Below are 91,406 nucleotides of genomic sequence, written 5' to 3' on the forward strand. Positions count from 1 at the left end.
CGCATGCACCCGAACCAGGAAACCCTGAAGTCGATGATGGTCGAGGCCGGTTTCGACCGAGTGACCTACCACAACATGACCTCAGGCATCGTTGCCCTGCACCGCGGCATCAAGCCCTGATGTTGCTCGCCGGCCTGCTCGCCAGCGTCGAACTCGGCCTGAACCGGGTCCTGCGGCTCGACAGCACGGCGCTGCCGCGCCTGGCCCATTTGAACGGCAAGGTCATTGCCGTCGAGTGCCGCAGCCCGGCGTTGCAGCTGTTCATCCTGCCCAGCGATGAGGGCCTGATGCTGGCGGCCCACTGGGCAGCCGAAGCCGATTGCACCCTGCGCGCACCGGCGGCCAGCTTGCTCAAGCTGGCCATCAGCAAGGACAAGACCGCAGTGCTGCACAGCCCGCAAGTAGAGCTGGACGGTGACAGCGGCGTGCTGCTGGAGCTGGCTGGCGTGCTGCAGGACCTGGAGCTGGACTGGGAGTACGAACTCGCACGCTGGCTGGGCCCAGTCGCCACGCAACTGCTCGGCGGCCACCTGCGCAGCCGCGCGCGCTGGTATCAACAAGGCTTCACCAGCCTGAACCAGAACCTGGCCGAATACCTCGCCGAAGAGTCGCGTACCCTGGTCGGGCAACGCGAAGCCGAAGCGCGGTTCAGTGAGCTGGACCAGATCAAACTCGATCTGGAACGTCTTGAGGCGCGCTTGGAGCGTCTTTCCCGATCCCTCGACTCAAGCGATAACGCATGAAGCTGCTCGCCGTCCGCCGTCTGTTGCGCATCCAGCGCGTCGTGATCCGCTACCGCCTCGATGACCTGCTGTTCGCCCTGCCGTTGCCCTGGTTCCTCCTGGCGCTGCGTTATGCCCTGCCGTGGCGCTGGTTCCCGCGCAAGACCCTGGAACTGAGCCGGGGCGCTCGCCTGCGTTTGGCCCTGCAGGACCTGGGGCCGATCTTCATCAAGTTCGGGCAGATCCTCTCCACTCGCCGCGACCTGCTGCCCGAAGACATCGCCGATGAGCTGATGCTGCTGCAGGACCGAGTACCACCCTTCGACTCGCAACTGGCCGTCAAGCTGATCGAAGAGCAACTGGGGAAAAAGATCAGCGAGGTGTTCAGCCGCTTCGACATCGAGCCCCTGGCCTCGGCCTCGGTAGCCCAGGTGCATGCCGCGCAGCTGAAAAGCGGCGAAGAGGTGGTGGTCAAGGTCATTCGCCCAGGTCTCAAGCCGATCATCGCGCAAGACCTGGCCTGGCTGTTCATCCTCGCCCGCACCGCGGAAAAACTCTCCGCCGATGCACGCCTGCTGCACCCGGTGGACGTGGTCCAGGACTACGAAAAAACCATCTACGACGAACTCGACCTGCTGCGTGAAGCGGCCAACGCCAGCCAACTCAAGCGTAACTTCGACGGCTCGCCCCTGCTGTACGTGCCCCAGGTCTACTGGGACTGGTGCCGGCCAAAAGTACTGGTGATGGAGCGCATCTACGGGGTCCAGGTCACCGACCTGGCAACCCTGGCCGACCAGCGCACCGATATGAAGATGCTCGCCGAACGCGGCGTGGAGATCTTCTTCACCCAGGTGTTCCGTGACAGCTTCTTCCATGCCGACATGCACCCGGGCAACATCTTCGTCAGCACGGTCAACCCGTGGAGCCCGCAGTACATTGCCATCGATTGCGGCATTGTCGGCAGCCTGACCCCGGAAGACCAGGACTACCTGGCGCGCAACCTGTTCGCCTTCTTCAAGCGCGATTACCGACGTGTCGCCCAATTGCACATCGACTCGGGCTGGGTACCGGCGGAAACCAAACTCAACGAATTCGAAGCGGCGATCCGCACGGTATGCGAACCGATCTTCGAAAAACCGTTAAAAGATATTTCCTTCGGCCAGGTGCTGATGCGCCTGTTCCAGACGGCTCGGCGCTTCAATATGGAAGTCCAGCCGCAGTTGGTCCTGCTGCAAAAGACCCTGCTCAACATCGAAGGCCTGGGCCGCCAGCTGTACCCGGACCTGGACCTGTGGAACACCGCCCAGCCGTTCCTCGAACGCTGGATGCGCGAACGCGTCAGCCCGAAAACCCTGCTGGGCAACCTGCACAACCAGGTCGAGCAGCTGCCGCACCTGGCCAACATGACCCGCGACCTGCTCGAACGCATGACCCAACCCCACGCCGCCAACCCGCCCGTGGCCTGGCATCGGCGCTCGGACGACTGGTTCCTGCGCCTGCTCGGTGCCGCCCACCTGGCCGGCGGTGCGATCCTGCTGGCCGGTGGTCCGCTGAACGAACTGGGCCACTGGCCGGGCGCAATTATGCTCGCGGTGGGTTTGTATCTGGTCGTTCGCCGATAGCCAGCCGGGTTGTCGGCTGGCACACTGTTTCAAATCGCCCAGGCCCAGCGAAGATGCTGGGCCCGGCTGTCGGAGTCGAAGATGAAAAACTGGCTGGACGAGATCAAATGGGACAGTGACGGCCTGGTGCCGGCGATCGCCCAGGACCACAAGACCGGGCGCGTGCTGATGATGGCCTGGATGAACCGCGAAGCACTGGAGCTCAGCGCTGCCGAGAACCGCGCCATCTACTGGTCACGCTCGCGTGGCAAGCTGTGGCGCAAGGGCGAAGAGTCCGGCCACGTGCAGACCCTGCATGAGATGCGCCTGGACTGCGACGCCGACGTGATCATCCTGATGGTCGAGCAGATCGGCGACATCGCCTGTCATACCGGGCGCCAAAGCTGCTTCTACCGCGTATTCGAGAACGGCGACTGGAAAACCGTCGACCCGGTGCTCAAGGACCCGCACGCCATTTACTCTGCAGGACACAGCCATGAGTGACACCCTGACCCGCCTGGCCCAGGTGCTGGAAGAGCGTAAAGGCGCCGCCGCCGACAGTTCCTATGTCGCCAGCCTTTACCACAAGGGCCTGAACAAGATTCTGGAGAAAGTCGGCGAAGAGTCGGTCGAGACCATCATTGCCGCCAAAGACGCCGCCGTCAGCGGAGATTGCAGCGATGTCATCTACGAAACCGCCGACCTGTGGTTCCATAGCATGGTCATGCTGGCCCAGTTAGGGCAGCATCCGCAGGCGGTACTCGACGAACTGGACCGCCGCTTCGGCCTGTCCGGCCACGACGAGAAAGCCTCGCGTCCATCCAACTGAATAACGATTAGAGAGGAGCAGCAAGATGGGCATTTTTGACTGGAAACACTGGGTCGTCATTCTGGTGGTGGTAGTGCTGGTATTCGGCACCAAAAAACTGAAAAACCTCGGCACCGACGTCGGCGAATCGATCAAGGGCTTTCGCAAGGCCATGAACGATGACGAAAAACCCGCCGAACCGGTGGTGCCACCGACCGCACAGCCAGCGCCGCCCGTGCAGCCACAGGCTTCGACCCTGAACGAGCCGCACACCATTGACGTGCAGGCCCAGAAAGTCGAAGAGCCGACCCGCAAAGACTCGTGAGCACAGACTAATGTTTGGTATCAGCTTCTCTGAACTGCTGCTTGTCGGCCTCGTTGCCCTGCTGGTGCTGGGCCCCGAGCGTCTGCCGGGCGCTGCGCGCACCGCCGGCCTGTGGGTCGGACGCCTGAAGCGCAGCTTCAACGCGATCAAACAGGAAGTTGAGCGTGAAATCGGTGCCGACGAAATCCGTCGGCAACTGCACAACGAGCACATTCTGTCGCTGGAGCAGGAGGCGCGCAAAATCCTCAATCCGCTCCAGCAGCAGCCGACGCCAACTGAAACGCCGATCTCCCCAGCCACGCCTGCCCCAGCGGTGAGCACCGCGGCAGTCGAGCCAGCAGCGGCCACCGTCAGCGCACCTGTCACCGAGCCGGCGGCCACCGCTGCGCCTGCTCCCCACGACCCAACACCGGCGCCGCGAGCCCCATGAGCGATATTCCAGAGAACGACCAACACATGCCGCTGGTCTCGCACCTCACCGAGTTGCGTACCCGCCTGCTGCGCTGTGTCGCGGCGATCTTCCTGATCTTCGCCGGGCTGTTTGCCTTCACCCAGCAGATCTACACCTTCGTCTCGACACCGCTGCGGGCGTACTTGCCGGCGGGTGCGACGATGATCGCCACCGACGTCTCGTCGCCCTTCCTGACGCCATTGAAGCTGACCATGATGGTCTCGCTGTTCCTGGCGATCCCGGTGATCCTGCATCAGATCTGGGGCTTCATCGCACCGGGCCTGTACAAGCACGAGAAGCGCATTGCCGTGCCGTTGCTGGTGTCGAGCATCGTGCTGTTTTATGCCGGCATGGCGTTCGCCTACTTCCTGGTGTTCCCGCTGATCTTCAAGTTCTTCGCCGCTGCCACCCCGGCCGGCGTGGAGATGATGACCGACATCACCAGTTATCTGGATTTCGTCATGACGCTGTTCTTCGCCTTTGGCGTGGCGTTCGAGATCCCGGTGGCCGTGGTCCTGCTGGTATGGATCGGCGTGGTCGACGTCAAGTACCTGCGCAAGATCCGCCCGTACGTGATCATCGGTTGCTTCGTGGTGGGCATGATCCTCACCCCGCCGGACATCTTCTCCCAGACCCTGCTGGCCGTGCCGATGTGGATGCTGTTCGAGATCGGCATCCTGTTCGGCAGCCTGATCAGCAAACGTGGCGAGCATCCGGACGACCAGCCGGCTGACGATCACAACGACCAGCCGCCAGCGACCCAACCGTGAACCTGCTGCTCCTCGAAGAGGCCGATTTCATTGCGCCCGACCGGGTCGTGCTGCGCGATCGGCGCTTGACCCACATGCAGGAAGTGCACCGCTGCGAAGTCGGTGACAGCATGCGCGTCGGACGCATCGGCGGGCTGATGGGTGCGGCCCAAGTGCTGCGCCTGGAACCCGGCGAAGCCGAGTTGCGGGTCAGCCTTGACCAGCCACCGCCGGCCAAGCTGCCCCTGACCCTGGTCCTCGCCCTGCCTCGGCCGAAGATGCTGCGCCGGGTGTTCCAGACCGTGGCCACCATGGGCGTGCCCAAGGTGGTGCTGGTCAACAGCTACCGGGTCGAAAAGAGCTTCTGGCAGACCCCCTTCCTCGAGCCCGAGGCGATTCGCGAACAATTGATCCTCGGCCTGGAGCAGGCCCGCGACAGCGTGCTGCCGGAAATCGTCATCGAAAAACGCTTCAAGCCCTTCGTCGAAGACCGCCTGCCGGCCATCGTCGAGGGCACCCTCGGGCTGGTCGGCCACCCTGGCAACCACCCACCCTGCCCTCGCGGGCTGACCGAGCCCGTGACCCTGGCCATCGGCCCGGAAGGCGGCTGGATCCCCTACGAAATCGACCTGCTGGGCAAGGCCGGACTGCAACCGGTACAGCTCGGCGAGCGCATCCTGCGAGTCGAAACCGCAGTCACCGCACTGCTCGCTCGCCTATTCTGATCCCCAGGATCGTAGGAGCACCTACAGATTCTCTTTAGTCGGCCGATAGACTCTCCATAATTCGAATCAATGGGGAGTCTGCAGCATGTACCGATGGTTAGCCGAGAACCTTGGCAATGTGAGCGTAAATCGCAAGCTGGGCATCGGCTTCGGCCTGGTCTTGCTGATGACCCTGCTGATCACCGTCAACGGCTGGTCGGGCATGAGCAGCATCATCAGCCGGGGCGACAAGCTCGGCTTCATCTCCAGCCTCGCCGCACTGACCAAAGACCTGCGCATTGCCCGCCTGGACTATGACATGCGTCACGGCGAGCAAGGACCGGCGGCGGTGAACGAGGTGTTGAACAACCTCGACCAGGGCCTCAAGAGCGCCCTGACGATGATCGAGCAGCCCGCCGACGCCGCCATACTCAATGAGCAACTGGAAGCCGTCAGCGAGTACCGGCACGCCTTCGCCGACATGACCCAGGCCACCACCCATCGTGAAGCCGCCAGAGCCAAGCTGGGCGCGACCGCTGACGCTGCCGTGGCCCGCGTCAACGAAGTGGAGAAAGCCCTGCTGCAAGGCGATAACGTGGCGCAGTTCAACAGCGTCATCGACCTCAGCAAACTGCTCCAGCAGGCGCGCTTCCAGGTCCGCGGCTACACCTACAGCGGCAAGGCCGAGGCCGAACAGCCGGCCCTGGCCGCCATCGACGCAGCCCTCGACTACCTCAAGGCCCTGCCCGCGCAACTGCCCGAGCAGCACGTCGGCAACCTGCAACAGGCCAGCGACTCGCTGATCGGCTACCGCGCGGCGGTCAGCCAGTACCGCGATGCCCAGGTGGCCAGCGCCACCGCACTCAAGGACATGGCCCATCAAGGCAACGTCCTGCTGGAACTGAGCAAAAAACTCACGCTGTCGCAGACCGTCGTCCGCGACACCGACGCCGCCCACGCCAAGAACACCCTATTGCTGAGCACGGTGCTGGCCCTGGTGTTCGGCCTGATCGCTGCCTGGGCCATCACCCGGCAGATCATCATCCCGCTGAACCAGGCCCTCAAGGCCGCCGAGCGGGTGGCCGCCGGCGACCTGACGCACAACCTGATCTCCCAGCGCCGCGACGAACTGGGCCAACTGCAGCGCGCGATCCAGAGCATGATCGTCGGCCTGCGCGAGCTGATTGGCGGGATCAGCGATGGCGTCACGCAAATCGCCAGCGCTGCCGAAGAGCTGTCGGCGGTGACCGAGCAGACCAGCGCCGGGGTCAACAGCCAGAAGGTCGAGACCGATCAGGTCGCCACCGCGATGAACGAAATGGCCGCCACCGTGCAGGAAGTCGCGCGTAACGCCGAAGAGGCCTCGGAGGCCGCCGTCGCGGCCGACCAGCAGGCCCGTGAAGGCGACAAAGTGGTCGGCGAAGCCATCGCCCAGATCGAGCGCCTGGCCACCGAGGTCGGCCACTCCACCGAAGCCATGGGCCATTTGAAGCGCGAGAGCGACAAAATCGGCAGCGTGCTGGACGTGATCAAGTCCGTGGCCCAGCAAACCAACCTGCTGGCCCTCAATGCCGCCATCGAGGCCGCGCGGGCCGGTGAGGCCGGCCGGGGTTTTGCCGTGGTCGCCGATGAAGTGCGCAGCCTGGCGCAACGCACCCAGAAGTCCACCGAAGAGATCGAGGAACTGATCGTTGGCCTGCAGAGCGGCACCCAGCAGGTCGCCACCATCCTGGACAACAGCCGCAGCCTGACCGACAGCAGCGTCGAGCTCACCCGTCGCGCGGGCGGTTCGCTGGACAACATCACCCGCACCGTCTCAGCGATTCAGGCAATGAACCAGCAGATCGCCGCCGCGGCCGAGCAACAAAGCGCCGTGGCCGAAGAGATCAACCGCAGCGTGCTGAATGTGCGTGATGTGTCCGAGCAGACCTCGGCCGCCAGTGAGGAGACCGCCGCCTCCAGCGTCGAGCTGGCGCGGTTGGGTACTCATCTGCAGATGCTGGTGGGTAAATTCAGGGTCTGATCGGTGGCACACGCGAGGCTGGCAACAGCCTCCCGGTTCAGGCATCGCACCCGCCAACCTGGCGAATGTGCTGCGCCAGGGCCGCGAGGTCGTGGTTGAGCTCACCCTTGAAGTCATGGGACGAGATATAGCCTTCGTAGCGCTCGAAGAACTTGTCGACGTTGGAACTGATGGGTTTGAAGGCGCTGGAGTCGCCCGTCCCGTGCATGGGGAAGAGCTTGGCGTGCAAATGGTCGATGCCATAGCCTTCCAGCATCAAGCCCGTGCGGCCAACGTCCGGCAGCGCGCGGTCGATCAGCAGCGCGACTTTTTTCGCGGCGATCATCAAGCCTGACAACACCTCATCCGACTGGGCGAACGCGTAGCTGCCAACGTGCTGCCGGGGCACGACCACCGAGAAGCCCGGTGTATTGGGACGGCTGGAGAGGAATGCCACGTGGGCTTCGTCCTCCCAGATCAGGTGCATGGGTGCCTGGCCGGCGAGCATTTTGCAAAAGATACAGTCCATGTTGTTCAAGCCCGTCCGTGGAGTCCTTGATAAACGTTTCTGCCGACCAGTTATTTAGTCGCGCCCTTACAAGACCTGACGCAAGAACGCCTGCGCCCGTGGATCCTTCGGCGCATCAAAGAACTCGGCTGGCGAAGCATCTTCCAGCAACTTGCCGTGATCGAAGAACAGCACCCGGTCCGCCACTTCGCGGGCAAAGCCCATTTCGTGCGTCACGCAAACCATGGTCATGCCTTCCACAGCCAGGGTCTTCATCACGTCCAGCACTTCGCCGACCATTTCCGGGTCGAGTGCCGAGGTCGGTTCGTCGAACAGCATGACCTTGGGCTCCATGGCCAGCGCCCGAGCGATTGCCACCCGCTGTTGTTGGCCGCCGGACAGGCGCGACGGGAACTCGTGGGCCTTCTGCGCAATGCCGACCTTCTCCAACAGCGCCATGGCCTTGGCTTCGCGCTCCTTCTTGGCGCGCTTGCGCACGACCTTCTGCGCCAGGCACAGGTTCTCCAGCACGGTCATGTGCGGGAACAGGTTGAAGTGCTGGAACACCATGCCGACTTCACGCCGGTAGGCATTCACGTCGGTTTTCGGGTCGGCCAGTTGCAGGCCGTCGATGCTCACCGAGCCGGAATCGAACTCTTCCAGGCCATTGAGGCAGCGCAAGAAAGTCGATTTGCCGGAACCGGACGGACCGATGACCACCAGCACCTCGCCCTTGGCCACCTGGGTGGTGACGTTGTCCACCGCGCGAACCACCTGGCCACGGGTGTCGAAGACTTTTATCAGATCGCGGACTTCAATCACTTTGCGCGAGCCTCCGCTCAAGCCGGCTGGCCATTTTCGACAGCGGCAGGTTGATCAACAGGTACAGCCCGGCCACGCAGAACAGGATTTCGAACGGCGAGAACGAGGTGGTGATGACTTCACGGCCACTCTTGAGCAGCTCGGTGATGGCGATGACCGACACCAGCGAGGTGTCCTTGACCAGGCTGATGAATTGCCCGGCCAGTGGCGGCAGCACCCGCTTGAATGCTTGCGGCAGCACCACATGGCGCATCGACTGGCTGGCATTCAGGCCCAGGGAGCGCGCGGCTTCGTTCTGCCCACGGGCAATCGACTGCACGCCCGATCGAATGATCTCGGCCACGTAGGCCCCGGTGAACAGCGACAGCGCGGCAATCCCGGCGAACTCGCGGGACAGGTTGAGCACCGTGCCGATGAAGAAGTAGAAAATGAAGATCTGCACCAGCAGCGGCGTACCGCGCACCAGCTCGATGTAGACGATCGACAGGTCGCGCAGGGTCGGGTTGTTCGACAGCCGACACAGGCCGGTTGCGAGACCGATCAACAGCCCAAGCACACCCGAGACCAGCGACAGCCACAAGGTTGTCCACAAGCCCCACAGCAGCGGTCCTGCGGCCCAATGCCGGGTGACACCGATCACATCGCCTTCGGCCACATCGTCGCCACGGGCCACTTGCAGGCTGTTGTCGTCGACCGTCAGCACTTGCTCGGTGCCGGCGTCGTTGCGCAGGGTCACCTCAGCTTTGTCACCTTTGCGCACCAGTTCGCTGACGGTGGAGATGTCGGCGGCACGCTGGGTGTCTTCGGCGTGATAGGCGAAGTACTGCGGCACGCGGTTCCAGCGCCATTCGTAGGACATCAGCGAGGTGGCGTAGTACAACGCGCCGGCCATGCCGACCAGCACCAGCACGGTCAGGACGTGCCAGGGCCATTGGGCTTTTTTATGTTTCATTGCGGGTTCCGGGATGTTTGTTGCCTGTCAGGCCGTCATCGCGGGCAAGCCCGCTCCTACAATGGTCCAGGTGAGCAGCATTTTTGTGTCCAACGCTGAACCTGTGGGAGCTGGCTTGCCAGCGATTGAGGCGACTCGGTCTATCTGACCAAGCCTTATTCCATGTCTTTCTGCCAAGCGGTGTCTTTGAACCACTTGTCATGAATACGATCGTAGGTGCCGTCTTCGTGGATCTGGTGCAGGAAGTTGTTGATGAAGTTCAGGCTGTCGTAGTCGCCCTTCTTCAGGCCGAAAGCCAGTGGCTCGTAGGTGAACGGCTTGTCGAGGAACACCAGCTTGCCGTTGCCGACCTTGTTCACTGCCACCACGTTGTACGGTGCGTCGTAGACAAAGGCGTCAGCCTTGCCGTTGACCACGTCGAGCACACCTTCCTGTTCGTTGTCGTAGCCGTGGTACTTGGCTTTGGACATCAGCTTCCTGGCGACCATTTCGCCCGTGGTGCCGAGCTTGGAGGTGATCCGGTAGTCGGCGCTGTTCAGGTCTTTATAGGACTTGATGGTGCCTTCCAGCTCCTTGCGGATCAGCAGCGTCTGGCCGACCACGATGAAGGGTTCGCTGAAGTTCAGGCGCAGGTTGCGTTCCTGGGTCAGGGTCATGCCGCTGCCGATCATGTCGAACTTATCGGTCAGCAAGGCCGGGATGATGCCATCGTAACCGGTGGATACCAGTTCCAGCTTGACGCCCATGGCCTTGGTCATGGCTTTGAGCAGATCGACTTCGAAGCCAATGATTTCGCCGCGCTTGTTGGTCATTTCAAACGGCATGTAGGTCGGATCCATGCCGACTTTCAACGTGCCACGCTTGACTGCATCGTCGATGGCGCCGGCCTGCGCCGCGTTGACTGCTACCAGTGCCGAGACGCCGAGCATCAGCATCGAGAGATACTTCTTCATCATCAAAGTCCCCAATCTTTTTGTAGTAAGGCGCGCAATCGAACGCTTTTTTGTGGAAAACGGCCGATACGGACACAAAGGTTGTCCGGGCACACCAAAGAAGGGAGCGATGCTAACGCACTCGGCCGTTTGCACAAGTGGTTACGAAGTTTCAGGCAAAAAAAAGCCCCGCGGATCGACGGGGCTTTTTCATCAGGCCGGTTGTGCCTGCAAGCTCAAGGGCTTGAGCGGCAACAGCGGCGCATGGGGGTCGGCTTTCACCGAAGCCCGCCAGGCGTCCAGCCAGTCGGCGTGGCCTTCGCTCCAGACCTGCTCATGCAGGCGAGCCAGGGCGACCGGGTCGCTGAGCAACTGCAGGCGCTCATGGTTGTTCAAGCCGGCCGGGCCGACTTTCAACGCGTGGCGTACCCGCTCGGTGCGCAACCACTCGATCGGCTCGGCCTGACCGTGACGCGAAGTCGCCAGCGCACACGCCAGGGCGTTCTGCTGCGGGTCGACCACGGCGCGGATGAAGCCGTCGTTCAGGGCGTGCCAGCGGTTCTCGTGGGTGTACTGGTCGGTTGCCAGCAAGGCCTGTGGCGGATTGTATTCCTCAGGAATCAGGAACAGGCTCTCGTCACGGGACTTCAGGCCCAGGCCCACACGGCTGGAGATCACCGACACCGGGATCGACAGCATCAACGAACCGACGATCGGCACCAGCCACCACAGGAAGCTCGGGTTCAGCCAGATCACCAGCAAGGCCCAGAAGAAGCCCAGCAGGGTCTGCGGACCGTGACGCTTGACTGCCTCGCTCCAGGGCGTGGAGTCATCGTCACGCTGTGGCGAGTTCCAGGTCGCGGCCCAGCCGAGGAACGCGGCGAGCACAAAACGGGTGTGGAAAATCATCCGCACCGGCGCCAGCAACATGGAGAACAGCATCTCCAGGAGCATTGACAGGGTGACCTTGAACTTGCCGCCGAACTCTTTCGCGCCCTTGGCCCAGATCAGGATGATGCTCAACAACTTCGGCAGGAACAGCAGCACGATGGTGGTCGAGAACAGCGCGATGGCCTTGTCCGGGTGCCATTGTGGCCACAGCGGATACAACTGGCGCGGTTCCAGGAAGTACTGCGGCTCCATCAGCGTGTTGACCGCCAGCAGCGCCGTCGACAGCACCAGGAAGAAGAACCACAGCGGTGCCGACAGGTAGGACATCACGCCCGTCAGGAACACCGCACGGTGCACCGGGTGCATGCCCTTGACCAGGAACAGGCGGAAGTTCATCAGGTTACCGTGGCACCAGCGACGGTCACGCTTGAGTTCGTCCAGCAGGTTGGGCGGCAGTTCTTCGTAGCTGCCCGGCAGGTCGTAGGCAATCCACACGCCCCAGCCGGCACGGCGCATCAGCGCGGCTTCAACGAAGTCGTGGGACAGGATGGCACCGGCAAACGCGCCTTTACCGGGCAACGGCGCCAAGGCGCAGTGCTCGATGAACGGCTTCATGCGGATGATCGCGTTGTGCCCCCAGTAGTGGGATTCGCCCAACTGCCAGAAGTGCAGGCCGGCGGTGAACAGCGGGCCGTAGACCCGGGTGGCGAACTGCTGCATGCGCGCATACAGGGTGTCCATGCCCGACGCCCGTGGCGCGGTCTGGATGATCCCGGCGTCCGGAGTGGCTTCCATCAAGCGCACCAGGCTGGTCAGGCATTCACCGCTCATCACGCTGTCGGCGTCGAGGACCACCATGTACTTGTAGTCACCCCCCCAGCGACGGCAGAAGTCGTCGAGGTTACCGCTCTTGCGTTTGACCCGACGGCGACGGCGGCGATAGAAGATCTTGCCAAAGCCCTTGGCTTCGCGGCAGACATCCAGCCAGGCTTGTTGCTCGGCGACACAGATATCGGAGTCGTTACTGTCACTGAGGACGAAGAAATCGAAACGATCGAGATCGCCAGTGGCGGCCACCGATTCGAACGTGGCGCGCAAACCGGCAAATACCCGGGGCACGTCTTCGTTGCAGATCGGCATCACCAAGGCGGTGCGGGCATCTTTGGGAATCGGCTCGTTACCGGCACTTTTACCGGAGATGCGGTATTTATCGTGACCGGTCAGCAGCTCGAGAAAGCCCATCAGCGCGGTCCAGAAACCGGCCGAGACCCAGCAGAACAGAATCCCGAACAGAATCAGGATGCTGGTCTGCAAGGCGTATGGCAGCACTTGCGTGGCGGTCTGCATCAGCGGTTGATGCAGGACTTCGTTCAGGTCGACGAACGACCAGCCCTGGTACGGCATGATGCCTTTCATGTACCAGCCGGCAACGATGGTCTGGCCAAGCATCAGCACCAGCAGGATGTAGCGGCGAATCGAACCGACGGTGCGCCAGCGCGCGGCCGGCAGCACACGTTCATCCTTGGGCGGTGCCGGCGGATTGGTGCGACCGGTCAGCCGACGCCAGCCGCGCACCAGGATATTGGTACGCCACGGCTCGGGCACGACCTTGGTCCGACGGATCGGCGGGGTGGCTTTCAGGCACACCCGGCCGCTGGCGTCGAGCACCAGCATCTCGGCCTCTTCCAGCTCCTCGGCGGAGTTGAGGGTCAGGCGACGGCCGACCGAGGCCTGTGCGGCCTCGCTCGGTGCGTCGAAGGTCGACGAGGACAGGCGTTCATGCAGTTCGCTGAAGGATTTGCAGCCCGCCAACTCGGCGCGCTGCTCATCGGTCATCGGCAAATGCGCCAGATACTCGCTGAGCGACTCTGGCTGTGCTTGGGAATTACTCATCGGCAGGCAACTGATAGCTCCAGGTCTCGGTCAAGACTTCTTCAGTCGGCGCCGATTCCGGTGTGGCTGGGGCCGCTTCGGCAGCAACTGGCTGCTTGGCGTCTTTGTTGTCCTTGGTCTTGCTCTCGGCAGCGGGCTTGGCGTCAGCCTGTTTGGCGTCCGCTTGCTTGGCTTCTGCCTGCTTGGCTTCCTTGTCCGCTTTCTCTTGCTGCTTGGCGGCCACTTTGTCGGCCTTGGCCACCGAGGAATTGGAGCTTGGCAGCGAAGTCTTGGTCAGGTCCGCCGGCACGATGGGCTGCACCAGGGCCGCACGCATCTCGGTCGACTTGCTCGGGTCCTTGATCTTCATCCGCAGGGTCAGGCGCCAGCCCTTGGTTTCAGGGTTGTAGCGCACGCTGTTCTCGACCAGCTCGGCATTGTCACCCACGCTGACCTGGCTACGAACGTCGGCCTCCGGCGGCAGGGCCGCCAGGGATGGACCTTCGAAATCCACCAGGTAGGCAACACTGCCATCCGGCTGACGGATCAGGTTGGACTGCTTGACGTCGCCGGTGGAGCGCAGGGTCTGGCTGACCCACGCGCTATCCGGGGCGTGCAGGGCTGCTTCGTCGATGGTCCAGTGCAGGCGATAGGCTACATCCAGTGGCTGGCCAGGCTCCGGCAGTTTTTCCGGGCTCCAGAAAGCCACGATGTTGTCGTTGGTTTCGTCGGCGGTAGGAATTTCCACCAGGTCGACCGAACCCTTGCCCCAATCACCTTTTGGCTCGATCCAGGCACTTGGGCGCTTGTCGTAGCGGTCGTCGAGGTCTTCATAGTGGCTGAAGTCGCGGCCACGTTGCAGCAGGCCAAAACCACGTGGGTTCTCTACCGAGAAGTTGCTCACGGCCAGGTGTTTCGGGTTGTTCAGCGGACGCCAGATCCACTCGCCGTTGCCGGCATGGATCGCCAGGCCGCTGGAGTCGTGCAGCTCGCGACGGTAGTTGAGGACCTTCGATGGCTGGTTGGCGCCGAACAGGAACATGCTGGTCAGCGGGGCGATGCCCAGCTTGCTGACCTTGTCACGCAGGAACATCTGCGCCTTGACGTCGACAATGGTGTCGCTGCCAGGACGCAGGGTCAGGCGGTAGGCGCCGGTGGCACGTGGCGAATCCAGCAGGGCGAAAATCACCAGGTGCTTGTCGCCCGGCTTCGGCTGCTCGATCCAGAACTCGGTGAAACGCGGGAATTCTTCACCCGACGGCAGCGCGGTATCAATCGCCAGGCCACGGGCCGACAGCCCATAGGTATGGCCCTTGCCGACGACGCGGAAATAGCTCGCGCCGAGCATGGTCATGATTTCGTCTTGCTTGTCGGCCTTGTTGATCGGGTAAAGCACACGGAAACCGGCATAACCCAGTTGTTCGGTGGCCTTGGGATCAAACTTGACGTCGCCGAAATCGAAACGACTTGGGTCGTACTTGATCTCTTCGACGGTGTTTGCCGTGATTTCGTTGATTTTCACCGGCGTATCGAAATGCATGCCCTGGTGATAGAACGACAGCTTGAACGGGGTCTTTTTATCGGCCCATTCAGCTTTTTCGGTCAGGAAACGAATTTTTTGATAGTCGGCGAATTTCATTTCGCGAAATTCGTTCGGCAGATTGCTGCGCGGAGCCTCGTATTTCTGCCCAGCCAGCTCTTTTGCCTTGGCCGACACATCGTTCAGATTGAATGCCCAAAGCTGGCCGGCGCTGAGCAGGCAAAACAGGGCAGAGCCTGTCGCCAGTGCGTTTTGTAACCGTTTGGCAGACAATTTTGGTGCAGTACAGGGACTAACAATCACGAGCAACCCTCGCCGAAAACAGATCAAAAAACCAACGGCCAGCTATCTATATGCCAGGTTGGCGAGCATTGTTCCGACTCCGATGGGGCAAAATGATTCCCCAAACGGTCGTGAACAAGTCTCTACCTAAGTCAAAAATGGGCCAACGAACGCTGATCCCCGTAGCGCGGGATTATCTAGTAGCCCGCGTTACAACGCATCAGGGGTAACAAAGTATTTATTGCGAAAAACCCCTGTTTCACCCCGAAACAGCCCTGAAAAGATGTTTCAAACGCTTTCAGGTCTGCAACAGGAAGGTCACCGGGCCATCATTGACCAGATGCACCTGCATATCCGCGCCAAATCTGCCTGATGCCACATTGCCATGCAACTGCTGTGCTTTGCCTAATAAATAGTCAAAAAGCTCTTCGCCCAGTGCCGGAGGGGCAGCGGTCGAAAAGCTCGGGCGCAGGCCATTTTTGGTGTCGGCGGCCAGGGTGAACTGCGAGACCAACAGCAACCCCCCGCCGACATCGACCAAGGACAGGTTCATCTTGCCCTCGGCGTCGCTGAATACCCGATAGTTAAGCAGCTTCTGCACAAGTTTGTCGGCGCTGGCCCGGGTATCGTCGGGTTCAACGGCCACCAGGACCAGCAAGCCCTGGTCGATCGAGCCGACAACCTCCCCCGCTACCTCGACGCGCGCGCCACGCACGCGCTGCAACAGGCCCTTCATGCTTCTTCAGGCGGCAGGTCGAGCAGGCGCCGCGCCATCTGGTTGGCAGCCCGCACCAGGGCATCGGTGATACCCGGCTCGGAGGCAGCGTGCCCGGCGTCGCGGATCACCTGCAGTTCACTGTTGGGCCAGTTCTGATGCAACTCCCAGGCATTGTCCAACGGGCAGATCACGTCGTAGCGGCCATGCACGATGACGCCAGGCAGGTGGGCGATCTTGCCCATGTCGCGAATCAGCTGGTTGGGTTCCAGGAAGGCGTTGTTGGTGAAGTAGTGGCATTCGATCCGGGCAATCGACAGCGCGCGTTGCGGCTCCGAGAAGCGATCGACCACCAACGGATTCGGGCGCAGGGTCGCGGTGCGGCCTTCCCACAGCGACCAGGCCTTGGCCGCATGCATCTGGGCAATCTGGTCGTTGCCGGTCAGGCGCTTGTGGAAGGCGTTGAGCAGATCGTCGCGTTCGTCCTGGGGAATCGGCGCGATGTAGTCCTGCCAGTAATCCGGGAACAGACGGCTGGCGCCGGCCTGGTAGAACCATTCGATTTCCTGCGGGCGGCAGAGAAAAATCCCGCGCACAATCAGGCCGTGCACGCGCTCTGGGTGGGTTTGTGCGTAGGCCAGGGCCAGGGTCGAACCCCAGGAGCCACCGAACAGCACCCACTTGTCGATGCCCAGGTGCTGGCGAATCCGCTCCAGGTCGGCAACCAGGTCCCAGGTGGTGTTGTTTTCCAGGCTGGCGTGCGGGGTCGAACGGCCGCAACCACGCTGATCGAAAGTGACAATGCGATACAGATTCGGATCGAAGTAGCGCCGGCTCTGCGCATCGCAACCCGCCCCCGGGCCGCCATGAATGAACACCACCGGCAAACCTTCCGGTGATCCGCTTTCGTCGACGTACAGGGTATGGGTTTCATCGACGGCCAGATCGTGCCGGGCGTAAGGTTTGATCTGCGGGTACAAAGTCTGCATTGCGCGCTCCGTAAGGGGTCGAGGTCATCCCTGGGGGGACTTCTATTATTCTGCCGTTGGGCATCATAAACCCGAATAGCGCAATGAGCATGTCCCTGAAGAAAATACGGTTTTTGCGACGCCTGCGTGGGCGCTGTCGCGGGCAAGCGGAGCACCGCCCGGCCGGCTCCCACAGGAATTTTTTATTGGGGGGGCAAAATCAGCCAGCACCCAAATTCACTGTGGGAGTGAGTCGGGTTATGCGCTATAGCGCTGCCGCCCCCAGGCCAACATCCCTTGCAGCAGTTGCTTGAGCACCACCTGGGTCGGAGCGGCCAGGTCGGGGCGGTAGCGGAACGGCTCGAACTCTTCCATATAGGTGCACTGCCCCAACTCCAGTTGCACCGCATGAATGTTTTCGTCCGGGTTGCCGTAATGACGGGTGATGTGGCCGCCCTTGAAGCGCCCGTTCAACACGTGACTGTAATCGCTGTGGCCAGCACAGATCGCTTCCAGCTCGGTGGCCAGCGTCGGATCGCAACTGGCACCGTTGAAGGTGCCGAGGTTGAAGTCCGGCAGCTTGCCTTCGAACAGGTGCGGGATCACCGAGCGAATCGAGTGCGCGTCGAACAGCATGGCATAGCCGAACTCGGCCTTGAGCCGCGCCAACTCCTGCTGCAGCGTGCGGTGGTACGGGGTCCAGACCTGCTCCAGATAACGTGCGCGCTCCTCGGCAGACGGCTCCAGCCCTTCGCGGAACAACGGCACGCCGTCGAACAGGGTCGCCGGGTACAGGCCGGTGGTCGCGCCGACGTACAGCGGCTTGTCGTCGGACGGACGGTTGAGATCGATAACGAACCGCGAATACTCCGCCGCCAGGGTGCTGGCGCCCAATTCCTGGGCGAACTCGTAGAGTGTCGGAATGTGCCAGTCAGTGTCCGGCAGGCTTTGCGCGGCGGGGATCAACCCGGCCTCGACGGCTGGCGTCAGGCGCACACCGGCGTGCGGCATGCTGATCAGCAGCGGCACCCGGCCTTGTTGGAAGTTCAGAACCTTATCCACAGCTGCTCTCCTAAATCTCGACTTCAACGCCGTGACGCACGACGCGTTTTTCCAGGTCACCACCCAACCAGTACGACAGGTCGGCCGGACGATCGATCTGCCAGGCGACGAAGTCGGCAACCTTACCCACTTCCAGCGAACCGTGGGTGTCGGCCATGCCCAGCGCCGTGGCGGCGTGGATTGTCGCGCCAGCCAAGGCTTCCTCCGGTGTCATACGAAAGCAGGTGCAGGCCATGTTCAGCATCAGGCGCACCGACAGGGCCGGCGACGTGCCGGGGTTGAGGTCGCTGGCGATGGCGATTTTCACGCCGTGCTTGCGCAGGGCATCCATCGGCGGCAACTGGGTTTCGCGCAGGAAGTAGAACGCCCCAGGCAGCAGTACGGCTACCGTACCGGCCGCGGCCATGGCGATGGCGTCGTCTTCGGTCATGAACTCCAGGTGATCGGCCGACAACGCCTGATAACGCGCCGCCAGGCTGGAGCCATGCAACGACGACAACTGCTCGGCGTGCAGCTTCACTGGCAGACCCAGCTTCTGCGCGGCGATGAACACCCGCTCTACCTGCGCCGGCGAGAACGCCAGGTATTCGCAGAACGCATCCACCGCATCCACCAGCCCTTCAGCCGCCAGGGCCGGGAGCATCTCGTTGCAGATATGCTCGATGTAGTCGTCGCTGCGATCGGCGTACTCCGGTGGCAAGGCGTGGGCCGCCAGGCAGGTGGTGCGCACGCTGACCGCAAACGCCTCACCGAGGCGCCGGGCGACACGCAGCATCTTGCGCTCGCTGGCCAGGTCCAGACCGTAGCCAGACTTGATCTCGATGCTGGTGACGCCGTCGCGCAGCAGGCTTTTCAGGCGCTTGGCGGCACTGACGAACAGTTCGTCCTCCGTTGCGGCACGGGTCGCGCGCACGGTGCTGGCGATGCCCCCGCCGGCGGCAGCGATCTCGGCATAGCTGACCCCTTGCAGGCGCTGCTCGAATTCGCCACTGCGGTTGCCGCCAAACACCGTGTGCGTGTGGCAGTCGATCAGGCCCGGGGTCACCCAGGCCCCCGCGAGGTCATGGACCTCGGGGTAATAATCCGACGGCAGCTCGCTACGTGGGCCGATCCACTCAATGTGCGCACCTGACGTCACGATGGCGGCATCCTCGATGATCGAGTAAGTGCCTTGGGCCATGCTTGCAACGTGGCAGTGTTGCCAGAGAGTTTTCATCCCAGGCCTCCGTTAGGTTATCGATGGGACATGGAAGGGTCGCGACTCACCTCGACCGCCGTTGGGGCAGCCGGCTTGACCCACAATTTATAGGCAATCACCAGCAAGACGATCCACACTGCACCGACTACCAGCGCTGCCTGGGTGCTCGGGAAGTAACCCAGCACACCAAACACAAACAGCATGAACACTATCGCGGCCGCCGGCGCATAAGGCCAGAACGGTACCGGGAATTTCAGCTCGGCGACTTGCTCGCGGGTCATCGAACGACGCATGGCCACTTGGGTCACCAGGATCATCAACCACACCCAGACGGTGGCGAAAGTCGCGATCGAGGCGATCACCAGGAACACATCCTTGGGGATCAGGTAGTTCAACACCACGCCGCCCAGCAACGCTGCGCCCATGACCACCACGGTCATCCACGGCACGCCCTGTTTCGACAGCTGGGAAAACCCCTTGGGTGCGTGGCCCTGCTGCGCCAGGCCGTACATCATGCGTCCGGCACCGAAGATATCGCTGTTGATCGCCGATACTGCCGCCGAGATCACCACGATGTTAAGCACAGTTGCCGCCGCGCCGATGCCCAGGCTGTCGAAGATCTGCACGAACGGGCTGCCCTGGCTGCCAATCTGTGGCCATGGGTAGATCGCCATCAACACAAACAGGGTCAGCACGTAGAACAGCAGGATCCGCAGGGGCACCGCATTGATCGCCCGTGGAATCACCCGTTGCGGGTCCTTGGCTTCACCGGCAGTGATACCGATGATCTCGATGCCGCCGAATGCGAACATCACCACCGCCAGGGAGGCAATCACACCGCCGATGCCATTAGGCATGAAACCACCGTGGGCCCACAGGTTGCTCAGGCCGGGAGCCGTTTCAGTGCTGGCCGTGCCGATGCCGAAGAGCATGATGCCAAAACCGCCGAGAATCATCGCGACGATGGCGGCGACTTTCAGCAGCGACAGCCAGAACTCCATCTCGCCGAAGACCTTGACGTTGCACAGGTTCAGCCCGCCGATCAGCAGCACGATGCCCAGCACCCAGATCCAGCGCGCGACTTCCGGGAACCAGAAGCCCATGTAGATGCCGAAGGCCGTGACGTCGGCCAGGCAGACGATGATCATCTCGAAGGCGTAGGTCCAGCCCAGGATGAAGCCGGACATGGGCCCCAGGTAGGTGCTGGCGTAATGGCCAAAGGAACCCGAGACCGGGTTATGCACGGCCATCTCGCCCAGGGCGCGCATGACCATGAACACCGCTGCGCCACCAATCAGGTAGGCCAGCAGCACGGCCGGCCCGGCCATCTGGATGGCCGAGGCGGAACCGTAGAAAAGCCCGGTGCCGATCGCCGACCCCAGTGCCATGAAGCGAATATGTCGGGCGGATAGCCCGCGTTTCAAGCCTTTGTCTGGCTGTTGCATTGCTCGTCCCTATTATTTTTGTCGAAGCAAATCGATTCGCAGGCAAACCTGCTCCCACAGGTTCAGCGCAATCTTTGTGGGAGCCGGCTTGCCCGCGATGGGGCGCTTACAGGCTCGGCAGCAACTTCGCCGTCACCAGTTCATTCAAGCAACGCGAAGCCAGCAGCTCGCTGGCGGCGTTGATGTCCGGCGCGAAGAAGCGGTCTTTCTCGTAGAACGGCACTTTGGCGCGCAAGGTGCTGCGGGCTTTTTCCAGTTTCGACGAGGTTTTCAGGCCGTCGCGCAGGTCCAGGCCCTGGCAGGCAGCCAGCCACTCGACTGCGAGAACGCCACGGGTGTTTTCAGCCATTTCCCACAGGCGCTTACCTGCCGCCGGGGCCATGGACACGTGGTCTTCCTGGTTGGCCGAAGTCGGCAGGCTATCTACCGAATGCGGGTGCGCCAGGGCCTTGTTTTCACTGGCCAGGGCCGCCGCAGTCACCTGGGCGATCATGAAGCCGGAGTTGACGCCACCGTTGGCCACCAGGAACGGCGGCAGTTGCGACATGTGCTTGTCCATCATCAACGAAATGCGGCGCTCGCTCAGGGAGCCGATTTCCGCGATGGCCAGGGCCATGTTGTCAGCGGCCATCGCCACTGGCTCGGCGTGGAAGTTGCCGCCGGAGATCACATCGCCTTCGCTGGCGAAAACCAGCGGGTTGTCGGACACGGCGTTGGCTTCGACGGCCAGCACTTCAGCGGCCTGGCGGAACTGGGTCAGGCAGGCGCCCATGACTTGCGGCTGGCAACGCAGGGAGTACGGGTCCTGGACCTTGTCGCAGTTCTGGTGCGAATCAGACACTTCACTGCGCTCGCCCAGCAGGTCGCGGTAGGCTGCGGCCGCGTCGATCTGGCCCTTCTGGCCACGGGCAGCGTGGATGCGCGCGTCGAACGGCGAGCGCGAACCCAGCACGGCTTCCACGGTCAGGCCGCCCAGTGCCAGGGCACCGGCGAACAGGTCTTCACCTTCAAACAGACCACGCAGGGCGTAGGCCGTCGATACCTGGGTGCCGTTCAGCAGCGCCAGGCCTTCTTTGGCAGCCAGGGTCAGCGGCGCCAGGCCGGCGACTTTCAGCGCCTCGGTCGCTTCCAGCCATTCACCCTTGTAACGGGCCTTGCCTTCGCCCAGCAGGACCAGCGACATGTGGGCCAGGGGCGCGAGGTCACCGGATGCACCGACCGAGCCTTTGAGCGGGATGTGCGGGTACACCTCGGCATTGATCAGGGTGATCAGGGCGTCGATCACCACCCGGCGAATGCCGGAGAAACCACGGCTCAGGCTGTTGACCTTGAGCACCATGATCAGGCGCACCAGCGCATCGCTGATCGGCTCGCCAACACCGGCGGCGTGGGACAGCACCAGGGAGCGCTGCAGGTTTTCCAGGTCTTCGCTGGCAATGCGGGTCGAGGCCAGCAGGCCGAAACCGGTGTTGATGCCGTAGGCGGTGCGGTTTTCCGCGAGGATCTGTTCCACGCAGGCCACGCTGGCGTCGATCTGTGCCGAAGCACTGTCGTCCAGGGTCACACGCACCGGCTGCTGATACACGGCACGCAGTTGGGCAAGGCTCAGTTGGCCTGGGATTAGGTTCAGCGCAGTCACATTCATTCTCCTTTTGAGAGTTTATTAACCAGACGCTCCGGAAGTATCCGTTGTCCGTCGCTTCCCGCTTTTGAGGGGTGGCGCCTTGGCACGCTGGTCTTGGTTAGAAGTCAGTACAAATCGGCAAATGTCTCTTGCAGCGAGGCCGGGTCTTTCAACAGCATGGTCATTAATCCACGGTTTTCAGCCTGCACAAGCAATCTCTGCCGACATCACTGATGCAGGAGCTGGCTGCCCGCCGGCTCCTGCGGGTAGTGCGTTACTGGCCGGTGATCATCGGCAGGTTCAGGCCCTGTTCTATGGCGCAGTCGATCGCGATCTGGTAACCGGCGTCGGCGTGGCGCATTACGCCAGTGGCCGGGTCGTTGTGCAGGACACGAGCGATACGCTCAGCCGCTTCGTCGGTACCGTCGCAGACGATCACCATACCCGAGTGCTGGGAGAAGCCCATGCCGACGCCGCCGCCGTGGTGCAGGGAAACCCAGGTCGCGCCGCTCGCGGTGTTGAGCAGGGCGTTGAGCAGTGGCCAGTCGGACACGGCATCGGAACCGTCCTGCATCGATTCGGTTTCGCGGTTCGGGCTCGATACCGAACCGGAGTCCAGGTGGTCGCGGCCGATCACGATCGGTGCCGACAGCTCGCCGCTGCGCACCATTTCGTTGAACGCCAGGCCCAGCTTGGCGCGCAGGCCCAGGCCAACCCAGCAGATACGTGCCGGCAGACCCTGGAAGCTGATGCGCTCGCGCGCCATGTCCAGCCAGTTGTGCAGGTGCGCGTCGTCCGGGATCAGTTCCTTGACCTTGGCGTCGGTCTTGTAGATGTCTTCAGCGTTGCCCGACAGTGCAGCCCAACGGAACGGGCCGATGCCACGGCAGAACAGCGGACGGATGTAGGCCGGTACGAAGCCTGGGAAGTCGAAGGCGTTTTCCACGCCTTCTTCTTGCGCCATCTGACGGATGTTGTTGCCGTAGTCGAAGGTCGGAATCCCCATTTTCTGGAAGTCGAGCATCGCCTTGACGTGCACCGCCATCGATTGCTTGGCGGCTTTGACCACGGCAGCCGGCTCGGTCTTGGCACGGGCGCGGTACTCTTCCCAGGTCCAGCCGGCCGGCAGGTAGCCGTTCAGTGGGTCGTGGGCGCTGGTCTGGTCGGTGACCATGTCCGGGCGTACGCCACGCTTGACCAGTTCCGGCAGGATCTCTGCCGCGTTGCCCAGCAGCGCGATGGAAATCGCCTTGCCTTCCTTGGTGTATTTTTCGATGCGTGCCAGCGCGTCGTCGAGGTCGGTGGCTTGCTCATCGACATAACGGCTGTTCAGGCGGAAGTCGATGCTCACTTGCTGGCATTCGATGTTCAGCGAGCAAGCGCCAGCCAGGGTTGCAGCCAGAGGCTGGGCGCCACCCATGCCGCCCAGGCCTGCGGTCAGCACCCAACGGCCTTTGAGGTCAGCGTTGTAGTGTTGGCGACCGGCTTCGACGAAGGTTTCGTAGGTGCCTTGGACGATGCCCTGGCTGCCGATGTAGATCCAGCTGCCGGCGGTCATCTGGCCGTACATGGCCAGGCCCTTGGCATCCAGTTCGTTGAAGTGTTCCCAGCTGGCCCAGTGTGGCACCAGGTTGGAGTTGGCGATCAGTACGCGCGGGGCGTTGGCGTGAGTCTTGAATACGCCGACCGGCTTGCCGGATTGCACCAGCAGGGTCTCGTCGTCATTCAGGTTGGTCAGGCTTTCGACGATCTTGTCGTAGCATTCCCAGTTACGCGCTGCGCGACCGATACCGCCGTAAACCACCAGTTCTTTAGGGTTCTCGGCAACTTCCGGGTCGAGGTTGTTCATCAACATGCGCAGCGGAGCTTCGGTCAGCCAGCTCTTGGCGGTCAGTTTGTTACCGCGGGCAGCGCGGATTTCAACGTCACGGTATTTCGTAGGCTTATTCTCGGTCACGAACAGAACTCCTCAGCAATCAATCCAAACCAACCCAGGCGGCGGGCGAGCAAGCCGGCGAACAACGATGCACACCAGCGAATCTGTGGACGATGGTTGAGTCTTCGTGACTCATACGCATACGTCTTTACTTGTACATACAAGCATATGCAATCGAGCGGCCAACTTGCTGGACAAGCATTCAAGAAAAACCCTGCAATGGCTGGAGAGCGCCAGGAACAAGGGCTCTGGCGCGGAAGATTTTTTCCGTGGGAAGATTTTCGAGGACATGTCCGATGTTACTGCTACATGATTTTTTCGCCACGCTGGGGCGTTCGGTAACACGCACGCCCAATTCAGCGCATTCCAGAAACACCCTACAACCTCATTAGATACGTCCGACTCTACCGCCGCTGATCCCCGCCGACTTCATGACCACCCCCTGAAGTCACTCCTGCGAGGAACCCGCAATGAAACAGTGGAAAGTCAGAACCCATCTCCTACTGCTTGCCGGCACCCTGCTGACCAGCTTGATGTGCATCGGCGCACTCGGGCTGTACGGGATGCGCTCCACAGTCCAGGGACTGGAGACGGTCTACCTCGACCGGGTCATCCCGCTGCAAGACTTGAAGAAAATTTCCGCGCTGTATTCCGTGCAGATCGTCGACGCCATACACAAGGCCCGGGACGGCATCTACACCGCAGCACAAGCGGCGGAGCAGATCAGCCTGGCGCTGCCGGAGATCGAACAACGCTGGCTCAACTACCAGTCGACGCACTTGATTGCCGACGAAGTGCAACTGATCGACGAAATCACCCCGCTGATGCAGGCAACCGAAGCTCCGCTGCGGCATTTGCAGGCGCTACTGAACAGCAGGGACCTCTCAATCTCAAACCCGAACCTGGAGCGCTTCGCCGCCCGACAGCTCTACCTCTTGATCGACCCGTTGACCTCACTGTTTTCGCAACTGACCGACGTTCAACTGCAAGAGGCCCGAAAACAGTACGAGTTCAGTCACGCCCGCTACGATTTCTATATGAAGCTGGAGGCTATAGTCCTGGCGCTGACACTGCTGTTCGCCAGCCTCTACGCCGCGATATTCTGCGCCAGACTGCTGCGCTACCTCGGTGCCGAGCCTCACGAACTGGCCGCCATCAGCACGCACATCGCTCAGGGCCAGCTCTTCGATCCGCTAACCATCACCGCAACCACTACGGGGGTCATGCAGTCCGTCGAGGCGATGCGGCGCAGCCTGCGTACCATGATCGGCAAAATTCGCGAGGCCTCGCGGCACATCGAGGCCTCGACGAAAAGCCTCGGCACCTCGTCCGAGCAAGGCCTGAAACAGGCCGCCGAGCAAACCAGTGCAGCGTCTTCGATTGCCGCGGCCGCTGAACAGATGTCGGCCAACATCACCCACATCGCCGAGAGTGCCGTACAAGCGCGCGACACCACGCAAAAAGCCGAACAGATCACCGTCCAGGGCATTGCCACCATGGACCGATCCATCATCGAAATGCAGCAAATCGCGCAGTTGGTGACCCAGACATCGAGCGATCTCGATCAACTGACCCTGCATTCCAATTCCATCGGGAAAATCGTCGACGTGATCCACAGCATCGCCGAACAAACCAACCTGCTCGCACTCAATGCCGCCATCGAGGCCGCCCGGGCCGGGGACCAAGGCCGCGGGTTTGCCGTAGTTGCCGAAGAAGTACGCGAGCTGGCGATCCGCACGACCCGCTCCACCGCCGAGATCGTGAAGCTGGTGAGTACGATCCAGAGCGGCATGCGCAAAGCGAACAACAGCATGAGCGCCGGTCGTGAGCGGGTGCTTCAGGGCCAGCAACTGATCGACAGTGCTGGCGCATCGATGAATGATGTAAAAGGCGCGCTGGATCAGTCACTCGACGCGGTCAGGCAAATCTCCCACGCCTTGCAGGAGCAACGTGTAGCCAGTGAAGACGTCGCGCGCAATGTGGAAACCGTCGCCCAGCGTGTTGAGGAAAATGTCTCGGCACAACAGGACGTCGTGACAACCACTCATGCGCTCAAACGGATGTCGAGTGAGCTGGAAGACACCGTTCGAGGCTTCATCCTCGAACGGGAATAACCGGCATTACCGGTGCTGCGTCAACTCGATCACGCAGCAGGGGCCATTGACGGAGATTTCCAGCAAGCCGCGGTTAGCGTCCAGTTGCAGGCAATCATGGCGACCCAGTTGCTGGGGACCTTCACTCAGCCTGACTTCAAGTTGCTCGGTGACACTGAACACCAACACGCTGCCCGCTGCAGTAAAGAAACGCTGCTCACCCTCCAACCACTGCAACCGCGCACTATAACGCTGCGGCGCATAGATCAGGTTGAAGTCGCGGATCGCGCCACCCAGCAGGGTGCACGACACCTGGCTCTCGCCGCTGAAGGCAAAGGGATCCAGCGGTAACAGTGGGCGCGTGTCCTCGCCGTCGACCGTCAAGCGCATGCCCGCGCCTTGCAGCACGGTAATCACCCGCTGATAACCGGCGAAGGTAGAGAAGCCGCCCGACTCGCCGATATCGGCAATCGACAGGCGCCAGCCGAAACCGTCCAGGCCGGTGCCCGCATCGCGGGTGATTTCTTCAGTGCTACCGCCGCCATTCTTCCACGGCATGCGCGGATAGTCGGCCGCGCGCAAGACCTTCAACTGACTCATGGGTGCCTCGTGTCTTATTTATGAAACCGCCCTTCCAGGCGATGACGGGAACCGGGGTGGATCAGGCGAGCGGCAGTCACCGGCTGGCGGCCCGACCAGGTGCGCCGACGAATCAGCAGGCAGGGCTCGCCCTTTTCGATTTGCAGCAACTTGCACTCGCTGGACTCGGCCAGGATCGCCTCGACCACGTGCTCGCCCTCGGTCAGGGGCGCCACCTGGTTCAGGTAGGCGTATGGCGTTTGTTGGGTGAAGTCTTGCTTGAGGTAGTCCGGCGCCACCAGGGCGTTGACGAAGCGATCTTCGATCTGCACCGGAATATCGTTCTCGAAATGCACGATCAGCGAGTGGAAGACCTTCTGCCCTTCGCGCATGTCCAGCGCCAGCGCACGCTCGGAACCGGCAGCCTCTTCTTCCAGGGTGATCACCTTGCAGGTGTGGCGGTGGCCACGGGAGGCGATCTCATCGGCAATGTTGTGCACTTCAAACAGAGCGGACTGGCTCTTGGGTTCGGCGACAAAGGTGCCGACGCCCTGCATGCGCACCAACAAGCCGTCGGCCGTCATCTCGCGCAGGGCGCGGTTGATGGTCATGCGGCTGAAACCCAACTGGCTGACCAGCTCGCTTTCCGACGGCACACGGTAGTGCGGCGGCCAGTTTCCACTGTCGATCTGCTGGGTGATCATCTGTTTGACGCGTGCGTACAAGGGCGCCGGACTGTCGCCCAGGTTGGCACTCAGCGTCGATACTGCGGGCGGAGTCGGCACAGGAAATCCTTGTTGATGGATGAAAGTCACTAGCTTGCCGGAGTTTACCGAGCAGGCAAACGTCTGTATATGTATATACAAATAACACACGATGGGGTGCTGAACCATGTCCGCCTTCTTTGCCGAGCGCGCGCTACTGCCTAACGGATGGGCCAACAATGTACGTCTTGAGGTCGGCGCCGATGGCCTGCTGACCCACATCCAGGCCGATGCAAGCGCACAAGGCGCGGAGCAACTGAGTGGCCCGCTGCTGCCGGGCATGCCCAACCTGCACTCCCATGCGTTCCAGCGGGCGATGGCTGGGCTGGCAGAAGTAGCGGGCAATCCGAACGACAGTTTCTGGACCTGGCGCGACCTGATGTATCGCCTCGTCGGAAAAATCAGCCCTGATCAGTTGGGTGTGATTGCCCGCCAGCTGTACATCGAAATGCTCAAGTGCGGCTACACCTCGGTCGCCGAATTCCACTATGTGCACCACGATCACAATGGCCAGGCGTATGCCGACCCGGCCGAGCTGTCGCTGCAGATCAGCCAGGCCGCCAGCGCCGCCGGTATCGGCCTGACCCTGTTGCCGGTGCTGTACAGCCATTCCGGCTTTGGTGGCCAGGCGCCGAACGACGGCCAGCGCCGCTTTATCAACAGCACGCAAAACTACCTCGACCTGCAGGCTCGCTTGCAGCCGATCGTGGCGCAACAGCCGGCACAGCGCCTGGGTTTGTGTTTCCACTCGTTGCGTGCGGTGACACCACAGCAGATCAGCGACGTGCTGGCCGCCAGCGACCAGCAGTGCCCGGTACATATCCACATCGCCGAACAGCAGAAGGAAGTCGACGACTGCCTGGCCTGGAGCGGTCGCCGGCCGCTGCAATGGCTGTATGAAAACACCGAGGTCGATCAGCGCTGGTGCCTGGTGCACGCGACCCACGCCAATCCGGAAGAAGTCAGTTTGATGGCGAAAAGCCGCGCCATCGCCGGCCTGTGCCTGACCACCGAAGCCAACCTGGGCGACGGAATTTTCCCGGCCGTGGACTTCCTCGCCCAGGGCGGACGCATGGGTATCGGTTCCGACAGCCATGTGTCGTTGAGTGTGGTCGAGGAATTACGCTGGCTGGAATACGGCCAGCGCCTGCGCGATCAACGCCGTAACCGCCTGTATGGCGCCGAGCAACCGATGGTCGGTCGCACCCTGTACGACGCCGCGCTCGATGGCGGCGCGCAGGCGCTGGGCCAAGCGATTGGCGCCCTTGAGGTCGGCAAGCGCGCCGATTGGCTGGTGCTCGATGGCAATGATCCTTACCTGGCGACCGCCAGTGGCGACGCCATTCTCAACCGCTGGCTGTTTGCTGGCGGCGACCGTCAGGTCCGCGACGTGCTGGTCAACGGCAAGTGGGTGGTGCGTGACGGCCATCATGCTGGCGAAGAAGAGAGCAACCGGGCGTTTACCCAGGTGTTGCGCGACCTGCTGGGCTGATACCCGCTCTTGCAGGAGCAAGGCTTGCCCACGATGGCGGCGACACATTCGCCATCGCCGGCAAGCCTCGTTTCTACGGTTACTTCGAGGTCTTGGCCATCCGCGTATCCGACACACGCCAGATCAGGCGAGTGGTGTCGTAGCCCTGCTGACGCGCCCTGCTCAGCAGTTCTTCACGGGTCTCGGCGTTGACCTCCGGCTTGCGTGACAGCAGCCAGAGGTAGCGGCGGTTGGGGTTGCCGACGATCGCGGTCTGATAGTCATCGCTGACGTACAGCACCCAGTAATCGCCCTTGACCACTCCCGGCAACAGGCGGGTAAACCAGTTATCGAAATTCACCCACAGCTTGTCGGTCTTGCCCGGCACCTGCGGCGTCGCCGTGCCCCGGGCTTCTTCCCAGGTCCATTCTGGCGTCAGGCAGCGGTTGAGCACGTCCATGTCGCCGTCAGGCTTGAGGGCGTAATGGGCCTCGGACTGGGCGCAGTTGCGCTGGAAGTACATGGGCATGCGCGCCAACTCGTACCATTTGCCCTGGTAACGCTTGAGGTTGACGTTATTGGCCGTTTTCGGTGCCAGCGAATCATCGCCAGAGGTGGCACAGCCGGCCAAGAACAGACCGGCTAAAAGAACTAATACAAACCGCATCATTATTTTTCTCCCGTGGGCGCTTGGCCCCGGTTTACTTCAGGCCTTGCCCGGAAAACATCAACACTTTGTCACCGGCAAACTGCACGCTGATAAAGCTGTTCTTGTCGCCCCAGGTGCAGCTGGACATCCCCAATGCGCCGGAACAATCGGCCGGTTTGCCCAGCAGGGTTTCGACCTCGGCCTTGGGCATGCCCGCCGAAAGTTTCGAGTAGTTTTCCTGGTTGACCTTGCTGCATGCGGCCAACAGCACGCAAAACGACAGCAAGGCGATAGATCGCAGCGACATGGTGAAACTCCTGGAAAGAGACGCTGGCATGGCTGCCAACCAAAAGCTTAGAAGAGAAATCGCCCATCTGGTTCCCACCGCAGGCGGGTATTTCTTGAACGGTCAGATCGACGCTCAAGGCTCGAATCGGACACCTTTTTGCGGTGTACGACATTTCGTCGTTTTTTGCCAAACCCGTCTCATCTTTGCCGTCGTGGCGCAGTCAGTGCAAAAGATGATCGAAGAGCTGTCACCGACCTCATCGCGGGCAAGCCCGCTCCCACAATGATCTTCGGTGGACACAAATAGTGTGTACGACAGAGATCCCTGTGGGAGCGGGCGCCCGCTTGCGGCTTGCCCGCGATGGCGGCATCAGCAACAACAAAAAGCTAGAACCGCGACCCCGGCTCACGCAAAAACGCGACCTCTTCGGGCGTACTCTCACGCCCCAGGATCGCATTGCGATGGGGAAAGCGGCCAAACCGCGCGATGATCTTTTGATGCCGTTCGGCGTAATCGAGGTTATCGGCAAACACCTCGCGCTGTGCCTGGGGCTGCTCGGCCAGCAAGTCGGCAAAACGCGAAATCGCCTCGTTCTGCACCGCCAGATGCTCGCAGTGCTCGAACACCAGGTAGATAAAGACGCGCTGGATCGCTGGCAACTGCCGATCGAAATCCGCGGCTATGCCTTGCGCCACAAGCTGCTGGGCACGCAGGTCACCGGAAAATGCAGCGGGGGTATCGCGATAGATCATGCGCGGCAATTGGTCGAGCAACAACACCAGGGCCAGCCAACCTTCGGGACGTTGCGTCCACTCGGTCAATCCGCCGGCCAGTGCCTGGTCCACCAGGTCCGCAAAACGCTCACGCGCCTCACGGTCCTGGCTGTCACGCTTGCCGAACCACAGACCGCCCTGTTGCGCCGCCACTTCGTTGGGGTTGTCGGCTGTACCGAACCACCATTGGAGCAACGGCAACCAGGGCGCGGTCATGGTTTATTCCTTGTGGTAAGCCGTGGCGCGTTCGACTTCTTCTTTCGAGCCGAGGAACACCGCTACGCGCTGGTGCAGGCCATCGGGCTGGATGTCGAGGATGCGCTGGTGACCGTCGGTGGACGCACCGCCAGCCTGTTCCACCAGGAACGACATCGGGTTGGCTTCGTACATCAGGCGCAGCTTGCCCGGCTTGGACGGCTCGCGGCTGTCGCGCGGGTACATGAACAGACCGCCACGGGTCAGGATGCGGTGCACGTCCGCGACCATCGCGGCAACCCAACGCATGTTGTAGTTCTTTTTCAGCGGGCCTTCTTCGCCAGCCAGCAACTCTTCCACGTAGCGTTGTACCGGAGCTTCCCAGTGACGCTGGTTGGACATGTTGATGGCGAATTCCTGAGTGGCCGCAGGAATGGTGATGTCTTCGTGGGTCAGCACGAAGCTGCCCATTTCGCGGTCCAGGGTGAAGCCTTTGACGCCGTCGCCCAGGGTCAGCACCAGCATGGTCTGTGGACCATAGATGGCATAACCGGCAGCTACCTGCTGGGTGCCTGGCTGCAGGAAGGCTTTTTCATTCAGGGGTTCGTTCTGGGTCAGGTACTCGTTCGGGCAACGCAGTACCGAGAAGATCGTGCCGACCGGGGCGTTGATGTCGATGTTCGACGAACCGTCCAGTGGGTCGAATACCAGCAGGTATGCGCCTTTCGGGTACTTGCCCGGGATCTGGTAGGCGTTGTCCATTTCTTCGGACGCCATGCCGGCCAGGTGACCGCCCCATTCGTTGGCTTCGAGCAGGATCTCGTTGGAGATCACGTCGAGCTTCTTCTGCACTTCGCCTTGCACGTTTTCAGTGCCCATGCTGCCCAGAACACCGCCCAGGGCGCCTTTGGAGACGGCGTGGCTGATTTCCTTGCAAGCTCGCGCCACTACTTCGATCAGGAAACGCAGATCGGCAGGAGTGTTGTTGCTACGGGTCTGCTCGATCAAATAGCGACTCAGGGTAACGCGGGACATGTAAGGCTCCGGAGAAGTGGGGGCTAAAAACCCGCGCAGTTTAACGCGAGTCGTTACGCAATTGCTCTTATCAGACGAGATTCGCCTGACAGAGTTCATGCGCCGGGTTGAGCGTAGTAGCAAAAACGTAGATTGGGATCAGGGCTTGACCGCCGGTTTGCGTAACAAACTGAAGGCCATGGCCGCCAGGAACAGCACGCTGAGCAACAGTACAGCCCACAGGCCCAGCTTCTTCCAGTCGGTTCCTTGGGCCAGAGGCGGCGCTACGATCGGCGGAGTCACCAGCGTCCCCTCCTCGATCCGGGCCTGGCCGAGACTCTCCAGGCGCTTGGGGCTGATGTCCGGGATCAGGGTAGCCAACGGCAGGCTCGCGGTTTTTTCACTGCTGCTGCCCAGTGCCAGGCGGTAAGGCCCGGCACCCCGGGCGAGGAAAACCAACTGGGTCGCGCGCACCGCATAACGCACGCTGGGGGCTTCGGCGCCCAGGCCGCCACCTCGATCATCGACGGTCAATTTCAACTGCTGCACCACCTGCCCTGGCAGCTGCAACTGGTCTTGCACCACGTCCTGGCCGTTCTGGGTCAGGCGGTAGAGCAAACCGCTGCTCACGGTCTGCCAAGGCAGGCTGGCGTCGCGACGCCCAGCCAGCGACACCGGCGCCAGGCTGTTGGCTTCGGTCAATTGCACCTGGAGGCGTTCGACACGCAGGCCCATCGGCAACTGCCAGGTGTATTCACCGGCCGGGGTACGGCTGCCGGCCACCGGCTCGGACCACACCAGGGGCTGCGCCGGGCTGCTGGTGGTCAGGCTCTGCAACAGCGCCGAGGTCAGTACCGGGGCCGCCTGCGGGGTTTGCCACAGCAATCGCAGGTAACGCGCCCGTTGACCGGGCAGCGCGACTTCATGCTGCTCAACCCGTTCGTCGGCAAACGACAGGCGCGCCACTTGCCCTTCGCCCCAGGCCTGCCAGTTCTGTAAATCGTCACTGGCTTCGATACTGAATCGCTGGAAACCGTCCTGCTCGCTGGACCAGTCGAGGATCAATTGCTGCAACGGCGCCTTGATTGCACTGGCGTCCAGCAGCCAGCCACGGCGCACTTCCTCACCGGCCTCCAGCTGGCTGGACGGTTGCACCTGCACCAGGGTGCCGGCGGCATTGGACAACACACGCACGTTCGGCACCGCCGAGCCGGCATCGGCCGAGTCGTACAACGGGAACCACTTGACCTCATGCAGTTGCAGGCTCTCACCACTGGGCGCTTGCTCGCGCGTCAGCGAATAGGCCTGCACTTCACCGGCCGCATTGAACACTCGCACATCCGCCAGATCGCTCTGATGGGCGTGCAGTTGCACGGCCAGGGGCAAATCGAGGCGGTACCAGGGGCCTTCGCCGCTGAGGGTCAGCGGCACGTGAGTGGCGAAGTTCGCCGCGGTTTGCGCGGCCTGCGCCGACAGCACCATGCAGCATCCAAGCACAGCCAGCCAGCGCGGGCTCAACATCATGTTCAAGACGACACTCCTTCAGATTCATTGGCCGCTTCATGCGGCTCAGGCGCAGCTTCGATTCGTTTGGGCGGCAGCGGCGCAAAGTAGCCGACCACCAGCAGCAATACGCCAACGCCAATGAACGACACGATACGTGCCAACCCACCGCGGTTGCTCAACTCGACAAACACCAGTTTGGCCACCACCAGCGCGATCAGCGCCGCGCCCACCAGCCAGACTTCCCGACGTTTGCGCAGGTGCCCGCCGATCATCAGGCCGAGGGCGATCAGGGTCCAGACCAGCGACAGGCTGGCCTGCACCAGCATCGACCCGAGCAATGCATCCAGCTCATATGGCACGCCACCCCAATGGTGGGCGCTGCGCATCACCACGGCGGTGAAGAACGCGAACAGCGACACCCCAACCACAACATCGCTGGCGAGCCCCGCGTGCTCGAAGCGGATGGCCAATTGGCCCTGGGCACTGCGCGTCCACGCATAGACGCCGAACAAGGCGAACAGCAGGCCGATATCCAGTGGGTTCAGTAGCGGCACGTAGGGCAACGGCTCGGCGTTGCCGGAGCTGACCGTGTTGGCCAACCAGAACCAGCCCAGCATCAGCACCGCCAAGGGCAGCGCGGCATACAGCCGGTACTCGCGGGCATAGGCCGACACCGGCCACGGCCAGGCACGTGGCGCGGCCATCAGCACCAGGTACAGGCTCGGCAGAATCGCCCAGCCCAACCAACGCCAGGCATTGTACTGCTCGGACAGCACCAGCAGGCCGTAGCGTAACTCCAGCGCCAACACCCCGATCAACAGCCAGCAACCCAGCACATGAGCCACGCTCGCCACCGGTTGCACGAGCATCGGCGCCAGACGCCGCAACGAAACGAAATGCACGGCGAACACCGCCGCCCACGCCAGCCAGCCGAAATTCGCCGCCGGGTGATAACGCCCATGGGACGCCGCCCACAACAACAGACTGGCCGCCGGGATCAACAGCGTGCACAGGATGCCCAGGGCCGACCAGTTCAGGCGCAAGGCCAGCCAAGTCCACAGCGCCACACTCAACGCTGCGCAGCCCAGCAACAGCGCGCCAGACAACTGCACCGGCGCAAAACGCAACACCTCGGTCAGCAGGGCCAATGCCCACCAGGCCGCGCCCCACGCCAACAGCAACTCGGACAAGCGCCGCAGGCTCAAGGCATCAAACGCACTGGCATGGTTGCCCACCTGCAAGCGCCAGGCCCCGACCATCGCCGCCAGCCCCAGCACCATGGGCGTCCAGAACCCGCCATGGGCCAGCGGCCGCAAGCCTTGGTGATCCAGAGGCCCGAGCAAGTCCGGGCCGGCGATCAGGAACGCCGCGCCGCCGATCACCTGCAGCACCAGGCCAAAGACAAAACTCAGGCGCTGCTGCAAGTACAGGCTCAACCAGATGATCAACACCCCACTGGCGGCCCACACCGCGCTCGCGGTTTGCCAGGGCAGGACAAACAACACCGCCAGGTTGATCAGCGCCAGGCCCGCCAACAACACCAGTGACAAGCCGCGCAGCAAGCGCAGATCGCTGCGCACCATGCTGTCGCGGGCGGCGAACAGCATCCCGCCGATCAATGCCAGGCCAATCAACGATGCGGCCAGCAAACCGCTCCAGCCGGTGTTGAACACCGCCGTCGAATCGCCGCTGGCCCCCTGCAGCCGTAGCAGGAACAGCACGCCACCGAGCAGTTGCACGGCAAACGCGGTGAACAGGAAAGTGCGTGATTGCAGGCGCAGGCCGACGAACAAGGTCGCCAATCCCGCCAGGGCCCAACTGATGGCCGTGCCCTGGGTGAAGAAGAACAGCGGTGCCAACAGATAAAGGAACGTCAGGCCGGCGCAGGCCAATACCGGCAGGCCTTGGCGCTCCCAGGCATGGCTGTGCCCAGGTGCCGCAGCGCGTAGCTGATAGAAGGTGAACAACAACGCCAGGCCGAGCATCAAGGCGCCCAGCGGTGCCCCCTCGATCAGGCTGCTGACGCCGACATCCAGCTCGCTGAGGAATGCCAGCGCCGAGCCCAACTGCAGCAGCAAGGCAAAGGCCCGTGCCAGCGGCCGCTGCTGGCGCAAGCCGAGCCAATAGATACCCGCGCCTTCGACGGCCCAAGCGGCGGCCGTCCAACGTGCATCCAGACCCAGGGGAATGGCCAGGCTGGCAAAGATCACCCCCAGCGCCAGGCACGTCTCACCCAGCAACAGCGCGCGCCCGCCACTGAGTACGCGGGCCAGGCCCATGTAGATAAAACCCAGCAGCAGCGCACTGAAGGCCGCTGCGAACTCCAGGTGATGCACCAGCGCGAACTGCAAGCCAAAGCCCACCAGCGGCGGGCCGAACAGCAGCGTGCCGTCGACGTAGTCGCCCTTGCGCGCCGACCAGTGCAGCAGTGCTTCGCGGTCGCCGTCCAGCGGGGCGTCGCTGATCTCCAGCAACTTGCGCCGGGCGAACAGCAGGCCGATGGCCAGGTACATCAGGAAGAACAGCATCAGGAACGGCTCGGTGCTCCACAGCAGTTCCGGGGTATAGGAGCGCAAGCCCCAGGCCAGGCCGATGCCGAAGGTGCCGACGAAGCCAATCAGGTTCAGCAGGCGCCAGGCCTTGAACCAGGCGATGCCGAGGATGCCGGCGTTGAGCAGGGCGAAGTAACTGAACAGCGCGACATGGTTGCCGGCACCGGTGGAGGTCAGGATGGGTGCGGCGAATCCGCCCAATGCCGCGGCGCAGGCCAGGGCCAGGGAGTCCTGGGTGATCGCCAGGATCGCCGAAAACACCGTCACCGCCACCAGCAGGCCGAGGGCCGCCGTCGGATCGAGCAAAGGGTGCAAGCGCATGGCGGCGAACACGGTGAGGTACAACACGGCAATCCCGGTGCCCTGGAGGATCAACGCGTACTGGGTGTTGCGCAGCCGCAGCCACCACCCCAGCCCCAGCAAGGCCAGGGCCGCCGCTGCAACGCCGGCATAGCGCAACTCGATCGGCACCACCATGCCCTCGGTGGCGTAGCGCAGCAGAAACGCCAGGCCGAAGAACAGCAGCACCACACCCACTCGCAGCACCGTGTTGCCGCCAAACAGCCAGTCACGCGCACCGGCGATGGCGCGGTCGAACAAGTTGGGCGCGCGAGGCGCCGGGGGCTGGGGAGCGGCGAATGGCTCAGGCTGGGGCGTCCACAGGTCGACCGGTGCAGACTCGACACTGGCTTGGGCCATGTTGATTTCAGGCGGTAGCTCCCAGACCAGCTCGGACGCGGCAGGCGTTGGCTCGAGTTGAGGCGCTGGCGCCGGGACAGTCTCAGCATGGGAGAGCGGCTCGGCAGCAACGCCGCCGCCCTCCAGCGAGGCCAGGCGCTGCTCGACCGCACCCAAGGCCACCTGGGCCAGCTTCAATTCACGCCCCTGCTGCAAAGCTTGCGCATTCAAGCGTTGCAGCACAAACGCCTGGCCAGCACCCAGCCCGATCAGCGCACCGATCAAGGCGTCGCTGAACGACTCATCGAGCAGCCAGCCGAGCACCAGCCCAATCAGCATGAACATCCATTGCATGGTCGATATCCCTTCGCGTAGGAGCTGCCGCAGGCTGCGATTTGCCCGCTACACCAGTATATCGATCCCTCCCACCCGAACTACGAGACTTTTCTTAAAGGCCTCCCCTACTCCAGCGCCTTCCAGATATCCGTGGCGTACTCGCGGATGGTCCGATCCGAGGAAAACCAGCCCATCCGCGAACTGTTGAGCACCGCTGAACGCCACCACTCCTTGGAGTCGTGCCAAAGGGTCTCGACGCGCATCTGCGCGGCCCAGTAGGAGTCGAAGTCGGCACAGACCAGGAAGCGGTCGTACTCGATCAAGGAGTCGATCAGGCCGGTGTAGCGCGCCGGATCATCCGGCGAGAACACCCCGCTGCGAATTGCCTGCAACACGTCATTGAGCCGGTGCGAGGCGGCAATGTCCGGGGCGGCGTGGAACTCGTGGTTCTGCTTGCGCGCCTCGACCTGCTGGGCACTCAGGCCAAAGATGAACATGTGCTCGGCACCGATGCGCTCGCACATTTCCACGTTGGCCCCGTCCAGGGTGCCGATGGTCAGGGCGCCATTGAGGCCGAACTTCATGTTGCTGGTGCCGGACGCCTCGAAGCCGGCGGTGGAGATCTGCTCCGACAGGTCGGCCGCCGGAATGATGCTTTCGGCCAGGCTGACGTTGTAGTTGGGCAGGAACACCACTTTCAGCAGGCCGCGCACGGTCGGGTCGTTGTTCACTGTGCGGGCGATGTCGTTGGTCAACTTGATGATCAGCTTGGCCTGGTGATAACTGGCCGCCGCCTTGCCGGCGAAGATCTTCACCCGCGGCACCCAGTCGGTCTCAGGCTCGGCGCGAATCGCCTGGTACAGCGCCACCGTGTGCAACAGGTTGAGCAACTGGCGCTTGTACTCGTGGATCCGCTTGACCTGCACGTCGAACAGCGCCGCCGGGTTGACCGCAATCCCCAGGCGCTCGTGAATCAAATAGGCCAGGGCTTTCTTGCTGTGCAGCCGCTGCTCGGCGAACTGCTTGCGGAACGCCGCTTTCTCGGCAAACGGCTCCAGGCCCTGCAACAGTTGCTCGGGGTTATCCAGCAGCTCCGGCCCCAGGGCATCGACCATCATCGAGGTCAGTTCCGGGTTGGCCTGGTACAGCCAGCGGCGGAAGGTGATGCCGTTGGTCTTGTTGTTGATCCGCTCGGGGTAGAGCTTGTGCAGTTCGGAAAATACCGTGCTGCGCATCAGTTGCGTGTGCAGGCCGGACACGCCGTTGACGCTATGGGAGCCGAGGAACGCCAGGTTGCCCATGCGCACCCGGCGGCCGTTGTCTTCCTCGATCAGCGACACCGCGCGCAGCACGTCGAAGTCGTGGATGCCCTTGGCCCGCAATGAGTCGATGTGCTGGGCGTTGATCAGGTAGATGATCTGCATGTGCCGCGGCAGCATTCGCTCCATCAGCCCTACCGGCCAGGTTTCCAGCGCTTCGGGCAACAGCGTGTGGTTGGTGTAGGACAGGGTATCGACCGTGACCTGCCAGGCCGCATCCCACTCCACGTCGTAGATGTCGACCAGTTGGCGCATCAGCTCGGCCACGGCAATCGAGGGGTGCGTATCGTTGAGCTGGATCGCCGCATGATCGCCCAGGGTCAGCACCGAGCTGTGCATGTTGCGATGGCGCCGGAGCAGGTCCTGCAGGGACGCGGCGACAAAGAAGTACTCCTGGCGCAGGCGCAGTTCTTGCCCCGCTTCGGTGCTGTCGGCCGGGTAAAGCACCCGGGAGATGCTTTCGGCCCGGGCCACTTCGGCCACCGCGCCCAAGTGGTCACCGGCGTTGAAGCGCTCCAGGTGCAGGTCCTCCATGGCCCGTGCCCGCCACAGGCGCAAGGTGTTGACGCTGGCTCCGCGCCAACCGACCACGGGAGTGTCGTACGCCACCGCGCGCACCGTTTCCGAAGGCGTCCAGACTTGCTTGCTCTTGCCGCCGGCATCGATGACGGTCTCAACACTGCCGCCAAACCCGATCGGGTAGATCACCTCCGGCCGCTCGAACTCCCAGGGGTTGCCGAAATCCAGCCAGTGCTCGGTCTGCTCCTGCTGCCAGCCATCGACAATCGCCTGGCGGAACAGGCCGTGCTCATAACGAATGCCGTAGCCATGCCCGGCGATGCCCAGGGTCGACATGCTTTCCATGAAACACGCGGCCAGGCGGCCGAGACCACCGTTGCCCAAAGCGGCGTCCGGCTCCAGCAGGCGGATCCGCTCCAGGTCGACCCCCAGCTCGGTCAAGGCCTCGCGGGCTACGTCGAGCAGGCCCAGGTTGCTCAGGCTGTCGTAGAGCAGGCGGCCGATGAGGAATTCCAGCGACAGGTAGTACACCCGCTTCTGGCCTTTGCGGTAAATCTGCCGCGTATGGTCCATCCAGTGCTCGACCATGTGATCGCGCGCTGCCAGCGCAATGGCCTCGAACCAGTCGTGGTCGAAGGCGTGATCCGGATCCTTGCCGACGGCATAGGTGAGTTTGGTCAGGACGGCTTCGCGAAATGCGGCCACCTCAGCTTCGCGAACAAGTGGTTCTTGAGTCATCGATAGGGCCTCGGGCGAGCATGGAATTGACTGAGCCTAGACGGTCTGACAAACGGTGCAGTCGCTGGTTCGGGTGTTTTGCACAATCACCTGAATTGAGCGGTTCAGAAACAAAAGGATGCAGGGGGCGTGCCGGATCCTTGAAAAAGTTGTTCAAAAAACCACCAATCCCGTATCATCCCGCGCCCGGATACAACGCTCCCCCTTGGAACCCTGATGAAGCCTCAACTGATCGCCGCCGCGGAACTCGACCGCCTCGAGACCTGGCAGAAATACTCCAGCCATATGTGCGGCGGCTGCGTGTCCAGCTGCTGCACGCTGCCAGTGGAGGTCAAGATCAAGGATCTGATCCGCATCGGCATCGTCGATGAATTCGAACGCGGCGACCCGCCGAAGAACATCGCCAAGCGCCTGCAAAAGGAAGGGATCGTCGAGCGTTACAACCAGAAATCGGAAATCTTCACGCTCCAGCGCATGAGCAACAACGATTGCCTGTATCTGGATCGTAAGAGCCGTTTCTGCACTATTTATGACAAGCGCCCGGATACCTGCCGCAATCACCCCAAGATCGGCCCACGACCAGGCTACTGCGCCTACAAGCCCAAGGAAGTGGTGCGCGATACCCAACGGCGGACGCTGGACAAGTTCTGATCTGGATTTTGTATGGCTCCAAAGGCCCTCATCGCGGGCAAGCCCGGCTCCCACACGGACCGAGTTGCCTGGCTGAACGCGGTAAATTGTGGGAGCTGGCTTGCCAGCGATAAGGCCCACACAGTCATCACATAATCCCAGACAAAAAAAAACGCCCCCGACCTTGCGGTCGGGGGCGTTTTTTTGCCCGCTAACTAAGTGACTTAGTTATTGGACTTCTTGGCAGCGCGGGTACGCTCGCTTTCGCCCAGGATCTTCTTACGAAGACGGATGGACTTAGGAGTGACTTCACACAGCTCGTCTTCTTGTACGAATTCCAGAGCTTGCTCCAGAGTGAAACGTACAGGCGGAACCAGAGCGATGGTTTCGTCTTTACCCGAAGCACGCATGTTGTCGAGCTTCTTGCCTTTAGTCGGGTTAACACCCAGGTCGTTGTCGCGGCTGTTCAAGCCAACGATTTGACCTTCATAGATGTCCTGGCCGTGTTCGATGAACAGCTTGCCACGCGACTGCAGGGTTTCCAGCGAGTAGGTCAGCGCCTTACCGGTAGCAACCGATACCAGCACGCCGTTCTGACGGCCGGACATGTCGCCGGACTTCATCACGTCGTAACGGTCGAAGATCGAGGTCAGGATGCCTGCACCGGAGGTCAGGGTCAGGAACTCGTTACGGAAACCGATCAGGCCACGGGCCGGGATGTTGTACTCAAGGCGCACACGGCCCTTGCCATCCGGAACCATGTTGGTCAGGTCGCCCTTACGGATACCGATCTGTTCCATGATCGAACCTTGCGATTCTTCCGGCAGGTCGATGGTCACGTTTTCGTACGGTTCGTGCTTGACGCCGTCAACCATGCGGATGATCACTTCCGGACGACCAACACCCATTTCGAAGCCTTCGCGACGCATGGTTTCGATCAGTACCGAGAGGTGCAGCTCACCACGGCCGGATACTTTGAACTTGTCAGCCGAGTCGCCTTCTTCAACGCGCAGAGCAACGTTGTACAGCAGCTCTTTGTCCAGACGTTCCTTGATGTTACGGCTGGTCACGAACTTGCCTTCTTTACCGCAGAAAGGCGAGTCGTTTACCTGGAAGGTCATGGAAACGGTTGGTTCGTCAACGGTCAGCGGAGTCATTGCTTCGACGTTCAGTGGGTCGCACAGAGTGTCGGAGATGAACAGCTGGTCGAAGCCGCTGATGCAGACGATGTCGCCGGCAGCTGCTTCTTCAACGTCGATGCGGTGCAGGCCGTGGTGACCCATCAGCTTGAGGATACGACCGTTACGCTTCTTGCCGTCGGCGTCGATAGCCACTACCGGAGTGTTCGGCTTGACGCGACCACGAGCGATACGGCCAACGCCGATAACACCCAGGAAGCTGTTGTAGTCCAGAGCGGAGATCTGCATCTGGAACGGACCGTCACGGTCGACTTTCGGCGCTGGTACGTTGTCGACGATCGACTGGTACAGCGGGGTCATGTCTTCAGCCATGTCGGTGTGGTCCAGACCTGCAATGCCGTTCAGGGCAGAGGCGTAAACCACTTTGAAGTCCAGCTGTTCTTCGGTAGCACCCAGGTTGTCGAACAGGTCGAAGATCTGGTCCAGAACCCAGTCCGGACGTGCGCCTGGACGGTCAACCTTGTTGATTACCACGATTGGACGCAGGCCGGCTTCGAAAGCCTTCTTGGTCACGAAACGGGTTTGCGGCATAGGGCCGTCTTGAGCGTCAACCAGCAGCAGAACGGAGTCAACCATCGACATTACACGTTCAACTTCGCCGCCGAAGTCGGCGTGGCCCGGGGTGTCCACGATGTTGATGTGGTAGCCGTTCCAGTTGATGGCGGTGTTTTTCGCCAGAATGGTAATACCGCGCTCTTTCTCCTGGTCGTTGGAGTCCATCACGCGCTCGTCGTTGAGCTCGTTGCGCTCCAGGGTGCCGGATTGACGCAAGAGTTTGTCTACCAGGGTGGTCTTACCATGGTCAACGTGAGCAATGATGGCGATGTTGCGTAGATTTTCGATCACTTGTGTATCTCGATCAGAGGATTCGGTGTGCTGACAGGTCGTGGCAGCGATTTACAGTAGAGTCAGGCCTTGCCGTTACAGCTTGACGGCAGAGTCGGGGGGCCGGTGACGCAGGCCACAGGCAAACAGCCCCGGGCTCTTAGCTCGGTCGATAAACGCGCACATTGGCATGCCCCTCACTGAGCAAATGGTGGGCATGCAGGCGACTCATCACGCCTTTGTCGCAATACAGCAGGTACTGGCGAGTAGGGTCCAGTTCCTTGAAACGAGCGTTCAGTGCATAAAACGGCATCGTTTGTACCTCGACGCCAGCCAGGGCGAGCGGGTCGTCTTCAGCAGCATCCGGGTGACGGATGTCGATGACGATCTGACCTGCCAGCGCTTCGCTGACTTCTTCAATTTGCACGTCCTGGCCCAACTCGTCGATTACCCGATCGATCGGCACCAGTTTGGCGTTCTCGAGCGCACGCTCAAGGACTGCCATGTCGAATTCTTTCTCTTCATGCTCCACGCGTGGACGCTTGGCGTGGGTCTTGGGGTTCACCGAGATGACCCCGCAGTACTCTGGCATGTGCTTGGCGAAGTCGGCGGTGCCGATTTCGTTGGCCAGGTCGATGATGTCCTGCTTGTGACTGGCGATCAGCGGGCGCAACACCAGCTTCTCGGTCACACAGTCGATCACCGACAGGTTCGGCAGCGTCTGGCTGGAAACCTGGGAGATCGCCTCACCGGTCACCAGCGCCTCGATCTCCAGTCGATCGGCGATTCGCGAAGCAGCGCGCAACATCATACGCTTCAATACGACGCCCATATGACTGTTATCTACTTTGCCGAGAATTTCTCCCAGCACTTCCTCGAACGGCACACTGACAAATAACACGCGTTGCGAGCTGCCGTACTTCTTCCAGATGAAGTGCGCCACTTCCATCACGCCCAATTCGTGGGCACGCCCGCCGAGATTGAAGAAGCAGAAGTGCGCCATCAGCCCGCGCCGCATGATCTGGTAGGCCGCCACCGTGGAATCGAAACCGCCGGACATCAGTACCAGGGTCTGTTCCAGGGCGCCCAGCGGGTAGCCGCCGATGCTGTTGTGCTGGTTGTGGATCACAAACAACCGTTTGTCGCGAATTTCGATGCGGACTTCAATTTCCGGGTCTTTCAGGGAAATTCCGGCGGCGCCGCACTGGCGACGCAGTTGGCTGCCGACGTATTTCTCGACATCCATGGAGCTGAATTCGTGCTTGCCGGCGCGCTTGCAGCGCACCGAGAAAATCTTCCCGGCCAGCGCCTCGCCAAAGTGCTGCTTGCACTTGGCGACCACGTCGTCGAAGTCACCCAGCGGGTACTCGTCGACCTGCAGGAAATGCGCGATGCCCGGCATGCAGCTCAGGCGCTCGGTCATGTCCTTCAAGGCTTTGGGGTCAGTCAGCTGCGTTTCCAGCTCGAGATTGTCCCATACACCGTTCACCACCACAGCCGGGTCCAGATCGCGGAGCACGGCACGGATGTTCTTGGCCAACTGACGGATGAAACGCATCCGTACCGGGCGGCTTTTGATGGTGATCTCGGGGAAGACTTTTACGATTAGTTTCATGAAAACAGCGCGCGCTGGGCCAGCCGAAAAAGGGGGGCGCGGATTATAGCGGAAATTGCTCAAGGTTTAACCAGTTAATGTGCAGAAGGTTTTCAGTGCACCAAAACGGGTCATTTATGCTTTTGAGCGCTACATTAGGGGGCGCGATTTTGCCATTTTTCACGCTTTGCGCCTTTATAAGCGTGATATTGGGGCAAAAAACCCAACTCGGGGCACTGGCATGCAATTTGCTCCCTTGTGAGGCAGGTTGCCTTGGCAGAGTATTCGCGCCGGCATCACCCACATTCTAAGGGCATCCACTACTCAAGCCCGAAGCCACCCGGAGGACACTATGTCGAAGTCGGTTCAACTCATCAAAGATCATGACGTCAAATGGATTGATCTGCGCTTCACAGATACCAAGGGCACTCAGCACCACGTGACCATGCCGGCTCGCGACGCGCTGGATGATGCTTTCTTCGAAGAAGGCAAAATGTTCGACGGTTCCTCCATCGCTGGCTGGAAAGGCATCGAAGCTTCCGACATGATCCTGATGCCGGACGACAGCACCGCTGTCCTCGATCCGTTCACCGAAGACCCAACCCTGATCATCGTCTGCAACGTGATCGACCCTTCGACCATGCAAGGCTACGACCGCGACCCACGTGCGATCGCCAAGCGTGCCGAGGACTACCTGAAGTCCACCGCTATCGGTGACACCGTATTCGTCGGTCCTGAGCCTGAGTTCTTCATCTTCGACCAGGTCAAGTTCAAGTCCGATATCTCCGGTTCGATGTTCAAGATCTACTCCGAACAAGGTTCGTGGATGTCCGACCAGGACGTGGAAGGCGGCAACCATGGCCACCGTCCAGGTATCAAGGGCGGCTACTTCCCGGTTCCACCGTTCGACCACGACCACGAAATCCGTACCTCCATGTGCAACGCCATGGAAGAGATGGGCCTGACCATCGAAGTTCACCACCACGAAGTGGCGACTGCCGGCCAGAACGAAATCGGTGTGAAGTTCAACACCCTGGTTGCCAAGGCTGACGAAGTTCAGACCCTCAAGTACTGCGTACACAACGTGGCTGTAGCTTTCGGCCGCACCGCTACCTTCATGCCCAAGCCTCTGTACGGCGACAACGGCTCGGGTATGCACGTTCACCTGTCCATCGCCAAAGATGGCAAGAACACCTTCGCTGGCGAAGGTTATGCCGGCCTGTCCGACACCGCCCTGTACTTCATCGGCGGTATCATCAAGCACGGTAAGGCCCTGAACGGCTTCACCAACCCGGCGACCAACTCCTACAAGCGTCTGGTACCAGGTTTCGAAGCACCAGTGATGCTGGCCTACTCGGCTCGCAACCGCTCCGCTTCGATCCGTATTCCTTACGTGTCCAGCCCACGCGCTCGCCGTATCGAAGCTCGCTTCCCGGATCCGGCTGCCAACCCGTACCTGTGCTTCGCCGCACTGCTGATGGCTGGCCTGGACGGCATCCAGAACAAGATCCACCCTGGCGACGCTGCTGACAAAAACCTGTACGACCTGCCGCCTGAAGAGGCGAAAGAGATCCCACAAGTTTGCGGCAGCCTGAAAGAAGCCCTGGAAGAGCTGGACAAAGGTCGCGCGTTCCTGACCAAAGGCGGCGTTTTCAGCGACGACTTCATCGACGCTTACATCGCCCTGAAAAGCGAAGAAGAAATCAAGGTTCGGACCTTCGTACACCCACTGGAATACGAGCTGTACTACAGCTGCTGATCCGGTAGCGCTGCGGCACGCGGCGTGACAATGAGGCCTCCTACGGGAGGCCTTTTTTTATGGAAAATTCCGACAACTTACTCGGCACCCTCCTCGGAAAATCAGCGCCGCATCTGATATCCACTCCGCTTGGCCGCGCTTAGTCTTTTCGGCACTACCACGCCGTACGACCCAAGAGCGGAGCCCTTGCCCATGAATCCCCTGAAAGTCTCGTCCATCGCCCTCGCCGGCCTGATGATGTCGGGCTGCAGCAGCACACTCGTAAAACCTGAGATCGAAAAGCAAATCCTGCTCCAGAGCAGCGCATCCTGGGACGGCACCGAATACATCGCCTACCCTGACGGACGACCCGAACTGACCCTGCTCAAAATCAAGATCCCGGCTAATTCCGAACTTGACTGGCACACTCACCCCATCCCCAACGCAGCCTACATTCTGTCGGGCGAATTGACTGTCGAGGCAAAAACCAGCGGCCAGAAGCAATTACTCAAACAAGGGCAAACACTCGCAGAAATGGTCGGTATCGTGCATCGTGGCATAACCGGTGACAGCCCCGTAGAACTGATCGTGTTCTATGCTGGCAGCCCCGGGATCGCGCTGTCAGAGCGGCCTTGAAGCCTGCCCGCGTGGCGCTCTTGCCGAAAATCGCCAGCGCGAACGCCAGCAGGTGCCAACGGGAACCTGTAATGCGCTCGTTGGGTTTTTGCCTGCTCACACTGATCACCCTGCCCGCCGCAGCACAAATCCATGTGTATACCGACGCTCACGGCAATACCGCCTACGGCGGTCGGCCACCCGATGGCGTGGAGAGCCGGGTGATTGAACCTGCTCCCATGAACACCCTTGCGCCCCCGACATCTGCGATCATCACGCGAGCAGCCCCGCGCACCCAGAACACCGACGCGTATTCGACACTGGAACTGATCGGCCTACCCACGCACGAAGCCCTTCGCGCCAACAACGGCACCTTCAGCGTTGACGTGCGGATTGAACCGCGCCTGCGCGAAGCCCATCGACTGCGCCTGTTGCTGGACGGCCAACCCTATGGTCAACCGAGCAACGGACCGCGCCTGCAACTGGTCAACATCGACCGTGGCGAGCACAGCCTCGCCGTTCAGGTACTGGTGGGAAACACCCCGCTACAGCAGAGCCCGGCAATCACCTTCAACCTGCAGCGGGCACGCAAGCCTTGAAGCGCTAATAGGCGGCGATCCGCGACCGCCTCGAAGAAAAAATCGAAATCTTCTTTATTCTGACGTCATTCAGGTTTGCGCACTATATTGGTGCGATTGGTTGCACTCTTGTCAGACGGCAACCCATTTTGGTTCGAAAATACCCGACAAAGCTGGCAGAACGCCACGCAAGGCAACTTAAAGCGCCCATTTCAGGGAGTTATTGCTTCTTTTCGGAGCCTTGGTTTGGTTTTTGCATTTTCCTCGCAACAGCGCCTCCTTCTCGCGCGCGCCTGCTCCAAAAGAGGTCCTCATGACCATCAGCGACGCACTGCACCGCTTGCTACTCGACAACTTGACCACCGCGACCATCCTGCTCAATGCCGAACTGCGCCTTGAGTACATGAACCCGGCAGCGGAGATGCTGCTGGCTATCAGCGGTCAGCGTAGCCATGGGCAGTTCATCAGCGAGCTGTTCACCGAGTCCACCGAAGCACTGAACTCCCTGCGCCAGGCGGTCGAACAGGCCCACCCCTTTACCAAGCGCGAGGCGATGCTCACCGCCCTGACCGGCCAGACCCTGACCGTCGACTACGCGGTGACGCCGATCCTGAGCAACGGTGCCACGCTGCTGCTGCTTGAGGTACACCCGCGCGACCGACTGCTGCGGATCACCAAGGAAGAAGCGCAGTTGTCCAAGCAGGAAACCAGCAAGATGTTGGTGCGCGGCCTGGCCCACGAGATCAAGAACCCGTTGGGCGGGATTCGCGGTGCGGCCCAGTTGCTGGCCCGCGAGTTGCCGGAAGAAAGCCTCAAGGACTACACCAATGTGATCATCGAGGAAGCGGATCGCCTGCGAAACCTCGTCGACCGCATGCTCGGCTCGAACAAACTGCCGTCGCTGGCCATGTGCAACATCCACGAAGTACTGGAGCGCGTGTGCAGCCTGGTGGAAGCGGAAAGCCAAGGCTGCATCACTCTGGTGCGCGACTACGACCCGAGCATCCCGGACGTGCTGATCGACCGCGAACAGATGATCCAGGCCGTCCTGAACATCGTGCGCAACGCGATGCAAGCCATCAGCAGCCAGAACGAGCTGCGCCTGGGCCGCATCACCCTGCGCTCGCGGGCCATGCGCCAGTTCACCATCGGCCACGTGCGCCATCGCCTGGTGACCAAGATCGAGATCATCGACAACGGCCCCGGGATTCCCGCAGACCTGCAGGAAACCATCTTCTTTCCCATGGTCAGCGGCCGTCCGGACGGTACCGGGCTGGGCCTGGCCATAACCCAGAACATCATCAGCCAGCACCAGGGTCTGATCGAATGTGACAGCCATCCAGGCCACACCACCTTCTCGATCTTTCTGCCACTGGAACAAGGAGCCACATCGACATGAGCCGTAGTGAAACCGTGTGGATCGTCGATGACGACCGTTCTATCCGTTGGGTCCTGGAAAAAGCCTTGCAGCAGGAAGGCATGACCACGCAGAGCTTCGACAGCGCCGATGGCGTGATGAGCCGCCTGGCGCGCCAGCAACCGGACGTGATCATCTCTGACATCCGCATGCCGGGTGCCAGTGGCCTGGATCTGCTGGCACGGATTCGCGAACAGCACCCGCGCTTGCCGGTGATTATCATGACCGCGCACTCCGACCTGGACAGCGCTGTCGCGTCCTACCAGGGCGGCGCGTTCGAGTACCTGCCCAAGCCGTTCGACGTCGACGAGGCGGTGTCATTGGTCAAGCGCGCCAACCAGCACGCCCAGGAGCAACAGGGCCTGGAAGTGCCCGTCGCCCTGACCCGCACCCCGGAAATCATCGGCGAAGCGCCAGCGATGCAGGAAGTGTTTCGCGCCATCGGGCGCTTGAGCCACTCCAACATCACCGTGCTGATCAACGGCGAGTCCGGGACCGGTAAAGAGCTGGTGGCCCACGCCCTGCACCGCCACAGCCCACGGGCGGCCTCGCCATTCATCGCCCTGAACATGGCGGCGATCCCCAAGGATTTGATGGAGTCCGAGCTGTTCGGCCACGAGAAAGGTGCATTTACCGGCGCCGCCAACCTGCGCCGTGGACGTTTTGAGCAAGCCGATGGCGGCACGCTGTTTCTCGATGAAATCGGCGACATGCCGGCCGACACCCAGACCCGCCTGCTGCGGGTCCTGGCCGACGGCGAGTTTTACCGGGTCGGCGGCCATGTACCGGTCAAGGTCGACGTGCGCATCATCGCCGCGACCCACCAGAACCTGGAAACCCTGGTCCACGCCGGCAAGTTCCGTGAGGACTTGTTCCACCGCTTGAACGTGATCCGCATCCACATCCCACGCCTGTCGGACCGTCGCGAAGACATTCCGACCCTGGCCAAGCACTTCCTGGCCCGCGCCGCACAAGAGCTGGCGGTGGAGCCGAAGTTGCTGAAAAGCGAAACCGAGGAATACCTGAAGAACCTGCCGTGGCCAGGCAACGTGCGCCAACTGGAGAACACCTGCCGCTGGATCACGGTGATGGCTTCGGGGCGCGAAGTGCACATCGGCGACCTGCCGCCGGAGTTGCTGAGCCTGCCGCAGGACTCGGCACCGGTAACCAACTGGGAACAGGCCCTGCGCCAATGGGCCGACCAGGCGCTGGCTCGCGGCCAGTCGAGCCTGCTGGACAGCGCGGTGCCGGCGTTCGAGCGCATCATGATCGAAACCGCCCTCAAGCACACCGCCGGCCGCCGCCGCGATGCTGCGGTTTTGCTGGGTTGGGGGCGTAATACCTTGACGCGCAAGATCAAGGAACTGGGGATGAAAGTTGATGGTGGGGACGATGATGAAGGGGATGAGGGTTAGATCCTTCACCGACCTGTAGATCCATTCGCGGGCAAGCCCGCTCCCACAGGTTTTGCACAATCCTGTGGGAGCGGGCTTGCCCGCGATGCTTTCAGGGCCAGCGTGCACCGCCTGAATGCACCGTGACCCGCGATCGCGCACGGCAACAGATCCGAAATCCCACCTGCACCTGCAATCAAACCCCTATCAAAAAAACACCAAAGCCCCGGAATACGGGGCTTTCGACGTTTCAACACAACATTTTGTTTCAGCTCGTTAAAACCTGGCACGCCCCCTGCAATAGTTCATTCAGTGATTCAGTTCACTACCCGGTTTCGGGGACCTTGGTACAGGCAGGCCGGGGATTCCCCTCTTTACATCGGGCTCACACCGCACAAGCGACGAGCCCAAGCAGTTTTGGGGCCCTTGATACAGGCAGGTCAGGGGTTCCTTCTTTACACCGGGCTCACGACGCAACGCGTGAGCCCTGCCGTTTCGGGGTCCTTGGTACAGGCAGGCCGGGGATTCCTCTTTTATTGCTCCTGGAGATGGATCTCCAACCGCCAGCGATCGTCCACCTCGCTGCCGGCCCAATCGCCCTTCAGCGGCCGGGCCGCCACCAGCGTCAGCAACAACCCCTTGTCACTCAAACGCACCCGCCAGTTCACATCCTTATCGTTGAGCTTGAGCTGGCCTTTCTGTGCCTGCCCCTGGGCCTCGAACAGCAGCGCGAGGCTGCCGTCGATCAGTTCACCATGGGTCTTGGGCGCGTGGTTGAACCACACCACCAGGCCATCGCCGGTGACCTCGACCTGCTGCAGCTCGGTCGGCTCGGGGCTGGTCAGGCGACCGATCATCAACCCCACCATCAGGCCGACAATCGCCAGCGAGGCCATCACCCGCGGCAATAGCTTCGATCGCCGATCCACTTCCGGCGTAGAATGCCGTCCATCTTTACCTTCGGAGCCGTGCATGTTTCACGTCATCCTTTTTCAACCAGAAATTCCGCCGAATACCGGCAACGTTATCAGGCTGTGCGCCAACAGCGGCTGCCACCTGCACTTGATCGAGCCACTGGGCTTCGAGATGGATGACAAGCGCCTGCGTCGGGCCGGCCTCGACTATCACGAGTATGCCACCTTGCAACGGCATGCCGACCTTGCCAGCTGCCTGGAAAGCCTTGGCCATCCACGCCTGTTCGCATTCACCACCAAGGGTTCGCGGCCGTTTCACGACGCCAGTTTCGCCGAGGGCGATGCGTTCCTGTTCGGCCCGGAAAGCCGTGGCTTGCCGGCCGAGGTGCTAGACGCCCTGCCCGACGGCCAACGCCTGCGCCTGCCGATGCGCGAAGGCTGCCGCAGCCTGAACCTGTCCAATACCGTGGCGGTCGCCGTATACGAAGGCTGGCGGCAGCTGGGCTTCAAATAACCCACCGGCGATTTTTCGCCAGGCCAAAACAATCGCGGGCAAGCCCGCTCCCACAGGTTTTGCACAATCCTGTGGGAGCGGGCTTGCCCGCGATGTTGTCAGCCGCGCTGCTTACTGAACGGTCTGAGCGCCGTCCTGCTGCATGCGTTGCACTTCTTGCGCGTACAGCGCGTCGAAGTTGACCGGGGCCAGCATCAGGGCCGGGAACGAACCACGGGTCACCAGGCTGTCCAGGGCTTCGCGAGCGTACGGGAACAGGATGTTCGGGCAGAACGCGCCCAGGGTGTGGCTCATCGAACCTTCGTCGAGGTTCTTGATCAGGAAGATACCGGCCTGCTGGACTTCGGCGATGAAGGCCACTTCGTCACCGTTCTTCACGGTCACGGACAGGGTCAGCACCACTTCGTGGAAGTTGTCTTCCAGTACTTTCTGACGGGTATTGAGGTCCAGACCGACGCTTGGCTCCCACTGCTGGCGGAAGATCGCCGGGCTTTTCGGGGCTTCGAAGGACAGGTCACGTACGTAGATGCGCTGCAAGGAGAATTGCGGTGCGGTTTCTTCTTCGCTAGCTGCAGTGTTCTGTTGGTCAGTCATCTCAGATCCTTTCTGATCTTGGGTCTTATAGGGAAGGAATTAGGCCTTGAGCAGCGCGTCGAGCTTGCCAGCGCGGTCCAGGGCAAACAAATCATCACAGCCACCGACATGGGTGCTGCCGATCCAGATCTGCGGCACGGACGTACGCCCGGCCTTGCTGGCCATTTCGGCACGCACCTGTGGCTTGCCATCGACCTTGATCTCGTCGAAGGCTACGCCCTTGTTTTCGAGCAGGTACTTGGCGCGCGAGCAATAAGGGCAGTAATCGCTGGAGTAGACGACGACGCTGGCCATATCACTTCACCAGCGGCAGGTTATCGCCCTTCCAGCTGGAGATCCCGCCGGACAGCTTGGCGGCGGTGAAGCCGGCCTTGAGCAGTTCGCGCGCGTGGGTACCGGCTGTCTGGCCCATGGCATCGACCAGGATGATGGTCTTGGCCTTGTGCTTTTCCAGCTCGCCGACGCGGGCAGTCAGTTTGTCGTGCGGAATATTCAGCGCGCCAACGATGTGACCAGCGGCGAAATCCTTGGCCGCACGGATGTCGATCACCACACCAGCGTCCTTGTTGACCAGGCTGGTCAGCTCACCGGTGCTCAGGCTGCGACCGCCGCCCTGCATTTGATAAGCGATCAGCAACGCCAGCAGTACGACGAAGATACCGACGAGCAGATAGTGGTTAGTGGCAAATTCAATCAGGTGAGCAACCATCGAAGGAGGTTCCAGGGCGTTAAAATGTCGGCCAGTATACACAGCCACTATGGTGGGCCAAACCCCGTCCGGCGGTGACGCCGCCGGAACTTAGCTTTAAACTGCCACTCCCTTTTTTCATCGCCCCTTTTTTAACTCAGCCACGAGTGGAATCTATGACTACCACGCCTAAACCTTTGGTCCTGATGATTCTCGACGGCTTCGGTCACAGTGAGAGCGAAGAATCCAACGCCGTGTTCGCGGCCCGCAAGCCTGTCCTCGACCGGTTGTGCGCCACCGTACCGAACGGCCTGATCTCGGGTTCAGGCATGGACGTCGGCCTGCCGGACGGCCAGATGGGCAACTCGGAAGTCGGCCACATGAACCTCGGCGCCGGCCGCGTGGTGTATCAGGACTTCACCCGCGTGACCAAAGCGATCCGCGACGGCGAGTTCTTCGACAACCCGACCATCTGCGCCGCCGTGGACAAGGCCGTCGCCGCCGGCAAGGCCGTGCACTTCATGGGCCTGCTGTCCGATGGTGGCGTGCACAGCCACCAGGACCACCTGATCGCCATGGCCGAACTGGCCTTCAAGCGCGGTGCCGAGAAGATCTACCTGCACGCTTTCCTCGATGGCCGCGACACGCCGCCGAAAAGTGCCCAGTCGTCGATCGAACTGCTGGATGAAGCCTTCAAGACCCTGGGCAAAGGCCGGATCGCCAGCCTCATCGGCCGTTACTTCGCCATGGACCGCGACAACCGCTGGGACCGCGTCTCCCAGGCTTACAACCTGATCGTGGACGGCAACGGCGAATTCAACGCCGCGACCGCCCAGGAAGGCCTGCAAGCCGCCTACGAGCGTGGCGAGAGCGACGAATTCGTCAAGGCCACCACCATCGGCGAGCCGGTCAAGGTCGAAGACGGCGACGCCGTGGTGTTCATGAACTTTCGCGCCGACCGTGCGCGCGAGCTGAGCCGGGTGTTCGTCGAGGACAATTTCAGCGAGTTCGAACGTGCCCGCCAGCCGAAACTGGCCGGCTTTGTCATGCTCACCCAATACGCCGCCAGCATCCCTGCCCCGTCGGCCTTTGCCCCGGGCAGCCTGGAAAACGTGTTGGGCGACTACCTGGCGAAAAACGGCAAGACCCAACTGCGGATCGCCGAAACCGAAAAATACGCCCACGTGACCTTCTTCTTCTCCGGTGGCCGCGAAGAACCGTTCCCGGGTGAAGAACGCATCCTGATCCCTTCGCCAAAAGTCGCCACCTACGACCTGCAGCCAGAGATGAGCGCGCCGGAGGTCACCGACCGCATCGTCGAGGCCATCGAGAACCAGCGTTACGACGTGATCGTGGTCAACTACGCCAACGGTGACATGGTCGGCCACAGCGGCGTGTTTGCTGCTGCAGTGAAAGCGGTCGAGTGCCTGGACCTGTGCGTCGGCCGGATTGTCGAAGCCCTGGAAAAAGTCGGTGGCGAGGCGCTGATCACCGCCGACCACGGCAATGTCGAGCAGATGGCCGACGAATCCACCGGCCAGGCCCACACCGCCCACACCACCGAGCCGGTACCGTTCATCTACTTCGGCAAGCGCGACCTCAAGGTCCGCGAAGGCGGGGTCCTGGCCGACGTAGCACCGACCATGCTCAAGCTGCTGGGGCTTGAGCAACCGGCCGAAATGACCGGCACCTCGATCCTGGTGTAACCCGCCCCATCAAACACCGCCAAACCCTGTGGGAGCGAGCTTGCTCGCGATAGCAATCTGACAGTCAACATCTACGTTGAATGTTATGGCGCCATCGCGAGCAAGCTCGCTCCCACATTGGTTTTGGGGTGTTTTCAGAGGTAACTCTGCTCCAGTTATCACACCGCCCTAATTGGGCGTTTTTTTTGCAACGCTTGCCGGGCATACTAGGCTGTCTTTTTTCCCCCGGTGTCGCCCGCCTCTATGCTCCGCGTCCTGATAGCCCTAGCTCTGACCTGCCTGCTCCAACCGGCCTTTGCTGACGAGCGCGCGCAAACCCAACAACAGTTGGACGCCACGCGTCAGGATATTGCCGAGCTGAAAAAGCTGCTGGGCAAGTTGCAGGAAGAAAAGTCCGGGGTGCAGAAGGACCTCAAGGGCACCGAGACCGAGATGGGCAAGCTCGAGAAGCAGGTCGATGCCCTGCAAAAAGAGCTGAAGAAAAGCGAATCCGAGCTGCAGCGACTCGATACCGAGAAAAAAAAACTCCAGAGCGCGCGCACTGAACAGCAACAACTGATTGCCACCCAGGCCCGCGCGGCCTATCAGAACGGTCGCCAGGAATATCTCAAGCTGCTGCTCAACCAGCAGAACCCGGAGAAATTCGCCCGCACCCTGACTTATTACGACTACCTCAGCCAGGCGCGCATGGAGCAGTTGAAGAACTTCAACGAAACCCTGCGCCAACTGGCCAATGTCGAGCAGGACATCGCCCTGCAGCAAGCCCAACTGCTGGTCCAGAAAAGCAGCCTCGATAGCCAGCGCGACGAGCTGGACAAGGTCCGCAAGGAGCGCCAGCAAGTGCTGGCCAAGCTCAACACCGACGTCAAGGACCGCGACCAGAAGCTGCAGGCTCGCGAGCAGGACCAGGCCGACTTGTCGAAAGTCCTGAAAACCATTGAGGAAACCCTGGCACGCCAGGCCCGGGAGGCAGAAGAAGCGCGGCAAAAAGCGCTGATCGCCCAGCAGGAAGCGGAAAAAAAGCGTTTACGTGAGGCACAGGCCGCGGCAGACGCCCCGACCGATGCCCCACGCAAAATTACCCGACCGACACCCGGCGCCCTGGTCTCCAGCGCTGGCGAAACCTTCGGCGGGGCATTTTCTGCAACGCGGGGAAAACTTCCTTGGCCAGTTGATGGTCGATTGCTTGCCCGCTTTGGTGAAAGTCGCGGCGACGATGCCCGCACCAAGTGGGACGGCGTGATGATCAGCGCCTCCGCGGGCAGCCAGGTGCATGCCGTGCACGGCGGACGCGTGGTGTTCGCCGACTGGTTGCGGGGCGCCGGCTTGCTGGTGATTCTCGACCACGGCAACGGTTTCTTGAGCTTGTACGGCCACAATCAGACGCTGCTCAAATCGGCTGGCGACGTGGTCAAGGCCGGCGAGTCCATCTCCACTGTCGGTAACAGTGGCGGCCAGGACACGCCCGCGCTGTATTTCGCTATTCGTCAGCAGGGTCACCCGAGTGATCCAGCACAATGGTGCCGTGCGCAAGGATAAGCGCACCATCTAACTCAGGAGTTCGTTCGACATGCTGCATTTGTCCCGCCTCACTTCGCTGGCCCTGACGATCGCCCTGGTGATCGGTGCGCCCCTGGCGTTTGCCGCTGAACCGGCCTCGTCGACCTCGGCTGCGACCACCAAGGCGCCATTGCCGCTGGATGAGTTGCGTACCTTTGCCGAGGTCATGGACCGGATCAAGGCCGCGTATGTCGAGCCGGTGGACGACAAGACCCTGCTGGAAAACGCCATCAAGGGCATGCTCAGCAACCTCGACCCACACTCCGCCTACCTGGGGCCGGAAGACTTCGCCGAGCTGCAGGAAAGTACCAGCGGTGAGTTTGGCGGCCTGGGCATCGAAGTCGGCTCCGAAGACGGCTTCATCAAGGTGGTGTCGCCGATCGACGACACCCCTGCCTCCAAGGCGGGCATCCAGGCGGGCGACTTCATCGTCAAGATCAACGGCCAGCCTACCCGCGGCCAGAGCATGACCGAAGCCGTGGACAAGATGCGCGGCAAGATCGGCGAGAAAATCACCCTGACTCTGGTCCGCGACGGCGGTTCGCCGTTCGACGTGACGCTGACCCGCGCGACCATCCAGGTCAAGAGCGTGAAGGCGCAGTTGCTGGAGTCGGGCTACGGCTACATCCGCATCACCCAGTTCCAGGTCAAGACCGGCGAAGAGGTCTCCCAGGCCCTGGCCAAGCTGCGCAAGGAAAACGGCAAGAAGCTCAGCGGCATCGTGCTCGACCTGCGCAACAACCCAGGCGGTGTCCTGCAATCGGCGGTGGAAGTGGTCGACCACTTCATCACCAAGGGCCTGATCGTCTACACCAAGGGCCGGATCGCCAACTCCGAACTGCGCTTCTCGGCCACCGGCAAGGACGAAAGCGAAGCAGTGCCGATGGTGGTGCTGATCAACGGCGGCAGCGCCTCGGCCTCGGAAATTGTCGCAGGTGCCCTGCAGGACCAGAAACGTGCAGTCGTGATGGGCACCACCAGTTTCGGCAAGGGCTCGGTGCAAACCGTGCTGCCGCTGAACAACGACCGCGCGCTGAAGATCACCACCGCACTGTACTTCACCCCGAACGGGCGCTCGATCCAGGCCCAGGGCATCGTTCCGGACATCGAAGTGCGTCGGGCCAAGATCACCAGCGAGCAGGACAGCGAGTACTTCAAGGAAGCTGACCTGCAAGGCCACCTGGGCAATGGCAACGGCGGCGCCGACAAGCCAAGCGGCTCCGGCGGCAAGGCCAAGCCGATGCCACAGGACGACGACTACCAACTGGCCCAGGCGTTGAGCCTGCTCAAGGGCCTGAGCATTACCCGCGGCCGCTGAGATGCGCCTGCGGTTGCTCCTCGGCCTGCTGTGCTGCCTGGCCGGCGTTGCCCATGCAACGCCCGGGCAGGCGCCACCCCACAAGGCCTACCTGAGCCTGATCATCGATGACCTGGGGCAGAACCTGCCCCGGGATCGCCGCGTGCTGGCGCTGCCCGGACCAGTCACCGCAGCGATCATGCCCGACACCCCCCACGCCGCTGAATTTGCCCGCGAGGCCCACCGCGCTGGCAAGATCGTCATCCTGCACATGCCCATGGACCCGGCCACCGGCCCGTTCGCCTGGCACCCCGAACTGCCCGTCGAAGAACTGCGCAAGCGCCTGGACGCCGCGTTCAAGGCCGTCCCCTTCACCGCCGGCATCAACAATCACATGGGCAGCCGCATGACCGCCCAGCGACCGGCCATGGCCTGGTTGATGGCCGAGCTGCAACGCCGGCACAAGCTTTTCGTCGACAGCCGCACCAGCGCCCAGACCGTCGCCGCCGCCGAGGCACAGAAGATCGGCCTGGCCAGCGCTTCACGCGATGTGTTCCTCGACGACGAACGCACCGAAGCGGCGATCTACAACCAACTGCAGAGCGCCATAAGCCTGGCGCGCAAACAGGGTTCGGCGGTGATGATCGGCCATCCCTACCCGCAGACCCTGGCAGTGCTGGAACGCGAGCTGCCCAAGCTCAAGGCCCAGGGCATCGACTGGATTGATATCCGGCAGATGATCAGCGTGCGCGGCAATCGCGCCATGACTGCCCATGGCAAAGATGGTATTTATCGCTAACCAGCAGCGGGCCACTACATAGTTACCGCCAGGCGTCTCAGCCAATTCTGGATATTGAAACCCGCAGCCCAATTGGGCTGCCTTTCAATTACCAGGAATGACCATGAACCCACATGACGATGACGCGGCCCCCTCAAGGCCAATGGAATCAATCAAAGTTGAAAACCTGCTGATCAACTTTACGACAGAATTTCTCCGGATCTGGGATAACAAAGGCTCACGCTCGAAACCCGGTGGCTTTTGGCGCCCCAGCCCTGCCCCTGACTCGCTGCCAGGCTTTTTCCCACTCGGTGACCTCGCCGTATCCGGCCACGACAACATCAATAATCGTAGAGTAGTGGCCGTCGTTTGCGAAGGCGAGCCGCCAAGTGCTGGCGCTAACCAGGGCAAGGCACTGAGCAAGCCCGATGATTTTGAACAGGTCTGGAAAGACACGGGCTCAGGCGCCAAAACGGACTGTTCAATATGGCGCCCCGTACCACCTGAGGGCTACGTGGCACTTGGGTTGGTGTGCGCTGACGGTCTCGATAAACCTTCAGTCAACTCCGTGCGTTGCGTGCGGGCAGATCTTGTCGTGGCGGCATCCATCGACACAATGATCTGGAGCGACAAGGGCAGTCGCGCCAAGCAGGACTTCAGCGTGTGGAGTGTCCTGCCACCGGTCGCGGCCGCAGGAGAGATTCATTTTGCGCCAGGCACATTCGTCGGCGTCAACAGCTATACCAAACCAACAACGCACGCCGCCGCGCATGCACTGCGCATGCGCATTTCGCTCAAAGCCGAACCTTCGCCAGTGCCTCCGTCCCTGACCGGATACGAACCCCCCACCTCAAGCCAATCCGCCACAGTCACCCAGACTGCGCGGCTCCCCTGGTTCGCGATCAAGGATCCCAACCTGAGCGCCTTCGAGCAGTTTCGTACTTCTCCCTACTACCTATTACATAGAAAAGAGAAGTACGTATTGATCGGCCACGGCCATAACACCAGCTCCTCGGGAAAAACCTTCAAATGGACCGATGAGGCACCCACCGCCGAAAGCCTCGAAACCTTCTCTCGACTGACCTCTGTCGAGGTAGGAGTGGAATGGAGCTCCAGGTTGCCGGAATTTTCCATATCGCTGCCACCGACCTTTTCAGTCGAGTTCTCGGCAAAACTGGGCAACAGTTTCTCCCCCGTCGGCACCCAGAACAGCAGGTTGATCGGCCCCCTGGCGACACACGTGGTTACGATCGTTGCGAAGAAGCGCATCGTCGCGGTTTATCGCACACAGTTTGACTACCAATTGCTACGCAGCAACGGCACACAAGTGGCAAGCGAAGGCAGTTACTCGGACTACGACAAACTGCATTTGAGCGAATATCCGCCGGAACAGTAACCGGACTGCGGCCGGCCCTCGCCGGGGGCCGGCGAGAGCGCTCACCCTGAATTTCATCACCAAGGAGTGGACATGAATTACCTCAGCTTCGCGGGCCTGATCGGCTTGTTAGCTATTTGCGCAGTGCAGGCCCGCGATCTGGGCGAAGGCGCCGTAAACGACTCACCGTCTAGGGCACTGCAAAACAGCGAACATCTTTATGAAATCTGGAGCGGCGTGGGACGACTCAGTCTCCAATCGGGCGAGACTTGCAGCGCCGTTCTACTGGACACGCGTAACAGACAAGGCCAAGCCAGCGGCCCTGCTTACCTGCTCACCAGCGGTCATTGCGTGTTCTTTCAGTACGGTTCGGCGCGGACCAATCTGCCTTTGAAGGCCAGCGTCACCTTCCACTACTTTCATGACATGCCACAGCGTATGCGCCGATACACCATCCAAACTGCCCGATGGAGCAGTCTGGTCGGGACCGATCTTGCAGTACTGGAGGTCGACGCGACATTGGCGTCGCTGATACAGGCCGGGGTCAACCCGCTCAAGCTGGCGTCCCATCAAACCTACGAGAGTCAGGATGCGCTTAACATTGGCGCGCCGAGCGGCTTTACCGAACAAGGGCTTCGATTGAGTGCCTGTGCTGAACAAACCGCCGGAACGTTCATCGATCACCCCGGGGTGTTCCCTTCGGCTATGAAAAACAGTTGCGACCTTCACGCTGGCAGCTCCGGTAGCCCGATGCTGAACCGCCGCACCAATGAAATCACCGGCATCGTCAGTAAAGTCGCGGTCTCGCGCAATACACCCGAACCGCCTGGTTGTGAGCATTCGACGTCTTGCAAGGCAGCCCGTTTCAACTACAGCTACTCGGCCAACTTTCTGCACAAGTGCTTTATTGACGGTGTCTTCACCAGCGATGGGGCGGACTGTTCCCTGGAACCGGTCGAACTGACTGTCTCGGAGCCCTGGAATCTCAAGTCATACGTTCATAGAACACAAAATGCGGACGGACAGCTCGTATTGCCTACGTGGGATTTCAGGTTCTCCCTCGAGGTGCCCTTCTATCGCTACAAAACGGTCCATAACGCCAGGGACTGCAAGGCGCCCGACAATTACAGCGCCGCTGTCAGCACTGAAGACGCTTACATCAATACTGAAATCGGGCCACAAAACGGCACACATGCACTCTGCATTATTGGCATCAGTTCTGAGGAACAGCACCTGACAAGGGCGACATTGAATAACGTGTTTACAAGTGCCGTGTACTTGAGCGCAACGCCAGCCGCTCCGTCTCAGGTGGTATCGAAGTGATGGTTACAGATACTTCGCCATGATGTCGTCCACCACGCCTTCTTTGCGCAGCTGATCCAGCGCTGTCTGAAGCTTGGCGACGGTTTCATCCGGCACGTCTTTATTCAACGCCAGGTACAACTGCGCGCTATGGAAACGCAGGACCGTCTTGAGGCCCGTGACCCCGTCCTGGCGCGCCAGATAGCGCCCGGCAGGGTCCCCGGTGGCCCACAGGTCAATCTGGCCATTGAGCAGTTTTTTCGCGTTGTCCTGATCGCGCAGCACCACGATCGGCTTGAGTCCCTGCTTGGCCAAAGTCTCGGCGATGGCGTCGCCCTTGTAGGCGCCGATCTTGTATTTGCGCGCATCTTCCAAGGTCTGCAGGGTGATTTTGCTGTCGGCCTTGGCCAGCATGATCCAGTCGTCCGGACCAATAGGGCCGACCCACTTGAAGAGGTTTTCGCGGTCTGGCAAGCGCGCCATGACGAACACCCCGTATCCGGGATTTTCCAGGGCGAGTTTGTAGACTCGCTCCCAGGGGAAACGCAGGGTCAGGCTGTAGGTGATGTTGGCCCGCTTTAACATCTCGCGAACGATGTCCACGGCGATGCCATTGATGTTCTCGTCCTGAGCGAAGTTTTTGCCGTTCTTCGCCATGTTGTAGGGCGGGAAGTTTTCCGTCAGCAAGACCAGGTCGATATCGGTTTTTTCAGCGGCCCGTAGCACGCCGCAGAACAGTAACGAAGTACTGGCAAGAACGAGGAAAAGGCGTCTGAGCATGTCGGCTACCGCAATCCATTGGCGTGCCCAAGCTTGCCTTGAGCCCGCCATGCTGTCCACTGGCCTTTATCGAACCACAATCCCGCGCGCCGCCATGTAGGCCTTCGCTTCCGGCACGGTGTATTCGCCGAAGTGAAAGATACTGGCCGCCAACACTGCACTGGCGTGACCTTCGAGGATACCGTCAGCCAAGTGCTGCAGATTGCCGACGCCGCCGGAAGCGATCACCGGGATCCCCAGGGCATCACTGATGGCGCGGGTCACGCCCAGGTCGAAGCCGTTTTTCATGCCGTCCTGGTCCATGCTGGTCAGGAGGATTTCCCCGGCCCCCAGGCCTTCCATCTTCTTCGCCCACTCCACCGCATCCAGCCCGGTGGGTTTGCGCCCGCCATGGGTGAAGATTTCCCAGCGTGGGATTTCGCCCGGCAGGGAGACTTTCTTCGCGTCGATGGCCACGACGATGCACTGTGAGCCGAAATGCTGCGCGGCTTCGCCGACGAACTCCGGGTTGAACACCGCCGCGGTGTTGATCGAGACCTTGTCCGCACCGGCATTGAGCAGGTTGCGAATGTCTTGCACGGTGCGTACACCACCGCCCACGGTCAGCGGAATGAACACCTGGCTGGCCATGCGCTCGACGGTATGCAAAGTAGTGTCGCGGCCATCGACGCTGGCGGTGATGTCGAGAAAGGTAATCTCATCGGCACCCTGCTCGTCGTAGCGACGAGCGATTTCCACCGGGTCGCCGGCGTCACGGATGTTTTCGAACTTCACACCTTTGACGACCCGGCCGTTGTCCACGTCCAGGCAAGGGATGATGCGTTTGGCCAGCGCCATGGTCAGTCCTCAGCCTTGGTACGAGTCGCAGAAGGCTTGCGCCTCGGCAACGTCGAGGGTGCCTTCGTAGATCGCCCGGCCGGTGATGGCGCCGATGATGCCCGGTGCGCGAGCGTCGAGCAGCGACTTGATGTCACCCAGGTTGTGGATACCGCCGGAGGCAATTACCGGAATCCGGGTGGCCGCAGCCAGGGCAGCGGTGTACGACACGTTGCAACCCTGCATCATGCCGTCTTTGGCGATGTCGGTATAAACGATGGCAGACACGCCATCGGATTCGAATTGCTTGGCCAGGTCGATGACGTTCACGGTGCTGATTTCAGCCCAGCCGTCAGTGGCGACAAAACCGTCCTTGGCGTCCAGGCCAACAATCACCTTGCCCGCAAATGCGCGGCAGGCTTCGGCGACGAAGGCCGGATCTTTGACTGCCTTGGTGCCGATGATCACGTAGCTCACGCCTGCCTTGACGTAATGCTCGATGGTTTCCAGCGAGCGGATGCCACCGCCGATCTGGATCGGCAGGTTCGGGTAGCGCTTGGCGATGGCGGTCACTACTTCGCCGTTGACCGGCTGGCCTTCGAACGCGCCGTTCAGGTCGACCAGATGCAGACGACGGCAACCGCCCTCTACCCACTTGGCTGCCATGCTCACCGGGTCATCGGAGAACACTGTGGAATCTTCCATGCGGCCCTGGCGCAGACGTACACAGGCACCGTCCTTGAGATCGATAGCGGGAATAATCAGCATCTGGCAAACCTTCAAATTCGATTTTTCAGCATTGCTCGGAAATCAGTTTTTCTCGAGCGCCCACAGGTCGCTTTCGATGCTTTCAAACCTCTCTTTGAGGTGTGTCTGCACATCGAAAATCGCCCTGTTGTAATAGTGCGGAGCAATTTCGCGGGTAAACAGCTCAAGGATTTCGCCCGCTTCGAACGAACCCAGGTCCAGTTCGAAGCGGTCCTCCATGAAGCGCTTGATCTTGTGATTGGCCTCGTTCTCCTGTTCAGGAGTGAGGGTCAGGATCGGCGGCTTCTTCTTCACGGCCATTTACCAGCGACCATCCCACGCCGCGAAGTTCTGCAGCAATTGCAGGCCATGGGTATGGCTCTTCTCAGGGTGGAACTGCACCGCGAAACGCGAGCCTTCGGCCAGCGCAGCGGCGAAGTCGACGCCGTAGTGACCGCCACCGACCACCTGCCGCGGGTTACCGGCGGCGATGTAGTAGCTGTGCACAAAATAGAAGCGCGCCAGGTCCGGGATGTTGTGCCACAGCGGGTGATCCACCACCTGTTGCACTTCGTTCCAGCCCATGTGCGGGACTTTCAGGTGTTCGCCGTCTTCATGCAGGCCCTTGCCGAAGAACTTCACCGCGCCTGGAAACAGGCCGATGCAGTCGACGCCGTCATTCTCTTCACTGTGTTCGAGCAGGGCTTGCATGCCGACACAAATGCCGAGGAACGGACGGTCCTGGCTGACTTCGCGCACCAGCGAGTCGAAGCCCAGGCGACGGATCTCGGCCATGCAATCGCGAATCGCGCCAACACCGGGGAAAACCACCCGGTCGGCTTCGCGAATCACATTGGCATCGCTGGTGATCAGCACCTTGCCGGCACCTACGTGTTCGAGGGCCTTGGCCACCGAGTGCAGGTTACCCATGCCGTAATCGATAACCGCGACCGTCTGCATTACAGAACGCCCTTGGTCGAAGGCATTTGCCCGGCCATGCGCTCATCGAGCTCGACGGCCATGCGCAGGGCGCGGCCGAAAGCCTTGAACACGGTTTCGATCTGGTGGTGGGTGTTGGTGCCACGCAGGTTGTCGATGTGCAGGCTGACGTTGGCGTGGTTGACGAAACCCTGGAAAAATTCCTGGAACAGGTCGACGTCAAAACCACCCACGGTTGCGCGGGTATAGGGAACATGCATCTGCAAGCCAGGACGGCCGGAGAAGTCGATCACCACGCGCGACAGCGCTTCATCGAGCGGCACATAGGCGTGGCCGTAGCGACGGATGCCTTTCTTGTCGCCGATGGCTTTGCTGAAGGCTTGCCCCAAGGTGATACCGACGTCTTCCACGGTGTGGTGGTCGTCGATATGCAGGTCGCCCTTGCACTCGATATCCAGGTCGATCAGCCCGTGTCGGGCGATCTGGTCCAGCATGTGCTCAAGAAAAGGTACACCGATATTAAATCGGGCCTTTCCGGTGCCATCCAGGTTGATCGAGGCTTTGATCTGGGTTTCCAGAGTGTCGCGCTCGACGGACGCCATACGTTCGGCCATCACCAGCTCCGCAAAATCATTGGGCGAAAAAGGCATCCATTATAGGCACGGCGGCGGCAAACAGAAACACGCCAAATGATATCCCTGACCGGTTGAAGCCAATGTGGCCGGGGATATACCTGTCATGACATGTATGAGCCTGAGCGCTGTCGAGCGTGGTGTATCAGGCACACCGCGCTGCCGTTTGTCGCGAGCAAGCGTTGCTCCGACGGGGTTCGCGGTGTGCCGGGTAGTGCGCGTTGACTAGTGAAACAGCACTGCCGTCTTCTGCAGGGTCACCCATACGCCCCACGCCAGCGGAATCCCCACCACCAGCCAGGCCGCCACGGCCAACGGCACGCTGGCCGACGACGCCTTCCACTCCAGCACCGTAGTGCTGTCGGCGCCTTTGTCGTGCCCCAGGGCCTGTTCTGCTGCGAGCTCGGCGTCGGTCATGAAGTACTTGTCTGCCACTGGACGCACCAGCAGGTTGCAGAGGAACCCCAGCACCAGCAAGCCGGCGAGAATGTACAAGGTGATGTCATAGGCCGCTGCACGCTCGACGCCGATGCTCAACTGATACTCACGCAGGTAGTTCACCAGCACCGGGCCCAGCACGCCCGCCGCCGCCCAGGCCGTCAGCAGGCGACCGTGGATCGCCCCGACCATCTGGGTGCCGAACAGGTCGGCCAGGTACGCCGGCACCGTGGCGAAACCACCGCCGTACATCGACAGGATGATGCAGAACGCGGCGACGAACAGCGAGACGTTGCCCAGATGCCCGAGGTTCGGGATCAGCGCATACAGGGCAAAACCCAGGGCGAAGAACACAAAGTAGGTGTTTTTGCGCCCCAGGTAGTCGGAGAACGACGCCCAGAAGAACCGCCCGCCAATGTTGAACAGACTCAGCAACCCGGTAAAACCGGCGGCGATGGCCGCGATCGAGGCCAGTTGCCCGGCGTCCAGTTGACCGAATGCCAAATCGTTACCCAGCAACTTACCGCCGAACACTTCCTGCAGCAGCGGCGAGGCCATGCCGAGAATGCCGATCCCGGCCGATACATTGAGGCACAACACCAGCCATACCAGGCGGAACTGCGGGGTTTTCCATGCCACATTCACGTGCACGTGACGATGGGTAATCATCGCGTTGGCGACTTTTTTCGCCGGCGGGGTCCAGCCCTCAGGCTTCCAGCCGGTCGGCGGCACGCGGTACGACAGCGCCCCGCCGATCATGAACACGAAGTAAATCGCCGCCATCACCAGGAAGCTCTGCCAGACGCCGACTCCGCCTGGCGAGGCGAAATGCCCCATCAACGCGGCTGCCAGCGGCGCACCAACCATGGCCCCGCCACCAAATCCCATGATCGCCATGCCGGTGGCCATGCCGCGCTTGTCCGGGAACCACTTGATCAGGGTCGACACCGGGGAGATGTAGCCCAGGCCCAGGCCGATCCCACCGATCACCCCGGAACCGAGCCACATCAGCCAGATCTGGTGGGTATAGATACCCAGCGCGGAAACCAACAGGCCACCACACCAGCACAGTGCCGACACCACACCGGCCTTGCGTGGCCCGGCATGTTCCAGCCAGCCGCCCCAGATAGCCGCCGAGCAACCGAGGAAGATGAAAAACAGGGTGTAGATCCAGCCGAGCATCGAGATCGGCCAGTCACACTGGGACGAGAACACCTGGGCGATAAAGCTCATGTCCGGCGCGCACGCCACGGGCGCGGTCACACCCAGGGCCTTGGACAGCGGTAGCCAAAACACCGAAAAGCCATAGGCCATGCCGATGCACAGGTGAATGGCCAGTGCGGCCGGTGGCACCAGCCAGCGGTTGAAACCGGGCTTGGCGATGATGCGTTCCTTGGACAGGAACGTCGGCGGGGGCGCAATAATGCCCGCCTCGGTGCTCGTGCTCATGTGTGTTTCCCCCAATTATTAGTATGGTTCGCCCGCCACTCCTCACCCACAGCCTTGTTTGCACATTGGCATGGCCGTTTTATCGAGTGAGGGTGCGTCTGGCGCGACAACCGGTCGCAGCGAGGCAGGCGGACGGGCGAAGATTACCATTTGCCCGTGAGAGAAAAACCAGTCACTGACCAGTCGTCAGTTTCGGAGCGCTATACTCCCCCGCTAAATTTCGAATTCGACTCTCTACAAGGACTCGCCCCATGAAAGCGTTCGGCAAAATCCTGGGTCTGGTACTTCTCGGGCTGTTGCTGGTCATTGTGGCCCTGGGCTTTGCCCTGACCCACTTCTTTGATCCCAATGACTACAAAGACGAGATTCGCCAGATTGCCCGCGACAAGGCCCACATCGAGCTGACGCTCAATGGCGACATCGGCTGGAGCCTGTTCCCCTGGCTCGGCCTGGAACTGCACGAAGCCAGTGTCGCGACCCTGAGCAACCCCAAGGCACCGTTCGCCGACCTGCAGATGCTCGGTCTTTCGGTGCGGGTCCTGCCGTTGCTGCGCCGCGAAGTACAGATGAGCGATGTCCGGGTCGAAGGCCTGAACCTGCGCCTGAACCGCGACAAGGATGGCCACGGCAACTGGGAAGACATCGGCAAGGCCGTGCCGGTCGCGGGCCAGCCCGAGGTAGCGGCGACCAGCAGCGACACCACTGCCAGCGCTCCGGTCCCGACAGAGAAACCCGCCCAGCCGATTCGCCTCGATATCGACAGCCTGACCGTCAATAACGCCCGGGTGGAGTACACCGACGAGCGCACCGGCAAGCAATTCACCGCCGAGAGCATCCAGCTGAGCACCGGTCCCGTGCACGATGCGACCAATATCGACGTCAAGTTGACCGCGTTCCTCGCCAGTAACCAACCCGCACTGCGGGTGCGCACCGAGCTCAATGGCGAACTGCGCTTCGAACGCGCGCTGCAGCGCTACAAGTTCGAAGACATGAAACTGTCAGGCGAACTGACCGGAGAACCGCTGCAAGGCAAGGCCGTAACCTTTGCCGCCCAAGGGCAGGTATTCCTCGATAAAGCGGCGAACGTCGCCGAATGGACGGGCATCAAGCTGTCCGTCAATCAATTGCGCGCCCTCGGTGAACTGAAGGCCAATGACCTCGACAAGACCCCGCAAATCAGCGGCGCCCTGTCGATCGCCCAGTTCGACCTGGCCAAGTTTGTCGACAGCATCGGCCAGAAACTCCCGGCCATGGCCGAGGGCAGCCTGAGCAAAGTCGAACTGGTCAGCCGCCTGGCCGCGACCCCCACCAGCCTGTCGCTGGACAACATCAACCTGAAACTCGACGACAGCACCTTCAGTGGCCGCATCGCCGTCGAGGACTTCACCAAGCAAGCGCTGCGCGTGCAGCTCAAGGCCGACACCTTCAACGCTGATCGCTACCTGCCGCCCAAGTCCGCCGATGCCAACAGTGCAGCGGTGGCCCGCCAGGCTGAAGTCAGCAGCACCGAAGCCGATGCCCTGGCCGGCGCCGGCAGCACGCCCCTGCCCAACGCCCCGACCAAGGGTGCGTGGAGTAACGACAAGCTGATCCCGGCCGAGCGCCTGAGCAAGCTCGACCTCGACGCCGACCTGACCTTCGGCCAACTGACCCTCAGCCAACTGCCAATCCACAACGCAGCCCTCAAGGCCACCGGCCAGGGTGGCTTGCTGACCCTGCAAAACCTCAGTGGCGATCTGTACAACGGCACCTTCAACGCCAAGGGCACCCTTGATGTGCGCCAGCCGGTGCCGGCCTTGAGCATGCAGACGGCGATCAACCGGGTGCCTGCGGAAAAAATTCTCGAGAGCCAAGGCAAAAACCCACCGGTCAAGGGCCTGATCACGCTCAACAGCCAGCTCACCGCCAACGGCAACAGCCAGAAAACCCTGATCGACAGCCTCAACGGCAACGCCAGCTTCGTCATCAACAATGGCGTGCTGCTCAACGCCAACCTCGAACAGCAGTTGTGCAAAGGCATCGCCACCCTCAACCGCAAGACACTCAGCGGCGAGCCACGGGGCAAGGACACGCCGTTCCAGGAACTCAAGGGCAACCTGACCTTGCGTAATGGCGTCGCCAGCAATCCAGACCTGAAAGTGCGTATCCCGGGGATGACCGTCAACGGCAACGGCGACGTCGACCTGCGCGTGCTGGGCATGGATTACCGCGTCGGCATCATTGTCGAAGGCGACCAGCGCGACATGCCGGACCCGGCCTGCCAGGTTGGCGAGAAATTCGTCGGTATCGAGTGGCCGCTGCGCTGCCGCGGCCCACTGGAACTCGGCGCCAAGGCCTGCCGCCTGGACAACGAGCGCCTCGGCCAGGTCGCCAGCAAACTGGCCGGCGACAAGCTCAGTGAGAAAATCGATGAAAAACTCGGCGACAAAGTCAGCCCGGAACTGAAGAACGCGCTCAAGGGGCTGTTCAAGCGATGAGAGCCGAGCAATTTTCAACGGCGGTGCTGGACTGGTACGACCGCCACGGCCGCCATGACCTGCCCTGGCAACAGGGCATCACCCCCTACCGGGTGTGGGTCTCGGAAATCATGCTGCAGCAGACCCAGGTCAGCACTGTGCTGAACTACTTCGACCGTTTCATGGCGTCGTTGCCCACGGTCCAGGACCTGGCCGCCGCACCGGAAGATGAAGTGCTGCACCTGTGGACCGGGCTGGGCTACTACACCCGCGCGCGCAATTTGCAAAAGACCGCGAAGATCGTCGTCGAGCAGTACGGCGGTGAATTTCCACAGGACGTGGAAAAACTCACCGACCTGCCGGGCATCGGCCTGTCCACCGCGGGCGCAATCGCCAGCCTGAGCATGGGCCTGCGGGCGCCGATCCTCGACGGCAACGTCAAGCGGGTGCTGGCGCGCTTTACCGCACAAGAGGGTTATCCAGGCGAGCCCAAGGTTGCCAAGCAGTTGTGGGCCACCGCCGAACGCTTCACCCCCCACGACCGCGTCAACGCCTACACCCAGGCGATGATGGACATGGGCGCCACGCTTTGCACCCGCAGCAAGCCAAGCTGCCTGCTGTGCCCGCTGGAAAAGGGCTGTGAAGCGCACATGCTCGGCCTGGAAACCCGCTACCCGATCCCCAAGCCGCGCAAAACCGTACCCCAGAAACGTACGCTGATGCCGCTGCTGGCCAACCGCGACGGCGCCATCCTGCTTTACCGGCGCCCCTCCACCGGCCTTTGGGGCGGTTTATGGAGCCTGCCGGAGCTGGATGATCTCGGCGACCTGGAGCACCTGGCCCTGCAACACTCGCTGCAACTGGGCAAACACACCGAGCTGGCGAACCTGATCCACACCTTCAGTCATTTCCAGTTGGCCATCGAACCCTGGCTGGTTCAGGTCGAGGAGGCCGGCCATCACGTGGCCGAGGCCGACTGGCTCTGGTATAACCTCGCCACCCCGCCGCGCCTGGGCCTCGCCGCCCCGGTGAAAAAACTGCTCAAGCGCGCGGCCGACGTATTGAACGCAGGAGAGTCGTCATGACCCGCACCATCATGTGCCGCAAGTACAACGAAGAACTGCCGGGCCTGGAGCGCGCGCCCTTCCCGGGTGCCAAAGGCCAGGACATTTTTGACCACGTATCGCAAAAGGCCTGGGCCGACTGGCAAAAACACCAGACCCTGCTGATCAACGAAAAACGCTTGAACATGATGAACGCCGAAGACCGCAAATATCTTCAGGGCGAGATGGACAAGTTCTTCTCCGGCGAGGATTACGCCAAAGCCGAAGGCTACGTGCCGCCTGCTGAGTAATTGCGTAGATACCGGGGTCGGATCGTAAGCGACGGTAATAATTAAAATTTTTTTGAAAACTTGCTTGACGACCCCCTGAAAAACCAGTTTAATGCGCCCCGTTGCCCAGATAGCTCAGTCGGTAGAGCAGGGGATTGAAAATCCCCGTGTCGGCGGTTCGATTCCGTCTCTGGGCACCAAATACCGAAAACCCTGAATCGCAAGATTCAGGGTTTTTTTATGCCCGTAGAAAACTGAAGATGCTCAAATAGCCCGTCGCCGTACCCGCATCTTCACAAGGACACCTCTACGCATGGACAGGCAACCCACGGGCAACCCCGGCCCATCCGAACCTTTCCAGGCCCTGGACAAGGTTTTCCAGTTCATCGAAAAGCACAACTGGAAACTGTTCCACTTCGCCTCCCTGGCTTTCGGCTTCCTGATCTTCCTGATCTATTTCGGCCAAAACCACTTCTACCCCGACTTCGACCTGTTCGGCTTCGTATCGCTTCTGGCGGCAGCAGCCATCATGGGGTGCGTCATCGTGCTGCTGATCGGCTTTGGCTTCACCGCCCCCGGGTGGATCTGGTCAGAAGTATTCTTCAGCGACAAACCCGTGGATGAAGAGCTGAAGTATCGAATCAACGGCAACACTCCCAAGACAAATCTCGACCGACGCCTGATCAACCGCTATTTTTTCGCCCCCGGGTTCTGCAGCCTCGCCGTCTTGTGGCTGGCTCTGTATTTTTTACAGGACGGCCACGCCTTTACCCTCGGCTTGCTGGCCGGGCCACTGGTGATCGGCATCGCGTTCGGCCTACCCCTGCAAAAAAACTACGAACTACCGTCCTATAGCTGGCTGAAGTTCGCCATCACAGCCTTCCTGACATTCCTTACCGGCAACCTCGTCGCACTGCTGGCAACGACAGCCCTGGCCAGGGGAGCCCCCGGGATGGTCAAAACCCTGGGCGAATACCCGTTCATGGCCGTGTGCTTTTTGGCCTTGCTGATACTCCTCACGGTCATTACAGCCGTGATCCGGCAAAACCAGCGCCATGTGCTGATCGTCAGCCCACTGCTGGCCCTCCTGCTGATGTTTGGGGCCAATACCTGGAGCGTCCTGCCCGGGAAAATCATCAGCGCCCTGGGGCTCGGCAATTATCAGGCAGAGCAGGTACTGCTGAGCAAAGAGCTCTGCGAGAAATACCAGGCGATCGAGAGCTATGGAGTCAAGGACGATTGCGCCCTGAACCACGTTCACGTGGTCTGGTCGATGGGTGGCCTTAGCGTGATCAAGTGGTCATTTGCAGATCAGGAGATCAAGGTCAAAGTACCCAGTGCGGTCATCCTCTCCATCAGGCTGGCGGCACCAGACGCGCCTGGCAAACCCTGAACCACCACGGCCCTGTCCTCAGTGACAGGGCCGGGACGGCTGCAGGCAGCTACTGGGCATCATTCCAGTGAAAGACCAGATTACTTGCCCCGCCACTGCCAACATCTGCGGTATCACGCCGCTCCTCGCCATTGCGCGTGGCGATCACCGAATACTTGCCGGCGGGCAGCTTCACGTAGACCAGGGGACCGGCGTTATCCAGCGTCAGCACGGCTTGCCCTGGCGCCTTTTGCACCACTACATCGACATCGGCGGTGTATTGGTTCTGCGGGCCCACGGCAAAGGTCATGTGCAGGTTGTAGCCCTGGGCTTGCTCAATGGTTCGGGACTCGTCGAGGCCGATGCCGCCTGACAGGTAGGTAATCCCGTTTTGCTGCTGTGGCTGGGCTTGCACCCCGGCGCTGTCGATCGGCTCATAACTGGCGGCTTGCGCCAGTACGGGGAACAGCAACAAACCGACCGCCGCGAGTGGTAACAGGAACAAACGAACACGTTTCATGATGACAACTCCCGGGTTCTGTAGAACCCAATCGTTATCCCTTTTCGATTTCCGCCAGCACGGCCAAGTTTCAGACTGATTTGAACTTGAGCCCACCACGAAAAGGACTACAGGACTCACCTGTCGAACTTCGCCCCCTATGGCTGGATTCCAGCGCAACTACAGGTCTTTCCTGCAGACTTCCAGGCCCCGCCCTGCATCCAGTCCCACCCCACGACTGAGAAGCTCTCCCGCCTGTTCTTCCCAACGCGGAGCCCCTCATGAGCGCCATCGAACCTCAGTCCCAGGAGCCACAACTTGCCTCACTGCTGGGCAATCTCGGCGACCTGATCCGCGAGGCGCGGCGCAAAGTATTGCGCGCAGTCGATACCACCCAGGTGCAGACCTGCTGGCAGATCGGGCGGCATATCGTCGAGTTCGAGCAGCAAGGCGCCAGGCGAGCGAGGTATGGCAAGCAACTGCTGGCGACGCTGGCGAGTGTGCTGACGGCGGAGTTTGGTAAAGGCTTCGACAGCTCAAACCTTCGCTACATGCGCCTGTTCTACCAGGCATTCCCAATTTGTGACGCGCTGCGTCACGAATTGAGCTGGACCCATTACCGCGCCTTACTACGCGTCGAAAACGACCACGCCCGCCACTGGTACATGATCGAATCCGCCACCCAGAACTGGTCGACCCGTGCCCTGGAGCGCCAGATCGGCACGCTCTACTACGAGCGCCTGCTGGCCAGCCGCGATCGCTCGACCGTGAAGCAGGAAGCCGCGACCCATATCCAGCAACTGCCAGCCACCCCCCGGGATTTCATCCGCGACCCGGTGGTGCTGGAGTTTCTTGGCCTGCCCAATGCCGGCTCGGTGCTGGAAACCGATCTGGAACAAGCCTTGATCAATCAGTTGCAAGGCTTCCTGCTGGAACTGGGCAAGGGTTTCGCCTTTATCGCCCGCCAGCAACGCATCAGCACCGACAGCAAAGACTTCTACATCGACCTGGTGTTCTACAACTACTTGCTCAAGTGCTTCGTTATCTTCGACATCAAGCGTGGCGAACTGAGCCATCAGGATGTGGGCCAGATGGACATGTACGTGCGCATGTACGACGACCTCAAGCGCGGTCCGGAAGACAGCCCCACCGTGGGCATCATCCTCTGCGCACAAAAGGATGAGTCGGTGGTCCGCTACTCCATGCTGCAAGGTCACGAACAGCTATTCGCCAGCAAGTACAAACTGGTGCTGCCCAGCGAGGAGGAACTGCGTGCGGAACTGGATCGTGAGCGGGTCATGCTCGAGCAACGGCTGATCAACCGACACCATTGACCAACCGGACGGATTGTCGACCCGCCAAAGGCAGACTATGGTTGGCAGCTACCCGCAAAGGTTGCGCGCCAATGAATTTGCAGGAAAGCCCTTCACTGACACCGACTCAAATCGAGCTGGAACTGCTGGCCAAGCCGCTTATGACTTCCTTCCGGGAGCCCGCCGCCGACGGTTTTGCCCTGGGTGGTTTCACTTGGCGGCATGCCGGCACCGACCAGTCCCGGGCAGTGGTGATCATCAACGCTGCCACTTCGGTGCGTTGCCGCCACTACTCGCGCTTTGCCGAATACCTGTGCGCCCATGGCTTCGACGTCATCACCTATGACTATCGGGGTATTGGCGAGTCGCGCCCAGCCTCGCTGAAAAACCTCGACGCCAGTTGGTCGGATTGGGGCCACCTGGACTTCGAGGCCATGCTCAAGCGTGCACAGCGCGAGTTTCCTGGCCAGCCCATCGATGTCGTCGGCCATAGCTTTGGCGGCTGTGCCGCGGGATTGGCGAACTCGGGGCCAGTGATCCGGCGCCTGGTGACCGTCGGTGCACAGTTTGCCTACTGGCGCGACTACACCCCGGACCTGCGCTGGCGGATGTTCGGCAAGTGGCATGTGGTGATGCCGCTGGTGACCTGGCTCTGCGGTTACTTCCCCGGCAAACGCCTGGGCTGGCTGGAAGACACTCCGGCCGGCGTGGTGCGCGACTGGAGCCGATCCGCGCCGCGCTTCGAGCAGTGCCCCAGCGGCCGCGTGCTTGCCGCAAAAGTCGGCCAGCTACCTTTCGTCGCCGTTACCGCGAAAACCCTGGCAATCAGCCTCAGCGACGATCCCTACGGCACCATTGCCGCCATCGAGCGCCTGCTGGGCTACTTCACCCGCAGTGCCAACACTCACCTGCGAATCGCCCCGCAAGACATCGGCGAGCAACAAGTCGGACATTTCGGCTTTTTTCGCAGCCCATACCAAGCCACACTATGGCCCATTGCATTGTCCTGGCTGCAACATGGCGAACTGGCCCCCGATCATCCCGGGCGGCGAGTCCCCCGTAGCTGACCGGCCTGCACCCTCTCGACGAGACACGGAACGACGCCCATGGCATCCGCGAACAAGCAGCAAAAACGCGCCACCCGCGCCAAAGCCAAGGCCAAGCAGAACCGCACCCAACGCGCAGCCGCGCCGGTGGACCTGGACCCGAACGACGATCGCATCGACTTCGAGTCAGTCGACCTGACCGAGCTGTTCAAGAAAATGATCGACGCCGAAAAGACCAGCCAGCAAGCCATGTGCAGCGCCTTCCTCGAAGACCCGCTGCTGGAACTGGTGTACGAGCAGGAAGGCGAAGAAGGTGCCATGGACTTCATCCTGGCGGCCCTCATCGAATATCGCCAATGGTCCACCGAGACCGACGAAGCCGGCGCCCTGGCGTGGATCGAATCGCCAGCCTTCCAGGCTGACTACGTGGCGGCGTCCGACGCCATCGCGGCCAACACTCAACAGAAAGCGAACTGAATTACATGGCATCCCCGAACAAACAGCAAAAACGCGCCAAACGCGCCAAGGCCAAGGCCAAGCAGATCCGCATGGTCGGCAGAAAGCCGCTGGCACTGGATGACGAGACAGGCCACCTGGACGCGCCGATCCCTGAGTACACCCTGGCGATGTTCAGCAAGATGCACGCCGCAGAGGCCACCAGCCGCAATGACATGCTGTTGACCCTGCTGTCGAACCTCAGCGAGATCATCAACGAGCACCCAGACCTGCTCGACATGGAAAACGCCGAGAACGAAGCCATGGCCGCCACCCACCTGGCCGCCGACATGCTGATCGACTACCGCATGTGGGCCGACGGCATGGACCGCGAAACCGCCCAGGCCTGGCTCACCGAGCCGCAGTTCATCAGCGACTTCGGCAATGCCTTGGACAGCTACCGCGAATCCCTGGGCGAACCGGACGAAAAGGCCGAGTAAACCCTGCAGTCCGCTAACCAGAACGGCCGCTCGTCATCCCTGACAGCGGCCGTTTTTCGCCTCCCCGGATAACTCAATTCCATTGCAGGGCGGCGCTTCTCGCAAAAACAAACCAACCTGTCGCTTTCTAATTCCGCACGAAACAATTGCGCCAAAATGTGTCACGACCTCACATTCCGCGGCCTGCACAAAGGCCGAGCTCCAACGCTAAGTCATTGAGGTTAATAGCACTTCGCCAGAACATTAACGTGCCATCCAGCCACCGGATGAATCGGCGCACCAAAAACACACAGAAAAAACCACTGGTGCACAATAAACGTGCCGATCAGGAACGAATGTCCGCTTAGCGCTTCCAACACCCGGCCAAAGCTGGCACCATCGCGCCTTTTTTTACGCTCCCCCCACGCAAACATGGCTTCAAACAGATGTTCGGTTGTTGATAGCGCGACAGTCTGCTGCGTCGATGCGACAACCGCGCACCACTTCCCGTGTGCACCCCGTGGGGCTGTTGGCCGCCATTCCAACGCTATGCTAGCTTGGCGCCTCGCCAGGAAGGCTGCCCAACAGCACAGGCACAACCGAACACAATGAGGACCGTACATGGCTGAGGCCACGCCCGCGCTTGAAATCCGCAACTTGCACAAACGCTACGGCCAGCTGGAGGTGCTCAAGGGCGTCTCGCTGACCGCACGCGACGGCGACGTGATCTCGATCCTGGGTTCCTCCGGCTCCGGCAAGTCCACGTTCCTGCGCTGCATCAACCTCCTGGAGAACCCCAACCAGGGGCAGATCCTGGTGGCTGGCGAAGAACTCAAGCTCAAGCCGGCAAAAAACGGCGAGCTGGTGGCCGCCGACGGCCGGCAGATCAACCGCCTGCGCAGCGAAATCGGTTTTGTGTTTCAAAACTTCAACCTGTGGCCGCACATGAGCGTGCTCGATAACATCATCGAAGCACCGCGCCGCGTGCTGGGGCAGAGCAAGGCCGAGGCCATCGAAGTCGCCGAAGCCCTGCTGGCCAAGGTTGGCATCGCCGATAAACGCCACGCGTACCCGGCGCAACTGTCCGGTGGCCAGCAACAACGCGCGGCCATTGCCCGCACCCTGGCAATGCAGCCCAAAGTGATTCTGTTCGATGAACCCACTTCGGCACTTGACCCGGAAATGGTTCAGGAAGTACTAAACGTGATCCGCGCCCTGGCCGAAGAAGGCCGCACCATGCTGCTGGTCACCCATGAAATGGGCTTCGCCCGTCAGGTCTCCAGTGAAGTTGTGTTCCTTCACCAGGGCTTGGTAGAAGAGCAAGGATCGCCACAGCAGGTGTTTGAAAACCCGCTTTCGGCGCGCTGCAAACAATTCATGTCCAGCAACCGCTAACGGAGCTACCCGCATGCAGAACTACAAGAAATTCATCCTGGCCGCTGCCGCCACTCTGGTGTTCTCGGCCAACGCAATGGCTGCCGAAAAACTCAAGATGGGCATCGAGGCGGCCTACCCGCCGTTCAACAACAAGGATGCCAGCGGCCAGGTAGTCGGTTTCGACAAAGACATCGGCGACGCACTGTGCGCCAAGATGAAAGTCGAGTGCGAAGTTGTCACCTCTGACTGGGACGGCATCATCCCGGCCCTCAACGCCAAGAAGTTCGACTTCCTGGTGTCTTCGCTGTCGATCACCGACGAGCGCAAGCAGGCCGTGGACTTCACTGACCGCTACTACTCCAACAAGCTGCAATTCATCGCGCCGAAAAACGTCGACTTCAAGACCGACAAGTCCTACCTCAAAGGCAAGACCATCGGCACCCAGCGCGCGACCCTGGCCGGTACCTGGCTGGAAGACACCTACGGTGACGACATCAAGGTCAGCCTCTACGACACCCAGGAAAACGCCTACCTGGACCTGACCTCCGGTCGCGTCGACGGCATCCTGGCCGACAAGTACGCCAACTACGACTGGCTGAAAAGCGATGCCGGCAAGAACTACGAGTTCAAAGGCGACCCAGTGGTAGAAAGCGACGAAATCGGCATCGCGGTGCGCAAGGGTGACAACGAATTGCGCAACAAGCTGAACGCCGCCATCAAGGAAATCGTCGCTGACGGCACTTACAAAAAGATCAACGACAAGTACTTCCCGTTCAGCATCTACTGATCCTGACGTGCCTGACCGGCGCGCCCACCCGGCGCGCCGGTCTTTAGCAAAGCCTGCTGCAACTTGAATAGACCTCCATGATTATCGAACTCCAAGGATTCGGCCCGGCGCTCGCCGCTGGCGCGCTGATGACCGTCAAACTGGCTCTCACGGCCTTAAGCCTGGGGCTGGTGCTCGGCCTGCTCGGCGCCTTGGCCAAGACTTCCCCGTACAAGTCACTGCAGTGGCTTGGCGGCACCTACTCGACCCTGGTACGCGGCATCCCGGAACTGCTCTGGGTGCTGCTGATCTACTTCGGCACCGTCAACCTGATGCGTGCCCTCGGCGAGTTTTTCGGCAAGCCTGACCTGGCGCTCAATGCCTTTGCCGCCGGCGTGATCGCCCTCGGCCTGTGCTTTGGCGCCTATGCCACGGAAGTGTTCCGTGGGGCGATCCTGGCCATTCCCAAGGGCCACCGCGAAGCGGGTGTGGCCCTGGGCCTGTCGAAATGGCGGATCTTCACCCGGCTGATCATGCCGCAGATGTGGCGTATCGCCCTGCCGGGGCTGGGCAACCTGTTCATGATCCTGATGAAGGACACGGCCCTGGTCTCGGTCATCGGTCTGGAAGAAATCATGCGTCACGCGCAGAACGGCGTGACCATGACCAAACAGCCGTTCACTTTCTATATGGTCGCCGCCTTCATGTACTTGGGGCTGACCGTCATCGCCATGACCGGCATGCACCTGCTGGAAAAACGCGCCGCTCGCGGCTTTGCCCGGAGCAACCAATGAACTGGGAAGTGATCATCAAGTGGCTGCCAAAGCTGGCCCAGGGCGCCACCCTGACCCTGGAGCTGGTGGCCATCGCGGTCATCCTCGGCCTGCTGCTGGCCATTCCGCTGGGCATCGCCCGCTCGTCCAAGCTCTGGTACGTGCGCGCCCTGCCCTACGCCTACATCTTTTTCTTCCGCGGCACGCCCCTGCTGGTGCAGCTGTTCCTGGTCTACTACGGCCTGGCGCAGTTCGACGCGGTGCGCAGCAGCGCGATGTGGCCCTACCTGCGCGATCCGTTCTGGTGCGCCACCGCCACCATGACCCTGCACACGGCCGCCTACATCGCCGAGATCCTGCGCGGTGCGATCCAGGCCATCCCCCCGGGTGAAATCGAAGCCGCCCGGGCGCTGGGCATGTCGCGGCCCAAGGCGCTGTTCTACATCATCCTGCCGCGTGCCGCGCGCATCGGCCTGCCGGCCTACAGCAACGAAGTGATCCTGATGCTCAAGGCCAGCGCCCTGGCCAGTACCGTGACCTTGCTCGAACTGACCGGCATGGCTCGCACCATCATTGCCCGTACCTACCTGCCGGTGGAGATCTTCTTCGCCGCCGGCATGTTCTACCTGCTGATGGCCTACGTCCTGGTCCGGGGTTTCAAGCTGCTGGAGCGCTGGTTGCGCGTCGATGCCTGCCAGGGACGCTGAGCCGTCGGTGCTGACGGGCGAGCAGTTGCTCGCCCGCTTCAACGCCCTCGATGCCTTCCTGAGCGAGCACCAGGCACTCTGGCGCCCGCGCCCGTTTACCCAGCGCCAGTTGCCGTGGGAAACCACCCACCCGCAACTGGCCCAGTGGTTACGCCAGCGCTCGCTGCAACACGCCGAAGACCACCACAACCATCCCGAACAGCTACTCGCCCCGGCACCTTTCCCGGCGCTGGCGGCGCAGTCGGCGGCCCTCAGCGTGCTCGCGCAATTCCCTGCCAATGCCATCCAACCCGCCGCGCCGCGCCTGAACGTCGACGTTCCGGGGCGCAAATGGCAGCAGATCGAAGCCTTTGCCGCCTGCCTGCAGTTCGCCGAACAACCCCGGCACTGGCTGGACTGGTGTGCGGGCAAGGGCCATCTGGGCCGCCGCCTGCTGCAAGCCGGCCAGCAACTGACCTGCCTCGAGCATGACCCGGCGCTGATCGCCAGCGGCCAGGCCCTGAGTCAGCACCATCGGCTGACTGCCCGGCATCTGCAGCAAGACGTGCTGGCAGCCGATGCAGCGGCCCAGGTCAGCGCCGACCTGACGCCAGTGGCCCTGCACGCCTGTGGCGACCTGCACGTGCGCCTGTTGCAACTGGCGAGCGCCGCCGGCTGCCCACAACTGGCCGTCGCCCCGTGCTGCTACAACCGCACCCAGGCCAGCCAATACCAAGCCCTGTCCAGCGCCGGCAAAGCCTCCAGCCTGCAGCTTTCCCTGGACGACCTGGCCCTGCCGCTCAGCGAAACCGTGACCGCCGGCGCCCGGGTCCGACGCCAGCGCGACAGCTCCATGGCTCGCCGCCTGGGCTTCGACCTGCTGCAACGACAACTGCGCGGGCTGGACCAGTACCTGCCGACGCCGTCACTGCCCAGCGCCTGGCTGGACAAACCCTTCGCCGACTACTGCCGCGACCTCGCCGCACTCAAAGACTTATCCACAGTCGGCACCCAGGACTGGCCGGCACTGGAAGCCGCCGGCTGGCAACGCCTGGCCGAAGTGCGCAACCTGGAACTGGTACGCGGCTTGTTCCGCCGCCCACTGGAACTGTGGCTGGTCCTCGACCGCGCGTTATTTCTCGAATCCCAGGGCTACCAGGTTCGCCTCGGCACCTTCTGCGAAAGTGCGCTGACGCCGCGCAATCTGCTGCTGCTAGCCGAGCGCCATTAAGGGGCATTTTGTCGCAGCACAGCCTGTGGATAACTCTGTTGATGAAAATCCATCTGGGCCTTTGGATCCAAGGCTTTTAGGGCTAAAAGGCCCTTGGTCATTTTTTGTTCACATTAAAAAACGAACGAAAAAACAGCCAGTTGCGACTTGTTGAGAATTCCTGCAAAAAATCGGTCATCCAGAGCGCCAGACAACTGCCAGTTGTGCATAAGCTTTAAAACCAAAGGACATAACTGCCGAATCCTGGCCTCTAACATGCCAACAATTGCGCGCATCAGATGCAGTTGCTATACACAGTCATCGGGCGCCCAGCGGGTGCCATGAATCGCCGTAGCCGACTGACAGGAAGCGCCAGTGACGTTCATTTCCTATGCACAGAACTTCGAAGACATTCGCCTGTGGCGCGCCCTGAAGCACTTCGAAAACGGCTTCTACATCGACGTCGGCGCCAATCAGCCCACCGTGGACTCGGTCACCAAGGCGTTTTATGAACGCGGCTGGACCGGCATCAACATCGAGCCGGTGCAGGTCTACCACGACGCCCTGTGCCAGGAGCGGCCCAAAGACATCAACCTGCAATGCGTGGCCGGCGACAACGCCGAGGCACTGACCTTCTACGCCATCGCCGACACCGGCCTGTCGACCGTGGAAGCCAGCGTCGCCAAGCAGCACCGCGACGCCGGCATGGAGGTGCGCAGCCATACCGTCGACTCCCGCACCCTGACCTCGATCTGCGAAGAACACGTCAAAGGCCCGATCCACTTCCTCAAGATCGACGTCGAAGGCCACGAGGAAACCGTGCTGCGCGGCATGGACTTCAGCCAATGGCGCCCCTGGATCATCCTCATCGAAACCCCCTGGACCCGCGACCAGACCTGGGAACAACTGCTGCTCGACGCCGGTTACCACTCGGTACTGTTCGACGGCCTCAACACCTTCTACCTGGCCGAAGAACACCTGCACTTCAAGGGCGCATTCGAACTGGCCCCGTGCAACCTCGACGAGTTCCAGTTCTGCTACGGACACAGCTTCAGCTACCCCCTGACCGACCTGGAAACCGCCCTGCACAACGAACGCCAACGCGCCGACCGCGCCGAAGCCGAACTCCACGCCCTGCGCAACAGCCGCTCCTGGCGAGCCGTAGAAAAGCTCAAGAAAGTGCTGCGCAGAGCCTGACCCTGAGCGCTACGCAAAAATAGTCAGAATTCAGGGGTTTACAGACGCAAAGCAATCGCTATAATCGTCGCCCAACACGCCGGTATAGCTCAGTTGGTAGAGCAACTGACTTGTAATCAGTAGGTCCCGGGTTCGACTCCTGGTGCCGGCACCATACAAGGTTTCAGAGAAGGCTTTAAAAATCTCTGGAACCCCCGAAAAACCCGCCTTCTGGCGGGTTTTTTCGTTTTGGGGTTCCATCGGTTTCCGTCAGAAACTGGTGGATTCCAGCCGTTTTAAGGGTAGAGTTTGGGATACAGGTCACTTCGATAAAAGGGAGTACCCTTATGTCGCGCACCACAGCCCCGCTCTCCGACGCAGCTTGCCGCTTGGCAAAACCTACAGACCACGCCTACAAGCTTTTCGACGGCGACGGCCTCTACCTCCTAGTCCAACCCAATGGCCGTAAAGGCTGGCGTCTCAGGTATGTCAAACCTGATGGACGCGAAGGACTGACCTCGTTCGGCAACTACCCCGTCATTGGCCTCGCCGATGCGCGCCGCAAGCGCTTGGAAGTCAAGCGAATGCTGGCGGATGGCGTTGATCCTATAGAGACCAAACACCAAGCTAAGGCGGAAGCCGTAATCAAAGGCAGAACCTTTGAAAGCGTTGCGCTCGACTGGCATACGGAAATGTCGGCCAAGTGGGCACCAGGCCATTCCAGGACTGTGATGAGCCGCCTCACAACCCACGTATTCCCGCTGATCGGCGCCCGCGCCATTGTTGATCTCGACACCCATGACCTTATGCAGCCCTTGGAAGCGATCAAGAAGCGCGGAACGATCGACGTTGCTTTAAGGGTACAAAACTACCTGCAGAGCATCATGCGCGAGGCAAAGCGCCTCCGGCTTATCACCATAAACCCTGCTTACGACCTCGAAGGTTCGATCAAAGCCCCGCGGGTGGTACATCGCCCCGCTCTACCCTTATCGCGACTGCCGGAACTGCAGGAGCGGATCGACACCTATAAAGGCCGGGCACTTACCCGTCTGACGGTGATGCTGTCGCTGCATGTGTTTGTACGATCCAGCGAGTTGCGTTTCGCACGCTGGAGCGAGTTCGACCTCAAGCGCGGCACCTGGGAGATACCGGACACTCGACCCGCGTTGGAAGGCGTACCCTTTTCCACAAGAGGTACGAAGATGGCAGGGGATATCCATTTAGTACCCTTATCGCCGCCAGCAGTGGCGCTACTCGAAAAAATCCATGCACTCACAGGCAAATTCGCATTGGTCTTCGCAGGTGATGCCAAACCCTGGAAGCCCATGTCCGAAAATACCGTGAACAACGCGCTACGGACGATGGGATACGACACCAAAACCGATATCTGCGGACATGGGTTTCGTTCGATGGCCTGCAGCGCACTGATCGAGTCAGGACTGTGGTCGGAGACAGCTATTGAACGGCAGATGAGCCACAAAGAGCGCAACAACGTCCGCGCCGCTTACATCCACAAGGCTGAGTTCATCGAGGAGCGCAGGCTGATCATGAACTGGTGGAGCCGGTACCTGGAGGCCAACCGGCAGGAGCATGTCACTCCACACGAATTCGCCAACCAGATTGGAGATAACGTTACTCGGATAAAGGCGAAGTCTGGCACTGGCGCAGAAAGGAAGAATTGACATGGATATCTCAACCGCACAAAGCATCAAGCTCGCCATCGTGTCGGCAACCGGGCTGTCAAAAGACGCGCTGCATATCTATGTGGGCATGGTGGTCTATTTAACGTTGATCGTCGGCACCCGACGATTCAGGCCATACCTTGGCTGGCTGGTTGTTTTCATCATTGCGTGTGCAGGCGAGTGGGTAGATCGGCGAGACGATATTGGAAGCTTCGGATACTGGCGTTGGCAGGCAAGCGCTCACGACATTCTCAACACGTTGTTTTGGCCGACGGTGCTGACACTGCTTTGGCTTTTAAAGTGCCGCAGTAAAGCAAGCGTACATCCGTAAGACTCTCGCAATCTGCTCTGCCACGCGGGTCCATCCAAACAGGGCTGCAAAGCCGCCCTGTTTGGATGGACCTCAACTTAAAAAATCTAAAGCCCACGCAACTGTCTGTGAAAAACCACGGATTTCCACCGGTGGATAATTTCATCCACAGCCGCAGAACTCCCGAAAATTCGAGCCTTGACCCGAATTATCCACAGGCGTAGAAAAGATCGGGCAAAGCGCTGTCGTTGACAGCAACCCAGGTAGCCAGAACCTTTAAGGCTACGCCACACCGTGGCGGTTCTCCCAAAGTGCGATTAGCGTCCGGCGGCTCGCACGGTCACAGCGATGTGATGGATGCCTACTTTTACCAGCGTGCCCACTGCGGCAAATCATCCCCTTTCATAGCTGCGCTGCAGCAACCTATCCGCTTGGCCATTTCACTGCGCCAACCTGCGCCCGTCTCTTTCTTCTGGAAAGAGACGGGCGCTCCTACCGCTGCTGCAGCCCAACTCGTATAAGGCTTTGCGGCATTCCCCCTCGTGACAATCGGCGTGACAAACACCGAAGTCACCAGCAACAGCGATGCAGATGATGGTGCCGCAGCCCACGGATGGACTGCACCTGACTGACAGTCAGGCATGCCCCGGTCATCGCCTAACTGCCCTCACCCGACTCAGGATCTCGCGGCGCCGCCTCGTCAGCCAGCGCAGCTTCCACCCGCCCACTTCTTCGGAAGTGCTCAGGAGGCCAGATCATGAGATGCCCAAGCTCCCGGTCGTAAGGAGCCGCCAGTCCCGCGTTAGTGGACAACCCTCACAGGTCGCAGGGGCCTTGATCCCTGATAACACTCAACATTCTTGGCGGGATGACGTGGGGAGGGTTTTAAGGGTTAGCTTCGAGAGGAGTTTGATCATGGCATTGGTAGGTAGGCGGGATGGGCGTAATTTTGGCTATGGTCGGCAATTGAGTTATGCCGGACCGCAGGCCTTAAAAGACATGTTCGACGGAGGGCATTACGGGACCGTCAAAGCGCACAGCGATCGTTGGCAGGCATTCGTGCGCTGGTGTCGCTCAGACGATGGACCAGGATTCAACGATGCTCGGCAGATAGATCGCCAGATCTTGTCAGATTACGCGGCGCATTTGCATCACTTGGTCGAGCGCGGCGACCTAGCAATCGCCACCGCACAAAATCGATTGTCCAGCGTCAACCGGACCATGGCAGCGCTTCGCGGTGATCAGTATGTGAAGGTGACGAGTCCGAGCAAGGCGCTGGAAATACAGCGCACCACCATGCGCATGACAGCTCCACAAGGCCCCGATCGCGAACACGTGATGCGCATCGTCGATGCGCTCCGCGAACAGTATCCCCGTGCCGCCGCCATCACGCAGTTGGCACGCGCCACCGGCATGCGCTTGCGCGAAGCCATCTTAGCCGATCTTCCTCGCCTTAAGCGTGAGGCCGAGTACTACGGGAAAATCAACATTCAGGATGGTACCAAAGGTGGTCGTTCAGGCGCATCGGCACCTCGATGGATCAAGGTTGATGATCATATTCGCAAAGCCCTAAGGCATGCCGAACAGGTCTCACCAAGTGGTAGCCGCAACCTGCTTGCACCTAACGAAAGTTATCTCGATTTCCAACAGCAAATAATCCGGCCTGCACGGTACGTCCTCCATGCGCAAAACCTCAAAGGTTTCCACGAACTTCGTGCTGCGTATGCTTGCGAACGTTACAAACAAATAACAGGACACGAAGCCCCCGTAATAGGCGGTAATTATTACCAACAGAATAGAGCCATAGATAAAAAAGCACGACAGCAAATAAGTTACGAACTCGGGCACGGTCGGATCGATGTGATAGCCGCTTACATAGGAGCACGAAAATGAGCTACCGATTTGATATGCAACTGTTTTTAAGCGGAACTGTATCCGGCTCCCATACCAGTCGACAGCGCCATTATAGGCAGGCCAATATTATCTACACTGCGATTTCTGAATATTGGCAACGGAGTAATCCTTGGACATGGCAACGCAAACATATATTGTGGTTTCTGAACCATAAAATCTCTGACAGGGCAGATACGACTCGATACTACTATAAGCTAACGGCAAGGCTGATATCCCAACGACTCGGGAAATCCTGGATCTAAAATTGCCTGGACCCAGCCGCGAATGGAAGAGAGGTGGGGGAGCTGTGACCAACAGACCTCACTCAGCCCCCACAGGCCGAACTCCGATGCCGCCGGCGTTCTACAAATGATCCATCTGAGGATTCGCGTACCAAAAACTGTTGATTTCTTGAGGCAAGACTGAAGACCTGCCCGGAATTTTCGACTACTCTATGGGATGATTCATGGCTTCATCGACGCCCTAACGCCTTGAGAGAGCCGTTACAAATTTAGATCTCAGCGTAATGAGATTTAAGTGCCATTGAAATGTCCTAGCGAACGAATTGACCATGCCCGCACGTAACATTATAAAATCGATTCAAGACATAATGCGAAAAGATGCTGGAGTGGATGGTGACGCCCAGAGGCTATCTCAACTTTGCTGGATGCTATTCCTAAAAATCATATGCAGCCAAGAAGAACAAATTAAACGCATAAATCCGAGAAAAACCTTAATCATTCCCGAGGAACTCCAATGGAAAACGTGGGCAACCAATGGTGCATTGACGGGCGAGGAATTGCTCACTTTTATCAATAACGAACTATTCCCTAAATTAAAAAATCTTTCGGCGCCTGGTAGTGGTAAAAAACGAGCAGAAGTAATTGTGGACGTTTTTGAAGATGCCCGCAACTATATGAAAGACGGCACATTGATCAGACAGGCGATTAACAAAATTGACGAAATCAATTTCGAAAGCCTCGTAGAAAGAAAAAATCTTGGCGATATTTACGAGCAAATGCTCAACGATCTTCAAGCAGCAGGTAACTCTGGAGAGTTTTACACTCCAAGAGGACTCACCGCATTCATAGTGAAAGCAATCTCCCCTGAACCCGGCGAGGTAATACTGGATCCAAGCTGCGGAACAGGCGGATTCTTGACTGACAGCATTCGATTTATGCGGAATAATTCGTTAAACATTGAAAGTTCCGAGCCAAAAATTCAAAAAAGCTTGCGCGCAATTGAACTAAAACAGCTACCTCATATGCTATGCGTAACAAATATGCTACTACACGAAATTGAAGATGCCAGTTTCGTAAAACATAAGAACAGCCTATCGCACCCTATTGAAAATATTAAACCATCTGATCAAGTCGATATTATTCTGACGAACCCCCCGTTTGGTGCGACAGTACAAGACGGGCTAGAAAAAAACTTCCCAGAGCAGCTTCGAAGCAAAGAAACAACTGACTTATTTATCATACTAATTATAAAATTACTAAAGAACAAAGGACGGGCTGCCGTGGTCGTCCCTGACGGTTTTCTATTTGGTGAAGGAAGCACACGAGCAAGAATTCGAAAATTTCTCCTGCAACAGTGCGACCTGCATACAGTCGTATGCTTACCGAACAGCATTTTCAAACCATATGCAAGCATCGGAACTAATATCCTTTTTTTTGAAAAGGGTAAAAAAACTAATGATGTTTGGTTTTATGAACATAAGGTTCCTGCAAATCAAAAGTCATACTCTATGACAAAGCCGATCCGCGCAGAGCATTTAGATCAGTGCCTCGAATGGTGGGGCGGCGCAGACCGAAAAAACAGAAAAGAAAATGACCATGCTTGGCGCATAAGCATCGAGCAAATAGAAAAAAAGCAATACAGCTTGGATTTTAAAAATCCTTACAATGCCGAGCATAGTTATGACTCGCCAGAAAATCTAATTGCAGAATTGGCAAAAGCGGACGAACGCATAAAAATCCAGAGAGAGTTACTTCAAAAACTCCTCAGAGAAGCGTTCGCCGAATGATTAACCCAATGAACATTGAACATTTTCAAGCTTTCGAATTCTCGCAAAAATCTATCCAACTTTTGCGTCAAGTTATTTTGCATCTATTAGTTAGTGGAAAATTTCGCAGACCAAAAACAAATGAACCCGAAGAATTCACAAATAAAGACTCATGGCAATCTAGGCGTTTAAGCGAACTAGTCCAGTTAGTTAATGGTCGAGTATTCAAGTCCACTGAGTGGAAAACGTCTGGACTACCAATTGTCCGCATCCAGAACCTAAACAACAAAGATGCAGAGTTTAACTACTGTGACCCAACGGATTTAGACTCCAAACATCGTATAGAAACCGGAACTTTATTAATAAGCTGGTCAGGTACCCCTGGCACATCATTTGGCGCATTTATATGGGAGCGAGGCAGCGCAGCGCTCAATCAACACATTTTCAAATGTACCCCGACAAATCATAATATCGAGCTAAGATTCCTCCAGCTTGCAGTTAACTCACAGCTCGAAACAATCATCGCAAATGCTAACGGTGGAGTTGGGTTACAACATATAACAAAAAACAAACTTGAAGATTTGGAAATTTTCTTTCCTTCGCTACTAGAACAAAGAGAAATAATCGAGACCTACCTCGAGACTTACGAACTTTTAAACTCGCTAGAACAATCTATTCAAGTAAAAAATGATGGCATCGAGTCTTTTTTCAAAAGTCTTATAGAACGAATTAACAACGAGCACATCGCTAGCAAATCTCAAAAATTAAAAAACCTTAACGCAGTTTTAAAAATAATTGAAGAACCAACGTCAAATATCAAACACATTGAATATTTCCGCCAAATTTTTCGAGACATGGCTGTACGTGGTTACTTTTCAGCCAACGCCAAAAAACTATTTAAAAGCATTGCGATCCAAGATGTCGCAAGTTTACAAAACGGCTACGCATTCAAAAGTGAATGGTTTTCAAATTCCGGAACGCGGCTATTAAGAAATATTAACATCACTCCGCACTCTACACGATGGAGTGACACTGCCCATATAAGTAATGATCGGGCCGCTGAATACCAACGTTTTTTGCTAAATGAAAACGATATTATATTGTCACTAGACAGACCATTTATAAGCACCGGCACTAAATCAGCTAAAATTTTGCCCACAGACCTTCCTTGCTTACTAGTTCAGCGCGTAGGACGGTTTGTAATGAAAAACGACGATATGACAGCGGACTTCCTATTGTTGTGGACCCATTCTACCGACTTCTTCAATCAGGTTACTCCTGGTCGTTCAAGCGGCGTCCCACACATTTCGGCGCGTCAAGTCGAAGAGTCGATAATTTCCAAACCATCAACAGACGAACAAGTAAAAATAACTAAAAAGATTCAAGAAATCTCTTTCGCGTGCGATGAATTGGAACGAGAAATATCTGCTCGAAATAGTCTGCATGATGAATATCTCAACTGCATATCTAACATATATTTGAACAACGGCAGACAATTCATACCTACTCCAAGTGCGCCTGAAACGAATAGCACGCGCATTTCGGCGTCAACGCCAAAAGAGCCTATGTTTATGAAAGACCAGCCTATCACTACTCTCGAACAACTGTTGCTATGTTTGGAGCACTTAGGTGGAGAAACATCGCCAGACGTTTTAATAGCCCACTCCGGCCTGAGTGATAACATTGAACTATTTTTCGATCTTCTTAGGCAAGGACGTTCTGAGGGCTCTCTAGTTATCCCGCTAGGGCAAAACGCTATCAGTCATAGGAAAGACTAATGCGCATTATTTCTCTTGAAATCAAAAGCCCGTGGAAGAATCTCGAAGGCTTGAGCATAGAGTTTGATAAATCAAAAGATGTAACAGTCATAATCGGCCGGAATGGCTCGGCCAAAAGTAATTTACTTGAAGCAATAATTCATATTTTTCGAAATATCAGCCTTAACGAACCGGCCGCATTTTCTTATAAAATATCTTACAATCTTTATAGTTCCACACAAATAAATAATGGTTTAGTCGAGATTGAATCTGAGCACGGATCCCAGCCGAAAGCCACTTTCAATGAGAAAAAGGTCTCTCTCGAACTACTTAGAAGCACCTATACACCTAAGTATGTTGTAGGTTATTACTCTGGTGTTAGCGACCGTTTCGAAGAGCTCTTCCATAAGCATGACCGAAGAGCTTTAAATGAAACGCTAGAAACACCCGCAACAAAAAGCAAACCCGGAAAACTGGAATTTAGACGCTTTATATATGCCCGCCCAGTACACGGGCTTTTTGTTCTTTTAGCCTTCTATTTCTCTAACGATAAAGAGGTCGATAGCTTTCTTAAGTCCTATCCTCGAATTGAAGGGTTTGATTCTGCTTTGCTAACGGTAAAAAAACCTGATTGGGCTTTACCCAAGTCTACTGCCGACGATTTCTGGGGAGCCAAGGGCCCTGTACGCGACTTATTAGAGCGTTTTAAGAATTATTCACTAGCTCCTTTTTCAAGAAAACTGGTAGTACCGGCTGACTTTCGGAGAAAGGAAACAAGGGAAGTTATACATCTTTTTATTCCTGATATTGCTTCTTTAAGAGGACTAGCCAAAGAATACGGTGAGGATCCAAGGGCGTTATTCCAAGCACTGGATACCATGAGATTAAGTGGTTTGATTGACGATTTTCGCGTTCGAGTAAAAGTCAAAGGCGCGAAAGGACCAATCCATACACGTCAGCTAAGTGAAGGAGAGCAACAACTGCTAACCGTACTTGGGCTTATGCGATTTACACAAGATGAAGGATCCCTCTACGTACTTGATGAGCCCGATACTCATCTCAACCCCACATGGGGCGTAGAATATCTCGATCATCTTCGAAAGATCGGCGGTATTTATAAAAATAGCCATACACTGCTTGCAACACACCAACCACTTTTGGTAGCTGGTTTAGTTAAAGAAGAAATAAGGGTGATGACAAGAGGAAGTGATGGAAAAATTCGAGCACGGATGCCAGATGAAAATCCTCGAGGCACAGGCGTAGCAAGTGTTCTTACAAGCCCTTTATATGGTCTTGATAGCCAGTTAGATCTATTTAGCCTTCGAGTTCTTAAGCGTATATACGACTTATCAATGCATATGCCGTCTAAATTCAGGTCAAGACATTTGCAGAGATTAAGGCGCCTAATACCGTCCTTAGAGTCCAGAGAAAGCTCGCCTGACCCATACAAAAATATCGCCAAAGAAGCATACGAAATGGCGTTGGATAATATTATCTCTGGTGATCTAGACGCCAACACCAAAATTGAAGCAGTCAAAAACCTGTCCGATCTACTTTATAAAAAGTCAATTAATGGTGCAGAATGATCTTTATCGACATCAATAAAGCTAAACTGCCCATAAAGTGGAAAAGAAACGCAAAAAAACTTACAGAGCAATTAACCGCATTACCAGAGGTTGATCGCTCTCAGTTTATTGAAAAACAACGTAAATCAACATGGGGAGACCCCGCATGCCTAAAAGCATTACGAAACGTCGTAGGTAACAAGTGCTGGTACTCCGAGGTACCACTTGAAGGAGCAGATCCCAATGTTGATCACTTTCATCCCAAAGGTAGGGTTAAAGTGATTGATGAAAAATTTGAGCCTACGGGTGAGACTCTATCAGGATACTGGTGGTGGGCTTTTGAGTGGCGCAATTTTCGCCTAGCTGCTATGCATGCAAATCAACGTCGCGTTGATGAAGAAACGAATGGTGGCAAAGCAGATTATTTTCCGGTTTTGGGGGCACGCGCTGTTGAGCCAACAGACTATTCGCTTTGTATCGAGCAGATTATACCTCTTGACCCGTGCAGTATTTCAGATGTCGCACTACTTTGGTTCGACCCGAATGGAGTGCCCAGCTGTTCATCTTGGAGAGCAAAACCTTCAGATGCAGAAATCTTTCGAGTAAAAGCAAGTATCTGGCTATACCACCTTGACAAAGGCGAGATCAAGGACAAGAGGCGATTTCATATGGAGCAAATATACCTAGACTTAAAAAATGCCAACACTCACTATGTATTATGGAAAACAATACCAAACAATCAAATATCAAAAAATAGCTTTGACACGTCTATTGCAACACTAAAATTAAAGCTTGCAGATTCATCTGATTTTGTTTCCGCAAAAAAATGTGCACTACGTGCAGCGACGGCTGAGTTTGAGTGGATTTTTGACTTTGGGCTATTATGAGCCCCTGTCTTTTTGGACAAGGATATTTTTAGAGGTAGTAATATTTTCGCAAATGGAAGTTTATTTAATATTAGATAGTTGCGACTCGATTCGACTCCTGGTGCCGCACCATCCAAGGCTCCAGAGAAGGCTTTCAAAATCTCTGGAACCCCCGAAAAATCCGCCTTCTGGCGGTTTTTTTCGTTTTGGGGTTCGCCAATCTCCAATCCACGCCCTTCAGTAGCCTACACACCCAGAATGAGTGGATCCTCGATGCAAGGCGTACCGAAGGCCATGAAAC

General features: G+C 59.8%; 83 protein-coding genes, 2 tRNA genes and 1 pseudogene (1 of these 86 cut by a window edge). 50 read left to right on the top strand and 36 right to left on the bottom strand.

All coding sequences use genetic code 11. The features are described 5' to 3' along the window. The 11 genes and pseudogenes from ubiE to ACM6IP_RS17495 all read left to right on the top strand — a co-directional run. Positions 1 to 120 carry the 3' end of a bifunctional demethylmenaquinone methyltransferase/2-methoxy-6-polyprenyl-1,4-benzoquinol methylase UbiE gene (gene ubiE, locus ACM6IP_RS17445; RefSeq protein WP_095167285.1) on the top strand. It extends 651 nt beyond the left edge of the window, so only the last 120 of its 771 coding nucleotides appear in the window; the start codon falls outside the window, past its left edge; it ends in the stop codon at positions 118 to 120. Next, the gene (locus ACM6IP_RS17450; protein WP_095167287.1) at positions 120 to 743 is read left to right on the top strand and encodes an SCP2 domain-containing protein; all 624 of its coding nucleotides are present in this window, start codon (positions 120 to 122) and stop codon (positions 741 to 743) included. The genes ubiE and ACM6IP_RS17450 overlap by 1 nt, the downstream gene beginning before the upstream one ends. Then, a complete protein-coding gene (gene ubiB / locus ACM6IP_RS17455) occupies positions 740 to 2,344 on the top strand; it encodes a ubiquinone biosynthesis regulatory protein kinase UbiB (protein ID WP_095167289.1) in 1,605 nt (534 codons plus the stop codon). Before ACM6IP_RS17450 ends, ubiB begins: the two co-directional genes overlap by 4 nt. A gap of 81 nt (positions 2,345 to 2,425) precedes the next feature. Next, on the top strand, positions 2,426 to 2,827 hold the full coding sequence (gene hisI / locus ACM6IP_RS17460) for a phosphoribosyl-AMP cyclohydrolase (RefSeq protein WP_095167291.1): 402 nt from the start codon (positions 2,426 to 2,428) through the stop codon (positions 2,825 to 2,827). Then, on the top strand, positions 2,820 to 3,152 hold the full coding sequence (locus tag ACM6IP_RS17465) for a phosphoribosyl-ATP diphosphatase (protein WP_166592170.1): 333 nt from the start codon (positions 2,820 to 2,822) through the stop codon (positions 3,150 to 3,152). The genes hisI and ACM6IP_RS17465 overlap by 8 nt, the downstream gene beginning before the upstream one ends. Positions 3,153 to 3,177: 25 nt before the next feature. Further along, positions 3,178 to 3,456 (top strand): twin-arginine translocase TatA/TatE family subunit, encoded by a 279-nt coding sequence (locus ACM6IP_RS17470; RefSeq protein ID WP_095167295.1) that lies wholly within the window; start codon positions 3,178 to 3,180, stop codon positions 3,454 to 3,456. A 10-nt stretch (positions 3,457 to 3,466) separates the two neighbouring features. Next, entirely contained in the window at positions 3,467 to 3,886 is a 420-nt protein-coding gene (tatB, locus tag ACM6IP_RS17475) for a Sec-independent protein translocase protein TatB (RefSeq protein ID WP_095167297.1), read from the top strand. Then, positions 3,883 to 4,677 (top strand): twin-arginine translocase subunit TatC, encoded by a 795-nt coding sequence (gene tatC / locus ACM6IP_RS17480; RefSeq protein WP_095167298.1) that lies wholly within the window; start codon positions 3,883 to 3,885, stop codon positions 4,675 to 4,677. The genes tatB and tatC overlap by 4 nt, the downstream gene beginning before the upstream one ends. Beyond that, positions 4,674 to 5,381, top strand: a complete 708-nt coding sequence (locus tag ACM6IP_RS17485; protein WP_159993248.1) for a 16S rRNA (uracil(1498)-N(3))-methyltransferase — start codon at positions 4,674 to 4,676, stop codon at positions 5,379 to 5,381. The genes tatC and ACM6IP_RS17485 overlap by 4 nt, the downstream gene beginning before the upstream one ends. A 202-nt stretch (positions 5,382 to 5,583) precedes the next feature. Then, positions 5,584 to 6,525, top strand: a pseudogene (locus tag ACM6IP_RS17490) (methyl-accepting chemotaxis protein); the annotation flags it as partial. Between the two features lie 144 nt (positions 6,526 to 6,669). Next, positions 6,670 to 7,383 (top strand): methyl-accepting chemotaxis protein, encoded by a 714-nt coding sequence (locus ACM6IP_RS17495; RefSeq protein WP_371917580.1) that lies wholly within the window; start codon positions 6,670 to 6,672, stop codon positions 7,381 to 7,383. Between the two features lie 37 nt (positions 7,384 to 7,420). Here the strand turns inward: ACM6IP_RS17495 and ACM6IP_RS17500 are convergent, their stop codons facing one another. The 13 genes from ACM6IP_RS17500 to hutU all read right to left on the bottom strand — a co-directional run bounded on the left by ACM6IP_RS17500 (position 7,421) and on the right by hutU (position 24,130). After that, positions 7,421 to 7,891 (bottom strand): HIT family protein, encoded by a 471-nt coding sequence (locus tag ACM6IP_RS17500; protein ID WP_095167303.1) that lies wholly within the window; start codon positions 7,889 to 7,891, stop codon positions 7,421 to 7,423. 66 nt (positions 7,892 to 7,957) lie between these two features. After that, complete coding sequence (locus ACM6IP_RS17505) at positions 7,958 to 8,692, bottom strand: amino acid ABC transporter ATP-binding protein (protein WP_095167305.1); 735 nt, start codon at positions 8,690 to 8,692, stop codon at positions 7,958 to 7,960. After that, complete coding sequence (locus tag ACM6IP_RS17510; RefSeq protein WP_095167307.1) at positions 8,685 to 9,644, bottom strand: amino acid ABC transporter permease; 960 nt, start codon at positions 9,642 to 9,644, stop codon at positions 8,685 to 8,687. Before ACM6IP_RS17510 ends, ACM6IP_RS17505 begins: the two co-directional genes overlap by 8 nt. A gap of 155 nt (positions 9,645 to 9,799) precedes the next feature. Beyond that, entirely contained in the window at positions 9,800 to 10,597 is a 798-nt protein-coding gene (locus ACM6IP_RS17515) for a transporter substrate-binding domain-containing protein (RefSeq protein ID WP_095167516.1), read from the bottom strand. 192 nt (positions 10,598 to 10,789) lie between these two features. Beyond that, positions 10,790 to 13,360 carry a glucans biosynthesis glucosyltransferase MdoH gene (gene mdoH, locus ACM6IP_RS17520; RefSeq protein WP_095167309.1) on the bottom strand — a complete coding sequence of 857 codons (2,571 nt, stop codon included), beginning with the start codon at positions 13,358 to 13,360 and terminating at the stop codon, positions 10,790 to 10,792. After that, positions 13,353 to 15,125, bottom strand: coding sequence for a glucan biosynthesis protein G (locus tag ACM6IP_RS17525; RefSeq protein ID WP_371917581.1), 1,773 nt, complete (start codon positions 15,123 to 15,125; stop codon positions 13,353 to 13,355). Before ACM6IP_RS17525 ends, mdoH begins: the two co-directional genes overlap by 8 nt. 334 nt (positions 15,126 to 15,459) lie before the next feature. Further along, positions 15,460 to 15,897 carry a D-aminoacyl-tRNA deacylase gene (gene dtd / locus ACM6IP_RS17530; protein WP_159993236.1) on the bottom strand — a complete coding sequence of 146 codons (438 nt, stop codon included), beginning with the start codon at positions 15,895 to 15,897 and terminating at the stop codon, positions 15,460 to 15,462. Further along, positions 15,894 to 16,865, bottom strand: coding sequence for a prolyl aminopeptidase (gene pip / locus ACM6IP_RS17535; protein WP_095167312.1), 972 nt, complete (start codon positions 16,863 to 16,865; stop codon positions 15,894 to 15,896). Before pip ends, dtd begins: the two co-directional genes overlap by 4 nt. Before the next feature lie 237 nt (positions 16,866 to 17,102). Beyond that, positions 17,103 to 17,906 carry an N-formylglutamate deformylase gene (gene hutG / locus ACM6IP_RS17540; protein ID WP_414861956.1) on the bottom strand — a complete coding sequence of 268 codons (804 nt, stop codon included), beginning with the start codon at positions 17,904 to 17,906 and terminating at the stop codon, positions 17,103 to 17,105. 10 nt (positions 17,907 to 17,916) lie between these two features. Continuing rightward, positions 17,917 to 19,122: an imidazolonepropionase gene (gene hutI, locus ACM6IP_RS17545; protein ID WP_414861957.1), complete on the bottom strand. Its 1,206-nt coding sequence runs from the start codon at positions 19,120 to 19,122 to the stop codon at positions 17,917 to 17,919. 17 nt (positions 19,123 to 19,139) lie between these two features. Next, positions 19,140 to 20,549, bottom strand: coding sequence for an amino acid permease (locus tag ACM6IP_RS17550; protein WP_414861958.1), 1,410 nt, complete (start codon positions 20,547 to 20,549; stop codon positions 19,140 to 19,142). A 106-nt stretch (positions 20,550 to 20,655) separates the two neighbouring features. Then, a complete protein-coding gene (gene hutH / locus ACM6IP_RS17555; RefSeq protein WP_095167320.1) occupies positions 20,656 to 22,194 on the bottom strand; it encodes a histidine ammonia-lyase in 1,539 nt (512 codons plus the stop codon). Positions 22,195 to 22,447: 253 nt separating this feature from the next. Beyond that, a complete protein-coding gene (gene hutU / locus ACM6IP_RS17560) occupies positions 22,448 to 24,130 on the bottom strand; it encodes a urocanate hydratase (protein ID WP_414861959.1) in 1,683 nt (560 codons plus the stop codon). Between the two features lie 449 nt (positions 24,131 to 24,579). Here hutU and ACM6IP_RS17565 point away from each other — a divergent pair, with 449 nt between their 5' ends. Continuing rightward, a complete protein-coding gene (locus ACM6IP_RS17565) occupies positions 24,580 to 26,223 on the top strand; it encodes a methyl-accepting chemotaxis protein (RefSeq protein ID WP_414861960.1) in 1,644 nt (547 codons plus the stop codon). Positions 26,224 to 26,229: 6 nt separating this feature from the next. On the opposite strand, the gene ACM6IP_RS17570 is transcribed toward ACM6IP_RS17565, so the two are convergent. Next, positions 26,230 to 26,802 carry a HutD family protein gene (locus ACM6IP_RS17570; RefSeq protein WP_159993230.1) on the bottom strand — a complete coding sequence of 191 codons (573 nt, stop codon included), beginning with the start codon at positions 26,800 to 26,802 and terminating at the stop codon, positions 26,230 to 26,232. 14 nt (positions 26,803 to 26,816) lie between these two features. Continuing rightward, the gene (hutC, locus tag ACM6IP_RS17575; protein WP_232534619.1) at positions 26,817 to 27,485 is read right to left on the bottom strand and encodes a histidine utilization repressor; all 669 of its coding nucleotides are present in this window, start codon (positions 27,483 to 27,485) and stop codon (positions 26,817 to 26,819) included. Positions 27,486 to 27,672: 187 nt separating this feature from the next. Here hutC and ACM6IP_RS17580 point away from each other — a divergent pair, with 187 nt between their 5' ends. Then, positions 27,673 to 29,037 (top strand): formimidoylglutamate deiminase, encoded by a 1,365-nt coding sequence (locus tag ACM6IP_RS17580; RefSeq protein ID WP_414861961.1) that lies wholly within the window; start codon positions 27,673 to 27,675, stop codon positions 29,035 to 29,037. A gap of 79 nt (positions 29,038 to 29,116) precedes the next feature. Here the strand turns inward: ACM6IP_RS17580 and ACM6IP_RS17585 are convergent, their stop codons facing one another. Together ACM6IP_RS17585 and ACM6IP_RS17590 are read right to left on the bottom strand one after the other, a co-directional pair. Beyond that, positions 29,117 to 29,686: a lipocalin family protein gene (locus ACM6IP_RS17585; RefSeq protein WP_095167329.1), complete on the bottom strand. Its 570-nt coding sequence runs from the start codon at positions 29,684 to 29,686 to the stop codon at positions 29,117 to 29,119. Positions 29,687 to 29,717: 31 nt separating this feature from the next. Further along, positions 29,718 to 29,972: a hypothetical protein gene (locus tag ACM6IP_RS17590; protein ID WP_095167330.1), complete on the bottom strand. Its 255-nt coding sequence runs from the start codon at positions 29,970 to 29,972 to the stop codon at positions 29,718 to 29,720. Between the two features lie 28 nt (positions 29,973 to 30,000). On the opposite strand from ACM6IP_RS17590, the gene ACM6IP_RS17595 reads away from it, so the two are divergent. Then, positions 30,001 to 30,240: a hypothetical protein gene (locus ACM6IP_RS17595; protein ID WP_143501172.1), complete on the top strand. Its 240-nt coding sequence runs from the start codon at positions 30,001 to 30,003 to the stop codon at positions 30,238 to 30,240. A gap of 100 nt (positions 30,241 to 30,340) precedes the next feature. Here the strand turns inward: ACM6IP_RS17595 and ACM6IP_RS17600 are convergent, their stop codons facing one another. The 5 genes from ACM6IP_RS17600 to ACM6IP_RS17620 form a co-directional block, all read right to left on the bottom strand. Next, positions 30,341 to 30,943, bottom strand: a complete 603-nt coding sequence (locus tag ACM6IP_RS17600; RefSeq protein ID WP_095167332.1) for a DUF924 family protein — start codon at positions 30,941 to 30,943, stop codon at positions 30,341 to 30,343. A gap of 3 nt (positions 30,944 to 30,946) precedes the next feature. Next, positions 30,947 to 31,957: a class 1 fructose-bisphosphatase gene (locus tag ACM6IP_RS17605; RefSeq protein ID WP_095167333.1), complete on the bottom strand. Its 1,011-nt coding sequence runs from the start codon at positions 31,955 to 31,957 to the stop codon at positions 30,947 to 30,949. 138 nt (positions 31,958 to 32,095) lie between these two features. After that, positions 32,096 to 33,466, bottom strand: coding sequence for a DUF3999 domain-containing protein (locus tag ACM6IP_RS17610; protein ID WP_414861962.1), 1,371 nt, complete (start codon positions 33,464 to 33,466; stop codon positions 32,096 to 32,098). Then, positions 33,463 to 37,026, bottom strand: coding sequence for a DUF2339 domain-containing protein (locus ACM6IP_RS17615; protein WP_414861963.1), 3,564 nt, complete (start codon positions 37,024 to 37,026; stop codon positions 33,463 to 33,465). Before ACM6IP_RS17615 ends, ACM6IP_RS17610 begins: the two co-directional genes overlap by 4 nt. A gap of 107 nt (positions 37,027 to 37,133) precedes the next feature. Continuing rightward, complete coding sequence (locus tag ACM6IP_RS17620; protein WP_095167336.1) at positions 37,134 to 39,584, bottom strand: glycogen/starch/alpha-glucan phosphorylase; 2,451 nt, start codon at positions 39,582 to 39,584, stop codon at positions 37,134 to 37,136. A 216-nt stretch (positions 39,585 to 39,800) separates the two neighbouring features. Here ACM6IP_RS17620 and ACM6IP_RS17625 point away from each other — a divergent pair, with 216 nt between their 5' ends. Beyond that, a complete protein-coding gene (locus ACM6IP_RS17625; protein ID WP_095167337.1) occupies positions 39,801 to 40,235 on the top strand; it encodes a YkgJ family cysteine cluster protein in 435 nt (144 codons plus the stop codon). Positions 40,236 to 40,438: 203 nt separating this feature from the next. Here ACM6IP_RS17625 and typA read toward each other — a convergent pair whose 3' ends face one another. Together typA and thiI are read right to left on the bottom strand one after the other, a co-directional pair. Next, the gene (typA, locus tag ACM6IP_RS17630; RefSeq protein ID WP_095167339.1) at positions 40,439 to 42,259 is read right to left on the bottom strand and encodes a translational GTPase TypA; all 1,821 of its coding nucleotides are present in this window, start codon (positions 42,257 to 42,259) and stop codon (positions 40,439 to 40,441) included. 139 nt (positions 42,260 to 42,398) lie between these two features. After that, the gene (gene thiI / locus ACM6IP_RS17635; protein ID WP_095167341.1) at positions 42,399 to 43,853 is read right to left on the bottom strand and encodes a tRNA uracil 4-sulfurtransferase ThiI; all 1,455 of its coding nucleotides are present in this window, start codon (positions 43,851 to 43,853) and stop codon (positions 42,399 to 42,401) included. A gap of 331 nt (positions 43,854 to 44,184) precedes the next feature. Here thiI and glnA point away from each other — a divergent pair, with 331 nt between their 5' ends. The 5 genes from glnA (at position 44,185) to ntrC (ending at position 49,595) form a co-directional block, all read left to right on the top strand. Further along, the gene (glnA, locus tag ACM6IP_RS17640) at positions 44,185 to 45,591 is read left to right on the top strand and encodes a type I glutamate--ammonia ligase (protein ID WP_095167345.1); all 1,407 of its coding nucleotides are present in this window, start codon (positions 44,185 to 44,187) and stop codon (positions 45,589 to 45,591) included. A 192-nt stretch (positions 45,592 to 45,783) separates the two neighbouring features. After that, complete coding sequence (locus ACM6IP_RS17645) at positions 45,784 to 46,206, top strand: cupin domain-containing protein (protein ID WP_414861964.1); 423 nt, start codon at positions 45,784 to 45,786, stop codon at positions 46,204 to 46,206. Between the two features lie 71 nt (positions 46,207 to 46,277). Next, on the top strand, positions 46,278 to 46,784 hold the full coding sequence (locus ACM6IP_RS17650; RefSeq protein WP_414861965.1) for a DUF4124 domain-containing protein: 507 nt from the start codon (positions 46,278 to 46,280) through the stop codon (positions 46,782 to 46,784). 292 nt (positions 46,785 to 47,076) lie between these two features. Then, positions 47,077 to 48,162: a nitrogen regulation protein NR(II) gene (gene glnL / locus ACM6IP_RS17655; protein WP_159993222.1), complete on the top strand. Its 1,086-nt coding sequence runs from the start codon at positions 47,077 to 47,079 to the stop codon at positions 48,160 to 48,162. Further along, on the top strand, positions 48,159 to 49,595 hold the full coding sequence (gene ntrC, locus ACM6IP_RS17660; protein ID WP_095167349.1) for a nitrogen regulation protein NR(I): 1,437 nt from the start codon (positions 48,159 to 48,161) through the stop codon (positions 49,593 to 49,595). Before glnL ends, ntrC begins: the two co-directional genes overlap by 4 nt. A 512-nt stretch (positions 49,596 to 50,107) precedes the next feature. Here ntrC and ACM6IP_RS17665 read toward each other — a convergent pair. Beyond that, entirely contained in the window at positions 50,108 to 50,548 is a 441-nt protein-coding gene (locus tag ACM6IP_RS17665) for a hypothetical protein (RefSeq protein WP_159993220.1), read from the bottom strand. On the opposite strand from ACM6IP_RS17665, the gene ACM6IP_RS17670 reads away from it, so the two are divergent. Beyond that, positions 50,547 to 51,002 carry a tRNA (cytidine(34)-2'-O)-methyltransferase gene (locus tag ACM6IP_RS17670; RefSeq protein WP_032862277.1) on the top strand — a complete coding sequence of 152 codons (456 nt, stop codon included), beginning with the start codon at positions 50,547 to 50,549 and terminating at the stop codon, positions 51,000 to 51,002. The genes ACM6IP_RS17665 and ACM6IP_RS17670 overlap by 2 nt on opposite strands. 111 nt (positions 51,003 to 51,113) lie before the next feature. Here ACM6IP_RS17670 and secB read toward each other — a convergent pair whose 3' ends face one another. The 3 genes from secB to ACM6IP_RS17685 are packed head-to-tail and all read right to left on the bottom strand — an operon-like array spanning position 51,114 to position 52,305. Then, positions 51,114 to 51,596, bottom strand: a complete 483-nt coding sequence (gene secB, locus ACM6IP_RS17675; protein WP_095167353.1) for a protein-export chaperone SecB — start codon at positions 51,594 to 51,596, stop codon at positions 51,114 to 51,116. A gap of 39 nt (positions 51,597 to 51,635) precedes the next feature. Then, positions 51,636 to 51,890 (bottom strand): glutaredoxin 3, encoded by a 255-nt coding sequence (gene grxC, locus ACM6IP_RS17680; RefSeq protein ID WP_095167355.1) that lies wholly within the window; start codon positions 51,888 to 51,890, stop codon positions 51,636 to 51,638. A 1-nt stretch (position 51,891) separates the two neighbouring features. Beyond that, positions 51,892 to 52,305: a rhodanese-like domain-containing protein gene (locus ACM6IP_RS17685; RefSeq protein ID WP_095167357.1), complete on the bottom strand. Its 414-nt coding sequence runs from the start codon at positions 52,303 to 52,305 to the stop codon at positions 51,892 to 51,894. 155 nt (positions 52,306 to 52,460) lie between these two features. On the opposite strand from ACM6IP_RS17685, the gene gpmI reads away from it, so the two are divergent. The 6 genes from gpmI to ACM6IP_RS17715 all read left to right on the top strand — a co-directional run bounded on the left by gpmI (position 52,461) and on the right by ACM6IP_RS17715 (position 60,323). Beyond that, positions 52,461 to 53,990, top strand: a complete 1,530-nt coding sequence (gene gpmI, locus ACM6IP_RS17690) for a 2,3-bisphosphoglycerate-independent phosphoglycerate mutase (protein ID WP_159993218.1) — start codon at positions 52,461 to 52,463, stop codon at positions 53,988 to 53,990. 243 nt (positions 53,991 to 54,233) lie between these two features. Further along, the gene (locus tag ACM6IP_RS17695) at positions 54,234 to 55,529 is read left to right on the top strand and encodes a murein hydrolase activator EnvC family protein (RefSeq protein ID WP_414861966.1); all 1,296 of its coding nucleotides are present in this window, start codon (positions 54,234 to 54,236) and stop codon (positions 55,527 to 55,529) included. A 31-nt stretch (positions 55,530 to 55,560) separates the two neighbouring features. Next, a complete protein-coding gene (locus ACM6IP_RS17700; RefSeq protein WP_095167363.1) occupies positions 55,561 to 56,868 on the top strand; it encodes a S41 family peptidase in 1,308 nt (435 codons plus the stop codon). A 1-nt stretch (position 56,869) separates the two neighbouring features. Further along, positions 56,870 to 57,646 carry a divergent polysaccharide deacetylase family protein gene (locus ACM6IP_RS17705; RefSeq protein WP_095167365.1) on the top strand — a complete coding sequence of 259 codons (777 nt, stop codon included), beginning with the start codon at positions 56,870 to 56,872 and terminating at the stop codon, positions 57,644 to 57,646. A 103-nt stretch (positions 57,647 to 57,749) separates the two neighbouring features. Continuing rightward, the gene (locus ACM6IP_RS17710; RefSeq protein WP_414861967.1) at positions 57,750 to 59,021 is read left to right on the top strand and encodes a Vps62-related protein; all 1,272 of its coding nucleotides are present in this window, start codon (positions 57,750 to 57,752) and stop codon (positions 59,019 to 59,021) included. A 72-nt stretch (positions 59,022 to 59,093) separates the two neighbouring features. Beyond that, entirely contained in the window at positions 59,094 to 60,323 is a 1,230-nt protein-coding gene (locus tag ACM6IP_RS17715; protein WP_095167369.1) for a trypsin-like serine peptidase, read from the top strand. Between the two features lie 3 nt (positions 60,324 to 60,326). Here the strand turns inward: ACM6IP_RS17715 and ACM6IP_RS17720 are convergent, their stop codons facing one another. From ACM6IP_RS17720 to ACM6IP_RS17750, 7 genes are all read right to left on the bottom strand, one after another. Continuing rightward, a complete protein-coding gene (locus tag ACM6IP_RS17720) occupies positions 60,327 to 61,082 on the bottom strand; it encodes an ABC transporter substrate-binding protein (protein WP_320333440.1) in 756 nt (251 codons plus the stop codon). 66 nt (positions 61,083 to 61,148) lie between these two features. Further along, positions 61,149 to 61,919, bottom strand: a complete 771-nt coding sequence (gene hisF, locus ACM6IP_RS17725; protein WP_414861968.1) for an imidazole glycerol phosphate synthase subunit HisF — start codon at positions 61,917 to 61,919, stop codon at positions 61,149 to 61,151. Between the two features lie 9 nt (positions 61,920 to 61,928). Continuing rightward, entirely contained in the window at positions 61,929 to 62,666 is a 738-nt protein-coding gene (gene hisA / locus ACM6IP_RS17730; protein WP_095167373.1) for a 1-(5-phosphoribosyl)-5-[(5-phosphoribosylamino)methylideneamino]imidazole-4-carboxamide isomerase, read from the bottom strand. Positions 62,667 to 62,708: 42 nt separating this feature from the next. Beyond that, complete coding sequence (locus ACM6IP_RS17735) at positions 62,709 to 62,966, bottom strand: DUF2164 domain-containing protein (RefSeq protein WP_095167374.1); 258 nt, start codon at positions 62,964 to 62,966, stop codon at positions 62,709 to 62,711. Beyond that, complete coding sequence (gene hisH / locus ACM6IP_RS17740) at positions 62,967 to 63,605, bottom strand: imidazole glycerol phosphate synthase subunit HisH (protein ID WP_159993210.1); 639 nt, start codon at positions 63,603 to 63,605, stop codon at positions 62,967 to 62,969. It abuts the gene before it with no gap. Beyond that, complete coding sequence (gene hisB / locus ACM6IP_RS17745) at positions 63,605 to 64,198, bottom strand: imidazoleglycerol-phosphate dehydratase HisB (RefSeq protein ID WP_095167520.1); 594 nt, start codon at positions 64,196 to 64,198, stop codon at positions 63,605 to 63,607. The genes hisH and hisB overlap by 1 nt, the downstream gene beginning before the upstream one ends. 243 nt (positions 64,199 to 64,441) lie before the next feature. After that, on the bottom strand, positions 64,442 to 66,103 hold the full coding sequence (locus ACM6IP_RS17750) for an OFA family MFS transporter (RefSeq protein WP_320333438.1): 1,662 nt from the start codon (positions 66,101 to 66,103) through the stop codon (positions 64,442 to 64,444). Positions 66,104 to 66,354: 251 nt separating this feature from the next. Between ACM6IP_RS17750 and ACM6IP_RS17755 the strand changes: the two genes are divergently transcribed. The 5 genes from ACM6IP_RS17755 (at position 66,355) to ACM6IP_RS17775 (ending at position 71,285) form a co-directional block, all read left to right on the top strand. Then, entirely contained in the window at positions 66,355 to 68,580 is a 2,226-nt protein-coding gene (locus tag ACM6IP_RS17755) for an AsmA family protein (protein WP_414861969.1), read from the top strand. Further along, on the top strand, positions 68,577 to 69,644 hold the full coding sequence (gene mutY / locus ACM6IP_RS17760) for an A/G-specific adenine glycosylase (RefSeq protein WP_414861970.1): 1,068 nt from the start codon (positions 68,577 to 68,579) through the stop codon (positions 69,642 to 69,644). The genes ACM6IP_RS17755 and mutY overlap by 4 nt, the downstream gene beginning before the upstream one ends. Next, complete coding sequence (locus tag ACM6IP_RS17765; RefSeq protein ID WP_095167384.1) at positions 69,641 to 69,913, top strand: oxidative damage protection protein; 273 nt, start codon at positions 69,641 to 69,643, stop codon at positions 69,911 to 69,913. The genes mutY and ACM6IP_RS17765 overlap by 4 nt, the downstream gene beginning before the upstream one ends. Before the next feature lie 103 nt (positions 69,914 to 70,016). Next, positions 70,017 to 70,092: transfer RNA gene (locus ACM6IP_RS17770), tRNA-Phe, on the top strand. Positions 70,093 to 70,205: 113 nt separating this feature from the next. Beyond that, a complete protein-coding gene (locus tag ACM6IP_RS17775; protein ID WP_401126409.1) occupies positions 70,206 to 71,285 on the top strand; it encodes a hypothetical protein in 1,080 nt (359 codons plus the stop codon). A gap of 49 nt (positions 71,286 to 71,334) precedes the next feature. Here the strand turns inward: ACM6IP_RS17775 and ACM6IP_RS17780 are convergent, their stop codons facing one another. Then, the gene (locus ACM6IP_RS17780; protein WP_095167388.1) at positions 71,335 to 71,784 is read right to left on the bottom strand and encodes a hypothetical protein; all 450 of its coding nucleotides are present in this window, start codon (positions 71,782 to 71,784) and stop codon (positions 71,335 to 71,337) included. A 260-nt stretch (positions 71,785 to 72,044) separates the two neighbouring features. Between ACM6IP_RS17780 and ACM6IP_RS17785 the strand changes: the two genes are divergently transcribed. The 18 genes from ACM6IP_RS17785 to ACM6IP_RS17870 all read left to right on the top strand — a co-directional run bounded on the left by ACM6IP_RS17785 (position 72,045) and on the right by ACM6IP_RS17870 (position 91,126). Next, positions 72,045 to 73,097, top strand: coding sequence for a PDDEXK nuclease domain-containing protein (locus tag ACM6IP_RS17785; RefSeq protein ID WP_414861971.1), 1,053 nt, complete (start codon positions 72,045 to 72,047; stop codon positions 73,095 to 73,097). A gap of 71 nt (positions 73,098 to 73,168) precedes the next feature. Continuing rightward, entirely contained in the window at positions 73,169 to 74,143 is a 975-nt protein-coding gene (locus ACM6IP_RS17790) for an alpha/beta fold hydrolase (protein ID WP_414861972.1), read from the top strand. A 39-nt stretch (positions 74,144 to 74,182) separates the two neighbouring features. Next, entirely contained in the window at positions 74,183 to 74,599 is a 417-nt protein-coding gene (locus ACM6IP_RS17795) for a hypothetical protein (protein ID WP_095167392.1), read from the top strand. Positions 74,600 to 74,604: 5 nt separating this feature from the next. Further along, positions 74,605 to 75,057, top strand: coding sequence for a hypothetical protein (locus ACM6IP_RS17800; protein ID WP_159993196.1), 453 nt, complete (start codon positions 74,605 to 74,607; stop codon positions 75,055 to 75,057). Positions 75,058 to 75,657: 600 nt separating this feature from the next. Further along, on the top strand, positions 75,658 to 76,431 hold the full coding sequence (locus tag ACM6IP_RS17805) for an ABC transporter ATP-binding protein (protein WP_095167396.1): 774 nt from the start codon (positions 75,658 to 75,660) through the stop codon (positions 76,429 to 76,431). Positions 76,432 to 76,444: 13 nt separating this feature from the next. Next, a complete protein-coding gene (locus tag ACM6IP_RS17810; RefSeq protein WP_095167398.1) occupies positions 76,445 to 77,200 on the top strand; it encodes an ABC transporter substrate-binding protein in 756 nt (251 codons plus the stop codon). 77 nt (positions 77,201 to 77,277) lie between these two features. Then, complete coding sequence (locus ACM6IP_RS17815) at positions 77,278 to 77,973, top strand: ABC transporter permease (protein ID WP_159993188.1); 696 nt, start codon at positions 77,278 to 77,280, stop codon at positions 77,971 to 77,973. Beyond that, positions 77,970 to 78,659 (top strand): ABC transporter permease, encoded by a 690-nt coding sequence (locus ACM6IP_RS17820; RefSeq protein ID WP_095167402.1) that lies wholly within the window; start codon positions 77,970 to 77,972, stop codon positions 78,657 to 78,659. The genes ACM6IP_RS17815 and ACM6IP_RS17820 overlap by 4 nt, the downstream gene beginning before the upstream one ends. Beyond that, a complete protein-coding gene (locus ACM6IP_RS17825) occupies positions 78,640 to 79,869 on the top strand; it encodes a methyltransferase (RefSeq protein ID WP_414861973.1) in 1,230 nt (409 codons plus the stop codon). The genes ACM6IP_RS17820 and ACM6IP_RS17825 overlap by 20 nt, the downstream gene beginning before the upstream one ends. Positions 79,870 to 80,223: 354 nt before the next feature. Continuing rightward, the gene (locus ACM6IP_RS17830; protein WP_401126418.1) at positions 80,224 to 81,045 is read left to right on the top strand and encodes an FkbM family methyltransferase; all 822 of its coding nucleotides are present in this window, start codon (positions 80,224 to 80,226) and stop codon (positions 81,043 to 81,045) included. A 78-nt stretch (positions 81,046 to 81,123) separates the two neighbouring features. After that, positions 81,124 to 81,199: transfer RNA gene (locus ACM6IP_RS17835), tRNA-Thr, on the top strand. A 172-nt stretch (positions 81,200 to 81,371) separates the two neighbouring features. After that, on the top strand, positions 81,372 to 82,706 hold the full coding sequence (locus ACM6IP_RS17840; protein ID WP_414861974.1) for a tyrosine-type recombinase/integrase: 1,335 nt from the start codon (positions 81,372 to 81,374) through the stop codon (positions 82,704 to 82,706). Between the two features lies 1 nt (position 82,707). Continuing rightward, on the top strand, positions 82,708 to 83,037 hold the full coding sequence (locus ACM6IP_RS17845) for a hypothetical protein (RefSeq protein ID WP_414861975.1): 330 nt from the start codon (positions 82,708 to 82,710) through the stop codon (positions 83,035 to 83,037). Between the two features lie 894 nt (positions 83,038 to 83,931). After that, positions 83,932 to 84,909, top strand: a complete 978-nt coding sequence (locus tag ACM6IP_RS17850; RefSeq protein ID WP_414861976.1) for an integrase domain-containing protein — start codon at positions 83,932 to 83,934, stop codon at positions 84,907 to 84,909. A gap of 571 nt (positions 84,910 to 85,480) precedes the next feature. Continuing rightward, positions 85,481 to 86,938: an N-6 DNA methylase gene (locus ACM6IP_RS17855; RefSeq protein WP_414861977.1), complete on the top strand. Its 1,458-nt coding sequence runs from the start codon at positions 85,481 to 85,483 to the stop codon at positions 86,936 to 86,938. Positions 86,939 to 86,946: 8 nt separating this feature from the next. Continuing rightward, positions 86,947 to 88,695, top strand: coding sequence for a restriction endonuclease subunit S (locus ACM6IP_RS17860; protein WP_414861978.1), 1,749 nt, complete (start codon positions 86,947 to 86,949; stop codon positions 88,693 to 88,695). Beyond that, the gene (locus ACM6IP_RS17865; protein WP_414861979.1) at positions 88,695 to 90,260 is read left to right on the top strand and encodes an AAA family ATPase; all 1,566 of its coding nucleotides are present in this window, start codon (positions 88,695 to 88,697) and stop codon (positions 90,258 to 90,260) included. The genes ACM6IP_RS17860 and ACM6IP_RS17865 overlap by 1 nt, the downstream gene beginning before the upstream one ends. After that, positions 90,257 to 91,126: a hypothetical protein gene (locus ACM6IP_RS17870; protein WP_414861980.1), complete on the top strand. Its 870-nt coding sequence runs from the start codon at positions 90,257 to 90,259 to the stop codon at positions 91,124 to 91,126. The genes ACM6IP_RS17865 and ACM6IP_RS17870 overlap by 4 nt, the downstream gene beginning before the upstream one ends. The last annotated feature ends 280 nt before the right edge of the window (positions 91,127 to 91,406 follow it).

The sequence above is a fragment of the Pseudomonas sp. IT-P176 genome (genome assembly GCF_949767245.1).
GTDB lineage: Bacteria > Pseudomonadota > Gammaproteobacteria > Pseudomonadales > Pseudomonadaceae > Aquipseudomonas.

What these genes read in the sequence shown, in the direction of transcription:
- ACM6IP_RS17450 (WP_095167287.1), top strand. Translation starts at nt 120, where the DNA reads ATGTTGCTCGCCGGCCTGCTCGCCAGCGTCGAACTCGGCCTGAACCGG.
- ubiB (WP_095167289.1), top strand. Translation starts at nt 740, where the DNA reads ATGAAGCTGCTCGCCGTCCGCCGTCTGTTGCGCATCCAGCGCGTCGTG.
- hisI (WP_095167291.1), top strand. Translation starts at nt 2,426, where the DNA reads ATGAAAAACTGGCTGGACGAGATCAAATGGGACAGTGACGGCCTGGTG.
- ACM6IP_RS17465 (WP_166592170.1), top strand. Translation starts at nt 2,820, where the DNA reads ATGAGTGACACCCTGACCCGCCTGGCCCAGGTGCTGGAAGAGCGTAAA.
- ACM6IP_RS17470 (WP_095167295.1), top strand. Translation starts at nt 3,178, where the DNA reads ATGGGCATTTTTGACTGGAAACACTGGGTCGTCATTCTGGTGGTGGTA.
- tatB (WP_095167297.1), top strand. Translation starts at nt 3,467, where the DNA reads ATGTTTGGTATCAGCTTCTCTGAACTGCTGCTTGTCGGCCTCGTTGCC.
- tatC (WP_095167298.1), top strand. Translation starts at nt 3,883, where the DNA reads ATGAGCGATATTCCAGAGAACGACCAACACATGCCGCTGGTCTCGCAC.
- ACM6IP_RS17495 (WP_371917580.1), top strand. Translation starts at nt 6,670, where the DNA reads ATGAACGAAATGGCCGCCACCGTGCAGGAAGTCGCGCGTAACGCCGAA.
- ACM6IP_RS17500 (WP_095167303.1), bottom strand. Translation starts at nt 7,891, where the DNA reads ATGGACTGTATCTTTTGCAAAATGCTCGCCGGCCAGGCACCCATGCAC.
- ACM6IP_RS17510 (WP_095167307.1), bottom strand. Translation starts at nt 9,644, where the DNA reads ATGAAACATAAAAAAGCCCAATGGCCCTGGCACGTCCTGACCGTGCTG.
- ACM6IP_RS17515 (WP_095167516.1), bottom strand. Translation starts at nt 10,597, where the DNA reads ATGAAGAAGTATCTCTCGATGCTGATGCTCGGCGTCTCGGCACTGGTA.
- mdoH (WP_095167309.1), bottom strand. Translation starts at nt 13,360, where the DNA reads ATGAGTAATTCCCAAGCACAGCCAGAGTCGCTCAGCGAGTATCTGGCG.
- dtd (WP_159993236.1), bottom strand. Translation starts at nt 15,897, where the DNA reads ATGAAGGGCCTGTTGCAGCGCGTGCGTGGCGCGCGCGTCGAGGTAGCG.
- pip (WP_095167312.1), bottom strand. Translation starts at nt 16,865, where the DNA reads ATGCAGACTTTGTACCCGCAGATCAAACCTTACGCCCGGCACGATCTG.
- hutI (WP_414861957.1), bottom strand. Translation starts at nt 19,122, where the DNA reads ATGAAAACTCTCTGGCAACACTGCCACGTTGCAAGCATGGCCCAAGGC.
- ACM6IP_RS17550 (WP_414861958.1), bottom strand. Translation starts at nt 20,549, where the DNA reads ATGCAACAGCCAGACAAAGGCTTGAAACGCGGGCTATCCGCCCGACAT.
- hutH (WP_095167320.1), bottom strand. Translation starts at nt 22,194, where the DNA reads ATGAATGTGACTGCGCTGAACCTAATCCCAGGCCAACTGAGCCTTGCC.
- ACM6IP_RS17565 (WP_414861960.1), top strand. Translation starts at nt 24,580, where the DNA reads ATGAAACAGTGGAAAGTCAGAACCCATCTCCTACTGCTTGCCGGCACC.
- ACM6IP_RS17570 (WP_159993230.1), bottom strand. Translation starts at nt 26,802, where the DNA reads ATGAGTCAGTTGAAGGTCTTGCGCGCGGCCGACTATCCGCGCATGCCG.
- hutC (WP_232534619.1), bottom strand. Translation starts at nt 27,485, where the DNA reads ATGATCACCCAGCAGATCGACAGTGGAAACTGGCCGCCGCACTACCGT.
- ACM6IP_RS17580 (WP_414861961.1), top strand. Translation starts at nt 27,673, where the DNA reads ATGTCCGCCTTCTTTGCCGAGCGCGCGCTACTGCCTAACGGATGGGCC.
- ACM6IP_RS17585 (WP_095167329.1), bottom strand. Translation starts at nt 29,686, where the DNA reads ATGATGCGGTTTGTATTAGTTCTTTTAGCCGGTCTGTTCTTGGCCGGC.
- ACM6IP_RS17590 (WP_095167330.1), bottom strand. Translation starts at nt 29,972, where the DNA reads ATGTCGCTGCGATCTATCGCCTTGCTGTCGTTTTGCGTGCTGTTGGCC.
- ACM6IP_RS17595 (WP_143501172.1), top strand. Translation starts at nt 30,001, where the DNA reads ATGGCTGCCAACCAAAAGCTTAGAAGAGAAATCGCCCATCTGGTTCCC.
- ACM6IP_RS17600 (WP_095167332.1), bottom strand. Translation starts at nt 30,943, where the DNA reads ATGACCGCGCCCTGGTTGCCGTTGCTCCAATGGTGGTTCGGTACAGCC.
- ACM6IP_RS17605 (WP_095167333.1), bottom strand. Translation starts at nt 31,957, where the DNA reads ATGTCCCGCGTTACCCTGAGTCGCTATTTGATCGAGCAGACCCGTAGC.
- ACM6IP_RS17615 (WP_414861963.1), bottom strand. Translation starts at nt 37,026, where the DNA reads ATGCAATGGATGTTCATGCTGATTGGGCTGGTGCTCGGCTGGCTGCTC.
- ACM6IP_RS17620 (WP_095167336.1), bottom strand. Translation starts at nt 39,584, where the DNA reads ATGACTCAAGAACCACTTGTTCGCGAAGCTGAGGTGGCCGCATTTCGC.
- ACM6IP_RS17625 (WP_095167337.1), top strand. Translation starts at nt 39,801, where the DNA reads ATGAAGCCTCAACTGATCGCCGCCGCGGAACTCGACCGCCTCGAGACC.
- thiI (WP_095167341.1), bottom strand. Translation starts at nt 43,853, where the DNA reads ATGAAACTAATCGTAAAAGTCTTCCCCGAGATCACCATCAAAAGCCGC.
- glnA (WP_095167345.1), top strand. Translation starts at nt 44,185, where the DNA reads ATGTCGAAGTCGGTTCAACTCATCAAAGATCATGACGTCAAATGGATT.
- ACM6IP_RS17645 (WP_414861964.1), top strand. Translation starts at nt 45,784, where the DNA reads ATGAATCCCCTGAAAGTCTCGTCCATCGCCCTCGCCGGCCTGATGATG.
- ACM6IP_RS17650 (WP_414861965.1), top strand. Translation starts at nt 46,278, where the DNA reads ATGCGCTCGTTGGGTTTTTGCCTGCTCACACTGATCACCCTGCCCGCC.
- glnL (WP_159993222.1), top strand. Translation starts at nt 47,077, where the DNA reads ATGACCATCAGCGACGCACTGCACCGCTTGCTACTCGACAACTTGACC.
- ntrC (WP_095167349.1), top strand. Translation starts at nt 48,159, where the DNA reads ATGAGCCGTAGTGAAACCGTGTGGATCGTCGATGACGACCGTTCTATC.
- ACM6IP_RS17670 (WP_032862277.1), top strand. Translation starts at nt 50,547, where the DNA reads ATGTTTCACGTCATCCTTTTTCAACCAGAAATTCCGCCGAATACCGGC.
- ACM6IP_RS17665 (WP_159993220.1), bottom strand. Translation starts at nt 50,548, where the DNA reads ATGCACGGCTCCGAAGGTAAAGATGGACGGCATTCTACGCCGGAAGTG.
- secB (WP_095167353.1), bottom strand. Translation starts at nt 51,596, where the DNA reads ATGACTGACCAACAGAACACTGCAGCTAGCGAAGAAGAAACCGCACCG.
- grxC (WP_095167355.1), bottom strand. Translation starts at nt 51,890, where the DNA reads ATGGCCAGCGTCGTCGTCTACTCCAGCGATTACTGCCCTTATTGCTCG.
- ACM6IP_RS17685 (WP_095167357.1), bottom strand. Translation starts at nt 52,305, where the DNA reads ATGGTTGCTCACCTGATTGAATTTGCCACTAACCACTATCTGCTCGTC.
- gpmI (WP_159993218.1), top strand. Translation starts at nt 52,461, where the DNA reads ATGACTACCACGCCTAAACCTTTGGTCCTGATGATTCTCGACGGCTTC.
- ACM6IP_RS17695 (WP_414861966.1), top strand. Translation starts at nt 54,234, where the DNA reads ATGCTCCGCGTCCTGATAGCCCTAGCTCTGACCTGCCTGCTCCAACCG.
- ACM6IP_RS17700 (WP_095167363.1), top strand. Translation starts at nt 55,561, where the DNA reads ATGCTGCATTTGTCCCGCCTCACTTCGCTGGCCCTGACGATCGCCCTG.
- ACM6IP_RS17705 (WP_095167365.1), top strand. Translation starts at nt 56,870, where the DNA reads ATGCGCCTGCGGTTGCTCCTCGGCCTGCTGTGCTGCCTGGCCGGCGTT.
- ACM6IP_RS17710 (WP_414861967.1), top strand. Translation starts at nt 57,750, where the DNA reads ATGAACCCACATGACGATGACGCGGCCCCCTCAAGGCCAATGGAATCA.
- ACM6IP_RS17715 (WP_095167369.1), top strand. Translation starts at nt 59,094, where the DNA reads ATGAATTACCTCAGCTTCGCGGGCCTGATCGGCTTGTTAGCTATTTGC.
- ACM6IP_RS17720 (WP_320333440.1), bottom strand. Translation starts at nt 61,082, where the DNA reads ATGCTCAGACGCCTTTTCCTCGTTCTTGCCAGTACTTCGTTACTGTTC.
- hisF (WP_414861968.1), bottom strand. Translation starts at nt 61,919, where the DNA reads ATGGCGCTGGCCAAACGCATCATCCCTTGCCTGGACGTGGACAACGGC.
- hisA (WP_095167373.1), bottom strand. Translation starts at nt 62,666, where the DNA reads ATGCTGATTATTCCCGCTATCGATCTCAAGGACGGTGCCTGTGTACGT.
- ACM6IP_RS17735 (WP_095167374.1), bottom strand. Translation starts at nt 62,966, where the DNA reads ATGGCCGTGAAGAAGAAGCCGCCGATCCTGACCCTCACTCCTGAACAG.
- hisH (WP_159993210.1), bottom strand. Translation starts at nt 63,605, where the DNA reads ATGCAGACGGTCGCGGTTATCGATTACGGCATGGGTAACCTGCACTCG.
- hisB (WP_095167520.1), bottom strand. Translation starts at nt 64,198, where the DNA reads ATGGCCGAACGTATGGCGTCCGTCGAGCGCGACACTCTGGAAACCCAG.
- ACM6IP_RS17750 (WP_320333438.1), bottom strand. Translation starts at nt 66,103, where the DNA reads ATGAGCACGAGCACCGAGGCGGGCATTATTGCGCCCCCGCCGACGTTC.
- ACM6IP_RS17755 (WP_414861969.1), top strand. Translation starts at nt 66,355, where the DNA reads ATGAAAGCGTTCGGCAAAATCCTGGGTCTGGTACTTCTCGGGCTGTTG.
- mutY (WP_414861970.1), top strand. Translation starts at nt 68,577, where the DNA reads ATGAGAGCCGAGCAATTTTCAACGGCGGTGCTGGACTGGTACGACCGC.
- ACM6IP_RS17765 (WP_095167384.1), top strand. Translation starts at nt 69,641, where the DNA reads ATGACCCGCACCATCATGTGCCGCAAGTACAACGAAGAACTGCCGGGC.
- ACM6IP_RS17775 (WP_401126409.1), top strand. Translation starts at nt 70,206, where the DNA reads ATGGACAGGCAACCCACGGGCAACCCCGGCCCATCCGAACCTTTCCAG.
- ACM6IP_RS17780 (WP_095167388.1), bottom strand. Translation starts at nt 71,784, where the DNA reads ATGAAACGTGTTCGTTTGTTCCTGTTACCACTCGCGGCGGTCGGTTTG.
- ACM6IP_RS17785 (WP_414861971.1), top strand. Translation starts at nt 72,045, where the DNA reads ATGAGCGCCATCGAACCTCAGTCCCAGGAGCCACAACTTGCCTCACTG.
- ACM6IP_RS17790 (WP_414861972.1), top strand. Translation starts at nt 73,169, where the DNA reads ATGAATTTGCAGGAAAGCCCTTCACTGACACCGACTCAAATCGAGCTG.
- ACM6IP_RS17795 (WP_095167392.1), top strand. Translation starts at nt 74,183, where the DNA reads ATGGCATCCGCGAACAAGCAGCAAAAACGCGCCACCCGCGCCAAAGCC.
- ACM6IP_RS17800 (WP_159993196.1), top strand. Translation starts at nt 74,605, where the DNA reads ATGGCATCCCCGAACAAACAGCAAAAACGCGCCAAACGCGCCAAGGCC.
- ACM6IP_RS17805 (WP_095167396.1), top strand. Translation starts at nt 75,658, where the DNA reads ATGGCTGAGGCCACGCCCGCGCTTGAAATCCGCAACTTGCACAAACGC.
- ACM6IP_RS17810 (WP_095167398.1), top strand. Translation starts at nt 76,445, where the DNA reads ATGCAGAACTACAAGAAATTCATCCTGGCCGCTGCCGCCACTCTGGTG.
- ACM6IP_RS17815 (WP_159993188.1), top strand. Translation starts at nt 77,278, where the DNA reads ATGATTATCGAACTCCAAGGATTCGGCCCGGCGCTCGCCGCTGGCGCG.
- ACM6IP_RS17820 (WP_095167402.1), top strand. Translation starts at nt 77,970, where the DNA reads ATGAACTGGGAAGTGATCATCAAGTGGCTGCCAAAGCTGGCCCAGGGC.
- ACM6IP_RS17825 (WP_414861973.1), top strand. Translation starts at nt 78,640, where the DNA reads ATGCCTGCCAGGGACGCTGAGCCGTCGGTGCTGACGGGCGAGCAGTTG.
- ACM6IP_RS17840 (WP_414861974.1), top strand. Translation starts at nt 81,372, where the DNA reads ATGTCGCGCACCACAGCCCCGCTCTCCGACGCAGCTTGCCGCTTGGCA.
- ACM6IP_RS17845 (WP_414861975.1), top strand. Translation starts at nt 82,708, where the DNA reads ATGGATATCTCAACCGCACAAAGCATCAAGCTCGCCATCGTGTCGGCA.
- ACM6IP_RS17850 (WP_414861976.1), top strand. Translation starts at nt 83,932, where the DNA reads ATGGCATTGGTAGGTAGGCGGGATGGGCGTAATTTTGGCTATGGTCGG.
- ACM6IP_RS17855 (WP_414861977.1), top strand. Translation starts at nt 85,481, where the DNA reads ATGCCCGCACGTAACATTATAAAATCGATTCAAGACATAATGCGAAAA.
- ACM6IP_RS17860 (WP_414861978.1), top strand. Translation starts at nt 86,947, where the DNA reads ATGAACATTGAACATTTTCAAGCTTTCGAATTCTCGCAAAAATCTATC.
- ACM6IP_RS17865 (WP_414861979.1), top strand. Translation starts at nt 88,695, where the DNA reads ATGCGCATTATTTCTCTTGAAATCAAAAGCCCGTGGAAGAATCTCGAA.
- ACM6IP_RS17870 (WP_414861980.1), top strand. Translation starts at nt 90,257, where the DNA reads ATGATCTTTATCGACATCAATAAAGCTAAACTGCCCATAAAGTGGAAA.